Raw genomic sequence first — 82,351 nt, 5'->3', positions numbered from 1 at the left:
TCCGGCCATCTTCCAGTCAATCACTGTTGTCCCCCAGATCCCCGCCGACTCGCGTCAGCACTGCCTGCAACCAGCTAGGGAAGAGACCAACCGGTTGTCAATCTACCGACGATAACCTCCCGGGGTAGTGATCAAACTTCGAATCTCACCCTGTCCGCCAGATACCTGACAGCGCTCACCAGGCGCCAGACAATCCGAAACCCGGCAACTGCCTCGCCTCTTCCAGCGTCGCCGTCACCAAAGCGACCAGGGCCTCGTTCTGGAACGGCTTGGCCAGGAAGCCCTGGATGGGCAGGCCATCGAGCGAGATATGGCGGGGGAAGACACCGCTCATCAGCAGGATCGGCGTGTTGCTGCGGCCTTCGAAGCCGCGGATCATGTCGATCAAGTATTCGCCGCTGCCGAACGGCATCTGGAAATCGGTGATCACCAGATCGAAGGGCACGATCTTGAATTTCTCGAAGCCGGAGATTCCATTTTCGGCCCGGGCGACGCGATGCCCCATATCCTCGAGCAGGTCTTCCACCACCCGCGCGACCAGCAGATCGTCCTCGACCAGAAGTATGTTTGCCATTCTCGTGTCCGTTCTCGATATCCGGCGGCACGATAGGCGAGCGAAATACAGGCGATCAGGTGTATTTCCGGCAACCGCCGGAGGCCTGCAATGAATATCCGGTAACCTTCCGAGGACGGTCTGGTGACCGGGCCGGTTTCCACCACCCGCTTCAGTCGGCAGCGTGCACCAGGTCCTGCACGCTCACCTGGTTGCGCCCGGATTCCTTGGCGCGATAGAGCGCGGAATCGGCGCGCGCGATGAAGGCTGCCGGATCATCCTCGGCCTGCAGCAGGGTGACGCCCACGCTCACCGTTGCCCGGATGCTGCGGCCATCCAGCGCGAAGCTGGCGCCTTCCACAGTCTGGCGGATCGTCTGCGCCAGCCGCTCCGCGTTGAACAGATCGCAGTTGCGCAGCGCCACCAGGAATTCATCGCCGCCCCAGCGGCAGATGATGTCCGACGAGCGCAGGCTGACCCGGACCGCATTCGCCACGCCGACCAGCACGCGGTCGCCGGCGACATGCCCCAGGCTGTCGTTGATCGCCTTGAACCGGTCGACATCGATCATGATGACAGACAGCGGCTGGCTGAAGCGCCGCGCGTCCCGGATCGCCTGCTCCATCAGAATGTCATAGGCATGGCGGCTGGCCACACCGGTCAGGCGGTCGGTGGTCGCCATCGCCTCCAGGCGTTTCTGGAAATGCGTGATGGTCAGCCAGGTGGCGATCAGCACCAAAGCGGTGATGACGATGCAGATGAGGATATTGATGTAGAGGGCATTGCGAATCTGCGCCAGGTCGCGATCCGCTTCCTTTTCCACCAGCAGGAACCAGTGCAGTTCAGGGATGAAGCGCACATTCAGGAAGCGCTTCTGGCCGCGGTAATCATATTCGAAGGTCTTCACGTCCTTGCGCGACCATTCCGGCATCAGCGCGTTCAGCGCGCCGCGCTCGGAGACATTATTCTCCGGCACTGCCCCGCCCTCGCCCACCAGCACGATATGGCCCTGCGCGTCGGCGAAGTAGACCGTGCGGCCATAGCGGTTCTGGTATTCTGTGATCAGGGTGCGCACGGCGTTCACCGTCAGACCGATGCCAGTCGCGCCGATGAAGTTGCCCTGGTAGTCCAGAACCCGGTAATTGATGAAGATCGTCATCGTGTCCTGGTTGGCCAGGTCTGGATCGACATTGATCTCATAGGGCAGCAGCATCTCGCGCACGCGGAAATACCACTCGTCGCGCAGTTCGTTCTTGTCGACCTGCTTCAGCACGCTTTCGGCATGATAGTAATTGCGGGTCTTCTCGGAGACGAAGAAGCTGGTGAAGGCGCCATAGCGCTGCTTGATGTCGTGCAGATACTGGATCAGCCGCTGCGGGTCCGTCTCGCCCGACAGCACCCAGTCGCGCACGAAGGTATCGGTCGCCATCACCGAGGAGATCAGGATCGGCTGGATCAGATCCTTCTGGATTTCGGAATAGATGTTGTCCGAGGTCAGCGGCAGTTCGGTCTGCACCACGGCATCGCGCAGCGACTGCCGGGAGACGAAATAGCTGGCCAGCGACGTCGCCAGAAAACCGGTCACCAGCAGCGCCGTCACGACCGCCACCAAGGCCCGCCTGTTGTTCAGGACCTGCTTCATTACCCCTGCCCCACCAGAATACCCTAACTACAATACTCGCAATCCGGGTGTTCTGAATAGGCTTCCGGCCCGTCGGAATGGCCCGGGAAGCCGGGGTCAGAAGAAGCTGATGACGAAGCGCAGGCAGACGGTAATGAGGAAGAGCCCGAACAGGACTTCCAGTTTCCGCTTCGGCAGGGCATGCGCGAGCCGGGCGCCCACGGGTGCGGTCCAGATGCTGGTCGGTACGAAGAGCACAAAGCCCAGCACCGAGACGAAGCCGAGCGCCAACGGCGGCTGCATGGCCGCCACCTCGGGATACAGCGCCGCCTTGGGCCAGCCGGCGTAGATGTAGCTGATCGCGCCGGGGATGGAGATCAGCACGCCAAGGCCCGAGGAGGTTGCGATGGCCTGATGGATCGGCCGGCCATAGAAAGTCATGAACAGGCTGGAGAGCTGGCCGCCGCCGATGCCCATCAGCGCCGAGAGCACGCCGATCAGCACGCCATAGATGCGCATGATCGAGTTGGAGGGCATGTCGTCGGCGATCTTCCAGCTGTCCTTACCGAACAGCAGGCGCAGCGCCGAGGCGCCGGCAACCAGCACGAACACGCCCTTGAACACATCGGCCGGCGCATAGCGGGCCATCACGCCACCGGCGATCACGCCCAGCACCACCGGCACCGCCCAGATCTTGACGATCGACATGTCGACCAAGCCTTTGCTCCGGTGCGCATTGAAGGAGCGGATTGAGGTCGGGATGATAATGGCGAGCGAGGTGCCGACGCAGAGCGGCAGCCGCACCTCTTCGGGAACGCCCATGATGGTGAACAGCTCGTTCAGCACCGGCACGATGACGGCGCCGCCGCCCACGCCGAACACGCCGGCCAGAACGCCGGTGAAAGCGCCCGCCGCCAGCAGAGCAACGGCAAGCCAGGCGAGTTCAGTGAAGGAAATACCGAAGATCATGGGACGCTCGACTGCGAAAAACAGGATGGCGCCAGAGTCGGCGCGGGCCGGGATTGTCGGCCGAATACGACCCCTGGGGCAACGGTCGGGCCGTAACCGGGGTGTAAAACCCGGGCGGCATCATGCCTTTTTGAGGCTTGGTCCCAAAGGTCCAGTCATCCTGTTGACAGACCGGGCTGCTGCAAGTCGCCATAGGACATGCAGATCATGAACTGCTCGACATAATCGGGCCGGTCAAGCGAGACCGGCACGAGGGCCGCTTCCAGCGTGATGAAGCTGCGGTCGACGAAAGCCAGCGTGCCATGCACGCGCACCGGCAACAATCGCGTGATGGCCCATTGATGTGCTTGCTGGTGTACGATGATGTCCTGTGGCGAATACAGGTCGTCTAGCCAGCGCCCGGTGCTGTCACGGCCGGTGGCGGCCACGACTTCAGTGCCGATCAGCCGGAACCGATAGCGTTCGCGCGCCGCATCCATGTCGATAATCACCAGGCGCGGCAGATGCTCGCGTAGGATTTCGGGCGGCAGGGCCGCACGGGAGGGAATCCGATGACCGGCAGGGACGGCGTTTTGCCACAAATGGAGAAAAGCCTGCGATTGCGGCTGCTGGAAGCGCGCATCGGTATCGCAGGACAGCGCCTGTCCCAGATATGCGGGTCTGGCCCGGCCCGCGAAAGGCTCACGCTGCGCCATTCACTCCCACCTTGCCCGGAAACATCCGGCTCCGGCGCATCATGCCAGAGTCCGCGATGCACACACCAACGGAATTGCGCAGACCTGCCATGCAAGAAAGCATGGGCGTCGCAGGAGGAAGATCAGATTGTGGGGGAAGGAAGAAGACCGGTGATGATACGCCGGCGGGTCACTGCATCCCGCTTTACGGTCGGCGATCATCGTTGGTCTTGACGACCAGGACTGAAGATAAGCACATCCTCCGTTAATTCAAGGTTACTTTCCGCTTATGGGCAGAAAAGCCAAAGATTTCACAATATTGCCGCAATTGGACCCCGTCCGGGCGGGCCGCTGACCCGCCGGTGCGTTGACAAGCGCGCACCCCTGCCGTCTTATGAAGACGCAATCGATGTTTTGGCCTGCTTCGGCAGGCCGTCGTAGTCTTCACGACCCGCGACAGCTGCCAGGCTTCATCCAAAATTCAGGTTGTCCGGACCATGCCTCACCGCATGGCCGTTTCCAATGGCATGTCGACGACATGCCTTTCTTGACTAAGCCTATCAGGAGTTTCCTATGGCGAACGGTACCGTGAAGTGGTTCAACAACACCAAGGGCTACGGCTTTATCCAGCCGCAAGCCGGCGGCGCAGACGTCTTCGTGCACATCAGTGCCGTTGAACGCGCTGGCCTGTCGAGCCTGAACGAAGGCCAGAATGTCGAATACGAACTGGCCACCCAGAAGGGCAAGACCTCGGCGGTGAACCTCAAGGTTCTCTGATCGCCCGCGATCATCCGCGAATGGAAACGGCGCCCTGACGGGCGCCGTTTTTTTCATACCAACCCTGGGCGCCCTGACGGGCGCCATTTTTATTTAAGCCCGAACACTTCGCGCGGCTCGGCCACGCCGCGCAAGGCATGATGCCCCAGTGAAACCAGCCCGGCCGCCGCCCCCGCCGCACTGGCGAAGGAGGCCGAGGCCAGCAGGTTGCGGCCCAGCGTGCCGCAGAGATTTTCCAGCCGCGCTGCTTCGTTCACCGTCGGCCCGATCAAGGTGAAGTCCAGCCGCGCGCCGGTGCCGACATTGCCATACATCACCGTGCCCTGATGCAGCGCGATGTCGAAATCCAGCACCGGCAGGCCGGCCTGCTGCCGGCTGGCATTCAGCTCGGTCACACAGCCCAGCGCCTCGCGCGCCGCCTTCAGCGCCGCGAGGCAGACCTCAGCCGTGCTGCGCGTGCCATCAAGCTGGAAGCTGGCCAGCAGGCCATCCCCTAGGAATTTCAGCACTTGGCCGCCGCCGTCCTCGATGGCCGGACCCAGGCAGTCGAAATAGGCATTCAGCGTTTCGAGCAGCGGCTCGATCGCCATGCGGTCGGCCAGCGCCGTGAAACTGCGCAGATCGGCATAAAGGATCACGGCATCGACGCGCTGGGCCTGGCCGCGCCGGATTGCGCCGTTCAGCACGCGATGCGCCGCATCGCCGCCGATATAGGCCGCCGTCACGTCCCGGCTGAGCTGCGTCAGCATCGCGGCCTTCATTGCCAGGGCCAGCAGCGGCACAAGGCGGCGCAGCCGCATGATGTGATCGTCGCTGAAGCCGCCGGGCCGGGCGGTGGTGAAGGAACTGATCATGCCGATTCCGGCATAACGATCAGTCACATGGGTGGAGTGCTCGAAGGTCCAGCCGAAGCTGAAGGCCATCGCCAGCCAGTCTGTCAGCCCCTGCTCGGCGAATTCACGCAGCACCGGAAAATCGAACGCGGCTTCGGCCCCGGTCAGCGGTCGGTGCAGTTCAGTGATGCCGTTGGCCAGCATGTGGCGCAGCGGGCTGGCGGACCAGGCTTCCGGCTCATCGCCCGGTTCGCGATGCGGCATGGCGTCGTTGCCGACTAGCCCGCCCTCCTTCGTCCAGGTATAGCCGCGCGCCCGCACCAGCGGATGCAGCGTGGCCATGCCGACGAAGACGCGCTGCAGCGGAATGCCGGCCGCGGTGATGCGGGCGCAGAATTCCGTCACCAGGGTTTCCGTCGATACGTCTTCCAGTCCGGACCGGATCAGCCACATCGCCACCGGGATGTCGCTGGCGGGCATATGCTCGGCATTCGGAATCATCATGCCGGCAGCCTATACGACTGCCATCGCGATTTCCGCCCTCGCAGGATATTTTTTGTGACCCCAGTCGGATTCAGGTGCCGGATCAGTTCCCTGCTTCAGGCCGCCTTCGCCGCCTGGTTCGCCACTTCGTCGGCACGCGGGTCGATATCGGCGCGCACCGGCGCCGTGCTGGGCATGGTGACAAAATCGGTCTTCTGATCCTGGGCGGGAGCGGCGCGCTGACCCATGCGATGGAGCGCGAAGGCCGCCATGGCGCTATGGACGATGGCGGTGAAGCCGAACAGGCCAAGCGGTCCCAGCTGCTGCATCGCCACGCCGGCCACCACCGGGCCGATCACCGAGCCCGCGCCGTTGATCAGCAGCAGACCGCCGGCGATGGCGACGAAATCCACGCCGGTCGCCATGTCGTTGGTATGGGCAACGCTGATGGCATAGAGCGGGAAGGAAAACACGCCAAAGAGAAACGCCGCACCGATCATCAGGTCGGGCATGGTGAGATACGTGAAGATCACCAGACCCGCCGACGCGGCCGACAGCGCGCAGGCCATGAGGATGGTCTTGCGTCGATCCATGCGATCCGACAATCGGCCAAATGGATATTGTGCAATCGCGCCACCGACCACCGTCGCGCTCATGAACCAGGCGACCTGCGAAATGGTCAGGCCGGCCTGCGAGGCAAAGGCCGGCGCCATGCCCCAGAAGGCGCCGTTGGCCAGCCCCACCGTAAGCACGCCGGCAACACCCACTGGCGAGACGCGATAGAGGCCGCGCAAAGACAGCCGCGCGGAGGAAATCGGTGCCGGCTGCGGCGAGCGCGTCATCGCCACCGGCACGGCGGCGAGCGAAACCAGGATCGAAGCCAGACTGAACAGGTGGAAGCGCACGGGATCGTCGACCAGCAGCAGCATCTGGCCCAGCGTGATGACCGAGAAATTCACCGTCGTGTAGGTGGTGAAGATCATGCCACGGTTCTGCGGCGTGGCGCGTTCGTTCAGCCAGCTCTCGATGATGAGATAGAGTCCGGCCAGACAGAGTCCGGTCATGGCGCGCAACAACCACCAGGGCAGCGGCCCGACAAACATCGCATGCGCCAGCGGCACGACAGACGCGACCGAAACCATGGCCGTGAACAAACGGATATGGCCGACGCGACGGATCAGCTTGGGCGTCAGGACACAGCCGGCGACGAAGCCGATGTAATAAGCCGAGCCGAGAATGCCAATGGAGAGCGAGCCGAAGCTTTCCAGATTCGCCCGCACGGGCAGCAGCGTGCCCTGCAGGCCATTTCCGGTCAGTAACAAGGCCACACTGAGGAGGAGAGCGCCGACGGGGGTGAGGCTGCTGATCATTCGTGTCCGGCGGATTCACAGGGAATAACGACATTGTTACAGAATTTAAATGTATCAGAGACGCTGTCGTTGAAAGAAGTGATCAAGCCCGGCACTCCCCATTCCTGCTCGCGTGAGTAGATATAACGCATAACAAGGCAGTCGGTGCCGCCCTGCGATTGCAGGGCCTAACGCTTTGTAATCCGCACCGAAACCATTTGCTAACCATTCGACTGCTCCGGCCCGACAACTACTTACGGTATTTTTATTAATGGCTTTGTTCCGCCGACAGCTATGACAGGGCTGTTCACGCGGAGCCACCAAAACCGATGTACATGCAGAACCTGAAAAACAAAGCCGTCACCCCCGGACGCATGCTGCGGATCGGCCTGGGTCTGCTGCTGCTTGGACTCTTCGGTTACGCCCTGCTGCCGGGCGTCTTCTTCGCCCAACTGCCAGCGGGCCGCGTCAATGCCGAACTGCAGACCCTGCGCTCTCCCATCGACGGTCAGGTCAGTTTCAGCGGCGTACGCATCGGCGAGCCGGTGAAGGCCGGTCAGTCGCTCGCGGTTCTGCGCGATCCGCCCGAACGCGATGTCCGCCTGGCCGGCCTGCGCGCCCAGGGCGATGCCCTGGCCGAACGCATCAACGGCATCGAGCAGCAGATCGAAGCGCTGGATCCCTTCCTGCAGCGGCTGGGCGGCGACAGCACCATGTTCCGCAACGCCGTGGTGAGTAACCTGAATGCCCAGATTGCCGAAGCCGAGGCGCGCGTCCGCCGGGCGGAAGCCAATGCCCGCCTGCTCGATGCGCAGTTCAAGCGGATCGAGCCTCTGGCTGAAAAAGGATATGCCAGCCGTGCCGATTTCGACCGTCGCCGCGCCGAAGCCGACGTTGCCCAGGCCGAACTCGTCGCCCAGCGCCGCAACCTTGACCGCGTGCGTCAGGAGCGCAGTGCGGCCGACCAGGGCGTTTACTTGAGCGACTCCTACAATAACGCCCCCTACTCGCAGCAGCGCCGCGACGAAATCGAGCTGCAGCGCCTGTCGCTGATCAGCCGCCGCGCAGAGCTGTCTGCTGAACGCGTCCAGGTCGAACGCCAGATCGAAGCCGAGCAGCGCCGTCGCCAGCAGACCGGCGAAGCGAATATCGCCACCCCGGCCGATGGTGTCCTGTGGCGCCTGCTGGAAAGCGAAGGCGCCACCGTCGGGGTCGGCGCGCCGCTGATGCAGATAGCCGATTGTTCGCGGATCTTCTTTGAGGTGGCCCGCGATCGTCGCACCGATGAGACCCTGTCGATCGGCGATGCCGCCGTGGTCGAGTTCGAACGTAACGGCCGGATGGTCAGCCACAAGGCCCGGCTGGTCGGCCTGCGTGGCGACCAGGATGGCGATCGCCGTGAATTCGCGATCACCACCGCCGCCGGCATAGACCAGCTGCGCTGGGTCTTCGCCGTGGATTTCTCCGCCGGCGAAGGACAGCAGGATGCCTGCCCGATCGGTCGGATCGGTCGGCTGCGCTCGGTCGATACCGCCATCGACCGCCTGAGCAAGCGCTTCACCACACTGTTCAGCGCCAGCTGATCCCATGAACAATCTGCTCGCTGCCGCACCGGGCGTCATCCTGCTGGTCGGCGCCTTTCTGCTGCTGCCGGTCCTGCGGCCGACCAACATGCTGGCGCGGCGCAGCCTGATCATTATCGTGCTGCTGCTCAGCCTGCGGTACTTCTGGTGGCGCATCACCGAGACGGTGCCGCCGCTGGCCCAGCCGGCTGATTTCGCGTTCGGCCTGCTGTTCCTGATCCTGGAGCTGATGCTGGCCTTCAGCACCTATATCTGCCTGCTCACCTTCTGGCGGCATCGCGACAACAGCCCCATGGCCGAAGAGAACGAGCGCCGCAGCTACGAATCCGAGATGCCGGCCGTCGACGTCTTCATTCCCACCTACAATGAATCCTGGGAGGTGCTGGAGCGCAGCATCCTCGGCGCCCGCGCGCTGGATTATCCCAATTTCAAGGTCTGGGTGCTGGACGATACGCGCCGGGACTGGCTGCGCGACAAATGCGCGGCCATGGGCGTGCGCTATCTGCGCCGCGACAGCAATGAAGGCGCCAAGGCCGGCAACCTCAATAATGCGCTCGGCATCTCCAAGCAGGAGACCAACGCGCCATACATCATGGTGCTGGACGCCGACTTCGTGCCGAAGAAGCGCTTCCTGCGCCGTGTGGTGGGATTCTTCAACGATCCGCAGGTGGCGCTGGTGCAGACGCCGCAGTTCTTCTTCAACCCCAACATGCTGCAGCATAACTTCATGCTGTCGGAATCCTGGGTCGATGAGCAGCGCTTTTTCTTCGACACCCTGCAGCCGGCCAAGGATGCCTGGGACGTCTCCTATTGCTGCGGCACGTCATTCGTGGCGCGCCGCGCCGCCATCGAGCATATCGGCGGATATCCGATGGAAACCATCACCGAAGATATCCTGCTCAGCTTCAAGCTGATCGACGCCGGCTATGTCACGCGCTATTTGAACGAAAAGCTGTCACGTGGCCTCGCGCCCGAAACCATCGGCGAATACATCAAGCAGCGCAGCCGCTGGGGCATCGGCGCCATCCAGTCGCTGTTCGTCAAGGTCGGGCCGTTTGGCCGCAACAACCTTGACCTGCTGCATCGCTTCCTGTTCCTCGAGACGGCGAATTACTGGCTCAGCCTGCCCGCCTTCTGCCTGTTCGGCCTGATCGCGCCCCTGCTCTACTGGTATGGCGGCATTTCGATCCTGCGCGCCGAAGCCGGCGACTATGCCTATCACTTCATGCCGGCCTTCTTCTCCTCGACCGCCTTGTTCGTCTGGGTATCCGGCGGCCGCATCATGCCGATCCTCACCGACCTGACCGAATTCGTCTGCGCCTCGCGCGTGGCGCCGTCGGTCTGGACCGCACTCCTGTTCCGCAAGACGCAGACCTTCAACGTCACCAGCAAGGGCGTGATGAGCGATCGCATCCAGATCAATTGGACCGTCTTCCTGGAAGCTGGCGCGCTGTTCGTGCTGACCGCTTTTGCCATCATGGCGTACACCGGCGGTCTGGTTGACGGCCGTCAGCCCGATGGCGGCGACCCGACCCTTTACACCTTCTGGAGCTGCTGGAATCTCCTGATCATCGCTCTGGTCATGCTGCTGGCCGTGGAACGGCCGCGCATGCGCCGCGAGGAGCGCTTCGACCTCAACGAGCCCGTCAGCCTGCTGTGGAAGGGCCTGCGCCAGCCGGTCCGGCTGCTCGACATGTCGGTCTCGGGCGCCCGGCTCGAAGTGTTGCCTGGGCTATCAAAGCATCTGCGCGACGCCGATATCATTGTCGAAATAGCCGAGGTCGGCCCGGTCACCGCCCATGTCACCTCGGCCGGCGGCAACCTGGTGCATCTGCGCTTCGGTATCGGCACGCCGCGCGAAGCCATCATCACCAAGCTCTATACCGGCGACTATGAAAGCGTGACGCATCTCGTCCAGGTGCGCACCGCCTTCGGCGACGTGTTCAAGCGCGCCTTCGGCCTGCGGTAACACGGAAGGTCAGGCGTCGCCCAGAAATGCGGCCAGCATGGAAGGCTTCACGCCAGCCTGGGCCGCAATGCGTGTCGCCAGCTGGACAGCCGCTGGTCGCGGTATGCCGGGCGGGCGATCCATCCAGTAGGACACGGAGTTGAGCGCGGTCTGCTTGTCGACCGCGACGATACGTCCTTGGTCGATATCCACCTGCGCCAGCGGCGGCCGCGCCAGCGCGATGCCAAGGCCGCAGGCGGCGGCATCCAGCACAAGATTGTAGTCTTCAAAGCGCCGGTCCTGCGGACGCGGCCGGTAGTCCAGCCCCTGCTTTTCAAGCCAGGCACGCCAGCCGGTGGCGCTGGAATCGTGCAGCAACGGAAATTTCAGCAAGCGTTCCGGCTTGCCCTTGCCAATCTGTTTGGCCAGGGCCGGCGAGGCGACGGGGAAACACTGCTCCTCGAAAAGCTGCATCGAGATACGGCCCGGAATGGTGCCGCGCCCGCAGCGGATGGCGAGGTCGATGCCCTCGTCCACCAGATCGACATGCCGGTGATCGACCAGCAACTGCACGCGCAAAGCCGGCGGGCCTTCTTCCAGCGCAGCCAGGCGCGGCATCAGCCAGCGGCCGGTGACCGAGGGAATGGAATTGAGTCGCACGACCAGCGAACCGCGCGGATCGGTCCAGCGGTCGGAATAATCGGCGATCAGCGAAAAGGCCTCGCGCGTGCGCTGGTACAGGCGCTGGCCGTCGGGCGTCAGGCCGACGCCGCGCGCCTGCCGGTCGAACAGCTTCACATTCAGCCAGCGCTCCAGCTTGGCCACCTGCCGGCTGATCGCGCCATGGGTCAGGTTCAGGGTCTCGCCAGCCGCCGAGAAACTGCCGAGCCGGGCGGACGCCTCGAAGGCGCGCAGGGTATCGAGCGGTGGAAGCTGGGCTGGCAAGCTGTGATCCATACGCACAGCAGAACCCTGATCTGTTCGATTGTCAATCAGCTCCGGAAGGCGCATCTCAGGGGCAGCACCCGCCCAACCCCGGATACCGTCATGACCGCCACCTGCGACGCCGCCCCTCTTCCCACCGCGCCCCTGCGCAGCCGGATCGACCCGGTCACCGTGGCCGCCGTGACCATCACCGTGGTGGCCTGGTCTTCAGCCTTCCCGGCCATCCGCGCCGGCCTGGCCGGCTTCGGCCCGCTGGAACTCGGCGCGGCCCGCTTCGCCATCGCCGCGCTGCCGGCTGCCCTGTTCCTGGCGCTGACCCGCCCGGCCCTGCCCAAGCTGCATGAGGCTTGGCGCTTCATCTCCGGCGGCCTGCTGTTCGTGGCGCTCTACACGGCGCTGCTCAATATGGGCGAGATGACCGTCACGGCCGGCGCCGCCAGCTTCATCATCAATGTCAACCCGATCATCACGGCCGCCCTTGCCATGGCGCTGCTGGGGGAGCGTTTCAATCGCTGGGCCTGGGCCGGCACGGCGCTGTCCTTTGCCGGCATCGGGCTGATCGCGCTCGGCGACATCGACAACCTGCAGCTCGATACCGGCGCGCTGATGATTCTCGGCGCAGCCCTCTGCACGGCGGTGAACATCATCGTGCAGAAACCGCTGTTCGCCCGCCACAAGCCGCTGACCGTCTCGGCCTGGAACATGGTGATCGGCGCACTGTTCCTGGCGCCATGGCTGCCCAACGCGATCAGCGAGGCACAGGTCGCCTCGACAGGCCTTCTGCTGTCGGTGCTCTATCTCGGCATCGTGCCCAGCTTCATCGCCTATGGCAGCTGGACAATCGCGCTGTCGCGCCTGCCCGCCGCCCGCGCCGCCAACTTCATGTACTGCGTGCCGCCGACCGCGACCCTGATGGGCTGGCTGTGGCTTGGCGAAATTCCAACCACGCTGGGCCTAATCGGCGGCGCGCTGGCGCTCGGCGGCGTGGTGCTGGTGAATTTGAAAAAATAGTCGCCGCAGACAAAAAAAGACCGGGCTGTTTTTCAGCCCGGTCTTTGTCCTATGGCGGAGGATCAGCGATCCGAGTGATGCGCCTTGGCTTTCACGGCCGCTTCGCGGATCTGGGTCAGGGTCATGCGCGGGGTCAGCGCTTCCGGGTCGAGCTTGATCTCGATGATCGACGCCTTGCCCGAAGCTTTCGCGCGTTCGAAGGCCGGCGCGAAGTCTTCGGTCTTCAGCACCGTTTCGCCATGGCCGCCGAAGGCGCGCGCGTAAGCTGCGAAGTCCGGGTTTTTCAGTTCGGTGCCGCTGACGCGCGCGGGATACTCGCGCTCCTGATGCATGCGGATGGTGCCGTACATGCCGTTGTTCACCACAACGACGATGATGGCGGCGTCATACTGGAGCGCGGTGGCGAATTCCTGCCCCGTCATCAGGAAACAGCCATCGCCGGCAAAGGCCACCACAGTGCGTTCCGGATGGGCGATCTTGGCGGCCACCGCCGCTGGCACGCCGTAGCCCATCGAGCCTGACGTCGGCGCGAGCTGGTTGTTGTGGCGGCGATAGCGATGGAAACGATGCAGCCAGGTGGCGTAGTTGCCGGCGCCGTTGCACAGCACCATGTCCGGACCCTGCGTTTTGGTCAGCCACTTCACGATCTCCGACATCTGCACATCGCCGGGTGACGGCGGCACGGTCTGCCAGGCCTCGTAATCGGCGCGCAGCGTCTTGGTGCTGTCGGCCCAGGCACGGCCATCAACCGGGCCGATCTTCTGCAACGCGGCGGCAAAGCCGGCCGCCGTCGCATTGATGGCGAGGTCCGCCGTGTAAACGCGGTTCAGCTCTTCAGGGCCGGCATGCACATGCACCAGCGTCTGGTTGGGCAGCGGAATGTTGATCATGGTGTAGCCGCCGGTGGTCATCTCGCCCAGCTTTGCGCCCATCACCAGCAGCAGATCGGCCTCATTGATGCGCGCCTGCAGCTTCGGATTGATGCCGATGCCGACATCGCCCACGTAATTCGGCCAGTCGTTATCCAGATAATCCTGACGGCGGAAGGATGCCCCGACCGGAATGCCCGATGCGCTGGCCCAGGCCTGCACCTGCTCGCGCACACCTTCGTTCCAGCCCGAACCGCCGACGATCATGAAGGGCTTCTTCGCCGCCTTCAGCATGTCCTTCAGCTTGGTCATCTGCGCATCCGACGGATGCGCCTCCACCGGCTGCACCGGTTTACCATCCACGGCCTCCACGACATTCGTCAGCATGTCCTCGGGCAGCGCCAGCACCACCGGGCCACGACGCCCCGACATCGCCACGCTGAAGGCGCGGCTGATGAATTCCGGGATGCGCGCGGCGTCGTCGATCTGCGCCACCCACTTGGCCATCTGGCCGAACATGCGGCGGTAGTCGATTTCCTGGAAGGCCTCGCGCTCGATCATGTCACGGCCGACCTGGCCGATGAGCAGGATCATCGGCGTGGAATCCTGATAGGCGACATGCACGCCGGCCGAGGCATTGGTGGCGCCCGGGCCGCGCGTCACCATGCAGATGCCGGGCTTGCCTGTCGTCTTGCCATAGGCATCGGCCATCATCGCCGCGCCGCCTTCCTGACGGCAGATCACGAAACGCATGTGGTTGGTGTGGTCATGCAGACCATCCAGCACGTTGAGGAAACTCTCACCCGGCACGCCGAAGATGGTATCGACGCCCTGGATGCGAAGCTGCTCGACGAGGATATGACCGCCGCTGCGTTTCATGACTCTGTACTCTTTCGTGATGGTTAGCGCTTGATCTGGAAGAAGCTGGCCGGGGTCATCAGCTGGTTCTGCTGGCCGGTCAGATAGCCCGCCTCGCCGCTGGCCTTCAGGAAAGCCTGCCACTCGGGATCGGCCTGCATGCCGGCGCGCTTTGTCTCGCGATCGGCGGCGCTCTCATAGGCCCAGATATGGATGTAGGTGTTGATCGGACCGGTCTCGGTGACCAGGAAGGCGAACGGCTGGCCGAGATGCCTGGTCTGCGGCTTGAAGCCGAGCTTCTCATACAGTTCGAGCTGCAGCTTGATGGTGCCGGGACGGCAGGTATAGGTGCGGACGTCGAGCAGCATTGTCTGGGTTCCTCTGCGTAAGGCAGAGGACACTAGGCAGCCCTCGACGACCGCGCAAGCGGCAGGCCGCACAGGGAACTTGTATTGGGCCGGGACAACCGCCGCGTTGCGCAATGGACCATTTCAAAGGTCCATTTGACCGTCAATTTTTGCCCCCTCGCCTTGCCCCCTCCCCGGAATCCCGGCATAAGCAGACGGGCTACAAACGGGAGGAAAACAATGCAGATTGCCGCGCGGATGTCGCGTCTGGGCTCGGAAAGCGCCTTCGAGGTTCTGGCCCGTGCAAAAGCCCTGGAAGCCCAGGGCAAGAGCGTCATCAATCTCGGCATCGGCCAACCCGATTTCCCCACCCCGCCCCATGTCGTCGAGGCCGCCATCAAGGCGCTGCGCGATGGCCATCACGGCTACACGCCAGCCAACGGCATCCTGCCCTTGCGCGAAGCGGTCTGCGCCGAGATCGCGCAGCGCTACAAGGTCAGCGTCTCGCCCGACCGCATCGTCATCGTGCCCGGCGGCAAGGTGACCATGGCCACCGCCATCGAAATGTTCGGCGAGCCTGGCGCCGAGATCATGTATCCCGATCCTGGCTTCCCGATTTATGAAAGCCTTGTGAATTACACCGGCGCGAAACTCGCCGGCTATCCGCTGCTGGAAAAGGATGGCTTCGCCTTCCGCGCCGAAGACCTGCTGGCGCGCATCACGCCGAACACGCGGCTGCTGATCGTCAACTCACCGGCCAATCCCACCGGCGGCGTCGCGCCGGCGGCGGAAGTGAAGAAGCTGGTCGAGGGCCTGCAGCGCTTCCCGCATGTCACCATCATGGCCGACGAGATTTATTCGCGCCTGGTGCTCGATGGCGATGGCGCGTATGCGAGCTTCATTCCCTATCTCGATCAGTTGCAGGATCGCCTGATCATCCTGGAAGGCTGGTCGAAGACCTATGCCATGACCGGCTGGCGCCTGGGCTGGGGCCTGTGGCCCACGCGGCTGGCCGAACTGGCCACCAAACTCGCCATCAACACCCATTCCTGCGTCAACGCACCGACGCAGTTCGCCGGCATCGCCGCGCTGCAGGGACCGCAGGACATGGTGGAGGAGATGCGCCTGGCCTTCCGTCGCCGCCGTGACCTTTGCGTCGCCGGGCTGAACAGGATCCCGGGCATCAGCTGCATCAAGCCCGAGGGCGCCTTCTACGCCTTCCCCAACATCACCGAGACCGGCCTGAACAGCCGTCAGATGCAGGACGGCCTGCTGGAGCAGGCCGGCGTCGCCACCATCGCCGGCACCAGCTTCGGCAGCCATGGCGAGGGCTACATCCGGCTCTCCTTCGCTGCCTCGGATCAGGCCATCGCCCAAGCGCTGGACCGGATGGCCGCGTTCCTGAGCCAACAGAAGCCCAAACATTAGGCTCTTTTTGGCCTATATTTTGTGCAAATAGGGTATTTTTGATGCAAACACCCCTTCCTGAGTTACCCACACCCCCACCATGAGCGGGAATCCTGCGGGTTAAGCCCGGGTTAATGCTGGCACAAAGCGTGCATTATTCCCGCCGTCATTTCATTCCGGCCAAAGTGTTGTCGCACCCATGAAAAAAATCGAAGCCATCATCAAGCCGTTCAAGCTCGACGAAGTGAAGGAAGCCCTTCATGAAATCGGCCTCCAGGGCCTTACCGTGACCGAAGCCAAGGGTTTCGGCCGCCAGAAGGGTCACACCGAGCTGTATCGCGGCGCTGAATACGTCGTCGATTTCCTGCCGAAGGTGAAGATCGAGGTCGTGCTCGACGAGAGCATGGTCGAGAAGGCCGTCGAGGCCATCACCCAGGCGGCCCGCACCGGCCGTATCGGTGACGGCAAGATTTTCATTTCCACTGTTGAAGAGGTCATTCGCATCCGCACCGGTGAAAAGGGCGCGGAAGCGGTCTGACGGCGGAGCAGGAACTCTCCGCCTCTGTCACCCAATCTCATCGGGACCGCCCCTTGCGGGCTGGTCTCGTGAGTCGTTTAAACCAGGGAAGAACTAGCAGGAAAAAACAGCCATGGCTGATGCAAAATCCATTGTGAAGCAGTTTAAGGACAAGGACGTCAAGTACGTCGACTTCCGGTTCACCGATCCGCGCGGCAAGTGGCAGCATGTCGCCTTCGACATCACCATGATCGACGAAGCGACCCTGAAGGAAGGCATCATGTTCGACGGTTCGTCGATCGCCGGCTGGAAGGCGATCAACGAGTCCGACATGCTGCTGAAGCCCGACTTCGACAGCCTCACCTACGATCCCTTCTCGGCCCAGACCACGGCTGTGCTGTTCTGCGACGTGCTTGAGCCGCATGAGGGCACCCCGTACAACCGCTGCCCGCGCTCGATCGCCAAGGCGGCCGAAGCCTACATCAAGACCAGCAAGACCGGCGACGTGGCCTATTTCGGTCCGGAAGCCGAGTTCTTCGTCTTCGACGACGTGCGCTTCAAGACCTCGATGAACGAGACCTTCGTGTATCTCGACGACATCGAAGGCGACTACAACTCGGGTAAGGTCTACGAAGGCGGCAACATGGGCCACCGCGCCCCGATCAAGGGCGGCTACTTCCCGGTTGCTCCGCTGGATCAGGGCGGCGACCTGCGCTCGGAAATGCTGACCACGATCGCCGGCATGGGCGTCACCGTCGAGAAGCACCACCACGAAGTCGCGAACAGCCAGCACGAGCTGGGCATCAAGTTCGCCACCCTGCTGAAGTCCGCCGACAGCATGCAGATCTACAAGTACTGCGTGCACAACGTGGCTCATGCCTGGGGCAAGACCGCGACCTTCATGCCGAAGCCGATCAAGGGCGACAACGGCTCGGGCATGCATGTGCACCAGTCGATCTGGAAGGGCGGCAAGCCGCTGTTCGCTGGCAACAAGTATGCCGGCCTCAGCGAGATGGCGCTGTTCTACATCGGCGGCATCATCAAGCACGCCAAGGCGCTGAACGCCTTCACCAACCCGCTGACCAACAGCTACAAGCGCCTGATCCCCGGCTTCGAAGCCCCTGTGCTGCTCGCCTACTCGGCGCGCAACCGTTCGGCCTCCTGCCGCATCCCGTTCGGCGCCGGCGAGAAGGCCAAGCGCGTTGAGGTCCGCTTCCCCGATCCGGGCGCGAACCCCTACCTGGCTTACTCGGCCATGCTGATGGCCGGTCTCGATGGCATCAAGAACAAGATCCATCCCGGCCCGGCCATGGACAAGAACCTGTATGACCTCCCGGCTGAAGAGCTGAAGAAGGTTCCGCAGGTTTGCGGTTCGCTGCGTGAAGCGCTGGAAGCCCTCGACAAGGACCGCGCCTTCCTCAAGGCCGGCGGCGTCTTCTCGGACGACTTCATCGACAGCTACATCGATCTGAAGTTCGAAGAGGTCTATGCCTTCGAGCACACCCCGCATCCGATCGAGTTCTCGATGTACTACTCGGTCTAACGACCTTCCCTGGGCAAGCGGCTTTCACAGCCGGGCGTCCAACGAGCCCCGCCGGTTCCTGCCGGCGGGGCTTTTTCGTTTTTTAACGTTCCGCTTTCTCAAAGCCCCGTCTAAACTTGCCCTGTCACCGGGTGGGTGATGGGGGAAGACCGATGCGGGCAGGCCCGGGAAAAATCCTGGTCGTCCTGGCGATAGCTCTGCTGGCGGCAGGCTGCGCCAAGGATTTCGAGACGACGAACATGGCGCGCTACCATGATGCCGGCATGCGCGCCGAGCTCGGTCGCGACTACCAGACCGCCGAGATGCAATACGAACGCGCGCTGGTCTGGGCCGGCACCGAGAAGGTGCCCTCCGCCCTGCTGTCGCTCAATCTCTACAATCTCGGCCGCATGAAGGGCCATAGCTGCAAGTTCGAGGAGGCGCGCGAGCTGCTGCTGACCTCGCTGGCGCTGGAAGAGCAGACCTCGGGCCCGGCCAGCGTGCAGGTCACGCGCCGGCTGTTCGAACTGGCCCGCCTTTCCTACGACCGCCGCCAGTATGCCGAGGCGCTGCCCTATTACGCGCAGGCCATCCCGATGGTGCGCCAGCTCGGCCTGGAAGCCGACGATCCGATCAACCTGGCCGAGGCGTTGCTGGAATATGCCGCTGCCTTACGCCAGACCGGCGACCTGCGCGCTGCCGCCGGCGCGCGCGCCGATGCCGACAGCCTGCGCAGCCGCTATCCGGGCCAGGACCGCAAATACCAGATCGCGCGCTACAGCCTGGCATGCCGCGGCACGGCGACTGCCCAGCGCGGCCGGGCCTGAGCAGAGGAGCCTGAACAGACAGGCCTGATTTCTCGCGTGACCGTCATCACCGTCCGGCCAGCGCGCCGTTGCGCCGCCATGGCAGCCCTGTAGCCTGCCCCCCACATGGCCTTGCGCGCGCTCCCTCTTCTCCTTGCCCTGCTGCTCATCAGCAGCTGCGCGCCGCGCCCGGAGGTGCAGATGCCCGACAAGCCCTATCACCATCTGACAGACGGCCGCTTCCGCAATCCCGAAGGCTCGGTTCATGTCGACCCACCGGGCATCGGCACCCTCCTGCCCTTCTGGTGGCGCATGACGCTGGCCAGCTTCAATACCGAGGCCGTGCCCGAGGGCCATGTGCTGCCGACGGCCGACGTGCAGGCCGGCCTCGCGCGCCACCACAATGCCGACAGCCTGACCTGGCTCGGCCATGCCGCCTTCCTGGTGCGCATCGGCGGCGCCACGCTGCTCACCGATCCCTATCTCTCCGACCATGCCGGGCCGTTCAACCGCTTCGGCCCCAAGCGCTACGTGCCGCCGGCGCTGACACCGGAAACGCTCCCCCCCATCGACATCCTGACCGTCAGCCACAATCACTATGACCATCTCGACCTGGCAACGCTGGAGGCCATGCCCAACAAGCCGCGCATCAGCGTCGTGGTGCCGTTGGGCCTCGGCTCCTACTTTACCGATCTCGGCTATACCGATGTCACCGAACTGGACTGGTATGAAAGCATCGAGCGCAAGGGCGTCACCGTCACGGCGACCCCGGCGATCCATTTCTCACGGCGCGGCCTGACCGATGGCAACCGCACGCTCTGGGCCGGCTTTGTCTACCGTGCCGGCGACAAGCGGCTGTTCTTCTCGGGCGATACCGCCATCGGGCCGGTATTCCGCGAGATCGGCGAGAAGCTCGGGCCCTTCGATCTCGGCCTGGTCGGCATCGGCGCCTATGAGCCCGACACCATCATGCGGGGCAGCCACACCACGCCGGAACAGGCGGTGGAGATCGCCCGCAACGTAAAGGCCAGGCATGTGATCGGCATGCACTGGGGCACCGTGCGACTGAGCGACGAGCACCAGTTCGAGGCGCCCGATCGCCTGCGCAAGGCAGCGGCCGATCAGGGCTACGGCCCGCACGAGGCCATCGTGATGAAGATCGGCGAAACCCGGGCTTTCTGATTCTTGGTCGTCTGATCGCCATATCAGAAGGAACTTCACTGGATTTCAGCCATTTCTATCGGGACCACCGCATGACCGTCCCTTTAGGAGCCCCCATGTCCAGCGAAGAGCTTCACGTCCCCCGCGAACGCCTCAGCAAGGAGGCGCTGCATCTGCATTACGCCATCACCTCGCTGATGGAGGAGATGGAGGCCGTCGACTGGTATCGCCAGCGCGCCGACGACTGCGACGACGCGGCGCTGAAGGAAATCCTCCTGCACAACATGCGCGAGGAAATGGAACATGCGGCCATGGTGATCGAATGGATCCGCCGCAACAGCAGGGACTTCGACACACAGCTGCGCGAATACCTGTTCACCGACAAGGACATCGCCAAGCACGAGGAAGAAGCGACGGGCAAGGGCTGATTGTCTGTTACGCCCTCCCTTCTTCTTGTCATGCCCGGGTCAAGCCCGGCCATGACACCTTAAATCCGAAGCCCCACCTTTCCGGCTCCATCGAAATGCGCGATCATGCTAGGCAAATCTACGGAGTTGCCTCCCATGGCCCATGCCCTTTCCACCAATGCCCAGCCGCTCGCCGGCCATAACCGCCCTGATCTCGACACGCCCGAAATCCGGCAGGCCCGCATCGACCTCGCTGCCTGCTTCCGCATGGCGGCCAAACTCGGGTTGCATGAGGGCATCTGCAACCACTTCTCCGCCGTGCTGCCCGGCCATGACGACCTCTTCCTGGTCAACCCTTATGGCAAGGCCTTCAGCGAAGTCTCGGCCTCCGATCTGGTGATCTGCGATTTCCACGGCAATGTCGTGCATGGCAGCGGGGTGCCGGAAGCCACGGCTTTCTACATCCATGGCCGCATGCATATGAACGTGCCGCGTGCCCGCGTCGCCTTCCATACGCACATGCCCTATGCCACGGCGCTCTGCATGATCGAGGGGCCGCCTCTGCTCTTCGCCGGGCAATCGTCGCTGAAATTCTACGGCCGCACCAAGGTCGACGACGACTATAACGGCCTGGCGCTCGACAGCTCGGAGGGCGACCGCATTGCCAATGCCGTCGGCGAGGCCGACATCGTCTTCATGAAACATCACGGCGTGATGGTGCTGGGCAAGACCATCGCCGAGGCCTGGGACGATCTCTATTACCTGGAGCGCGCCTGTGAGGTGCAGGTGATCGCGCAGAGCACCGGCCGCAAGCTGATCCCGGTTGACCCGAAGATCGCCGCCTTGACCTACGAGCAGATGCGCGAGGGCGACCGTGAATCGGCCCGCCTGCATCTGGACAGCATCAAGCGCGAACTGGACCGCGAGCAGCCGTCCTACAAGGACTGACATACAGGAGCTGACCGGCGAACCGGTCAGCCCCTGCTCATCTCAGCTCTTGCTGAGCAGCTCCTTGAGGTTCAGCCGTTCGATAATGACCTTCTCTTCCTCGTAGTTCTGCGCGACGAACTTGCGATACTCCTCGCCGTCCAGGTACATCACCACCATGTCGAGGCGATTACAGGTTTCCGTGTGCTCAGCGCTCAAAGCGGCGTTGCGAAACACCTGCCGCAGCCTGGCGGTGATCGCCGGGTCGAGGCCCTTGGGCGCGCCAACACCGTTCGGCGCCTGCATCACCACGTTGTAGCCGCTTTCCTTCAGGGTCGGCACATCAGGAAAGCCGGCCAGGCGCTGCTCGCTCCAGGTTGCCAGCAGGCGGAAGCGGCCGTCGCGCACCAGCGGCGCCCAGCTGCTGGAATCGGCCAGCACTTCCACATGGCCGCCCAGCACGCCCTGCAGGGCATCCGCCCCGCCCTTGAAGGGCACATGGCTCATCTTGATCTTGGCGGCGTAGGAGAATTCCTCCATGCCGATATGGGTCTGCCCGGCCACGCCTGACGTGGCATAGGTCACGGTGTCGGGCTTGGCCTTCGCCGCCGCCACCACATCCTGGATGGTCTTGAAGCGCGAGTCCGCGCGGACGGCGATGCCGAAGGTCTGCCCGGCCGTGCGCGCGATGAAAGTGAAGTCGCTGCGCGGATCATGCTGGAAGCTGCCCAGCTGCGAGAAGCGCGTCACGCTGAGCGGAATCTGCCCGATGGTGTAGCCGTCGGGCTGCGCCGTGGCGATGGCCGCGGCGCCGATCATGCCAGCCGCGCCAGCGCGGTTCTCCACGGTGATCGGCTGGCCCAGCTCGGCGGCCGCCACGCGGCAGAGCGCGCGCATCGTGGCATCGGCGGTGCCGCCGGCCGGCCAGGGGCAGATGAAGCGGATCGGGCGGTTGGGATATGCCGTCTGGGCCACGGCGGGTTTGACCAAGCCGCCGGTGGCCAGCACTGCGGCGGACGCAAGCGTTCCCGTGAGGACCTGACGCCTGTCAGGTCCCTGCATGACTTTTTTCATTGTCGTTTCCTCCGGTTATGTCGCTTTTTATGAGTTGGTCTTCGCTACCCCACGATACCGATCTGCCAGGGCACGAATTCATGGTCGCCGACGCCGAGCAGCTCGCTCTTGCTCTTCTCGCCCGATGCCGTGCGCAGGATATGCTCGAAAATCTCCTGCCCCATTTCCTGCATCGACTTGGTGCCGTCGAGGATCTGGCCGCAGTTGATATCCATGTCCTCTTCGAGGCGACGGTACATCGGTGAATTGGTGGCGAGTTTCAGCGACGGCACAGGCTTGGCGCCGAAGGCCGAGCCGCGCCCTGTCGTGAAGGCTATGATATTGGCGCCGCCGGCGATCTGTCCCGTGGCCGAGCACGGGTCATAGCCGGGCGTGTCCATGATGACGAGGCCCTTGGTCTTCACCGGCTCGGCGTATTTGTAGACTTCCATCAGCGGCCCGGTGCCGCCCTTCATGGAGGAGCCGAGCGATTTCTCGAAGATGTTGGCAAGGCCGCCGGCCTGATTGCCCGGGCTGACCACACCATTGATCTGCACGTCGCGGCCCACCGCATAGACGTCCTTCCACCAGCGGATGCGCTCCACCAGCTTCTCGCCCACGGCTTGCGTCACCGCGCGACGGGTCAGCGTGTGCTCGACGCCATAGAGCTCCGGCGTTTCCGACAGGATCGCCGTGCCGCCATGCTGCACCAGGATATCCATCGCCGCGCCCAGCGCCGGATTGGCGGTGATCGACGAGAAGCCGTCCGAACCGCCGCACTGCAGGCCGACACTGATATGGCTGGCCGGCACGGTGGTGCGCGTCACGTCGTTGGCCGATGGCAGGATCTTCTTCACGGCTTCGATGCCGGCTTCGATGGTCTTGCGGGTGCCGCCGGTATCCTGCATCACGAAAGTGACGAGGTTGGCGCTGCGTTCCAGCCCCTGCTCCTCCATCATGCCCCCGAGCTGGTTGCGTTCGCAGCCCAGGCCGATCACCACCACGGCGGCAAGGTTGGCATGACGGATATAGCCGCCCAGCGTCCGGCGCAGCAGCGCCATTGCCTCTCCCGTCATCTCCATGCCGCAGCCCAGCGCATGGCTGAAGGCCACCACGCCGTCCACGTTGGGGAAATCGGCCAGCCGTTCCTCGGTGAAATGTCGCGCCACCGCATGCACCACGGTGGCCGAGCAGTTCACGGTGGAGACGATGCCGATGAAATTGCGGGTGCCGACGCGGCCATCGGGGCGCACGATGCCCTGAAAGGTGGCGCGCTCGGCCTCGGGGATCATCTGCACCGGCTTGTAGCCCTGGGCATGGGCATAGTCGCGGTCGAATTCGCGGAACTCGGTGTTATGGCCGTGCAGCATGGTGCCGGCCCGGATGTCCTCGGCGGCGAAGCCGACCACCACGTTGTATTTGCGGATGGCCTCGCCCTTCCTGATGTCCTGCGCGGCGATCTTGTAGCCGGCCAGCGTCTTGTCGCGGATCAGGAACCCGGGATGGCGGTTGTCGCCCTCCACCGGAATGCCGGGCACCACGTCGATGCGGGCGACGACGGTGTTGTCGTCGGGATGCAGGCGGATGACAGGGCCGATCAGGCGCTTGGCGTGCAGGTCGATCTGGTTCATGGGGCATAGACTCTTGAATGAAGTAATGACTCGTCTGCTGGGTGATATCGCCCAGGTGCTGGCCTGGGTGCCGGCCCGGAATGTTACCGGTAACATGGAGGGCGAGACTACCGCCAAATCGCCGCGCTGGCTATACTCGTTTTGTGAAGAAGCCGTCGCAGAAGTCCGCCCAAAAGCCGCCGCGCTCAAAAGCAGCGCCGCGTTCCGCACCTGCGAAGACGCCGACATTGGCCGATATCGCGGCCGAAGTCGGCGTCACCAAGATCACGGTCTCCCGCGCGCTCAACACCCCCGACCAGGTCTCGCCCGAGACGCTCGACAAGGTGCGCGCGGCCGTGCGCCGCATCGGCTACACCCCCAACCTGCTGGCCGGTTCGCTGTCGTCCAACCGCTCGCGCCTGATCGTTGCGCTGGTGCCCAGCATCGCTGGCGCCATGTTCACCGCGACGATGCAAAGTATTGCTGAACATCTGCAGGCGCATGGCTATCAGTTGCTGATCGGCCAGGCCGGCTATGATGATGCGCGTGAGGACGAGCTGCTGGCCGCCATTATCGGCCGCCGCCCCGACGGCATCATCCTTACCGGCATCGTCCATTCGCCCGATGTGCGCCGCAAACTGCGCGCCGCACGCATTCCGGTGGTCGAGACCTGGGACCTGACCGACAAACCGATCGACATGCTGGTCGGCTTCTCGCATCCCGCCATCGGCGCCGCCGCCGCCGAGCATCTGTATAAACGCGGCTGCCGCCGGCCCGCGCTCATCGCGCCCGACGACCGCCGCGCCCAGTTGCGCGCCCAGGCCTTCAGCGATGCCTGGCGCCGCCTCGCCGGCAAGAAGACCCCGGTGCCGATGATGCAGGCCGCCGCGCCCACGCCGATGGGCGACGGCCGCACCGCGCTGCGGCAGTTGCTGGCTGCCCATCCCGATATCGACAGCGTTTTCTGTGGCTCCGACAACCTGGCGCTCGGCGCGCTGATCGAGGCGCGCGCCCGGGGCCTCAAGGTGCCGCAGCAACTCGCCGTGATCGGCTATGGCGACCAGAGCTTCGGCAAGGATGCCGATCCGCCCCTGACCAGCATGCGAATCGAGGGCGGCGAGATCGGCCGTATCGCGGCCGAGATGCTGGTGGCGCGCGCCCAGGGCCGCGCTCCGAAGACGAAGATCGTCGATGTGGGCTTCACGCTGGTGACGCGCGACAGCGCCTGACCACCCCTTCCCGGTACGACAATACGGATATGGCGGAGTCGGTCCGGGTTACCGGGCGATAATATTGGATTCCCTCAATACTACCTAAGCACTACAACCAAAAGTAATCATTAATATAACTACCAAGTAATGATCAGCCCTCAAGTCATTCTGGATAACACCTGAAGTAAAAAAACAGTAAGTCAGCGTTTGGTAACTGATCTGCAGCGCGTTTTTCTGCGAATAATCCGCACGCACATAGTTCTTCAAACCAGAATCATCCGCAAACACACCCTCAGCTGGCGGGCCAGGCCCCGGCAGATCAGAAAAGGAAACCCTCGATGTTTCAGTTTTCAGCCGGCGCCGCATCCAGTGACCTGCGGGCCCAGTTCGTCGCCATCAACCGGGTGCAGGCGATTATTGAATTCACGCTGGATGGCCGCATCCTGCATGCCAACGAGAATTTCCTTGGCGCCATCGGCTACACGCTGGAAGAGATCCGCGGTCAGCATCACAGCATGTTCGTGACGGCGGAATACCGCGCCAGCCCCGAATACCGCGCCTTCTGGGACAAGCTCGGCCGTGGCGAATATGACGCCGGCCAGTACATGCGCATCGGCAAGGGTGGCAAGGAAATCTGGATCCAGGCCAGCTACAACCCGGTCTTCGACAAGCGGGGCAAGCCCTACAAGGTCGTGAAATTCGCGACGGATATCACCCAGCAGAAACTGCTGATGGCCGATTACGAAGGCCAACTCGCCGCCATCGACAAGGCGCAGGCGGTGATCGAGTTCAATCTCGACGGCACCATCATCCGCGCCAACCCCAACTTCCTCGCCACGCTGGGTTACAGCCTCGACGAGGTGAAGGGCAAGCATCACAGCCTGTTCGTCGAGCCAGCCTATCGCGACAGCGCCGAGTACAAGGCCTTCTGGGCCAAGCTGGGCAAGGGCGAGTTCGATGCCGCTCAGTACAAGCGCATCGGCAAGGGCGGCAAGGAAGTGTGGATCCAGGCCAGCTACAACCCGATCATGGATGCCAGCGGGCGCCCCTATAAAGTGGTCAAGTATGCCACCGACATCACGGCGCAGACTAAATCCGCGCAGATGATGCAGCATGCCGTGCAGCAGGTACAGGGCGTGGTGGATGCCACCCGCGCCAATGACCTGACCCAGCGCATCGACCTCGCCGGCAAGGATGGCGACATCCGGACGCTGTGCAGCGGCGTCAACGATCTGGTCGACGCCATGACCGGCATCATCGGCAGCATCCGTGAAGCGGCGACCACCATCGCCGCCGCCTCGGGTGAGATTTCCACCGGCAGCCAGGACCTGGCCCAACGCACCGAAAGCCAGGCCGCGGCCATCGAAGAGACCGCCGCGTCGATGCATGAGATCACCGCGACGGTGAAGCAGAATGCTGACAACGCCCAGGCCGCCAGCCAGTTGGCGACCGCCGCCCGCGATACCGCCGAAAAGGGCGGCAACGTGGTGGCCGATGCAGTGCAAGCCGTGACGCAGATCGAAGCCAGCGCGCAGAAGATCAGCGACATCATCGGCCTCATTGATGAAATCGCCTTCCAGACCAACCTGCTGGCGCTCAACGCGAGCGTTGAGGCAGCGCGCGCTGGTGAGGCCGGCAAGGGCTTCGCCGTCGTCGCCCAGGAAGTGCGCTCGCTCGCGCAGCGCTCGGCCAATGCGTCGAAGGACATCAAGGCGCTGATCTCGGCCTCGAACAGCCAGGTCAAGACCGGCGCGGCGCTGGTCAATCAGGCCGGCAGCTCGCTGACCGAGATCGTCGGCGCCATCAAGAAGGTGTCGGATATCGTCGCCGAGATCGCTGCCGCCTCGAAGGAACAGGCCACTGGCCTGGAGCAGATCAACGGCGCTGTCGGCAGCATGGACGAGATGACCCAGCGCAACGGCGCGCTGGTGGAAGAGACCTCGGCTTCGGCCCAGTCGCTCTCCACCCAGGCAGAAGAGCTGGCCCAGCTGGTGCAGCGCTATCGCACCGTCGGCGGCGCGCCTGCCCTGCGCACCGCGCCTGCCGCCGCTGCCCCCGCGCCGACGCGCCCGGTTCAGAAGCCGGCCCCAAAGCCGGCGCTGAAGGTGATCGAGAATCGCTCTGCGAAGCCTGCGCCAAAGACTGCACCCGCGCCGGTCAAGGCCGCGCCGAAGCAGGCGGCCGGCAATGATGGCGACTGGGCGGAATTCTGAAGTCTAGCGCTTCGGGGTTTCGTCCCCGGTCCGTGCCACGGCGATCTGCCAGTTCCGGCGGATCGCCAGCACGCGGATCGCAAAACACAGCAGGCCGCCAAGGATGATGCTGGCGTGGAACGGGATGCCGAGCAGGTCGCCGGCCACCACCACGCCGGCACCAGCCAGCGCCGCCACCGCATAGACCTCGGCGCGCAGCACGGTGGGAATTTCCGCCAGCATGATGTCGCGCGCCATGCCGCCGCCGATGCCGCTGAGCACGCCCAGCATGACAGACGCCAGCGGATTGAGGCCGTAGATCAGGGCCTTCTGCGCCCCCAGGACGGCAAACAGCGCCAGCCCGGCCGCATCGAACAGCTGCACCGGATGCTTCAGCTTCTCAACCAGCCTGTATTGGAAGAACACGATCAGGGCGGCGGTGGCGGCGATCACCGGATAGGCCCAGTCACGGATCGCCACCGGCGGCAAGGCGCCGATCAGCAGGTCGCGAAGAATCCCGCCGGCAGAGGCGGCCGCAAAAGCGAGGACCAGCACCCCGAACAGATCGAGCCGGCGTCGCACGCCGGCGGTGGCCCCGCTGAGCGCAAAGACGAAGGTCCCGACGAAATCGAACAGGGTGAGCAGCAGACGGTCAGTCCTTTTTGCGCTCCGGCTTTTTCTTCCAGGCCGGCCGGTCCGATCCTGCCGGAACGCCTGCGCCTTCCGCAACCGGCTTTTTGAAGTCGGGCTTGTAGGGACGGCTGCTGTTGCCATCCCAGGGCTTCTTGGCGCCAAACGGCTTCTTCTCGCCGCCGAACTCCTTTTTGCCAAAGCCCGGCTTCTTGCCGGCCCACTCTTTCTTTTCGCCGAAGCCGCCGGCCTTCTTGCCCATCCAGGACTTCTTGCCGCCATCACCATCCGATGCCGTCTCGCCGGCCACGCCGGGCGGGCCATCCAGCCGCGTGATGGTGATCTGCTTCTCGCCGGTGCCTTCGCGCGCGATCTGCTCGGCGAAGCGCTGGGCGACGGCGGCCGTGATCTCGAACTGGCTTTCGGTATGGAAGATCTTGATCGAGCCGACATCCTTGCGGGTGACATGGCCGACGCGGCAGATCAGCGGCAGCAGCCAGCGCGGCTCGGCATTCTGCTTGTGGCCAGCGGTGATGCGGAACCACACGCCGCCACCGGCGAAGTCATCGCGCGACTTGCGCGGACGCTCGCCGCCACGGTCATGGAAGGCTGACGGCGCTTCGACCGCCACATCCAGCAGCTCTTCCGGCGCCGGCTGGCGGCCCTGATGCAGGCGCAGGAAGGCCGTCGCCACCTTCTCCGCGCCATGCTTGGCGATCAGCGCGGTGGCGAATTCCTGTTCTTCCGGCGTCGCGGCAGCCTGCAGCGTCTCGTCATTCATGATGCGCTTGCGGTCGACCGCCTGGATTTCGGCGGCCGAGGGCGGCTGCGCCCATTTGGCCTCGATATTGGCTTCCTGCAACAGGCGCTGAATGCCGCGGCGGCGGTTATGCGGCACCAGCAGCGCGCAGATGCCCTTGTTGCCGGCGCGGCCGGTACGGCCCGAGCGATGCAGCAGCGCTTCCTTGTTGGTCGGCAGGTCGGCATGCACCACCAGCTCCAGGCCCGGCAGGTCGATGCCGCGCGCCGCCACGTCGGTGGCGACGCAGATGCGGGCGCGGCCGTCGCGCATCGCCTGCAGCGCATGGGTGCGCTCGTTCTGGCTCAACTCGCCCGACAGCGCCACCACGCCGAAACCGCGATTGGACAGCCGCGCGGTCAGATGCGTCACCGCCATGCGGGTGCCGCAGAAGATGATCGCGCTCTTGGCGTCATGGAACCGCAGCACGTTGATGATGGCGTTCTCGCGCTCGTTCGGCGCCACCATCAGGGCGCGGTATTCGATATCCACATGCTGTTCGCGCTCCGACGCGGTCGAGATGCGGATCGCATCCTTCTGGAAGCGCTTGGCCAGCTGGGCGATCGGCTTCGACACGGTGGCCGAGAACATCAGGGTGCGCCGCTCCGGCGCCGCCGCATCGAGGATGAATTCCAGGTCCTCGCGGAAGCCCAGGTCCAGCATCTCGTCGGCTTCGTCCAGCACCACGGCGCGCAGGCCGCTGATGTCGAGCGCGCCGCGTTCGATATGGTCGCGCAGGCGGCCCGGCGTGCCGACCACGATATGCGCGCCGGCATTCAGCGCCTGACGCTCGGTGCGCATGTCCATGCCGCCGACGCAGGACACGACTTTCGCGCCGGTCGGCGCATAGAGCCATTCCAGCTCGCGGCAGACCTGCAATGCCAGTTCGCGCGTCGGCGCGATGGCCAACGCCAGCGGCGGTATCCAGTTGCCGCGACGCTGCGGCTCGAACCCGTCCGAGCCCTGCAGCAGGGTCGGCGCGATGTTGAGGCCGAAGGCAACCGTCTTGCCCGAGCCGGTCTGGGCCGAGACCAGCAGATCGGCTTCGGCATGTTCGGGGGCGAGGACGGCGGTTTGAACGGGGGTGAGCGCGGTATAGCCGCGCTGCGTCAACGCCTGCGCCAGCGGCGGAATCACGCCTGCAAATTCAGTCATGGCAATGTCTTTCAGGAGATAGGGTCGGCACATGCGCAGCGGCCCACCCAGCAGTCTTTGGGCCGATCAGGGAATGGCGATCATCCTGCGCCGGCCCTGCGGGGCGCTTTGTAATGATTTCCTCAACAATCGTCAACTACGCCCGATTAAGACTCACGAAGCCTATCAATCATGGCAACTACCTCTTGAATGTCGGTAGCCACAAAAACACCGTGTTTCTTATGATATTCAATGAATACGCCAACGATGCAAATTTCTATTGCGATCCCAGAGTTATCCTTTTCCATCCACCATACGGGCGCCCCACTCATACCTGCGGGCTTGGGAAATTCCCCGCCTATCTTTCCTTCTTTCCAAACCATACCTCTATCGAAGGGAGTCAATATGTGCGTATCGGGCGAACACCCAACTTCGGCGTATGGTAATTTTCCCATTGGGAAACCACGCGCAACAAATGGCGATGACTCTATTTGACCTCGAACTGGATGATATCGCCCTTTAGACCCCGGAAATCCGATTGTTAGGTAATCATGCCCCTCACGAGGCTGAGGGCCGCGTTTTAGAACATTAATAGAGAAAGCTTCTTTATTGATTTCTGGGTAAGGCGGCAGTCCTTTCCCCTCAAGGCGAACGACACCTACATCAAGTTTGCCTTGATCGCCTTTTTTTAGAAGGCGTTTTCCCGATACGGCTCGCAACTTATCTCTGGATGCATAAAAGAAAATTTGACCATCACCATTCCCAATTTCCAGAACGTGAGCCGCAGAAACCAAATACACATTTTTATGATCAAATATTAAGAAGCCAGTTCCCACCGAAATATATTTCCCGGAATCGTCCGCGCGAAAAATCGGTACGACACAGCGCAGGAGAGCCTCAGATAGCTTTCCCAGTTCGCTTAAGAAAAGATGATTGATCACAGATTCGTCCTACGGCCGCAATCATTGTAATCCAGCGCTCCGCTTAATCAACACGCTCATCTCAAGCCGCTTTACGCATATTGGCCGAGATCGTCCGCAACAATATGGCCGGATCGATCGGCTTGGCGACATGACCGTTCATGCCGGCATTGCGGCAGCGCGTGATCTCGTCGGTCATGGCGCTGGCGGTCAGGGCCACCACCGGCGTGCTGCATTTGGGCTCGGGCAGCGCGCGGATGCAGACCGTCGCTTCCAGCCCGTCCATCACCGGCATGTTGAGGTCCATCAGGATCAGGTCGAAATCCTCGGACGCCAGCTTCTGCAGCGCTTCCGCGCCGCTGGCCGCATCGACCACCGTGTTGCCGGTCGGCCCCAGCAGCGCCGAGACCAGGCGACGGTTGGTGCCATTGTCGTCGACCACCAGAATCTTGCCGGTGCGCAGCAGCGTCTCCACCGTCGGCTCGGCCTCGACCACGGCCGTGGCCACGACCCGGGTGAAGAGCAGCGTGAACCAGAAAGTGCTGCCGACCTCGAACTGCGAGGAGACGCCCATACTGCCGCCCATCATCTCGACCAGGCGCTTGCAGACGGTGAGTCCCAGCCCGGTGCCGCCAAAGCGGCGGCCCACGGTGGAATCAACCTGCGTGAAGCTCTGGAACAGCAATGGCATGTCGGCTTCGCGGATGCCGACGCCGGTATCGGCGATGGCGAAACGCAGCGAGTAGCGCGCATCGTCGCTGGCCTCCACGCTGACCGACAGCGTCACATGGCCCTCGGTGGTGAATTTCACGGCATTGCCGACCAGGTTGATCAGCACCTGGCGCAGGCGTGTCGGATCAGCCAGCACGCATGCCGGCGCGCGGTCGTCATAGCGCAGCCGTAGCGCTACCCCCTTGGCATCGGCGGCGGGGCGATTGAGCGCGATCACATCGTTGACCAGCTGGCGCAGGTCGGTTTCCACGGCCTCCAGCGTGATCTTGCCGGCTTCCATCTTGGAATAATCGAGGATGTCGTTGACGATCCTGAGCAGGCTGGTGGCGGATTCCGAGATGATGCCGGCATAGCCCCGCGCCTTGGCGGTCAGATCGAGATCGGCCAACAGCTTGGAATACCCGATCACGCCGTTCATCGGCGTGCGTAGCTCGTGACTCATGATGGCGATGAATTCCGATTTGGCGCGCAACGCGTCCTCGGCTTCGGTACGGGCCGCGATCAGCATGCGTTCACGCTGTTCGCCGCGATAGATGCTGCGCGCCAGCAGGATACCGCCCAGCAGGACGGCCATGGCGGTGATCAGCACGATGCCGCCGGCGATGATCGAATTGCGCCGCCAGATGGACAGGACCTGTTCCGTGGAAAAGCTGACGCCAACCACCAGCGCGCTGCGCGGCACGCGGCGATAGCTGAACAGGCGCTTCTGCCCGTCGATGCTGCTGCGCACATGCGCGGTGCCGGCCCGGCCCTGCGACAGGATCGTGGCGAAGACGGCGGGTGCCGCCGCCGGTTGCCCGGTCAGGGTCTCGTCGAACGGCGTGCGGATCAGCAGGATGCCGTCATCATAGATGACGGCGAAGGAACCACCCTCGCCCAGCGACAGCGAGGAATACAGCCGGGCAAAATAATCAAGATCAAACCGCGCTGTGACGATACCGAGGAAACTGCCGTCATCGGCCGAGATGCGGCGCGAGGCCAGCACGGTCTGGCGCTGGGTCACCGCCGACACGAAGGGATGCGAGATGTGCATCCGGTTGCTGTGGGCATTGTTGGCATGGAACAGGAAGGATTCACGCTGCGAGATATCCGCCCCGGCGGTGGCCCCGACCGAACTCAGCACGCGCTGGCCATAGCCGTCATAGGCCGCGATCGAAGTGATGGCCGAGGCATTGCCGTAGATGGCTTCCATGTCGTCCAGCGCCTGGTCATCGGCCGGGCGCTTGCCGGTCAGCACCGACCGCGACAGCCGGACGCTGTCCAGCAGGGTGCGGTCGACGGCTTCCAGCGTGCGGGTCATATGGGCGGCTGCCAGCTCGGACAAATTCTGGGTGCGGTGTTCGTAATCCGCGATCACGGCGTCATGGCGACGCAGGATCTCCATCGTCGTGACGCCAACCAGGAAAAAAGCCAGCAATGTGGTCAGCACCAGTACCACGCCGCCGCGACCGCGCCAGAATCCCTGCCGACGCAGCAGATGGCGCGGGGAGAGTTTGGCAAGCAGAGAGCGGATCGACATCAGGCGAGCCTCCGGAGATAGAGCCAGCATCAGCCGATTCTGCTGCAAAAGCAGGTTGAAAGCCGATAAGGCGCAAGCATGCCGAACGGGGTATCCATAAAATAATGTCGGAAATTTCAGTGGGAAAACCTGGAGATTCCGGACCTACCCGCCAGCAGGGACGAATAGTCTTGCGTCGCCTGCCGGTGAGGCAGAAGCTGGTCCGGTTCTCAACAATCGACCATCCGTCCGCACACTGCGGCGGCTTACCGATAGCGGATGCCCGCTGCCGTCCGAAAGACATCACCCATGACCAGCCGCAGCACCCAGGCCGCCCTCACCTTCCGCCATCCTTTCCGGCTGACGGCGCCTGATTTCGCCTTGCCGGCGGGCACCTATCTGGTCATCACCGAGGAAGAGCAGCTTGAAGGCCTGTCCTTCAGCGCCTTTCACCGCACCGCGACGCTGCTGCACCTGCCGGCGCAGGCGGTGCCCAGCGCGATCCGCCAGGTCGTCACCGTCGATCCCGACGAGCTGGCCGCCGCCCATGACGCCGACGGCCGGCACATCTGATGCTGCTGCATATCCATCACCGCACGACCTATCTCTACCGTCAGCCGGTGAGCCTGGAGGCGCACCGGCTAATGCTGCGGCCGCGCGAAAGCGCCGCCAACCAGTTGCTGGCCTTCACGGTGGAAACCACGCCGCCCAGCCTGGTGAGCTGGAGCGAGGACGTCTACGGCAACAGCATCGCCAGCGCGATGCCGCTCTGGCCGTCCGCCATCCTCACCATCGACAGCCGCCTGCGCGTGCTGCATCAGGCCGACGAGCGCACCAGCCCGCCCCCGCCGTTCGGCGTGGACGCCAGCCTGAACGGCCTGCGCTATCCCTTCCGCTACAGCGACGGTGACTGGGCCGCGCTGGGGCAGATGGCGCGGCCGCAGTATGCCGATTCCAGCGGCGCGCTGCTGCAGTGGGCAAATGCCTATATCGCACCGCTGCCAACCGATGCGCTGTCGATGCTGCGTGACCTCAATGCGGGAATCTCCGCGCGGATTTCGTATCAGAGCCGCGATGCCGAGGGCACGCAGAGCCCATTGGAAACCCTGGCGCGCGGCTGGGGCACCTGTCGCGATCTGGCGGTGCTGCTGGCCGATGTGGTGCGCTGGCTCGGCTTCGGCGCGCGGCTGGTCTCGGGCTATCTGTACAATCCGCTGCGCGACGGGCTCGACGATGCGATGGCGGGCGAAGGCGCGACTCATTGCTGGATCGAGGTCTACCTGCCCGGCAGCGGCTGGATCGCCTTTGATCCCACGCACAAGACCCATGGCGGCCACGGCCTCGTGCCGATCGCTATCGGCGCCCGCATCGAGGACCTGACGCCGATCCAGGGCAGTTTCACTGGCTTGTCGGGCGACTATATCGGCATGCGCGTCGGCGTCACCGTCTCCAGCGCCTCGCCGGCGCTGGCCTTCGACGGCCTGCGGATGGGATAGCGGGCGGCAGCCCGCAAGGATGCGGTTAGCGGCGGCCGCTGTTGCCGGTCTGCATCTCCTGCAGCAACTTCAGTTCGTCATGGTTCGGGCAGAAATACGGCTGCGCGCCCTCGTCGCGCGCCTCGGCCGGCACGGCGAGCCAGTCACGGCAATCCTCGCGCACCTGGCACAGGCCGCAAACCCGCTGCATGTCGTGCAGCGCGCCATACAGGGCCGCCGCCTGCCTGAGCCCGAGGCGGCCGAGCAGATCGTCCAACTCGGCGCTGCCACCGCTGTCAGCCATCAGGACATCCAGTTCACTGCTGGTCATGCCGAGATCATGCGCGATGCGCGTGCGATCAACCTGATCCATAGACTGCCATTCCTGGTCTTCCGCCATATGGCGAAAGCGCTGCTTGAGCCAGCCGGCCAGAGTAGCAATCGGGTGAGTGGCTGGCGGATGAGTGACTGGCTCCGGATCGTTGTCCTGGGTCTCTGGGGTCATGGTGGCGGCCTCCTGTGCCGGTTGGGCGCAGGACCAGCCTAGGCCACCGGGTCGCCGGCACATTGTCCTGGATCAATCCGGAACGAAAATCCTGCAAGGGGCTCACGGCACAATCCTTAACAGGGCAACGATGCGCCTTACCGCATCCGTGTCCAGGTCTTGGTCTTGCCGAACAGTGGCAGCATGGCATAGGCGCGGACGCGGAGTGTCGTGTCGTTATCGATGGACATCCTGGCGCGGTAGTCGACCCCGTCTTCCGGATTGTAAATCGCGCCGCCTTCCCAGCTGTTCTCCGCCGTGCGGCGCAGATCGCGCAGGATGGTCAGACCAAGCAGCGCACGGCCGCGCAGGGCCGGATCGCGATTCTGCAGATCGGCGAGCGGGCGGCCATCGTCGCCATCGGGCCATTTGAACCAGACCAGCCGGCCGCAGAGCCGGTCGCCGCAGGGGGCGATCTCCACCCAGACGCGACCGCTGTCATCCTGCCAGATGCCGACCGGCGTCGGCCTCCCCACACCGAGGGTCGGATCGTACATCGCGTCAGGCAGCAGGGTGTTGGGGGCGCTGGCCGACTCAATCTCTCCATCCCCGGACGGCGCCGGCGTTTGCGCGGGCGATGTTCCATGGATCAGCAGACCCGACAGCACGGCCAGACTCATGGCCACGCTGAACCATCGAAGCCTGACGATCGTCGTCACCCGGCGTCCCGCTTCAGCGTTCATCAGGCGACTGTAGGCCTGCGCCCGAGCGTTCAGGGGAATATTCCGGGTAAGGGCTTGAATGGCCCGATATTCACTATATGTTCTCTAATGAATAGAAATTCTCGCTATACGGGAGAAGTCCGGTGGCGAAAACCCGGAGAACCAGAAACGAAGCAAAACGAAGCGTTGCGAAGGCCCATGAAAGCCGCGGACGGGATCAGCCCGGCTTGGCAACCCGCAGGAAGACCTCACCCACCAGCAGGTGGGTGATCGTGCCGCCGGCCTCTGTCCCGCTCCCCTCTTTCCCACCACCGTCATCCAGCGGCAGCAGCAGGCGGTCATATTGCAGGATCTTCGGCCCATCCCAGCGCGTGATGCTGACATGGAAGGCCCCGCGCTCCTCGCAGGTCAGGTCGAAATGCTGGCGCACCACCGGGCGGGTCTCGATGGTCACGCCATCGGGACCGGCCACCAGGGCGGCCGTGCGGCGATAGCCCTCGCCCATCGCCACGTATGGATAGCGGCCGTCGCCGTTGACCTCGACCACGGCCAGGTCGGCGACCCCGGGCAGCAGACGCAGGTCAGGCAGCGCGGCGAAGGCGGCCATGGCGCGGCTGCCCCTGATGTCGTCGTACCAGGCCTTCAGCGCGATCAGCGCCGGCGCGACGATCTCGTCGGCGGCCCAATGACGTTTGCCATTCGTCATGATTGTACGGAGGTCATGTTTCTACAGGCACCGGACGCGGCCGGCCATTCTCGTCGATGGCCACGTAGGTGTAGACACCCTCGGTCACCCTGATCTCGGCGGGATCGAGGCGACGCGCCACGATGGTCTCCAGCTTGATCGCCATCGACGTGCGGCCGACGCGCAGTACGCTGCCATAGATGGAAACCACGTCGCCCACCTTGATCGGCTGGTGGAAGGTCATGGCATCCACCGCCACGGTGACAACGCGGCCCTGCGCGCGACGGGCGGCGACGATGCCGCCGGCGATGTCCATCTGGCTCAGCACCCAGCCGCCGAAAATGTCGCCGTTGCCGTTCATGTCGGCTGGCATCGGCGCGCTGCGGATGACCGGTTCGCCTCTGGATTTCTGCGCCGATTCGGTCATCGCTGCTCCTGACTTTGTCACTGGATGTTGGTTGTATCCCGCCTGCGCCCTACTATACTGCGGCCCAACAACGAGTCACCCCTTAATCCAAAACCGTGAATAGAATGAACGACTTGTTCCAGCAAGGAAGCAAGGGCGGCAGCGATTACACCGCCAAGGACATCGAGGTTCTCGAGGGCCTGGAGCCCGTGCGTCGTCGCCCCGGCATGTACATCGGCGGCACCGACGAACGCGCGCTGCACCACCTGTTCGCTGAAGTGCTCGACAACTCGATGGACGAGGCCGTGGCCGGCCATGCCGATCGCATCGAAGTCTCGGTGCTGGGCGACGGCAGCCTGCAGGTCGGCGACAACGGCCGCGGCATCCCGATCGACCGCCACCCCAAGTTCAAGGACAAGTCGGCGCTCGAGGTCATCCTCACCACGCTGCATTCGGGCGGCAAGTTCTCCTCCAAGGTCTATTCCACCGCCGGCGGCCTGCATGGTGTCGGCATCTCGGTGGTGAACGCGCTGTCCGACCGCCTGGTCGTGGAAGTGGCGCGCGAGAAGGAACTGTGGCGCCAGGAATATTCGCGCGGCGCCCCGCAGGGCAAGCTGGTCAAGGTCGGCGCCGCCCCCAACCGGCGCGGCACGGTGGTGACCTTCCATCCCGACGAGCAGATCTTCGGCAAGGGCGCGCATTTCCGCCCGGCCCGCCTGTTCAAGATGGCGCGCTCCAAGGCCTATCTCTATCCGGGCGTGAAGATCCTGTGGAAGTGCGACCCCGAGCTTCTGAAGGGCGATGAGATCACGCCGCAAGAGGCCGTGCTGCATTTCCCCGGCGGGCTCCAAGACTATTTGAACGAGCAGCTCGAAGGCCAGCAGACCGTGACGCCGACGCCGTTCGCCGGTCGTGCGGCGCTGGGCGGCGAGCGCGGCCAGGTCGAATGGGCCATCCACTGGCCGCAGGATATCGACGAAGGCTGGCTGCAGTCCTACTGCAACACGGTGACGACGCCCGATGGCGGCACGCATGAGGCCGGCTTCCGCTCGGCCCTGATGCGCGGTCTGAAGGATTATGCCGAACTGACCAACAACAAGAAGGCATCGCAGATCACGGCGGACGACATCCTGCTCGCCGGCACCGCGATGCTGTCGCTGTTCATCAAGGACCCGCAATTCCAGGGCCAGACCAAGGACAAGCTGGTCACGGTGGAAGCGCAGAAGCTGGTCGAAGTGGCGATCAAGGATCACTTCGATCACTGGCTCGCCGGCGCGCCGCAGCATGCCAATGCCCTGCTCACCCGCCTGATCGAGCGCGCCGAAGAGCGCCTGCGCCGCCGCGCCGAAAAGGATGTCAGCCGCAAGTCTGCCACCCGCAAGCTGCGCCTTCCCGGCAAGCTGGCCGACTGCTCCGACGAAGCCGCCAACGGCTCGGAACTCTTCATCGTCGAGGGTGACTCGGCGGGCGGCTCCGCCAAGCAGGCGCGCGACCGTCGCACCCAGGCCGTGCTGCCGCTACGTGGCAAGATCCTGAACGTGGCCTCAGCCGGTTCGGACAAGCTGGCCGCCAACCAGGAGCTGGCCGACCTGATCCAGGCGCTTGGCTGCGGCACGCGCGGCAAATATCGCGACGAGGACCTGCGCTACGACAAGGTTATCATCATGACCGATGCCGATGTCGACGGCGCGCATATCGCATCGCTGCTGATGACGTTCTTCTTCCGCGAGATGCCCAAGCTGATCGAGCATGGCCATCTCTATCTGGCGCAGCCGCCGCTCTATCGCCTCAGCCAAGGCGGCAAGACCTTCTACGCCATGGACGATGCCGACAAGGACAAGCTGATCAAGCAGCATTTCGGCACCCGCAAGGTGGAGATCAGCCGCTTCAAGGGTCTGGGCGAGATGCCGCCCGCGCAGCTCAAGGAAACCACCATGACGCGCAAGAACCGCGTGCTGCTGCGTGTGCAGGTGCCGGTCGAGGAAGTGAAAGAGTCGGAAGACCTGGTCGAACGCCTGATGGGCCGCAAGCCGGAGCTGCGCTTCCAGTTCATCCAGGAACGCGCCGCCTTCGCCACCGACATCGACGTCTGATCAGGCGGCCAGCCACTCCTTGAAGGCGTTGGCCGTCTGGTTCGGGTGCTCCATCGGCGGCAGATGGCCGCAATTCTCGATGACGAGCTGTTTCGCATTGGGAATCAGCGCCGCCATCTCGTCATGCAGCTCCAGCGGCGTCAGCGCATCCTGGCGGCCGCAGAGCACCAGCGCCGGCACCTTGTAGCTTTTCAGATCGGCGCGCCCGTCCACCCGGTTGATGATTGCGGTCTGCTGCTTGGTGAAGCCCTCGCGGCCGATCTCCTCGGCCATGGCGATCAGTCGGCCGGTCAGCACCTCGTCCTTCTGCTTGTCTGGATGCAGCAGCAGCGGAATCAGCTGTGGCGTGATGCCCTTGAAACGGCCGATCTGGCTCAGGTGAATGAGGCCGCGGCGGCGCTCGGTCTGCTCCGGCGTATCGGCACGCGCCGAGGTGTCCATCAGGCAGATGCGCGTCACCCGCTGCGGCGCCTGCCGCATGATCTCCTGCGCGATATAGCCACCCATGGAGAGGCCGCAGAGCGCGAAGGTCTCCGGCGCCTCGGCCAGCACCAGCCGCGCCATGTCGCTGAAATTGTCCTGATGGAAATGGCTGGTCGGCAGGATGCACTGCGCGACGTCAGACAGACGCGCCACCTGCTCGCGCCAGAAATCCTCCGTCAGCAGCAGACCGGGAAGAAGCACCAAAGGCTGACGCATGGACTGAACCCTTCTACTTGATGAGGCGCGACAGCGCCTTGAATTGCGGATGCGCGGCCGAACCCAGCCACTCGAACAGGCACATTTCGGTGGTGACCAGCAGAACGCCGGCCTGCGCCATGCGCTGCTGCGCCGCCGTCACGCTGTCGGCTTGGCGCGAGGAAATCGCATCCGTCACCACGGCGACACGGCGGCCGGCGCTCGCCATGCCGATGGCGGTCTGCAGCACGCAGACATGCGCCTCGATGCCAGCGATCACGGTGAGCGGCTGACCCAGTGCCGTAATATGCGCCCGTACCGACGGCTCGGCCCAGCTGGAGAAATGCATCTTCTCCAGTACCACAGCCTCGCCGGCTTCGACTTTGATTTCGGGGACTGTCGATCCCAATCCTTTCGGATACTGCTCGGTAATGACGCAGGGCAGTTCCAGCGCGCGGGCGGCCTGCAGCAGGATGCCCGTGTTGCGCAGCACGCGCTCGCCATCCTGCATTACCGGTAGCAGGCGCTCCTGGATATCGACGACGAGCAGCAGGGTCTCAGCGGCGGAAATCAGCATCATGAACCATCCATGAAACTGCAGTGTAAGATGAACACCACGCCGCCGTAAATGCCCGCACTTGTTCCCGCAGCGTTGCTTTTGCAAAAGCCTCCAGTGCACAATCACCGCCCACAGTACGCATCGCCGCCCATCACCCCCAGTTGATTACATGAATCTCGATACACCGACCGTCAGCTTCATCACCGTGCTCGTGGTTTGCCTGGAAAGCGGAATCCTCACCGCTCTATGGATCATTCACCGCAACATCACGGGCGTGGGCTATTGGGCAGCCGGTGCCTTGGCGATCGCCGCGGGTGTCCTCGGCATCTCCCTGCGTGACTTCATGCCGCCCTTCGTCTCTTTCATCCTCGCAAACCTTTTGATCATCGGCGGCTATGTCTTCACCTGGTGGGGCATCGAGGCATTCTTCGGACGCCGCCTGCCCCATCGCGCCGGATTTGCCATCGTCGGCCTGGCCGCCATAGGCCTGATCTATTTCAACCTGATCGCACCCGATACCCGCCCGCGCATGCTGCTGCTGCTCGGGCTGTTCGCGCTGCTCGCCGCGCTACGTGCCTACAGCCTGCTGCGCGGCCTCAAGCCAAGCACGCGTTTCTCGCAGCTTCTCGGCGGCACGGTCCTGTCCTGCCAGTTCGCTTACCACCTCGCCCTCGTGGTGGTCGTCTGGTCCTCGCCGCCGATCGAGAGTCCTCTGATGCAGATGCCCTTGTCGGGCTGGATTTTCCTGATCCCGATGCTGCTCTCCATCGCCGTGGTGTTCGCTGCTGTGCTCCTGGTCAACCAGACCATCGCCGCCCGACTGCAGGATGCCGCGCGCCATGACGCCCTGACCGGCGCACTGACGCGGCGGGCGCTGGACGAGGCCGCCGAAATCGAGATCGCCCGCAGCCGGCGTCATGCCACCCCACTGACCCTGCTGCTGCTGGACATCGACCATTTCAAGCTCGTCAACGATCGCTACGGCCACCCGGCCGGCGACATGGTCCTGCGCCGGTTTGCCAAGTTGACACGGCAATGCTTGCGGCGGGAGGACCTGTTCGGTCGCGTCGGTGGCGAAGAATTCTGCGCGCTGCTGCCCGACACCTCACTAGCCGGCGCGACACAGCTGGCGGAACGTATCCGCAAGGCCGTCGCTGACCTTGTCATCGACATTGGCGCGCACCAGTTGTCGCTGCAGGTCAGCATTGGCATTGCCACCTTCGGCGAACACGGCAGCGAATGGCCGGAGGTTGTTCGCTACGCCGACGCGGCGCTCTATGCCGCGAAACATGCCGGCCGCAACCAAGTCGTGGTCGCTGGCAGTTTCTGAGCCAAGCGGAGAGCACACTAGTCCGTTGGCCCGTGCCGATGACGCGCTCTATGCGGTCAAGCGCGCCGGCTGAGCCGGCCGCCTGACCTTGCTGATCGGCCTCAGACCGGCCGGTCACCCTTCTGCACTTTCAGCGTGCGGTTATCCACGCCAGGCAGCATCCGCCCCGGATCGCGGGTGACAACCACGTCGATGACCGTCGGGCTATCCGTCTTTGTCAGCGCCTCGGTGATTGCCGGGCCCAGCTTCTCCGGATCGGCGACACGAATGCCGTGGCAACCCATCGCCTTTGCAATATTCGCATAGTCCATCTCGATCAGGTCGGAGGACTGATAGTTCCCCGCGCCGTAGACAGCATGCTGCAGCGCTTTCACATAGCCGGAGGCGGCATTGTTGAAGACGATGGTAATGAAATTCGCTCCTAGCCGCCGCGCGGTTTCAAGGTCGCCCAGCGACATGTTGAATCCGCCATCGCCGGTCATCGCCACGACACGGCGCTTCGGACCAACGCCGATCTGGGCGCCCAACCCACCCGGCACGCCATAGCCGATCGAGGCAAAGCCGCGGTCGGCAACGAAATGACGTCCGGCTGCCTTGGTCTCGAACAACAGGCCACCCCAATGCGCGGCAAAGCCGCCATCGGCCACTAACACGGCGTCAGCCGGCATCCGCTTGTTCAACTCGCCCATGATGCGCCCGATATTGATCGGCGTCTCGGAGGATTCCAGCCGGTCGGCCGCGCCCTTGCGCCATTCGGTCATCCGTACCGGTACTTCGGCGCAATAGTCCGCCCTCGCCGCCACCCGCTTGCGACCATCCCCCAGCGCGGCGGCCATGGCCTCCAGCGTCAGCTTGGCATCGCCCACCAGCGCTACATCGGTGCGCGTGGTGCGGCCGATTTCCTCTGCCCAGATCTCGACATGGATGACCGGCTTGCCGGCACCGATCAGCGAGAAACGGCGGGTGGCGATCTCGCCCAGCTTGCAGCCGACGACGATCAGGCAATCAGAGGCTTCGACCAGCTCGTTGGCAATACGGGAATAGCGGCCAAACACGCCTGCGGAAAGCGGATGGTTGCAGCCGATCGCACCTTTGCCTGACATGGTATGAGCGACCGGAATGCCTTCCTGCTCCGCCAGCGCGATCAGCGCATCATAAGCTTCGGAGACATGGATGCCGCCGCCGACCAGAAGCAGCGGCCGCTTCGCCTGCGCCATCATCTGCACTGCCCGACTGAGCTCGGCCGGATCGGGCAGCGAACGCCGCGCCTGCGCCTTCAGCGTACCGGCGTCGATCCAGAAATCGGCAGCGGAAAAATCATGCTCCGCATGGGCAATGTCTTCCGGGATGTCGATCAGGACCGGGCCCGGCCGGCCGGACGTGGCAACCGCATAAGCACGGCGCACCGCTTCGGGGATGCGCTGGACCATGTCGATGCGGATCACCTCCTTCACCACCGGGCGCAGGATATCGATCTGCCGCGCCTCCTGCGTCATGTTCTTGAAGGAATGTTCGCGATTGGTGTTGCCAGTGATCGCGATGATCGGAATGCCGGCATTGTAGGATTCCGCCAGGCCGGTAACGATATTCGTGGCCCCAGGCCCTTGCGTCGCATCCACCACACCAGGGCGGTTGGTGACACGGGCGTAAGCATCGGCCGCAAAAGCACCGCAGCGTTCATCGTTGATCAGGGCATGCTTCAGCCCCAGGGCACGGCAGGCCTCATAGAAGGGCAGCAACTGGAAACCGCCCATTCCAAATAGAAGCCCTGCATCGCTCAACTTGAGCATTTCGCCGAGGGCGCGTCCGCCTTGCATGGTGCGGGTCTCATTCGTGAACTGGGGAGAGGCTGTCATGGTCTCTGCTTTGCTGTGTGTTTGTTGCTTTGGAGTCTGGTCATTCCGCCTGGGCGCCGGACTTGCGCACGACCTCGCCCCAGTTGCGGGCTTCCTCTGCGATGAAGGCCGTGAGAGCCGCACCGGTCACGGAGCGCGGATTGGCGCCGAGGGCGGCAAGCCGCTCGCGGAATTCCGGCACCTCGTGAATGGCCGTCACCTCGCGGGTCAGCCGTTCGGTGATTGCCGCCGGGGTGCCGGTCGGCGCAAACAGCACGAACCAGCTTTCCGCCACGAAGTTTGGGAAGCCCGATTCCACCATGGTGGGCACATCAGGCAGCACTGGCGAGCGTTGCGCCGCGGTGATCGCCAGCGCCCGCAGGCCGCCGCTCTTCACCAGCTGCAGGGCGGAAGGCAGATTGTCGAACATCAGGTCGACATTGCCGCCGACCAGATCGGCCACGGCCGGACCCGAACCGCGATAAGGCACATGGGTCAACTTCAGTCCGGAGGCGGCCTTGAACATCTCGCCCGAGAGATGAATTGAGGTGCCGTTGCCAGCCGATGCGAAACTGAGGCCATCAGGCTGCGCCTTGATCTCCTTCAGCAGCTCGCTGACGGTCTTGGCCTGGACCCGCTTGGGGCTGACGACCAGCAGATTGGGCACGCCGGCGATATAGGCGATGGGCGCGAAATCCTTCACCGGATCATACGTGAGGGTCTTGTAGAGTGAGGGATTGATCGCATGGGTGCTCACCGCCCCCATCAGCAGCGTGTAACCATCCGGCGCGGCCTTGGCCACGGCACTGGCACCCAAACCGCCGCCGGCACCGGCGCGGTTCTCGACGATGACCGGTTGGGCGAGCCGGGTGGAGAGTTGCTGCGCCACCAGACGACCGAGGGCATCCGTCGTGCCGCCCGCCGCGAAAGGCACCACGACTGTCACGGGGCGCACAGGCCATGCCTGCGCCCTGACCAGCCAGGCCGGAAAGACAACTGCCAGAAAAGCGGCCGCACAAACCGCGAGCCAAAATGCCTTGATTAAGGATTTCATCGTTTCTTCCCCTTGCCGCGCCGATATCGGATGACCGACGCAAAAATACTTGTCTCGTTTAACGAAACTATGTATCTATTATTGAGACAGATACAGCCGGCCTTTGTCAAGCCGTCAATGTAGAGGCCAAGCCTTGCCCCGCATTTCCGCGAAAACTCCCGCAGTTACCGCCTCGGCCGTCGATGGCGGCATGCATCAAAGCATCGCCCGGATTGATCTGCTGATTTCAGCGCTGAGTCAGGAGCCGGAGAAAGGCCTGCGCTTGGTCGAGGTCTGCGCCGCGACAGGGCTCGGCAAGGCTACCGCGCATCGGCTGCTATCCGGGCTGGTGCAATACCGACTGGTGGATCAGGACGCGGAAAGCGGCCGCTATTTCGTTGGCTACAAGATCTTTTCCTGGGCCAGCGGCGTGTCCAACCGCAACGGCCTGGTCGAGCTTCTGCATCCCGCCATGGTCCGTCTGGTCACGCAGTTTGGCGACACGGTCTATCTGGTCGTGCGCAATGGCGATGCGGCGGTCTGTGTCGAGCGGCTGGAGGGCAGCTATCCGATCAAGAGCCTGACCCTGAAAGTGGGCGACCGGCGACCATTGGGCATCGGTGCGGGCAGCGCCGCCATCCTGGCCGCTCTGTCGAAGCCCGAGCGGACGGCAATCATCGCCCAAGACGCCGCTGCACGTCGCGCCTTCCCGCTGTCGGATGCCGGCCTAGCCGCTATTCTTGGAGAGGCCGACCGTAAGGGCTATGCCTGCATTGACGGCGCCATCGTGCCGGGCGTCTGTACCATCGGTGCCGCAATCACGCTTGATGACGGCAGCCCGGTCGCGGCAATCAGCGTCTCGGCGATCGCGGATCGCATGAGCGCGGAGCGCCAGCTTGAGATCGCACAAGCGATCCAGGCGGAAATCGAGATATTGCGGAAGACCAATGCCGCCTTTTTCAAGGCGGCGAACCGCTCACGCCTGATGAGCGGCATCGGGGCATAGCCGACGTCGCACCGTCAATTGCTCAGGAGCACCGGCAGCGTCATGTTGGCCAGCACGGTTTCGGTCACGCCGCCGAACACCATCTCGCGCAGCCGCGAATGACCGAAAGCTCCCATCACCATCAGGTCGCAACTGCGACCCTGCGCTTCGGCCAACAGGGCCAGGCCGACCTTGGTGCCGTTGCCGTTGATGATCGTTGTTTCCAGCCGCAGGCCGTGGCGCTGCATATGGCCGGCGATCTCGGCAACCGGCGTGCGCCCCTTGCGCTCGGCGCCGATGGTGACGATATGCACGACCTCGGCGCCGCGCAGCAGCGGCATCGCATCGTGCAGCGCGCGTGCCGCCTCACGCTTGCCGTTCCAGGCAACCAGCACCCGGCGGCCGACATCGGTCACCGTGCCGGCATGCGGCACGGCGAGGATGGGACGCCCGGCCTGCAGCGCCAGTTCATGCGGCAGCACGTCTGTGCCATAGGGAATCGCGGCAGGATCGGATGGATTGGGATCGGGCTGGCCGACCAGGGCAATGTCGCTGGCGCGGCTGGACAACCGCAGCGCCTCCACCGGGGCCATGTCGCTGCTGAGCCAGCGATGCTCGATGCCCGCATCGGCGCAGGTAGCGAGGAATTCATCCTTGGCGCTGCCCGAGGATTTCTGCGCCTCGTCCATCTGCTTCTGGATCAGTTCGGTCGGGATATACTCGCCCATGTAATAGGGCACATTGGGCGGCGGCACCGTATAAAGGCCGCTGACCCGCGCGCCGAAGCGCCGTGCCATGGCAATGGCGAGCTGCGTCCGCGCCATGTTGCGTGGATCGAGTGTCAGATGCACCAGGATATCGCGGTAACTCATCGCCCGGCCTCCTCGTTATGGCCGTGCCGCATTCCCCCTGCGACTTCGGCCGTTATTATCGGAAGTGCTGATGATTACGCCAAAAAGTCAGGACTCTGCGTCCCTGCCCATGACTGTAGGCAGGACCGGCGCAAGAGACAAGCGGGTCTAAGCGGAGCGAATCAGGCGTTTACGCGGCGGGCGGTTTAGGCCGCAGCCTGGGCTTTCCACGGCGGCAGGCGGTTTTCCTCGACCGCATGACAGGCCACGGCGCCGCCCTCGACGGTCAGCGCCTTGGGGATTTCGCGGCGGCAGCGGTCGTTCGCCAGCGGACAGCGGGGATGGAAGCTGCAGCCCGGTGGCGGATTGAGCGGGCTCGGCACCTCACCCGCCACCGGCGTGCGCTGGCGGCCAGTCATGTCGAGATCGGGGATCGCATCGAGCAGCATGCGGGTATAGGGATGCAGCGGACGCGAGAACAGCGTCTTGGTATCGGCCCATTCAACCAGCCGGCCGAGATACATCACACCCACCTTGTCGGAGACATGATACACGACGGCGAGGTTATGGCTGATGAACAGGTAGGTCAGGCCGAGGTTGCGCTGCAGGTCCTTCATGAGGTTGAGGATCTGCGCCTGCACCGACACGTCGAGCGCCGAGGTCGGCTCGTCGCAGACCAGGAATTCCGGCTCGCCGGCGAGCGCGCGGGCGATCGAGATGCGTTGGCGCTGACCGCCGGAGAATTCATGCGGATACTTGCGCGCGTCCAAGGGCGACAGGCCGACCTGACTCAGCAATTCGCCCACGCGCTTGTCGATGGCGGCTGTGCCGCTCAGCAGTTTGCGGAAGCGCAGCGGCTCGGCCACGATCTTGCCCACGCGCCAGCGCGGATTGAGCGAGGCGTAAGGATCCTGGAAGATCATCTGCATGCGGCCCTGGATGTCAGGGTGACGCGCGCGTTCGGCAGCCGAACCGATCTCGACGCCTTCGAAATTGACAGAGCCGTCGCTCGGCTCGTACAGGCCGACGATCAGGCGGGCGACCGTGGACTTGCCGCAGCCGGACTCGCCCACCAGGCTGAAGGTTTCGCCTTTGTTGATGGAGAAGCTGACGCCGTCAACGGCGCGCACAATGCTCTTGCCCTTGCGCTCAAGCACGCGGTTCAGCCAGGGCGCCGACACGTCGAAGACGCGCTTCAGGGCAGTGACGGTCAGCATCGGAACAGTGACCTTAGACATGGGCCGTCTCCTCCACCAGCCAGCAGGCCGCATGGCTCCTGCCCGCCGGCATCGGTTCGGGCCGGTCGCGGAAGCAGCGGTCGAAGGCCTTGGGGCAGCGCGGATTGAAGGCGCAGCCCTTCGGAATGGCATTCAAGCGCGGCATCGACCCGTCGATCTGGGTGAGACGCTCGACCTTGCCGGCCATCGACGGGATCGCACCCATCAGACCGACGGTATAGGGATGATGAGGGCGCTGGATCACATCCTGCACCGGGCCAATCTCGGCGATGCGGCCGGCATACATGACGGCGACGCGGTCGGCGGTCTCGGCGATGACGCCCATGTCATGGGTCACCAGCATCACCGCCGTGCCATGTTCGCGGCACAGGCGCTTGAGCAGCTGGATGATCTGCGCCTGAATCGAGACGTCCAGCGCCGTGGTCGGTTCGTCGGCAATGATCAGCTTGGGCTCGGCCGCGAGAGCCAGCGCAATCACCACGCGCTGGCGCATGCCGCCGGAGAACTGGTGCGGATAGCTGTCGATGCGCTCGGAGGCGGACGGAATGCCGACATCCTCGAGCAGCTTGATCGCCCGCGCCCGCGCCTGGTCTTGGTTCATCGGCAGATGGGTCAGGATGGTTTCCACCAGCTGGTCGCCGATCCTGTACAGCGGGTTCAGGCTGGTCAGCGGATCCTGGAAGATCGCGCCGATCTGGCGGCCGCGGATCTTGCGCATCTCGTGATACGGCAGGTTGTCGATGCGGCGGCCATCGAGGCGGATTTCGCCGCCGGCGATGCGGCCCGGCGGTTCCAGCAGGCCGATGATGGCCGCGCCGGTCATGGACTTGCCGGCGCCGGACTCGCCCACCACGCCCAGCACTTCACCGGCCGAGATGCTCAGCGACACATCGTCGACGGCCACAAGGGTGCCGCGCCGGGTCGGGAACTCGACGCGCAGGTTTTCGACTTCAAGCAGCTTCGGGCTGGTCATGGCAATTACCGGAGCTTCGGATTGAGGGCATCGCGCAGCCAGTCACCCAGCAGGTTGACCGACAGCACGAGAATGGCCAACGCCGCGCCGGGGAAGATGGCGATCCACCATTCACCCGAGAACAGGAACTTCTGGCCGATATTGATCAGCGTGCCCAGCGAGGGCTGGGTCGGCGGCAGGCCGACACCCAGGAAGCTGAGCGTGGCTTCCGTGATGATGGCGAGCGCCAGGTTGATGGTAGCGATCACCAACACCGGGCCCAGCACATTGGGCAGCACATGCCGCAGCGCGATCAGCGGTCCCGGCAGGCCGATGACGCGGGCCGCCTGCACATATTCCTTGTTCTTCTCCACCAGCACCGAGCCGCGCACCGTGCGGGCATACTGCACCCAGAAGCTGAGGCCGATGGCGATCACCAGCACCACCAGCGCCGAGTTGTCGCGCCGGTCGCTGCCCAGCAGACCGCGGCTGACGCCATCGACCAGCATGGCAATCAGGATGGCAGGGAAAGACAACTGAACGTCGGCGATGCGCATGATCAGCGCATCCACCGGGCCGCCGAGATAGCCGGCGATCAGGCCGAGGGCGATGCCCAGCACCATGGCGAAGATGACGGCGAGAAAGCCGACCAGAAGCGAGGTGCGCGAGCCGTACATGATGGCCGACAATACGTCGCGGCCCTGGTCATCGGTGCCGATCAGATATTTGGTCGTCCCGCTGGCATCCCAGGCCGGCGGCAGGAAGGCGTCCGACAGCTCCAGCGATGCCAGGTCGAAGGGGTTGTGCGGCGCGATCAGCGGTGCACCGATGGCGGCGATGAAATAGATCACGGTGACGGCGGCCGAGGCCATGATCAGCTTGGAGCGGGTGAAACTCCAGAACAGGTCGCTGTCAGTGATCTGGCGCCAGGTGGCGGCGATGCTGGCCATTTACTTGCCCCCTGCCCGGCCGCTCTGGGCGCGAAGCCGCGGGTCGACCACGAAATACAGGCTGTCGACGATCAGATTGATCAACACGAACAGGAAGCCGATCAGCACCAGGTAGGTGGCCATGACCGGGATGTCGACGGCGATCACCGACTGCAGGAACAGCAGGCCCATACCAGGCCAGGAGAACACTGTCTCGGTGATGATGGCGAAGGCGATGATGGCGCCGAGCTGAAGCCCGGTGATGGTGATGACCGGCACCAGCGTGTTCTTCAGCGCATGGCCGAAATGCACGGCGCGATTGGCAAGGCCGCGCGCACGGGCGAACTTGATGTAGTCGGTGCGCAGTACTTCCAACATTTCAGACCGCACCAGGCGCATGATCAGGGTCATCTGGAACAGGCCCAGCGTGATCGAGGGCAGGATGATGGCGCGCCAGCCGCTCGCGGTCAGGAAGCCGGTATTCCAGAAGCCCAGCTTCACCACCTCGCCGCGCCCGAAGCTGGGCAGCCAGCCCAGCAGAACGGCAAAGATCCAGATCAGCAGAATGCCGATCAGGAAGGTTGGCAGCGAAATACCGATCAGCGAGACCGTCATCATGGTGCGGCTCAGCCAATGCGACGGATACAACCCGGAGAACACGCCCATTGGAATGCCGGCGGCCAGCGCGAAGATGGCGGCGATCAGGCTGAGTTCCAGGGTGGCGGGCAGACGGTCGATGATCATGCGGCCCACCGGCTCGGTGGTGCGGTAGCTCAGGCCGAAATTGCCCTGCATGGCGTTGCCGACATAGCGCGCGAAGCGCACCGGCGTCGGATCGTCGAGACCGAGCGTCTTGCGCAGTTCGATGCGCTGCTCGGCCGGCAGGTCCTGGCCTGCCATGAGGGCAACCGGATCGCCGACGAAATTGAACATGGTGAATGCGATAAAGGCGACCGCCAGCATAACGAGGGCGGACTGCACGATACGGCGGATGATGAACGCAATCATGGGGCTGGTCGGGAATAAAAGATGTGGCGCGGCCCAGACAATCCGGGCCGCGCCACTTGTGTCAGATTACTTGACCTTGACGAAACGCAGCGGGAAGTAGTTGTCCGCCTGCTGATGGATATCGACCGAATCCTTGGCCGCCCAGACAACATACTGCTGGTGCAGCGGGATCACGCCGTAATCGGCAAGATACAGCTTGGTCGCTTCCTTGATCATCGCATCGCGCTTCGGCTTGTCGGTCTCCTGCTCGATCTTGTCGGCCAGCGCATCGAACGCCTTGTTCGAATAGCCGCCGGCGTTGAACAGGCCCTTGCCGCTCGCCTTGGACGGGGTCTGCAGCAGCGACTCAAAGACGTTGTGCACGTCGTAGGTGGCGCCCGGCGACCAGCCCAGCATGTACATGCCGATCTGCGGCGACTTCTCGATGTCCGAGGAGGTACGCAGGATCTGGGCGAAGTACTTGCCGCGGGTCTGGGCGACGAGGTTCACCTTGATGCCGATCTTGGCCAACATGGCAACGGCGGCGCGGCAGATCGCCTCGTCGTTGACATAGCGGTCATTCGGGCAGTCGAGGCGGACTTCGAAGCCGTTCGGGTAGCCGGCTTCCGCCAGCAGCTTCTTCGACAGTTCCGGATCGAACTTCGGACGGACGTCCATGTCCTTGTCGTAGCCGTTCAGGCCGGTGCCGATCATCAGCGCGCTGGGACGCGACTGACCGCGCATGACAGTACGCTTGATCGCCTCGGCGTCGATGGCGCGGTAGAACGCTTCACGGACCTTCACGTCCTTGAAGGGGTTCTTGCCCTTGATGTTGGACTCCGGCAGTTCGTCGAGCTGCTGGTTGAAGCCGAAGAAGACAATGCGGGTTTCCGGGCTTTCCAGCACACGGCGACCGGCGGTCTTCTTGATGCGCTCCACGTCCTGCGGCGGGACGGTGTAGATCATGTCCACTTCGCCCGACAGCAAGGCGGCCACGCGGGTCGCTTCGTTGGCGATGCGCTGGAACACGATTTCCGTCACGTTATGCTCGGGCTTGTCCCACCAGGTGGCGTTGGGCTCGAGGATGGTGCGCACATCGGGCTCGCGCACCTTCAGCTTGAAGGGGCCGGTGCCGTTGGCGTTGCGGGTGGCGAAGTTCTCTTCGTTCTTCGTCATGTCCGCCGATTCAGTGGCGTTGTTCTTCTCCGCCCAGATCTTCGACATGATGCCGATCTGCACCAGCTTGTCGTTCAGCAGCGGATCGGGGTACTTGGTCTCGATCTCGAAGGTCATGTCGTCGACCTTGCGGGCTTCCTTCACCGAGGTGAAGTTGCCCGACACGTTCGAGCCCTTGCCCATCGCGCGCTTGTAGGAGAAGACCACGTCGTCGGCCGTGAACGGCTCGCCGCCCTGGAACTTCACACCCGGGCGCAGAGTCCAGCGCCACAGAGTCGGACTCGGCTGCTCGACCTTGGTGGCGAGCGCGGGTTCCAGCTTCAGGTCGCGGTTACGACGGAACAGCGGCTCGTAGATGTTGGCGTTGAAGCTGAGCAGGAACGTTTCGTTACGGGCGTATGGATCCATCGAATTGACGTCGCCGTCATTCGCCCACTTGAACGTCTTGGCCGAGCTCGGCTGAGCGCCGAGCAGAGCGACCGTAGCAACCGCCGCGATCAACGCGGCCTTGGTAAACTTGCGCTGCATAGTCCCCTTGTCCTTCTCCCAACGAAGAATTTGAAGCCCTGTTTTTTTTGGGCTGATGTCCCACTGGCCCCCCTGTTAAGGGCCTAGCGTTGCCCGGATCATAGGGCTGCGGACGTATATACGTCTACACCTGACTGTAAAAACATCATGCTGAAAAAACCGTCCTGTTGCATGACCTTAAGGCAGCCGGGACGGACCAATACGGACCATAAGTCTGTGGGGTTAGGAAAGCCTGCGTGCGAATGAAACCACATCGCGCCCCGGCACGATGCGACGCGCGGGCATGATGATGGCGCAGCCCTCGGCCGGCGTGCGCAGCACATCTTCGCCATCCGTGGCGATAACAGTGTTTCCCGGCAATTCCTCGAAGCCGACGAGCGGTATGGTAAATCTGAACTGATCGGTCTTCGCCACCATGACGTCAAGAATTTCATAACGTCGGGGCGCGCCCGCCTCGGCCTTATATTGCGCCGCAAGATCGGGGGAAATCTGGCCGAAAAAGTCGAGGAAGCGCATGGTGACCGCAATCGCCACGTCGCCGGCGGTGCGCTCGAAATGCTGGCCGCACTCCACAACCAATGCAACCTGGGGCGAGCGGGGATCGCTGAAGGCGCCATACTGGATCAGCGGCTTGCCGGGATGCTTCACCCCTGGCAGCACCACATGATGCAGCGGCGAATGCAGGTGCCGGGTCAGCGGCTGCAGCTTTTCATGGCCCTCCATCACCAGCATCGGCGGCACGGCATAGGAGGTCGAGTGGATATCGAGCAGCGCATCGGCTTCGGCATAGATGTGCCGCAGCGCGCGGGCACGCTGCACATCCACCGTCGCATCCGGGCCGTCCAGCGTGCCCGCGTCCCAGACACGGTTGAAATCGCGTTCGACATAGCGCGATTCAAATGGCGTGGCGGGATCGAAGCGGTGATAGGCGTCGACATTGGCAAAGGCGATCGTCAGTTTGCCGCGCAGCGGCCGGATGCCGGTTTCCAGCAGATGCGTCGCGGCGATCATGCCGCAGAATTCGTTGCCGTGGGTCAGCGCATTGACGATGACATGCGGACCAGGCCGGCCGGACTCGAAGGTGTGCACATAGTCGACGCCACGATTGCCGCTGCGGTAGGCGCTCAGATCCTTGGGCGTAAGCTCGATCGGCGGCAGCGCCGCATGCTGGTCCGTCATAATCCTCAACCTTTGAACAGGAATGCACTACCGAGGCCGTAAAGGCCGAAAGCAAGGATCAGCAGGCCCGACAGGCCATTGATCCAGCGCAGGCCGCCATTATTAAGGCGGTGGCGGAACGCGCCCGCCAGCCCCGCCAGCGACAGCCACCAGAAGGACGAGCCGGCGAAGACGCCGAGCACCAGCCAGGCCGCCATCTCGTTGGAGAGGCCGAAGCTGCCGATGCCGAAGAAGGCGAAGATGCCGAGGAAGGCAACGATGGTGATCGGGTTCGTCGCGGTCAGCACGAAGGTGGAGACGAAGCCGGCGATCAGGCCATCGCGCGTGACCGATACGGTTTCATGCGGCGGCGGCGGATGGAGCGCGGCGCGCAGCATGCGCCAGGCCATGAACAGCAGGAACAGGCCGCCGATGATGCGGAAGGAAAGCTGATGCGCTTCCAGCCAGCCCGAGATCAGGCTGAGGCCGAAGGCGGCGATGCAGCCATACAGCGCATCGGCCATCGCAGCACCCAGGCCGGCCGACAATCCGGCTAGCCGGCCGTCCAGTAGGGTCTTCTGCACGCAGAGCACACCGACCGGGCCCACGGGCGCGGCGATGATAAATCCCGCCAGAGCGCCTTTACCCAGCATCAGCAGGATGTCCCACACTCTCTTAGCGCTCCCGAAACTCTACGGCTTGCGGCTGTAGCATGGGCATGGGGTGCCGTAAACCGGCCCGCCGGCGAAACTGGCTCCATACGTTTTGCAAAAACTGGCGCTTCTTCTAGGACCGCCGTCGGGGTAATCGCATGGCTACAAGGAGTTACCCCTCATGACCGCAACAGCCGCCCCCGCCCCCGTGAAGCCCCCCAGCGCCCGCACCCGCATCAAACGCCTGCCCAAGCGCGGCCATTACGACGCCGCCACTCTGCATGCCGTGCTGGATGCCGGCTATGTCTGCCACATTGCCTTTGCCGACAAGGGCAAGCCGGTGGTGATCCCGACCGCCTACTGGCGCGAGGGTGAACATCTCTACATCCACGGCTCGAGCAAGAGCCGCATGGCGATGGCGCTGGCCGAGGGCATTCCGGCCTGCGTCGCCATCACGCTGCTGGACGGCCTGGTCTTCGCCCGCACCTCCTTCAACCATTCGATGAACTACCGCTCGGTGGTCGCCTTCGGCAGCTTCAAGAAGGTGCCCGACGATCACAAGCTGGCGGCCCTGGAGGCTTTCACCGAGCGCGTGGCGCCGGGCCGCTGGGCCGATATCCGCGGCCCCAACAAGCAGGAATTCAAGGCGACCATGGTGCTGCGCATGCCGCTGGATGAAGCCGGCGTGAAAATCCGCAGCGGCCCGAACAAGGATGACCCCGAGGACATGGAGATCCCGGCCTGGACCGGCGTGCTGCCGTTCAGGCAGGGCTTCGACGCACCGGTGCCCGATCCGCTGATGAAGGCCGGCATCACCCTGCCCGGCTATCTCAAAGCGCTGACCAAGCGCTGAACCGCTGCATCCAGTTCGGCTTCGTCATGGGCGGCGAAGCCGAGCAGCAGGCCGCTGACCTTGCGCGTCATCGCCTGTCGCGACAGCGGCGACACGCGCAGACCCGCCGCCTGTGCGGCGGCAGCCGCCGCGCGGTCGTCACGACCGTCACGGAATTCCGCCACCACATGCAGACCGGCATCGGAGGCGCGGATGGTGAAAAGATCGCCGCCATGGCGGTCGATGGCGGCCAGCAGCGCCTGCCGCCGCCTGCGGTACAGCACGCGCATGCGCCGCACATGCTGGGCCAGATGGCCATCCGCGATGAAGGCCGCCAGCGTCGCCTGCGGCCAGGGCGCGGCGAAGCCATCGGCCGAGACCTTGGCGCGCAGGAAGCCGTCGACCAGCGCCGGCGGCAGCACCACATAGCCAAGTCGCAGACCCGGAAACAGCACCTTGCTGAAGGTGCCGACATAGAGAACGCGCTCGCCGCCATCCAGGCCCTGCAGCGCCTGCAGCGGCGGACCGCCATAGCGATACTCGCAATCGTAATCGTCCTCGACGATCCACAATCCGCGCGCCCGCGCCTCGGCCAGCAGCGCCAGGCGGCGGCTCAGCGGCAGCGTCATGCCGAGCGGAAACTGGTGCGAGGGCGTCAGCATCACCAGCTTGGGCGACGGCTCAAGCCGCGACAGCCAGGCCGGGTCGAAGCCCTGCTCGTCGACCGGCACCGGCAGCAGCGTCGCGCCGACGCCGGCCAGCGCCTCGCGCATGCCGATATAGCCGGGGTCTTCCACGGCCACGGCGTCGCCCGGATCGAGCAGCACCCGCCCGGTCAGGTCGAGCGCCTGCTGCGCGCCCGAGACGATCACGATGGTCTCAGGCGTGCATTTCACGCCGCGGGTGTCGGCCAGATAGCGGGCCAGCACCTGGCGCAGCGCCGGCAGGCCCTGCGGGTCGCCCAGCCCCAGCATCGCCTGCTTCTCCCGCCGCAGGGTCTGCACCGACAGCTTGCGCCAGAGGTCGAAGGGAAACTCGCCCAGCGCCGGCTGCCCGGGCAGCAGCAGGGTCGGCTGATCGGGAGGACGACGGTCGGGCAGCCGGGGGAAGCGGTCGGCCCGCCGCGACAGCCGGGCCGGGCCGGCGTCGATGCCGGTGCCGATCCCCTCGGGCGGCAGGTCGGCGGCCACATACAGTCCGGCGCCCCGACGGCTCTCCAGATAGCCCTCGGCGGTCAGCCGCTCCATGGCGGCAAGGACGGTGTTGCGGCCCAGCGACAGGTCGGTGGCCAGCGCCCGGCTGGACGGCAGCCGCTCACCCGGAGCCAGTTCGCCCGACAGCACAGCGGTGCGGATGGCGGTGAAAAGCTGCTCCTGCAGGCTGTCGCCGCCGGCGATGCGCGAGGGCCTGAACCAGCCGATAAAGCGGCCTGCGGCACGGCGCGCCATCAGAATTCACTCATAAGATTATATAAATCTATTAAGCTTATGTTTTTATTATATAAATAGCAAATCATAATGCTGATTATCCGGTCTCAGGGGTGGTAGACCGGCACGCCGAACAGCTTTTCATGTCCATATAAGAAAGCAGTATAAATAACTGCTGTAATTACAATATTCAGGATTCCGATATCCGAGGCCTTTAGCCGCATCTTGCCGCTCAAAACAGCGCCCAGCGGCAAGATCGAGGTTTTGTCCTTAAACCGTTGCCATCGATCGGAAAACTCCAATTCCCGCTTGCGATCGATCGACAGCATGCCGTTGAGCGCCGTCACCAGGATCGCCCCGGCCATCAGCCAGGTGGCGACATCGCCATTGGCCACCATGTGGCCGACGGCCCAGAGGCTGAAGCCCCAGAGCATGGGATGGCGAGTGACCTTGGTGAAGCCGATCACCGGAAACTCCCCCTTCAGGATCATATCGGGTCCGGCGAGCGTGGGGCTCTTGGAGCGCAGGCTGCCGACCAGGAACAGGAAGGCCAGCGGCATGGTCAGGATCGGCACCAGCGCCAGGGTCGAAGTGGTCTCCCAGAATTCCACATACGGCGCCTGGCCATAGGTCCAGATCAGGGCAGCCAGCGACAGCGCGCTGAGCAGCGAGAACACCCCGCGATACGCCGGCAGGCCCAGACGTCGGACCAGACCCGGGCGCAGTGGCCCGGCCACGATCACATGCAGAAGCACCCAAACCAGGGCGGCCAGACTTAGAGCCGTCATTCCTCCTCGCTTTCCCGGCGCATGGTGCCGGACAGCCGGGTGATGGCGGCGACCGCCTGCTCCCGGTCGGCCGCGCCCAACCGGCCTTCGATATGGCGGCGGTTGGGTCCCGCCTCGGCCACGCCGGCCTGTTCGGCCAACCGCAGATAGGCCCAGGCAAGCGGCGGGTCGGACGGCCGCCCCTCGCCACGGAAGGTCATATCGCCCAGGACGAACAGCGCCTCCGGGTTGCCCTGCTTCGCCGAGCGTTCGAGCCAGCGCAGCGCGCCGGTCGGGTCAGGCTTGCCATCGCCCTCGCCCGTGAACATCAGGCGTGCGACCTGGAACTGCGCATCGGCATTGCCACGCTCGGCACCGGCACGATACCAGCGCAGTGCCGCCTTCATGTCGGCCTTCACGCCTTCGCCGGCTTCGAGATAGCTCGCGTATTTGAAGGCGCCGGCGCCATGCTTGCTCTCGGCCGCGCGCTTGAACCAGCGGATCGCCGCCGGCACATCCTTCGGCGTGCCCTGCCAGCCCTGCTCGTACCAGAGGCCGAGGCGGAACTGCGACGGGCCATAGCCCTGCTCGGCCTGCCTGGTCAGGATCTGCCGCGCCCGCGCCGGATCGGCGGGGCGGCCGCGACCGCTGGCCAGATAGGTCGCAAAGTTGTTCGCCGCCGCGCCATGGCCCTGCGCCACCGCTTTTTCCCACCAGTCCATCGCAGCGGCCTGATCGGGCGGCGCGGTGTCACCGTTGAACAGGATCAGCGCCAGCATGTTCTGCGCATCGGCCTGGCCGTTTTCGGCAGCGAAACGCAGCAGCGGCTCGGCGGCAGCAATATCCTTGGGGCCGCCCTCGCCACGGAACAGCTTACTGCCCCCAAGCCCGGCACCCAGCACATGGCCCATGCCGGCGGCCTTGAGCGCCATGCGGCGCGCCGCGACCTGATCGGCCTTGCCCAGCGCGCCGGTGTCATAGATCACCGCCAGATTGTACCAGCCATTGGCATCGCCGAGTTCGCCAGCCTGGTTGAACAGCGTTTCGGCGCGCTTGGGATTACGCGGCACCGCCGTGCCGCTCAAATGATAGCGCCCGAGCTCGTTGGTGCCTTCGGCGGAGCCGGCCTGCGCGGCGGCCTGCGCCAGCGCCAGACCCTGCGCCGGCGTCAGCGCACCGCCGTTGTTTTCGAGCACCAGCGCGGCGAGATAGGCTTGCGCATAGCTGCTGCCGGCATCGGCGGCCTGCTGCAGCAGCATGCGGCCGCGCGGCTCGTCGGCGGGCACAACCTTGCCTTCAAGCAGGAAACGCCCGAGCCGGTAGCGCGCATTGATCGCGCCATCGGCCACGGCCTTTTCCATCATGGCGATGCCTTCGGCGGCCTGCGCCGGCCGGTTGGCGAAAATCGCCTCGGCAAGATTGGCCCAGGCCGCGGCCTCGCCGCGCTCGCCAGCGGCGCGCAGCACGCGTTCGGCTTCGGGCAGGTCGACCGGCCCGCCCTGCCCCGTCAGCAGCATGTACCCCAGACTGTTCAGCGCACGCGCATGCCCCTGATCGGCGGCGCGTTTGAACCATTGGCGCGCGGCGGCATCGTCACGCGGCGTGCCGATGCTGAACTGATAGGCCAGGCCGGCATCGAATTGCGCCTGCGCCTCGCCCGCCTCGGCGCGCTTCAGCAGCTCGGGCAGCGTGGCGGTCGGCCCCGACGGCCGGGTGACGGGCGCGGAATACTGATCGCTCGGCCGGGCTGACGCGATGCCAGCAGGCGCCAGCGACAGGGCAAACAGCGGAAGAGCCAGCAGACGGGCCCGCCGGAAGGAACTGGAATGGGTCATTCAATGTCCGCGGATATCGAAAAGGGCGCGCCCGGTGGGGGTCAGTTTGCAGACCAGCCAGTCGGGCTTGATGGGATTCTCAAACCAGGGTTCGGCCCAGCCGGCACTGATGCAGGACTGGATGGTATGGACGCTGATCTGCTGGCCATGCTCGTCGAACAGCGGCAGCTTGCCACCGGCCTGACGCAGCCCCCTCCGCAGATAGCGCAGTTGCGCATCCGTCGGTTTGGTCTGGCCATTGCGGACGAACCGCGTCCCCTCCGCCATCGCCTGTCCTCCTGCCGGCACCAGCATAAATAAGCCCCGCCCGAGCGGCAATCGTACAATGATATCACGGTCTTCAAAGTCGTGACCGCCATCAAGGCCGGCCTACTTCTCAAGCCTCCAATATTTGCGAACAGCTTGCAAATGGCTTAAGCAGGGGCGTGACCGACACCGCCCTTTCTCCCGCTTCCCCGACCGCACCCGCAGCCCGTCTGCGGAGCAGCCATGGCCGTGGCTGGATGATCTTTGCCGGCCTGGTGGCCATTGTGATTGCGGCGCCGGTGCTGGCCATCCTGCTCAACCTCGCCCAGCCGGCAACCGAGACCTGGCGTCATCTGGTCTCCACCGTGCTGCCCGAGATGCTGCACAACACCCTGCTGCTGATGATCGGCACCGGACTGGGCTGCATCGTGATCGGCACCGGCTGCGCCTGGCTGGTGACGATGACCGAATTCCCCGGCCGGCGTTGGCTGGCCTGGGCGTTGTTCCTGCCCCTGGCCATGCCGTCTTATGTCAGCGCCTTCGTCTATAGCGACCTGCTGCAGTTCGCAGGCCCGGTGCAGACCGGCCTGCGCAACCTGTTCGGTTGGCATCGCGGCGATTACTGGTTCCCAGATTTCCTGTCGCTGCAGGGCGCGATCGGACTCTTCATCTTCGCCTTCTATCCGTATGTCTTCATGCTGGCGCGCGCCGCCTTCATCGACCAGTCGGTCTGCGTACTGGAAGTCGGCCGCACGCTCGGTTTGGGGCCGTGGCAGCGTTTCTTCCGCATCGCCCTGCCACTGGCACGGCCGATGATCGCCGGCGGCGCGGCGCTGGTCATGATGGAGACGCTGGCGGAGTTCGGCGCGGTGAGCTGGCTTGGCGTACCCACCTTCACCACCGCCATCTACCGCACCTGGTTCGGCATGGGCGATGTCATCGCCGCCGCGCAATTGGCCGGCGTGCTGCTGATCTTCGTGCTGGTCGTGGTGATGATCGAACGTGCCGGCCGCAACGCCAAGCGCTTCCACCACACATCCGCGCGCACACGCCCGCTGCCGCTGCGCCGTTTGCCGCCGCTGCAGGCCGGCCTCGCCATTCTCGCCTGCCTGACGCCCATCATGATCGGCTTCCTGCTCCCGAGCAGTTGGCTGCTGCATCTGGCGCTGGCCGAGGGCGACCAGTTCGGCATCGGCCGCCTCGCGGGCTTCACCCTCAACAGCTTCATGCTGGCCGGCCTCGCCGCCGTCGTGCTGATCGTGGTGGCGCTCAGCCTGGCCTATGCGCAGCGTCTGGCGCCGCGCCGCGCCATGTCATGGCTGATCCAGCTCGCCACCATGGGCTATGCCGTACCCGGATCGGTGATCGCCATCGGCATCCTGCTGCCGCTCGCCACCGCCGACCATTACATCAATGCCTGGTCCCAGGCCGTGTTCGGCCATGCACCCGGCCTGCTGCTGACCGGCACGCTGGTCGCGCTGCTCTATGCCTATCTGGTGCGCTTCCTGGCCGTCGCCTTCAACACCGTGGATGGCGGCTTGCACCGCATCCGGCCGAGCCTCGATCAGGCCGCTCGGGTGCTGGGCCAGTCGCCGCTCGGCGTCGTGCGCCGCATCCATGCTCCCCTGCTGCGCGGCAGCCTGATGACGGCGGCGATGCTGATTTTCGTGGATGTCCTGAAAGAACTGCCGGCCACCCTGATCGTGCGGCCCTTCGATTTCGACACTTTGGCGGTCCGGGTCTACCAGTTGGCCAGCGATGAACGGCTTGGCGAGGCGTCGACCGGGGCCCTGATCATTGTGGCGGTGAGCCTCATTCCCGTAATCTGGCTGCATGCAGCCGTGGCGCGTTCCCGGCCCGGTGAGTGAAGAAGCAGGATTCCAGGATGACCAATTCAGTCAGTGATGCGCTCATGCAGCAGGTTGGCGGCACCGACCCGATCAAGGCCGCCGTTTCGCTTGCCAATCAGGGCAACCTGGATGCCGCGCAGCATATCCTGGAAACGCAGTTGCGCCTGACGCCCAACCATCCTGAAGCCTGGTTTCGTCTGGGCGAGATCCAGACCGCGCGCGGCAACTTCAAGCCGGCCGCGCAGGCTTTCAAGCGAGTCATCGGCCTCGCCCCGCAGATCGAGGACGGCTATGTGCATCTGGGCAATGCCTATCTGCGCAACGGCCGCCTCAGCCAGGCCCTGCAGACCTATCGCGATGGTCTGGCGAAAGTGCCGAACAGCGCGCTGCTGGAATTCAACCTCGGCATCGCCCTGAAGCAGGGTGGCGACATCGACACGGCCATCGTTCATTACAACAAGGCCATCGCCCTGCAGCCGCAATATGCCCAGGCCTATTTCAGCCTCGGCAATGCCCATCGCGAAGCCGGCCGCAACACCGAAGCCGAAGAGGCCTACAAGAAGGCCACCACACTGCAGCCCGAGAATCCCGACTTCCGCGCCAACCTCGGTGCGCATTATGCGGCGCAGAAGAACTATGCGGCCTCGGCCGAGGAATGCCTGCTGGCGCTGAAGGTCGCGCCAAACCACATTCATGCCCTGCGCAACCTGTCGCTGTCGCTCTACCATCTGGGCGCCTATGCCGAAGGCGCCGATGTCACCGTGCGCGCGCTGGCCGTCGCACCGCAAGACACCATGCTGCATTACCATATGGGCGAGATGCTCTACGGCATGGTGCGCGAAGGCAAGACCGACAAGGCGCATGCCATGGCCGATGCCTGGAAAAAGCAGTTCCCCGAGCATTCGGTGGCGCAGCATATGGCCTCGGCGGTTCTGGGCGGCAACATCCCGACCCGCGCCGGCGACGACTATGTGCGCGAGACTTTCGACCGCTTCTCGGCCGATTTCGAAAGCACGCTGGACAAGCTGGGCTACCGCGTGCCCGAACTGCTCTGCGGCGTCGTGACCGAAGCGCTGGGCGACCGAAAGAATCTCGCCGTGCTCGATGCCGGCTGCGGCACCGGGCTTTGCGCACCGTTCCTGCGGCCGGTCTCCTCCGCGCTGGTCGGCGTCGACCTCAGCGGCGGCATGCTGGCCAAGGCGCGCGACCGCAAGCTCTACGACGCCCTGCATGAAACCGAACTGGGCGCTTTCCTCGACAGCACCAAGGACCGCTACGACGTGACGGTCGCCGCCGACGTCTTCTGCTATTTCGGTGCGCTGGACGACAGTTTCCGCGGCATCGCCGCGCGCAGCACGCCGCAGTCGCTGCTCGCCTTCACCGTTGAAGAAGCCAAGGGCGGCGAGATGCCGGCCAGCGGCTATCGCCTCGGCGCCACCGGCCGCTACCAGCATGACGCCGCCTATGTGCGCCGCGCCCTGGAACAGGCCGGCTACAAGATCCTGCGCTTCGAGGAAACCCATGGCCGTGAAGAGATGGGCCAGCCGGTGCCCTGTCTCATGGTGCTGGCGCAGCATGCCTGATACCGGCGCAGCCGGTCAGGCAAGGCGGGCGCCGTGAAGCGGCGCCTGGCCTTCATCGGCATCATCGGCAGTGCCGTGCTGCTCGGTGGCGCCATCGTCACCGTGATCCAGCCCGACTGGCGCACGTCGCAGGAACCGCTGGTCAGCCGGCCGACGCCGATCCACTACCGCTACATCCCCAACTTCATCCCGACCTCGCCGTTCAAGCGCGAGATGAACGGCCGCTACGGTCCGGAATTCCGCGAGCTGCGCGATGCGATCATCGCGCAGAGCCATGACGGTCGCGAACCGCTCTGCTCGACGCAGATCCTGAGCGAGACACGCGACCTGATCAATTACACCAATGCCAATGCCGCGGTGCGTGCGCGACTGGATGACCTGCGCGCCAGCCTGGAGGCGGATGTGCAGGACCACGCCTTCCAGCAGTCGGCCGAGGACGGCTCCTGGGGCGGCTGCTTCAAGGCCTGGTATCTGCGCATGCATGCCAGCGTCGATCCGCTGAAGGAACTCGTCGCCGCCGGCAAGACGCCGCAATTTCCGCTCGGCTTCATGAGTCCGGTGAACACGCCGGAGAAACTGCGCACCAAGCTGGAAGGCCTGCTCGTCTCCGATGTGCCGACCAACGGCGTCGACAACCGCAAGGAGCTCAACCTCACCATCACCGGTCTGGCGCAGCTTCTGTTCATTCCCGAACTGGCCGCCCTGCTGCCGAAAGATATGCCGGCCGCTGCATTGGCCGCCACGCTGCAGGACTTCCTCGACAACAAGGCGCAGAATCCGGAAACCGGCTTCTGGGGCGCCTGGTACATGATCGATGGCGAGCTGCGCAAGACCAACGACCTCAGCATCACCTTCCACGCGATCAGCTATCGCCCCAACGACCCGCCGCATATGAAGGAACTGGCCGACACGCTGTTCGCCATCCGCACCACGCGCTACCCTTACGGCTGGCGCGACCAGGGCACGCAGAACAATCACCATGCCTATGATGTGGCGCGTCTGCTGCGCCGGGCCTGGCCGCATATGACAGCCGAGCAGAAGGCGCGCTCGGCCGCCGAGCTGACCATCATGGTGGCGCGCTCGCTGAACGTCTCGATCCATGCCGACGGCACGTTCGACGAGACGCCCTATGACAGTGCCTCGGAGGCCTATTACTTCGGCGTGTCATTCCTGGACGAGGTGGGATTCTTCCGCTCCAGCCGCCGCTTCTGGACGCCGATGGAAGTCAGCAACCCCGACTCGCTGCGCAGCGTTCTGCTGACCAACCTGCGCAAGCTGGACCAGCGCAACGCCATGGTCGGCGCCGCCCTGCGCAAGCTGGAAGCGCGCGACTGACCTTCCCGCCCTCTTAGCGTCTATTGGCCGCCATGCTGCGGCCCATGTCACTGGCCTTGACCTCGAGCGCATCGAGGCGGTTGTTGATCTCGACGATGTCGGCGGCGACGATCTCAGTATCCGTCGCCAGCGAGGCGATGGCATTCACTGTCGCCACCGAGACGCGGTCGAGCGTTTCCTGCACCCGCGCATTTTCCACCGCCTGGCCGCGCATCACCTGCATGCTGCCGAAATAACCGCCGATCATGCCGCCGCCAAAAGAGAAGGCCAGCATTGCCGCCAGCATGATCAAGGTCCGGTTGCCCGCTTGGGTCATGGTCTGCATCCTGTTCGAGAGATGCCATCATTCTAGCGCAGTTGCGGCGATGAAAAAGGGCGGCCACGAAAAAGGGCGGGGTTTCCCCCGCCCTTCGTGTTTCGTGACTGCCGTCAGGCTTATTTCCAGCCTGCCCTTACTTCCACCCAGCCCGGTCCATCAGCTTGAGCGCGGCCTCGTTGTTGCGACCGAACACCGCCGCATTGATCTGGTCTTCCTTGAACTCGGCCCAGGAGGCGATCACCGGATGCAGACCGACATTGGCGATCACCGGGAATTCGTAATTGCCCTTGGCGAAGTAACCCTGCGCCTGCGCCGAGGCCAGGTATTCCAGGAACTTGATGGCGTTCGCCTTGTTCGGGGCATACTTGGCCACGCCGGCGCCGCTGATGTTGATATGGGTGCCGCGGTCGCCCTGGTTGGGGAAGATCACGGCCAGGTTGGCCACCACGGCCTTGTCCTCGGCCTTGGACGAATTCAGCAGGCGCGCGAAGTAATAGGTGTTGGAAAGCGCCACATCGCCCTCGCCCGCCGCCACCGCCTTGATCTGGTCGGTGTCGCCGCCCTTTGGCGCGCGGGCGAAGTTCTGCACCACATGCTTGGCCCAGGCTTCAGTGCCAGTCTCGCCCAGCGTGGCGATCATCGAACCGACCAGCGACTGGTTGTAGACATTGGTGGAGGAGCGGATCAGCAGGCGACCCTTCCACTTCGGATCGGCCAGATCCTCATAACGGGTCAATTCACCCGACTTCACCTTGTCCTTGTTCACCACGAAAATGCGGGCGCGCTTGGAAAAGCCGAACCAGTGGCCGTCGGGCTCGCGCAGATGGGCCGGGATGGCCTTTTCGAGCGCAGCGTTCTTGATCGGCTGCAGCAGGCCGTTTTCCTGGGCGCGCCAGAGGCGGCCAGCATCCACGGTGATCAGCACGTCGGCCGGACTCTTGTCGCCTTCGGCCTTCATGCGCTGCAGCAGCTGGTCCTCGCCGGCTTCCAGGCGGTTGATCTTGATGCCGGTGGCCTTGGTGAAGTTCTCGTACAGCGCCTCGTCGGTGTCGTAATGGCGCGAGGAATAGAGGTTCAGCACCTTGTCCTGGGCCTGGGCCGAAACCGGGAGGAGGCCGGTGGCGACAACGGCGGCCAGCGCACCCAGCAGGGCAGCGCGGCGAGACAGCGTGATATGGCGGAGAATGGCGAGCATGACGGCTCCTGACGGCGGCTTTTTGTGAATATGAGAATGACTAGCACCCGCAACCTATCACCCCGGTCAAAAGCCTGCAAGACCGCATAAAATTCACATAAACTTTATCCCCACCCGTTGCCAGGAAAGCCCACCGGCCTACCCCTCTTCACGGGCAGGTGACCGAGAAAATCGTTCGACAGGCCTGCAACTTGCTGTATTCAGCGCTCTCGCCGTCCCGGACCTCCAACCCATGCCCGTTGTCGACCTGCCGTATCTTTCCAACAGACTGACCGAGGCCTACCAGCTCGAACTGGTGCTCCTCAGCCTGGCCATCATCTTCTTCGCCAGCATCACGGCGCTCAGCCTGGCCGACCGCATGCGCGCGACCCATGGGCTGAGCCGCTATGGCTGGCTGGCCAGCGCCGCCATCGCGCTCGGCGGCGGCATCTGGGCCATGCATTTCATTGCCATGCTGGCGCTCGATCTCGGCATGCCGATGCGTTACCGCAGCGGCCTCACCCTGCTCTCGATGCTGGTGGCTGTCGTCGTGGTCGGCATCGGCATGGCGCTGGTCGCCTTCCGCAATGCCCGCCTGCCCAACCTGCTGATGGCCGGCGTCATCACCGGCCTTGGCGTCAGCGCCATGCATTACACCGGCATGGCTGCCATGGAGATGGGCGCACAGCTGCAGTGGCATACACCGCTGGTCGTGCTCTCCGTCCTGATCGGCATCGCCGCCGCCACCGCCGCGCTGTGGCTGTCGAACCAGTCGAAGTCGCTGACCTTCAAGCTGGTCGCCGCCACCCTGATGACCATCGCCGTCGCCGGCATGCATTACACCGGCATGGCGGCCGCCAGCTTCATGCCCACCCATGGCGCCCTGGTGCAGCCCGAAGGCATGTCGCCCGAGCTGCTGGCCGTGACGATCGCCGCGGCCTCCTTCGTCATCCTCTTCCTCGCTCTGATGGTCGCGATGTTCGACGAGAACATGGCCAACCGCGCCCAGGCCGAGGCGATCCGCCTGCGCGTGCTGAACGAGCGGCTGGAAAGCATGGTGGCCGAGCGCACCGCCGAACTGCAGGAAGCGCGCGACCGCGCCGTGCGCGCCAGCAACGCCAAGACCGACTTCCTCGCCAGCATGAGCCACGAGCTGCGCACCCCGCTGAACGCCGTGATCGGCTACAGCGAAATCCTGATGGAGGAAGCCCGTGAGCAGGACGCCATCAACGACACCGAGGTCGGCGATCTGGAAAAGATCAATACCGCCGGCAAGCATATCCTGGCGTTGATCAACGACATCCTCGACCTGTCGAAGATCGAGGCCGGCAAGATGGAACTCGCTGTCGAGCGCGCCCAGCTCAAGGACCTGATCGACGACTCCATGGCGGTCTGCCGCCGCCTGCTGGATGCCAACAACAACAGCTTTACCCTGAATAACCGCAGCGAAATCACCCAGCTCGACACCGACGTCACCAAACTTCGGCAGGCCATGATCAATCTGCTGGCCAACGCGGCCAAATTCACCCGCGGCGGCGACGTGTCGCTCGACACCCGCTCCTTCCGCCGCAATGAGGCCGACTGGATCGAGATCGCGGTGCGCGATACCGGCATCGGCATCGCGCCGGAATTCCAGGCCGATATCTTCGAGGATTTCCATCGCGGCGACAGCAACACCGCGCGCCATCATGGCGGCACCGGACTGGGCCTGGCGCTCAGCCGCCGGCTGATCCGCCTGCTCGGCGGCGATATCACGCTGACTTCGGCGGCCGGCCAGGGGTCGACCTTCATCATCGCGCTGCCGGCGCGGATCCAGGGCGCCGAGTGATGGCCAAAGTCCTGATCGTCGAGGACAACGCTCTCAACCGCGACATGCTGGGTCGCCGCCTGGCCAAGCGCGGCTTCGATCTCTGCTATGCCGAGACCGGCGAGATCGCGCTGGAAGTGGCCCCGCGCGAGAAGCCCGATCTGGTGCTGATGGATATCGGCCTAGGTGAAGGCATCGACGGGCTGGAGACCACGCGGCGGCTGAAGGCCCTGCCCGAAACCGCGGCGACGCCGGTGATCGCGCTCACCGCCCATGCACTGGCGACGGATCGGGAGCGCAGCATCGAGGCCGGTTGCATCGACTATGACACCAAGCCGGTCGACCTGGTGCGACTGCTCGTCAAGATCGAGGCGGCGCTGAAGCCCCAGCAGGCTTAATCGGCAGCCTTAGTCGGCAGCAATGGCATCCGTGCCGTTGCGCGTGGCCGTGAGAATGTCGCGCAGCGTGGCGAGCGACACCGGCTTCTGCAGCACGCCGGCGATGTTCAGCCCCTTGGTGCGGCCGATCTCGACAGCGGCGCGGGCGAAATTCGGATTATGACCGGTGATGATGAAGATGGCGGCGCGGCTGCGCTGCGTGGCCAGCCAGGCGATCAGTTCGATGCCGTCTTCATGCGGCATCACGATGTCGAGGCAAATGATCGCCGGCATCACATCTGGATAGGCGGCCTTGAAGGCTTCGCCGCTCTGCACGACGGTAACGGCAAATCCGGCTTTCTCGGCAACGCGCTGCACGAACTCGCCGAAGTCGCGATGGTCATCGACGACCAGAATACGATCTGCGTGCGGCTTGCCGGAAGAATTACCTGAGGGAGAAATGAACTCGGCCATGACCACCTGTTTAAATGGTATTGGTCCGTCTGCAACCTTATTTCACGTAAATGTGTCCGCCCCTACAAGGCAGACCATCGGTTGCATCCTGACGTCGCGAAAACAGGTGCGGATGCAGCCGGAACGGCTAGTCCTACGTGATTAGCCGCCGGCAAAACCGGTCGATCGCCCGCAGGCTCGAGTCGGGCTGGTCGCGTTGCGGCGAGTGCCCGCAGGCTGGCAGCAGCAGGGTCTCCGCGCCCTGGCCGATCTTGACCCTCGCCTTGATGCTGTCGACTTGCGCGGCCGTGCCGTATTCGTCGTCCACGCCCTGGATCACCTGCACCGGCACGGTGATGCGATCGACATAGCCTTCGATGTTCCAGCGCATGAAATCCGGATCGAGCCAGGCATCGCACCAGCCGCGGAACGCGCAATCGACATTGTCGCCATGATACTTGGCCAGACGCTGGCGCAGGTCGCCTTCGGCATAGGCCTTGCCGGCCGCGCGGATCGAGGTGACCGACAGTTCTTCGCAGAAGACATGCGGCGCCATCGCGGTCACCCCCAGCAGGCCCTCGCGATGTGACGATCCGGCATAGATGAGAGAGATCGACGCGCCGTCGGAATGACCGACCAGGATATGGCGCTGGATGCCGAGCGCCGACAGCAGCGCGGGCAGCACCGTCTCGCCTTCATGATGCATGTAGGTCAGCGGCCGCGGCAGGTCGCAGGGCGACGAACCGCCATAGCCGATGCGGCTGTAGACCAGCGCCGGCAGGCCGGTGGCCGTGGCCACTTGATCGGGAAAGTCCTTCCACAGGGCGACGCAGCCCAGGCCTTCATGCAGGAAGACCAGCACCGGCAGCGCCGCATCATGCAGGGCAGAGCCACGATGGCCGATCCAGCGATACTCGAGGCGGCCGGCCGCAATCTGGATCGACTGCATGCCGCTCACGATCAGGCCCGCAGCTTGAAGCGCTGGATCTTGCCGGTGGCGGTCTTGGGCAACTCGGACACGAATTCGATCCAGCGCGGATATTTGTAGGGCGCGAGACGATCCTTCACGAACATCTGCAGCTCGCCGACCAGCGCCTCTTCCGCGATGAATTCCGCCTTCAGCACCACATAGGCCTTAGGCTTGATCAGCTCGTCGGTATCGGCATGGGCGACGACTGCTGCCTCCAGCACCTTGGCATGCGCCAGCAGCGCGGACTCGACTTCAAACGGCGAGACCCAGATGCCGCTGACCTTCAGCATGTCGTCGGAACGGCCGCCATAGGTGTAGTAGCCATCCTTGTCGCAGATGTACTTGTCGCCGGTGCGCGTCCACGGACCATGGAATGTGTTCAGGCTCTTGGTGCGGTTGTTCCAGTAGGCAACGGCACAGGACGGCCCGCTGACCAGCAACTCGCCGATCTCTCCCGGCGCCACATCCTTGCCGTCGTCACCCACCACGCGCAGGTCATAGCCGGGCACGGCCTTGCCCGTGGTGCCGTAGCGCACTTCGCCCGGGCGGTTGGACAGGAAGATGTGCAGCATCTCGGTCGAGCCGATGCCGTCGAGAATCTCGACGCCGAACAGCGCTTCCCAGCGCTTGCCGATATCTTCGGGCAGCGCCTCGCCCGCCGAGACGCAGCGCCGCAGCTTCGCCGAGACGCTGTCTTTCTTGATCGCCGGGTCGGCGAGGATGCCCGCATACAGCGTCGGCACGCCGTAGAAAATGGTGGCGTTATGGTCCTTCAGCCGCTTCATCACGGCCGCCGGCGTCGGGCGTTCGGCCATCAACACGCCAGTGGCGCCGACATGCAGCGGGAAGGTCATGGCATTGCCCATGCCGTAGGCAAAGAACAGCTTCGCCGCCGAGAAGACGACATCGTCCTCGCGGATGCCCAGCACCTCCTGCGCATAGAGCACAGCCGTGTGCACCAGGTCGCCATGCAGATGGATCGTACCCTTGGGCGAACCGGTCGAGCCCGACGAATAGAGCCAGAAGCCGATATCGTCCGGCGTGGTGGCAGCCGGCTCGAGCTGGTCGGACTGCTCGTCCATCAGTTTGCTGAGCGGCGACATCGAGGGCGGCACCTGGCCCGAGATCAGCACCTTCTCCAGATAGGGCTGGTCCGAGACGATCGGACGGAAGCGCTCCATCAGCGCATCGGACACGCAGAGCACCACGGCGCGGCTGTCGCGCAGCATGAAGTCATAGTCCGGCGTGGTCAGCAGCGTGTTCACCGGCACCGGCACGGCACCGATCTTCATCGCGCCGAAGAACATGGCCGGGAAATCGATGCCATCCAGCAGCGCGATCAGCACGCGCTGCTCGGGCTTCACGCCCTGACTTTTAAGCAGATTGCCGGCGCGGTTCACCCGCGCGGCAAGATCCGCATAGGTGTAGCTGCCCTTGTCGTCGATGAAGGCGGTCTTCGCCCCGCGGCCTTCGGCGATATGACGGTCGACGAAATGCGTCGCCGCGTTATACCGGCGCGGCAACTCCAGAAAGCGCGGCATGGTTTCCTCCCGGGAAATCTCTTTAGTCTTCGCCGCCCGCTATGTCTGCGGACTGTTATGCAGCCTTGGCCAGTGGGGCCACCTGCTCCGCCCATTCCACCGCCCAGGCGATGCCGTCCTCTTCCGGCAGCGAGCCGCCCGAGGCATTGTGCTGCATGCGCTCGCCCACCACGGAGGCATTGAGGCTGCGCACCGCATCCTCGAACTGCTTGCCGCCGTGATTGAAAGTGTCCTGGTAGGTCGTGTCGCCCAGGCCGATGATGCCGACATACTTGCCAGTCAGGTCGGGCCGCACCGCCAGCAGATCGGAGAGGAAATCGCGGGCATTGTCGGGCACGTCGCCCTGGCCATAAGTCGAGGTGACGATCAGGAAGGCGCCCGGACGCTCGAACACGGCGGCCTTCAGGTTGTCCATCAGCAGGATGTCGACGCCGTGGCCCTTGCCCTCCAGCGCCTTCTTCACGTCGCCGGCGACCAGCTCGGCGGTGCCGGTCATCGTGCCGACCAGAATGGAAACCTGCATGGACTGACCTTTCCTCAGACTGCTATCGAGGCCGAACTATAACGCATCATATGCTGGCGCTCCAGTGTAATTTGCACTATAGTGCATCACATGAGCGAGACCCGGGACAAAACCGCCCCCGAAGATACCGCCTTCCTGCAGGTGGTGGGCGAGCGTGTTCGCAATGCCCGCGCCCGCCGTGGCATGAGCCGCAAGATCCTGGCCAAGGATTCCGGCGTTTCCGAACGCTACCTCGCCCAGCTTGAAGGCGGCGCCGGCAACATCTCCATTCTTCTGCTGCGCCAGATCGCGCGCGCCATGGACCTGCCGATCACCGATTTCCTCGGCGACCGCGCGCAGATCGGCGTCGACCAGGCGCTGCTGCTGCGACAGATCGAGGATCTCTCGCCCGAACAGTTGCAGGAACTGCAAAGCTTCGTGCGCGACCGTTTCGGCGTGGCGCCCGGTGTGAAGCGCCATATCGCGCTCACCGGCCTGCGCGGCGCCGGCAAGACCACGCTGGGCAAGCTGCTGGCCGCCCATTTCGGTCTCCAGTTCGTCGAGATGGCCAAGGAAATCGAGGCTGAAGCCGGGCTGTCGCTGAACGAGATATTCGATCTCTATGGCCAGTCGGCTTATCGCCGCTTCGAGCGCCGCGCACTCGAACGCGTCACCGCCGATCCCGGCCCCAAGGTGATCGCCACCGGCGGCAGCCTGCCGTCCGAGCCCGGCACCTACGCCCATCTGTTGACGCATTGCTTCACCATCTGGCTGAAGGCCGCGCCCGAGGAACATATGGGCCGCGTCGTCGCCCAGGGCGACATGCGCCCGATCACCGGCCAGTCGGAAGCGATGGCCGATCTCAAACGCATCCTCACTCAGCGCGAAGCCCTCTATGCCCGCGCCGACATGGCCTTCGATACCGCCGGCAAATCGGTGGAGGCCGCTGCGGCCGAGCTGGGCGCCGCTTTGAAGGCTCATCCGGCCTGGCTGGCCCGGGAGGCTGCTGAATAGCAGCGATAGCTGCAAGATAATTCTTGCTTCGACTCGATAATGCATTATAATGCACCTTGCAGTCAGGGAGGATTATCAATGGCCGAACAACTCAACGGCACGCACCAGCCGGTCGATTTCCGCACCGAGCCGAGCCAGTACAAGCACTGGAAGCTGACCTTCGACGGCCCCGTCGCCACCCTGGCGATGGATGTCCGCGAGGATGGCGGCCTCCGCCCCGGCTATGAACTGAAGCTCAATTCCTACGATCTCGGCGTCGATATCGAGCTGCATGATGCCGTGCAGCGCCTGCGCTTCGAGCATCCCGAAATCAAGTCGGTAATCCTCACCTCGGGCAAGGAGCGCATCTTCTGCGCCGGCGCCAACATCCGCATGCTCAACCAGTCGGCGCATGGCTGGAAGGTCAACTTCTGCAAATTCACCAACGAGACCCGCAACGGCATCGAAGACGCCACCGCTGAGTCGAAGCAGACCTACATCGCCGCCGTGAACGGCCCCTGCGCCGGCGGCGGCTACGAACTGGCGCTGGCCGCCGACTACATCCTGATGGCCGATGACGGCAACACCTCGGTGTCGCTGCCCGAGGTGCCGCTGCTGGCCGTGCTGCCGGGCACCGGCGGCCTCACCCGCCTGGTCGACAAGCGCATGGTGCGCCGCGACCGCGCCGATTTCTTCTGCACCATCGAGGAAGGCATCAAGGGCAAGCGCGCCGTCGACTGGCGTCTGGTCGACGAAGTCGTGCCGCGCACCAAGCTGGCCGAAGCAATGCGCGAACGCGCCGTCAGCCTGGGTGAGAAGTCCGACCGCCCCGCCAATGCCAAGGGCATCGCGCTGTCCAAGCTGGAGCGCAAGATCGAGGGCGACACCATCCGCTACAGCCATGTCGAGGCCAAGATCGACCGCGCCAAGGGCATCGCCGAGATCACCGTGCATGGCCCCAAGGATGCCGCCCCCGCCTCCGTCGATGCGATCCAGGCCCAGGGCGTCAACTTCTGGCCGCTGGCTTTTGCGCGCGAGATGGACGACCTGATCCTGCATCTGCGCACCAACGAAGAGACCACCGGCATGTGGGTGTTCCGCAGCCGGGGCGATGCCGATCTGGTCGCCGCTTATGATGAAGCACTTGAGCGCTATAAAACCAATTGGCTGGTGCGCGAGATCCGCCTGTTCCTCAAGCGCGTGTTCAAGCGTATCGACGTCTCCTCGCGCTCGACCTTCGCGCTCATCGAACCCGGCTCCTGCTTCACCGGCACGCTGCTCGAACTCGTCGTGGCGTCTGACCGCGCTTACATGCTTGACGGCCAGATGGAAGGCGACAACCGCCCGCCTGCCACGCTCCGCCTGACCGAGCTCAACTTCGGCGCCTATCCGATGGGCAACGGCCTGAGCCGTATCGCCAGCCGCAACCTCGATGACCTCTCGCGCGTCGACAGCATCAAAAAGCTGATCAGCCAGGATCTGGATGCCGAAGCCTCCGATGAGGCCGGCCTCGTCACCTTCACGCCCGATGACATCGACTGGGAAGACGAAGTGCGCATCGCCATCGAGGAGCGTGCCGCCTTCTCGCCCGATGCCCTCACCGGCATGGAAGCCTCGCTCCGTTTCGGCGGTCCGGAAACGATGGAGACCAAGATCTTCGGTCGCCTCACCGCCTGGCAGAACTGGATTTTCCAGCGTCCAAACGCCGTCGGCGAACAGGGCGCGCTGAAGCAGTACGGCACCGGCCAGCGCGCCGCCTACGACCGCAAACGCGTCTAAGGGAGATCGATCATGGCTATCGACTACACGTCCCGCATTCCGAACAACGTCAATCTCTCCGACAACCGCCGCCTGCAGCGCGCGCTGGAAGACTGGCAGCCGAAGTTCCTCGACTGGTGGTCCGATATGGGCCCCGCCGGCTTCCAGGCCCGCGAAGCCTACCTGCGCACCGCCACCAGCGTGGATGCGCAGGGCTGGGCGCAGTTCGGCTATGTGAAGATGCCGGACTACCGCTGGGGCATTTTCCTGGCCGAGCCGGAAGCCGGCCGCAAGATCAACTTCGGCGACCACAAGGGCGATGACGCCTGGCAGGAAGTGCCCGGCGAGTATCGCGGCGTACTGCGCCGCCTGATCGTCACCCAGGGCGACACCGAGCCGGCCTCGGTCGAGCAGCAGCGCCTGCTCGGCCAGACCTGCCCATCCCTTTACGACATGCGCAACCTCTTCCAGGTCAATGTGGAGGAAGGCCGTCATCTCTGGGCCATGGTCTACCTGCTCGATGCCTATTTCGGCCGCGACGGCCGCGAAGAGGCCGAAGCCCTGCTGCAGCGCCGCTCGGGCGATGACGACAAGCCGCGCATCCTTGGCGCCTTCAACGAGGCGACGCCGGACTGGCTCAGCTTCTTCATGTTCACCTTCTTCACCGACCGCGACGGCAAGTTCCAGCTCGCCTCGCTGGCCGAGAGCGGTTTCGATCCGCTGTCGCGCACCTGCCGCTTCATGCTGACCGAGGAAGCCCACCACATGTTTGTGGGCGAGACCGGCATCAGCCGCGTGATCCAGCGCACCTGCGAAGTCATGCGTGACTTCAAGACCGACGACGTGCGCAAGCATGGCGTGATCGATCTGCCGACCCTGCAGAAGTACCTGAACTTCCACTTCTCGGTGTCGGTCGATCTGTTTGGCTCGGAAATCTCCACCAATGCCGCCAACTACTACACCATGGGCATCAAGGGGCGTTTCGACGAGACCCGCATCGACGACGACCACAAGCTGACCGACGCGGCCTACAAGGTTCTCGAGCCTCACGGCGACGGTTTCCGCGAGAAGGAAGAAGCGGCGCTGATCGCGCTGAACGAACGCCTGCGCGACGACTACGTGGCTGACTGTGCCCGCGGCGTGATGCGCTGGAACCAGGTGATCAAGCGTCACGGCATCGACTTCGAGCTGAAGATCCCGCACCGCGCCTTCCACCGCCAGATCGGCCAGTTCGCCGAACTGCGCGTCGACCCGCAGGGCAAGATCATCAGCCAGGCCGACTGGGACTCCAAGCATCATGCCTGGCTGCCCACCGAGGACGACCGCCTCTATGTCATCAGCCTGATGAAGCCGGTGACCGAGATCGGCAAATACGCCAACTGGATCGCCCCGCCGGCGCGCGGCATCAACAACCAGCCGGTCGATTTCGAATACGTCCGGTCGTAAAACGGTTCCCTCCCAGACAAACAGGGCGTCCGAATCCCCTTCGGACGCCCTTTTTTTTGCCCGGCAGCCTCCGTATCATCCCCGCCCATGAGCGATTCAAAGAGCTACAGCCCTGACCACCCCTTCTCCGTGCCGCGCATCGTGCAGTGGGGCGAATGCGATCCGGCCGGCATGGTCTACACCACGCAGTTCCTGGATTACGTGATGGAGACGCTGGAAGCCTTCTGGCGCGAGGTCGTCGACGTCTGGTTCCTGCGCCTGCACAAGGAATTCGGCCTCGGCGCCCCCACGGTCAGCACCAGGCTGGATTTCCAGCGCGCGCTGAAAGGCGGCGATGCCTTCACGGTCGAGCTGCGCATCGAGAAGATCAGCCGCTCCACCATCACCTTCGACATCAAGGGGCGCAACGCGGCCGGCGAGGTCTGCTTCACGGCCACCCATGTCTCCTGCATCGTCGATGAGAAGATTCTGAAATCCGTGGAAATCCCGGACATGGTCCGCACGCCCATGGAAGCCTATCGCCGCGCCACCACGGCGCCGGGAGCCTGACATGACCGAGACCCATGGCTACACCAAATTCTTCCCCGTCTCCTGGGAAGAACTGCATCGCCACTGCAAGGCGCTGGCCTGGCGCCTGCTCGATGCGGCGCAGGCCAATGGCGGCAAGTACAAGGGCATCGTCGCCATCACCCGCGGCGGCCTGGTGCCAGCGGCCATCGTGGCGCGCGAACTGAACGTGCGCGTGATCGAGACCATCTCCTGCTCGACCTATAACGAGCTGGAGCGCGGCTCCAAGGTCAACATCCTGAAGGACGCCACGGCGGCCCTGCCCGATCAGGGCGAAGGCTGGCTGATCGTCGACGACCTGGTCGATACCGGCGTCACCGCGAAAGCCGTGCGCCAGCTGCTGCCGAAAGCGCATTTCGCCACCATCTACGCGAAACCTTCCGGCCGGCCGATGGTCGACAGCTACATCACCGAAGTGAGCCAGGACACCTGGATCCTGTTCCCCTGGGACACCGAAGCGGTGATGTCCAAGCCGATCGTGGAACTGCGCAGCGGGCTCTGAGCCTTACAGAAAATCCTTGCGCATGTTGCCCAGCGACCACTGCACGGTGTCGCGCAACACCGCGCCCAGTGCCTCGTCAAACGCCTCGATCACCTGAGGCAGGGCCGTGCCCTTGGCCTTGGCGCGGCGCGAGAAGTTCATCGAGGCGACGATCTGCTGCCGCGTCTGGCTGACCAGCTTGGCGTTCAGCGCCACCAGCACTTCCGGCACGTTGCCGCCGTCTTTCAGCTCGGCCTGGAATTCACGCAGCTCGCTCTTCAGGTTGAAGTCCGAGCGCAGGCCCACCGACTGGCGCCCGACCGAGACGATCTTGCCGGTATTCTCGAAACTCTCGACCAGCAGGGTCTGCACCATGCGCGGCACCCGCTCGGCCCAGCGCACCTCGGCGTAATACTTCACCTCATAGGGCGTGGTGTAGATGGCGATGCGATGTGTATCCAGCCCGCCCGCCGCATAGGGTTCCTCCACCACCAGCTGGTAGTCCACCTTGGGCAGGTCCCCGCTGAAAGTGGTCTTGGGCGACAGCGTGTAGAGATTGGAGGGCGGCGTCTGCGGCAGCAGGCCGCCGCAGGCAGATAAAGGCAGTGCCGCGCCGGCCAGCAGCAGGCTGCGCCGAGTCATCATCGACATGGTCGTGGTCATGGCGCTCATCGACGGGCTCCTCCCCCTTCGGTCCGGTATTCGGCATCGCGATTGCCGAACAGCACGGCGCTCGGATCGTCCTCCAGCCGCTGCGCCACGCGCGACAGGCTGGTCACCAGGCTGCGCGCCTCGGCGATGAAGCGGCGGAACTCGCCGAAGCCATCAGTGGTGATGGCATTGATCGGCGCACGGTTCTCTTCGGCAATGGCGCGGAGCTGCGCCAGGGTGGCACGCGCATCCTTCAGCGTCGCGGCCACATCACCATCCAGCATCTTGTTGCTCTGCTTGAAGGTATGCTCGGCCTCGGTCAGCAGGTTGTCCAGCTTGCCGGCGATCTCGCCGGCAGCGGCGGCCATCTTGGCGATATCGGTGCCGGTGCGCTCGAAACTGTCGATGGCGCGGCCGATGCTGTCCTGCTTGGCGGCGAGCTGGCCGGTGACCGCCTTCATGTCGGCGATCATGCCGCTCAGGTTCTTCAGGTTCTCGTCGCTCAGCACCTGGGCCGCACGGTTGAACAGCTCTGGCGCGGCTTCGACCAGCGCCTCGATGGCCGAGGATTTCGAGCGGATGATCGGATAGTCCTTTGGATCGCTGCCGCTCACCACCGGCAGGATCTCGGCGCCCCGGCTGCCCGGCGAGATCTGCACATAGGATACGCCGGTGATGCCCTGCAGTTGCAGCGTGGCTTCCGAATCGCGGCGCACCGGCGTATCGGCGCCGATCTCCACGATCACCAGCACACGGCTGGTATCGTCGCGGTCGATCACGATCTGGGTGACATTGCCGACCTTGATGCCGTTGAAGCGCACATCGCCGCCGACGCCCAGACCCGCCACCGAGCCGGTGAAGTAGATGTTGTAGCGGGCGATGTCGCGGTCGGTGCGGCTTTTGGCCAGCCACAGCGTGAAAGCCACGATGGCCACCAGGAAGACCAGCATGAAGCTGCCGATCAGCAGATGATTGGCACGCGTTTCCATTATGTCACCTCTTCTCCAGCAGCGCCGTGGCGGCGGCTGCGCGGGCACGCGGCCCATGGAAATACTCCACCACCCAGGGATGCCTGTCTTTCAGCATGACATCCATCGGCCCGGTCAGCAGCACCTTCTTCTCGGCCAGCACGGCGATGCGGTCGCAGATGGCATGCAGCGAGTCCAGGTCATGCGTCACCATGAACACGGTCAGGCCCAGCGCCTTCTGCAGGTCGCGCACCAGCTGGTCGAAGGCCGCCGCGCCGATGGGATCGAGGCCGGCGGTCGGCTCATCGAAGAATACCACTTCGGGGTCCAGGGCGAGCGCACGGGCAAGGCCCGCGCGCTTGCGCATGCCGCCCGACAGCTCGGCGGGGAACTTGCCGGCGGCATCGGCTGGCAGGCCCACCATATGGACTTTGGCCGCCGCGATCTCGTCCAGCAGGTCCTGCGACAGGTCGTAGAACTCCTTGAGCGGCACCTGGATATTCTGGGCGACGGTGAGCGAGGAGAACAGCGCGCCATCCTGGAACAGCACGCCGAAGCGCTGGCGCACGGCGCGCAAGTCCTGGGGACTGCCCTCGATCATGTCGGTGCCCAGCAGCCGGATGCTGCCGCCCTTGGTGCGGTTCAGTCCGATGATGCTGCGCAGCAGAACCGACTTGCCGGTGCCAGAGCCGCCGACCACGCCCAGCACCTCGCCGCGATAGACATCGAGGTCGAGGCTGTCATGCACCGGCGGACCCTCGAAGCGGTTGACCAGCCCGCGCACCGAAATGACGACATCGGGCTGGCCGACACTGCGGGCAGGCTGTTCCGTTTCCATCACAGCCCCATCACGCTGAAGATGATGGAGAACAGCGCGTCGAACACGATCACCAGGAAGATCGACTGCACCACCGAGCGCGTGGTCAGGCGGCCGACGCTTTCCGCATCGCGCTTGACCCGCATGCCTTCGTAGCAGCCAACCAGCGCGATCAGCACGGCAAAGACCGGTGCCTTGACGATGCCCAGCGTGAAATGCCGCAGCGCGTTGCCGTCATGCAGGCGGCGGAAGAACATGAAAGGGTCGATGTCCAGGTTGTTCCAGGCCATCAGCGCACCGCCCAGCAGGCCCATGATGTCGGCGAAGAAACCCAGCACCGGCAGGGTCAGCACCAGCGCGAAGACGCGTGGCAGCACCAGCACCTCGACCGGGTCCAGCCCCAGCACGCGCATGGCGGCGATTTCCTCGTTCACCTTCATGGTGCCGATCTGGGCGGTGAAGGCGCTGCCCGAACGGCCGGCGATCAGGATCGCGGTCAGCAGGATGCCAAGCTCGCGCAGCACCGAGATGCTGATCAGGTCGACCACGAAAATCTGCGCGCCAAAGCGCTGCAGCTGGCTGGCGCCTTGATAGGCCATCACCATGCCGATCAGGAAGGACAGCAGCCCGACGATCGGAATGGCGCGCAGGCCGGTCTGCTCCATATGGTGCACGACCGAGGTGAACCGCAGGCGCTGCGGCTTGCCGATCAGCCGCAGGAAGGTTTCGGTCACCTCGCCGATGAAGGCGATGAAGCGCAGGGCCTCGCGGCCGAAGAAAACGGTCAGCCAGCCGAAATAGGTGATCAGCGCGATCACGCCGCTGCCGGGGCCGGGCCGCATCGGCACCGAGGCATCGGCACCCTTCACATAATCGACCAGCGCTTGGTGCTCGGGCCGCAACCCGCCCCAGTCGAGCTTCACGCCCTGCTTCGACAGCGCCGCATCCAGCCGGCGCAGCAGGATGGCGCCGGCGGTGTCCAGCCGCTCGATGCGATTGGTGTCCAGCACGGCCTGGCGCAGCCCGCTCGCTTTCACGGCCTCCACGCCCTCCAGCAGGGCCGCGGCACTGGCCAGCGTCCAGCTGCCGCTGGCGCTCAAGCGCAGCCGGCTGCCGTCGCGTTCCGCCTGCAAGATGCCGTTCGCCATGAGGTCCCTGGGAGTGGCCGGAAGGAGGCTGGGAAAAGAAGAAGACTTGCCCAACAGTTAGCAGAAATGACAGTCTCGGAAAACCAACGTCCGATGACAGATCGGGTTCTCGGCCAGAAAGAAATCCGGGAGAGAATCCGGGGGGAAACCATGCCGCGCTTTGCTGCCAATCTGAGCTTCCTGTTCCAGGAGGAGCCCTTCCTGGACCGCTTCGCCGCGGCCGCCGAGCAGGGCTTCCAGGCCGTGGAATTCATGTTCCCTTATGACCACAGCGCCGCCGCCGTGGCCGCCGCCGTACGGGATTCCGGCCTGCAGGTCGCGCTGTTCAACGCACCGCCCGGCGACTGGGCGGCCGGCGACCGTGGGCTGGCTTCCCTGCCCGATCGTCGCCAGGACTTCCGCGCCACCATCGGCCGCGCCTTTGAATATGCGCAGGCGCTGCGCTGCAAGCAGGTGCATGTGGTCGCCGGGCTGCAGCCGGCCAAGGCCGACCGCCGCGCCATGGAGGCCTGCTACATGGACAACCTGGCCTGGGCCGCCCAGCAAGCCGCGCAGGTCGGCATCACCCTGATGATCGAACCGATCAACCAGCGCGACATCCCCGGCTTTTTCCTGAGCGACTTCGACTTCGCCGAGCGGGTGATCAAGGAGATCAACACCACGAACCTGCGCCTGCAGTTCGATGTTTATCATGCCCAGATCATTCATGGTGATCTGGCCAAGCGCATCGAGCGCCAGATGCCGGTGATCGGCCATGTGCAGATCGCCAATCCGCCGGACCGGCGCGAACCGGGCAACGGCGAAATCAACTACGACTATATTTTCCAGCGGCTGGATGCGCTGGGTTATGATGGCTGGATTGGCTGCGAATACCGCCCGGCCGGGGCGACGGCGGACTCTCTGGGCTGGATCCGCACCTACGGCGTCACCCCGCCCCCGAAGAAACGCAGCGTCACTCCATAAATTTCGGCAGCCATAGCACGATGGCGGGGAATGCGATCAGCAGGCCCACGCGCAGGATGTCGGCTAGCACGAAGGGCAGGATGCCGCGTATCACGGTCTCCAGCTTCACGTTGCCCACACCCTGGATGACGAACAGGTTCATGCCCACCGGCGGCACGATCATGCCGATCTCGACAATCGTCACCATGTAGATGCCGAACCAGATCGGGTCGATCCCCAATGCCTGCACGGCCGGATAGACGAAGGGCAAGGTCAGCAGCATCATCGCTAGGTCATCCATCAGCGCGCCGAGGATGACATAGAAGACCGTGAGCAGGACCAGGAACATCGTCGGGCTGAGGCCCAGCGCCTGGATATGCTGCACCACCAGCTGCGGCGCGTTGGTCACTTCGAGGAAGAAGTTGAATAGCCCCGCGCCGATCAGGATCAGGAAGATCATGGCGCTGGTGGCCGCCGTCTCCAGCAGTGAATCCTTGAAGCGGCCCGGCGTCAGCGTGCGGCTGGCCAGCGCGAAGATCAGCGCGCCGACCGCGCCGACCGAGGCCGCCTCGTTGGGCGAGAAGATGCCGATGAACATGCCGCCGATCACCACGGTGAACAGCAGGAAGACCGGCCAGACCGTTTTCATGGTGCGGCGGCGGTTGGGCCAGTCCATCTTCTCGCCGGCCGGACCGCTGGCCGGATTGAGGCGCGTCACCACGGTGATCGCCAGCATGTAGAGGCCCGTCCCCAGAACACTCGGGAGCAGCGCCGCGATATACAGCTTGCCCAGCGACTGCTCGGTCAGCAGCGCATAGATGAGAAGAATGATCGAGGGCGGAATCAGAATGCCCAGCGTACCGCCGGCCGCCACCGTGGCGGTGGCGAGGCTGTCGGCATAACCATGACGGCGCATCTCGGGCAGCGCGACGCGGCACATGGTGGCGGCCGTCGCCACGGCCGAGCCGCAGATCGAGCCAAAGGCCGCACAGGCACCCATGGTGGCCAGCGCCAGGCCGCCACGATAATGGCCGAGGAAGGCATAGGCCGCGTCATAGAGTTGGCGCGACAGGCCCGCGTACGTTGCGAACACGCCCATCATCACGAACAGCGGCACGGTGGAAAGACTATACGGGATGACGGCCTCGAACGGCGCCGACCCCATCATATAGGCCAGCCCATCCCAGCCCTGCAGCCACAGGAAGCCCACGGCACCCACCACGCCCATGGCCACAGCGACCGGCACCTGCACCACCATCAGCAGCAGCACGGCGACAAAGCCGGCGATCCCCATCATCGTCGCGCTCACAGGATCTCTCCCTTGTGCTCGACCGACGGCAGGCGATCACGTCCAGTGATGACGACGCCCAGATGGCGCGCCAGAATCACGGCAACAACCAGCACCGTGAAGAACGAACCCGCCAGCAGCGGATACCAGAACCAGATCATCGGCAGCGCG

77 protein-coding genes (1 of these 77 cut by a window edge) are annotated in these 82,351 nt (G+C 64.3%); 30 read left to right on the top strand and 47 right to left on the bottom strand.

Annotation, left to right across the window (positions count from 1 at the left end; all coding sequences use genetic code 11):
• Window positions 1-175: 175 nt before the first annotated feature.
• From AC1RRT_RS17570 to AC1RRT_RS17555, 4 genes are all read right to left on the bottom strand, one after another.
• Window positions 176-574 (bottom strand): response regulator, encoded by a 399-nt coding sequence (locus tag AC1RRT_RS17570; RefSeq protein WP_493015107.1) that lies wholly within the window; start codon window positions 572-574, stop codon window positions 176-178.
• Window positions 575-725: 151 nt separating this feature from the next.
• Entirely contained in the window at window positions 726-2,195 is a 1,470-nt protein-coding gene (locus AC1RRT_RS17565; protein WP_493015106.1) for a sensor domain-containing diguanylate cyclase, read from the bottom strand.
• A 96-nt stretch (window positions 2,196-2,291) separates the two neighbouring features.
• Window positions 2,292-3,143, bottom strand: coding sequence for a sulfite exporter TauE/SafE family protein (locus tag AC1RRT_RS17560; RefSeq protein WP_493015105.1), 852 nt, complete (start codon window positions 3,141-3,143; stop codon window positions 2,292-2,294).
• A gap of 155 nt (window positions 3,144-3,298) precedes the next feature.
• The gene (locus AC1RRT_RS17555) at window positions 3,299-3,838 is read right to left on the bottom strand and encodes a PAS domain-containing protein (RefSeq protein WP_493015104.1); all 540 of its coding nucleotides are present in this window, start codon (window positions 3,836-3,838) and stop codon (window positions 3,299-3,301) included.
• A 552-nt stretch (window positions 3,839-4,390) separates the two neighbouring features.
• On the opposite strand from AC1RRT_RS17555, the gene AC1RRT_RS17550 reads away from it, so the two are divergent.
• On the top strand, window positions 4,391-4,594 hold the full coding sequence (locus AC1RRT_RS17550) for a cold-shock protein (protein WP_492981170.1): 204 nt from the start codon (window positions 4,391-4,393) through the stop codon (window positions 4,592-4,594).
• An 89-nt stretch (window positions 4,595-4,683) separates the two neighbouring features.
• Here the strand turns inward: AC1RRT_RS17550 and AC1RRT_RS17545 are convergent, their stop codons facing one another.
• The gene (locus tag AC1RRT_RS17545; protein WP_493015103.1) at window positions 4,684-5,931 is read right to left on the bottom strand and encodes an adenylate/guanylate cyclase domain-containing protein; all 1,248 of its coding nucleotides are present in this window, start codon (window positions 5,929-5,931) and stop codon (window positions 4,684-4,686) included.
• Between the two features lie 95 nt (window positions 5,932-6,026).
• Window positions 6,027-7,280: an MFS transporter gene (locus AC1RRT_RS17540; protein WP_493015102.1), complete on the bottom strand. Its 1,254-nt coding sequence runs from the start codon at window positions 7,278-7,280 to the stop codon at window positions 6,027-6,029.
• 308 nt (window positions 7,281-7,588) lie between these two features.
• Between AC1RRT_RS17540 and AC1RRT_RS17535 the strand changes: the two genes are divergently transcribed.
• Both AC1RRT_RS17535 and AC1RRT_RS17530 read left to right on the top strand, forming a co-directional pair.
• On the top strand, window positions 7,589-8,842 hold the full coding sequence (locus AC1RRT_RS17535; RefSeq protein ID WP_493015101.1) for an HlyD family secretion protein: 1,254 nt from the start codon (window positions 7,589-7,591) through the stop codon (window positions 8,840-8,842).
• 4 nt (window positions 8,843-8,846) lie between these two features.
• Window positions 8,847-10,811, top strand: a complete 1,965-nt coding sequence (locus AC1RRT_RS17530; protein ID WP_493015100.1) for a glycosyltransferase family 2 protein — start codon at window positions 8,847-8,849, stop codon at window positions 10,809-10,811.
• Window positions 10,812-10,820: 9 nt separating this feature from the next.
• On the opposite strand, the gene AC1RRT_RS17525 is transcribed toward AC1RRT_RS17530, so the two are convergent.
• Complete coding sequence (locus AC1RRT_RS17525) at window positions 10,821-11,747, bottom strand: LysR substrate-binding domain-containing protein (protein WP_493015191.1); 927 nt, start codon at window positions 11,745-11,747, stop codon at window positions 10,821-10,823.
• 90 nt (window positions 11,748-11,837) lie between these two features.
• On the opposite strand from AC1RRT_RS17525, the gene AC1RRT_RS17520 reads away from it, so the two are divergent.
• Entirely contained in the window at window positions 11,838-12,746 is a 909-nt protein-coding gene (locus AC1RRT_RS17520) for a DMT family transporter (protein ID WP_493015099.1), read from the top strand.
• Between the two features lie 62 nt (window positions 12,747-12,808).
• Here AC1RRT_RS17520 and AC1RRT_RS17515 read toward each other — a convergent pair whose 3' ends face one another.
• Window positions 12,809-14,494, bottom strand: coding sequence for a thiamine pyrophosphate-binding protein (locus AC1RRT_RS17515; protein ID WP_493015098.1), 1,686 nt, complete (start codon window positions 14,492-14,494; stop codon window positions 12,809-12,811).
• 23 nt (window positions 14,495-14,517) lie between these two features.
• Window positions 14,518-14,841: an NIPSNAP family protein gene (locus tag AC1RRT_RS17510; protein ID WP_493015097.1), complete on the bottom strand. Its 324-nt coding sequence runs from the start codon at window positions 14,839-14,841 to the stop codon at window positions 14,518-14,520.
• Between the two features lie 219 nt (window positions 14,842-15,060).
• Between AC1RRT_RS17510 and AC1RRT_RS17505 the strand changes: the two genes are divergently transcribed.
• The 7 genes from AC1RRT_RS17505 to AC1RRT_RS17475 all read left to right on the top strand — a co-directional run bounded on the left by AC1RRT_RS17505 (window position 15,061) and on the right by AC1RRT_RS17475 (window position 21,588).
• Window positions 15,061-16,248 carry a pyridoxal phosphate-dependent aminotransferase gene (locus AC1RRT_RS17505; RefSeq protein ID WP_493015096.1) on the top strand — a complete coding sequence of 396 codons (1,188 nt, stop codon included), beginning with the start codon at window positions 15,061-15,063 and terminating at the stop codon, window positions 16,246-16,248.
• A gap of 178 nt (window positions 16,249-16,426) precedes the next feature.
• A complete protein-coding gene (locus AC1RRT_RS17500; protein ID WP_492970590.1) occupies window positions 16,427-16,765 on the top strand; it encodes a P-II family nitrogen regulator in 339 nt (112 codons plus the stop codon).
• Between the two features lie 112 nt (window positions 16,766-16,877).
• On the top strand, window positions 16,878-18,287 hold the full coding sequence (glnA, locus tag AC1RRT_RS17495) for a type I glutamate--ammonia ligase (protein WP_493015095.1): 1,410 nt from the start codon (window positions 16,878-16,880) through the stop codon (window positions 18,285-18,287).
• A gap of 152 nt (window positions 18,288-18,439) precedes the next feature.
• On the top strand, window positions 18,440-19,093 hold the full coding sequence (locus AC1RRT_RS17490; protein WP_493015094.1) for a tetratricopeptide repeat protein: 654 nt from the start codon (window positions 18,440-18,442) through the stop codon (window positions 19,091-19,093).
• Between the two features lie 180 nt (window positions 19,094-19,273).
• A complete protein-coding gene (locus tag AC1RRT_RS17485; protein ID WP_493015093.1) occupies window positions 19,274-20,254 on the top strand; it encodes an MBL fold metallo-hydrolase in 981 nt (326 codons plus the stop codon).
• A gap of 95 nt (window positions 20,255-20,349) precedes the next feature.
• Entirely contained in the window at window positions 20,350-20,661 is a 312-nt protein-coding gene (locus AC1RRT_RS17480) for a ferritin family protein (RefSeq protein ID WP_493015092.1), read from the top strand.
• Window positions 20,662-20,796: 135 nt separating this feature from the next.
• Complete coding sequence (locus tag AC1RRT_RS17475) at window positions 20,797-21,588, top strand: aldolase (protein ID WP_493015090.1); 792 nt, start codon at window positions 20,797-20,799, stop codon at window positions 21,586-21,588.
• Window positions 21,589-21,630: 42 nt separating this feature from the next.
• On the opposite strand, the gene AC1RRT_RS17470 is transcribed toward AC1RRT_RS17475, so the two are convergent.
• Together AC1RRT_RS17470 and AC1RRT_RS17465 are read right to left on the bottom strand one after the other, a co-directional pair.
• Window positions 21,631-22,641, bottom strand: a complete 1,011-nt coding sequence (locus AC1RRT_RS17470) for a Bug family tripartite tricarboxylate transporter substrate binding protein (protein ID WP_493015089.1) — start codon at window positions 22,639-22,641, stop codon at window positions 21,631-21,633.
• Between the two features lie 44 nt (window positions 22,642-22,685).
• Entirely contained in the window at window positions 22,686-24,251 is a 1,566-nt protein-coding gene (locus AC1RRT_RS17465) for a UxaA family hydrolase (protein ID WP_493015088.1), read from the bottom strand.
• Window positions 24,252-24,478: 227 nt separating this feature from the next.
• Here AC1RRT_RS17465 and AC1RRT_RS17460 point away from each other — a divergent pair, with 227 nt between their 5' ends.
• The gene (locus AC1RRT_RS17460; protein WP_493015087.1) at window positions 24,479-25,459 is read left to right on the top strand and encodes a LacI family DNA-binding transcriptional regulator; all 981 of its coding nucleotides are present in this window, start codon (window positions 24,479-24,481) and stop codon (window positions 25,457-25,459) included.
• Window positions 25,460-25,779: 320 nt separating this feature from the next.
• Entirely contained in the window at window positions 25,780-27,654 is a 1,875-nt protein-coding gene (locus AC1RRT_RS17455; RefSeq protein WP_493015086.1) for a methyl-accepting chemotaxis protein, read from the top strand.
• Between the two features lie 3 nt (window positions 27,655-27,657).
• On the opposite strand, the gene AC1RRT_RS17450 is transcribed toward AC1RRT_RS17455, so the two are convergent.
• From AC1RRT_RS17450 to AC1RRT_RS17435, 4 genes are all read right to left on the bottom strand, one after another.
• Window positions 27,658-28,269 (bottom strand): trimeric intracellular cation channel family protein, encoded by a 612-nt coding sequence (locus AC1RRT_RS17450; protein ID WP_493015190.1) that lies wholly within the window; start codon window positions 28,267-28,269, stop codon window positions 27,658-27,660.
• 16 nt (window positions 28,270-28,285) lie between these two features.
• Complete coding sequence (locus tag AC1RRT_RS17445) at window positions 28,286-30,217, bottom strand: DEAD/DEAH box helicase (RefSeq protein ID WP_493015085.1); 1,932 nt, start codon at window positions 30,215-30,217, stop codon at window positions 28,286-28,288.
• 146 nt (window positions 30,218-30,363) lie between these two features.
• Window positions 30,364-31,137, bottom strand: coding sequence for a hypothetical protein (locus AC1RRT_RS17440; RefSeq protein ID WP_493015084.1), 774 nt, complete (start codon window positions 31,135-31,137; stop codon window positions 30,364-30,366).
• Window positions 31,138-31,198: 61 nt separating this feature from the next.
• Window positions 31,199-33,367, bottom strand: coding sequence for a hybrid sensor histidine kinase/response regulator (locus AC1RRT_RS17435; protein ID WP_493015083.1), 2,169 nt, complete (start codon window positions 33,365-33,367; stop codon window positions 31,199-31,201).
• Window positions 33,368-33,655: 288 nt separating this feature from the next.
• Here AC1RRT_RS17435 and AC1RRT_RS17430 point away from each other — a divergent pair, with 288 nt between their 5' ends.
• Window positions 33,656-33,919, top strand: a complete 264-nt coding sequence (locus AC1RRT_RS17430) for a hypothetical protein (RefSeq protein ID WP_493015082.1) — start codon at window positions 33,656-33,658, stop codon at window positions 33,917-33,919.
• The gene (locus AC1RRT_RS17425; protein ID WP_493015081.1) at window positions 33,919-34,842 is read left to right on the top strand and encodes a transglutaminase family protein; all 924 of its coding nucleotides are present in this window, start codon (window positions 33,919-33,921) and stop codon (window positions 34,840-34,842) included. Before AC1RRT_RS17430 ends, AC1RRT_RS17425 begins: the two co-directional genes overlap by 1 nt.
• A gap of 25 nt (window positions 34,843-34,867) precedes the next feature.
• Here AC1RRT_RS17425 and AC1RRT_RS17420 read toward each other — a convergent pair whose 3' ends face one another.
• The 4 genes from AC1RRT_RS17420 to AC1RRT_RS17405 all read right to left on the bottom strand — a co-directional run bounded on the left by AC1RRT_RS17420 (window position 34,868) and on the right by AC1RRT_RS17405 (window position 37,139).
• Window positions 34,868-35,326 (bottom strand): DUF6455 family protein, encoded by a 459-nt coding sequence (locus AC1RRT_RS17420; protein ID WP_493015080.1) that lies wholly within the window; start codon window positions 35,324-35,326, stop codon window positions 34,868-34,870.
• A gap of 137 nt (window positions 35,327-35,463) precedes the next feature.
• Complete coding sequence (locus tag AC1RRT_RS17415) at window positions 35,464-36,024, bottom strand: DUF2147 domain-containing protein (protein WP_493015079.1); 561 nt, start codon at window positions 36,022-36,024, stop codon at window positions 35,464-35,466.
• A 220-nt stretch (window positions 36,025-36,244) separates the two neighbouring features.
• Entirely contained in the window at window positions 36,245-36,733 is a 489-nt protein-coding gene (locus AC1RRT_RS17410) for a hypothetical protein (protein ID WP_493015078.1), read from the bottom strand.
• 13 nt (window positions 36,734-36,746) lie between these two features.
• Window positions 36,747-37,139 carry an acyl-CoA thioesterase gene (locus AC1RRT_RS17405; RefSeq protein ID WP_493015077.1) on the bottom strand — a complete coding sequence of 131 codons (393 nt, stop codon included), beginning with the start codon at window positions 37,137-37,139 and terminating at the stop codon, window positions 36,747-36,749.
• Window positions 37,140-37,243: 104 nt separating this feature from the next.
• Here AC1RRT_RS17405 and parE point away from each other — a divergent pair, with 104 nt between their 5' ends.
• Complete coding sequence (gene parE / locus AC1RRT_RS17400; protein ID WP_493015076.1) at window positions 37,244-39,211, top strand: DNA topoisomerase IV subunit B; 1,968 nt, start codon at window positions 37,244-37,246, stop codon at window positions 39,209-39,211.
• On the opposite strand, the gene AC1RRT_RS17395 is transcribed toward parE, so the two are convergent.
• Together AC1RRT_RS17395 and AC1RRT_RS17390 are read right to left on the bottom strand one after the other, a co-directional pair.
• Window positions 39,212-39,910, bottom strand: coding sequence for an alpha/beta fold hydrolase (locus tag AC1RRT_RS17395; RefSeq protein ID WP_493015075.1), 699 nt, complete (start codon window positions 39,908-39,910; stop codon window positions 39,212-39,214). It lies immediately after the preceding gene.
• A gap of 13 nt (window positions 39,911-39,923) precedes the next feature.
• Window positions 39,924-40,469, bottom strand: coding sequence for a hydrolase (locus tag AC1RRT_RS17390; protein ID WP_493015074.1), 546 nt, complete (start codon window positions 40,467-40,469; stop codon window positions 39,924-39,926).
• 148 nt (window positions 40,470-40,617) lie between these two features.
• Between AC1RRT_RS17390 and AC1RRT_RS17385 the strand changes: the two genes are divergently transcribed.
• Window positions 40,618-41,778 (top strand): GGDEF domain-containing protein, encoded by a 1,161-nt coding sequence (locus tag AC1RRT_RS17385; RefSeq protein WP_493015073.1) that lies wholly within the window; start codon window positions 40,618-40,620, stop codon window positions 41,776-41,778.
• A gap of 101 nt (window positions 41,779-41,879) precedes the next feature.
• On the opposite strand, the gene AC1RRT_RS17380 is transcribed toward AC1RRT_RS17385, so the two are convergent.
• Together AC1RRT_RS17380 and AC1RRT_RS17375 are read right to left on the bottom strand one after the other, a co-directional pair.
• A complete protein-coding gene (locus AC1RRT_RS17380; RefSeq protein WP_493015072.1) occupies window positions 41,880-43,634 on the bottom strand; it encodes a thiamine pyrophosphate-binding protein in 1,755 nt (584 codons plus the stop codon).
• A gap of 40 nt (window positions 43,635-43,674) precedes the next feature.
• Window positions 43,675-44,568 (bottom strand): Bug family tripartite tricarboxylate transporter substrate binding protein, encoded by an 894-nt coding sequence (locus AC1RRT_RS17375; protein ID WP_493015071.1) that lies wholly within the window; start codon window positions 44,566-44,568, stop codon window positions 43,675-43,677.
• 289 nt (window positions 44,569-44,857) lie between these two features.
• On the opposite strand from AC1RRT_RS17375, the gene AC1RRT_RS17370 reads away from it, so the two are divergent.
• Window positions 44,858-45,652, top strand: a complete 795-nt coding sequence (locus AC1RRT_RS17370; protein ID WP_493015070.1) for an IclR family transcriptional regulator — start codon at window positions 44,858-44,860, stop codon at window positions 45,650-45,652.
• A gap of 14 nt (window positions 45,653-45,666) precedes the next feature.
• Here the strand turns inward: AC1RRT_RS17370 and AC1RRT_RS17365 are convergent, their stop codons facing one another.
• The 8 genes from AC1RRT_RS17365 to AC1RRT_RS17330 form a co-directional block, all read right to left on the bottom strand.
• Window positions 45,667-46,503: a universal stress protein gene (locus tag AC1RRT_RS17365; RefSeq protein WP_493015069.1), complete on the bottom strand. Its 837-nt coding sequence runs from the start codon at window positions 46,501-46,503 to the stop codon at window positions 45,667-45,669.
• Window positions 46,504-46,688: 185 nt separating this feature from the next.
• Entirely contained in the window at window positions 46,689-47,720 is a 1,032-nt protein-coding gene (locus AC1RRT_RS17360) for an ABC transporter ATP-binding protein (RefSeq protein WP_493015068.1), read from the bottom strand.
• On the bottom strand, window positions 47,713-48,693 hold the full coding sequence (locus AC1RRT_RS17355) for an ABC transporter ATP-binding protein (protein ID WP_493015067.1): 981 nt from the start codon (window positions 48,691-48,693) through the stop codon (window positions 47,713-47,715). Before AC1RRT_RS17355 ends, AC1RRT_RS17360 begins: the two co-directional genes overlap by 8 nt.
• 5 nt (window positions 48,694-48,698) lie before the next feature.
• Window positions 48,699-49,622 (bottom strand): ABC transporter permease, encoded by a 924-nt coding sequence (locus tag AC1RRT_RS17350; protein WP_493015066.1) that lies wholly within the window; start codon window positions 49,620-49,622, stop codon window positions 48,699-48,701.
• The gene (locus AC1RRT_RS17345) at window positions 49,623-50,609 is read right to left on the bottom strand and encodes an ABC transporter permease (RefSeq protein WP_493015065.1); all 987 of its coding nucleotides are present in this window, start codon (window positions 50,607-50,609) and stop codon (window positions 49,623-49,625) included.
• 66 nt (window positions 50,610-50,675) lie between these two features.
• Window positions 50,676-52,292, bottom strand: a complete 1,617-nt coding sequence (locus AC1RRT_RS17340; protein ID WP_493015064.1) for an ABC transporter substrate-binding protein — start codon at window positions 52,290-52,292, stop codon at window positions 50,676-50,678.
• A 222-nt stretch (window positions 52,293-52,514) separates the two neighbouring features.
• Window positions 52,515-53,471: a M14 family metallopeptidase gene (locus AC1RRT_RS17335; protein WP_493015063.1), complete on the bottom strand. Its 957-nt coding sequence runs from the start codon at window positions 53,469-53,471 to the stop codon at window positions 52,515-52,517.
• Window positions 53,472-53,476: 5 nt separating this feature from the next.
• Complete coding sequence (locus AC1RRT_RS17330) at window positions 53,477-54,121, bottom strand: LysE family translocator (protein WP_493015062.1); 645 nt, start codon at window positions 54,119-54,121, stop codon at window positions 53,477-53,479.
• A gap of 163 nt (window positions 54,122-54,284) precedes the next feature.
• Here AC1RRT_RS17330 and AC1RRT_RS17325 point away from each other — a divergent pair, with 163 nt between their 5' ends.
• Window positions 54,285-54,956, top strand: a complete 672-nt coding sequence (locus tag AC1RRT_RS17325) for a pyridoxamine 5'-phosphate oxidase family protein (RefSeq protein WP_493015061.1) — start codon at window positions 54,285-54,287, stop codon at window positions 54,954-54,956.
• On the opposite strand, the gene pdxR is transcribed toward AC1RRT_RS17325, so the two are convergent.
• The 4 genes from pdxR to AC1RRT_RS17305 form a co-directional block, all read right to left on the bottom strand.
• Window positions 54,929-56,383 (bottom strand): MocR-like pyridoxine biosynthesis transcription factor PdxR, encoded by a 1,455-nt coding sequence (gene pdxR, locus AC1RRT_RS17320; RefSeq protein ID WP_493015060.1) that lies wholly within the window; start codon window positions 56,381-56,383, stop codon window positions 54,929-54,931. The two genes, AC1RRT_RS17325 and pdxR, sit on opposite strands and share 28 nt — an antisense overlap.
• A gap of 86 nt (window positions 56,384-56,469) precedes the next feature.
• Window positions 56,470-57,150, bottom strand: coding sequence for an NnrU family protein (locus AC1RRT_RS17315; RefSeq protein WP_493015059.1), 681 nt, complete (start codon window positions 57,148-57,150; stop codon window positions 56,470-56,472).
• Window positions 57,147-58,964, bottom strand: a complete 1,818-nt coding sequence (locus AC1RRT_RS17310) for an SEL1-like repeat protein (protein WP_493015058.1) — start codon at window positions 58,962-58,964, stop codon at window positions 57,147-57,149. The genes AC1RRT_RS17315 and AC1RRT_RS17310 overlap by 4 nt, the downstream gene beginning before the upstream one ends.
• Entirely contained in the window at window positions 58,965-59,231 is a 267-nt protein-coding gene (locus AC1RRT_RS17305) for a hypothetical protein (RefSeq protein ID WP_493015057.1), read from the bottom strand.
• Between the two features lie 158 nt (window positions 59,232-59,389).
• Here AC1RRT_RS17305 and AC1RRT_RS17300 point away from each other — a divergent pair, with 158 nt between their 5' ends.
• The 3 genes from AC1RRT_RS17300 to AC1RRT_RS17290 are packed head-to-tail and all read left to right on the top strand — an operon-like array spanning window position 59,390 to window position 63,978.
• Window positions 59,390-61,078 carry an ABC transporter permease gene (locus AC1RRT_RS17300; protein WP_493015056.1) on the top strand — a complete coding sequence of 563 codons (1,689 nt, stop codon included), beginning with the start codon at window positions 59,390-59,392 and terminating at the stop codon, window positions 61,076-61,078.
• 17 nt (window positions 61,079-61,095) lie between these two features.
• A complete protein-coding gene (locus tag AC1RRT_RS17295; protein ID WP_493015055.1) occupies window positions 61,096-62,643 on the top strand; it encodes a tetratricopeptide repeat protein in 1,548 nt (515 codons plus the stop codon).
• A 33-nt stretch (window positions 62,644-62,676) separates the two neighbouring features.
• A complete protein-coding gene (locus AC1RRT_RS17290) occupies window positions 62,677-63,978 on the top strand; it encodes a hypothetical protein (protein ID WP_493015054.1) in 1,302 nt (433 codons plus the stop codon).
• A 13-nt stretch (window positions 63,979-63,991) separates the two neighbouring features.
• Here AC1RRT_RS17290 and AC1RRT_RS17285 read toward each other — a convergent pair whose 3' ends face one another.
• Window positions 63,992-64,294 carry a hypothetical protein gene (locus tag AC1RRT_RS17285; protein ID WP_493015053.1) on the bottom strand — a complete coding sequence of 101 codons (303 nt, stop codon included), beginning with the start codon at window positions 64,292-64,294 and terminating at the stop codon, window positions 63,992-63,994.
• A 136-nt stretch (window positions 64,295-64,430) separates the two neighbouring features.
• The gene (locus AC1RRT_RS17280) at window positions 64,431-65,492 is read right to left on the bottom strand and encodes a Fe(3+) ABC transporter substrate-binding protein (RefSeq protein ID WP_493015052.1); all 1,062 of its coding nucleotides are present in this window, start codon (window positions 65,490-65,492) and stop codon (window positions 64,431-64,433) included.
• 232 nt (window positions 65,493-65,724) lie between these two features.
• Between AC1RRT_RS17280 and AC1RRT_RS17275 the strand changes: the two genes are divergently transcribed.
• Both AC1RRT_RS17275 and AC1RRT_RS17270 read left to right on the top strand, forming a co-directional pair.
• Window positions 65,725-67,299, top strand: coding sequence for an MHYT domain-containing protein (locus tag AC1RRT_RS17275; RefSeq protein WP_493015051.1), 1,575 nt, complete (start codon window positions 65,725-65,727; stop codon window positions 67,297-67,299).
• Entirely contained in the window at window positions 67,299-67,676 is a 378-nt protein-coding gene (locus AC1RRT_RS17270; RefSeq protein WP_493015050.1) for a response regulator, read from the top strand. Before AC1RRT_RS17275 ends, AC1RRT_RS17270 begins: the two co-directional genes overlap by 1 nt.
• Window positions 67,677-67,685: 9 nt before the next feature.
• Here AC1RRT_RS17270 and AC1RRT_RS17265 read toward each other — a convergent pair whose 3' ends face one another.
• The 4 genes from AC1RRT_RS17265 to AC1RRT_RS17250 all read right to left on the bottom strand — a co-directional run bounded on the left by AC1RRT_RS17265 (window position 67,686) and on the right by AC1RRT_RS17250 (window position 71,142).
• The gene (locus tag AC1RRT_RS17265; protein WP_493015049.1) at window positions 67,686-68,129 is read right to left on the bottom strand and encodes a response regulator; all 444 of its coding nucleotides are present in this window, start codon (window positions 68,127-68,129) and stop codon (window positions 67,686-67,688) included.
• A 133-nt stretch (window positions 68,130-68,262) separates the two neighbouring features.
• Window positions 68,263-69,057 carry an alpha/beta fold hydrolase gene (locus tag AC1RRT_RS17260; protein WP_493015189.1) on the bottom strand — a complete coding sequence of 265 codons (795 nt, stop codon included), beginning with the start codon at window positions 69,055-69,057 and terminating at the stop codon, window positions 68,263-68,265.
• A gap of 11 nt (window positions 69,058-69,068) precedes the next feature.
• On the bottom strand, window positions 69,069-70,619 hold the full coding sequence (locus tag AC1RRT_RS17255) for a benzoate-CoA ligase family protein (RefSeq protein ID WP_493015048.1): 1,551 nt from the start codon (window positions 70,617-70,619) through the stop codon (window positions 69,069-69,071).
• A 55-nt stretch (window positions 70,620-70,674) separates the two neighbouring features.
• A complete protein-coding gene (locus tag AC1RRT_RS17250; RefSeq protein WP_493015047.1) occupies window positions 70,675-71,142 on the bottom strand; it encodes a flavodoxin domain-containing protein in 468 nt (155 codons plus the stop codon).
• Between the two features lie 90 nt (window positions 71,143-71,232).
• Here AC1RRT_RS17250 and AC1RRT_RS17245 point away from each other — a divergent pair, with 90 nt between their 5' ends.
• The 5 genes from AC1RRT_RS17245 (at window position 71,233) to gpt (ending at window position 76,387) form a co-directional block, all read left to right on the top strand.
• Window positions 71,233-72,135 carry a helix-turn-helix transcriptional regulator gene (locus AC1RRT_RS17245; protein WP_493015046.1) on the top strand — a complete coding sequence of 301 codons (903 nt, stop codon included), beginning with the start codon at window positions 71,233-71,235 and terminating at the stop codon, window positions 72,133-72,135.
• 78 nt (window positions 72,136-72,213) lie between these two features.
• Entirely contained in the window at window positions 72,214-73,893 is a 1,680-nt protein-coding gene (gene boxC, locus AC1RRT_RS17240) for a 2,3-epoxybenzoyl-CoA dihydrolase (RefSeq protein ID WP_493015045.1), read from the top strand.
• A 12-nt stretch (window positions 73,894-73,905) separates the two neighbouring features.
• The gene (boxB, locus tag AC1RRT_RS17235; protein ID WP_493015044.1) at window positions 73,906-75,318 is read left to right on the top strand and encodes a benzoyl-CoA 2,3-epoxidase subunit BoxB; all 1,413 of its coding nucleotides are present in this window, start codon (window positions 73,906-73,908) and stop codon (window positions 75,316-75,318) included.
• A gap of 87 nt (window positions 75,319-75,405) precedes the next feature.
• Window positions 75,406-75,867, top strand: coding sequence for an acyl-CoA thioesterase (locus AC1RRT_RS17230; protein ID WP_493015043.1), 462 nt, complete (start codon window positions 75,406-75,408; stop codon window positions 75,865-75,867).
• Between the two features lies 1 nt (window position 75,868).
• Window positions 75,869-76,387, top strand: coding sequence for a xanthine phosphoribosyltransferase (gpt, locus tag AC1RRT_RS17225; protein WP_492970536.1), 519 nt, complete (start codon window positions 75,869-75,871; stop codon window positions 76,385-76,387).
• Window positions 76,388-76,390: 3 nt separating this feature from the next.
• Here the strand turns inward: gpt and AC1RRT_RS17220 are convergent, their stop codons facing one another.
• The 4 genes from AC1RRT_RS17220 to AC1RRT_RS17205 are packed head-to-tail and all read right to left on the bottom strand — an operon-like array spanning window position 76,391 to window position 79,950.
• Entirely contained in the window at window positions 76,391-77,038 is a 648-nt protein-coding gene (locus tag AC1RRT_RS17220; RefSeq protein WP_493015042.1) for an ABC-type transport auxiliary lipoprotein family protein, read from the bottom strand.
• Window positions 77,035-78,006: an MlaD family protein gene (locus tag AC1RRT_RS17215; protein WP_493015041.1), complete on the bottom strand. Its 972-nt coding sequence runs from the start codon at window positions 78,004-78,006 to the stop codon at window positions 77,035-77,037. The genes AC1RRT_RS17220 and AC1RRT_RS17215 overlap by 4 nt, the downstream gene beginning before the upstream one ends.
• A gap of 4 nt (window positions 78,007-78,010) precedes the next feature.
• The gene (locus AC1RRT_RS17210) at window positions 78,011-78,823 is read right to left on the bottom strand and encodes an ABC transporter ATP-binding protein (protein WP_493015040.1); all 813 of its coding nucleotides are present in this window, start codon (window positions 78,821-78,823) and stop codon (window positions 78,011-78,013) included.
• Entirely contained in the window at window positions 78,823-79,950 is a 1,128-nt protein-coding gene (locus tag AC1RRT_RS17205) for an ABC transporter permease (protein ID WP_493015039.1), read from the bottom strand. Before AC1RRT_RS17205 ends, AC1RRT_RS17210 begins: the two co-directional genes overlap by 1 nt.
• Window positions 79,951-80,100: 150 nt before the next feature.
• Here AC1RRT_RS17205 and otnI point away from each other — a divergent pair, with 150 nt between their 5' ends.
• A complete protein-coding gene (gene otnI / locus AC1RRT_RS17200) occupies window positions 80,101-80,913 on the top strand; it encodes a 2-oxo-tetronate isomerase (protein WP_493015038.1) in 813 nt (270 codons plus the stop codon).
• On the opposite strand, the gene AC1RRT_RS17195 is transcribed toward otnI, so the two are convergent.
• Both AC1RRT_RS17195 and AC1RRT_RS17190 read right to left on the bottom strand, forming a co-directional pair.
• Window positions 80,903-82,201 carry a TRAP transporter large permease gene (locus tag AC1RRT_RS17195; protein ID WP_493015037.1) on the bottom strand — a complete coding sequence of 433 codons (1,299 nt, stop codon included), beginning with the start codon at window positions 82,199-82,201 and terminating at the stop codon, window positions 80,903-80,905. The genes otnI and AC1RRT_RS17195 overlap by 11 nt on opposite strands.
• Window positions 82,198-82,351, bottom strand: the 3' end of a protein-coding gene (locus AC1RRT_RS17190) for a TRAP transporter small permease (protein WP_493015036.1). 377 nt of this gene lie beyond the right edge of the window; the window shows 154 of its 531 coding nt (coding positions 378-531); the start codon falls outside the window, past its right edge; its stop codon occupies window positions 82,198-82,200. Before AC1RRT_RS17190 ends, AC1RRT_RS17195 begins: the two co-directional genes overlap by 4 nt.

Source organism: Ferrovibrio sp. GW821-FHT12B10 (assembly GCF_058807515.1).
The sequence above is the reverse complement of the archived record's forward strand: the minus strand, read 5'-3'. Positions and strand labels throughout refer to the sequence as shown.

Bases quoted from the DNA above. Each gene is read 5' to 3' on its own strand.
- AC1RRT_RS17570 (WP_493015107.1), bottom strand. From the start codon at position 574: ATGGCAAACATACTTCTGGTCGAGGACGATCTGCTGGTCGCGCGGGTG.
- AC1RRT_RS17565 (WP_493015106.1), bottom strand. From the start codon at position 2,195: ATGAAGCAGGTCCTGAACAACAGGCGGGCCTTGGTGGCGGTCGTGACG.
- AC1RRT_RS17560 (WP_493015105.1), bottom strand. From the start codon at position 3,143: ATGATCTTCGGTATTTCCTTCACTGAACTCGCCTGGCTTGCCGTTGCT.
- AC1RRT_RS17555 (WP_493015104.1), bottom strand. From the start codon at position 3,838: ATGGCGCAGCGTGAGCCTTTCGCGGGCCGGGCCAGACCCGCATATCTG.
- AC1RRT_RS17550 (WP_492981170.1), top strand. From the start codon at position 4,391: ATGGCGAACGGTACCGTGAAGTGGTTCAACAACACCAAGGGCTACGGC.
- AC1RRT_RS17545 (WP_493015103.1), bottom strand. From the start codon at position 5,931: ATGATGATTCCGAATGCCGAGCATATGCCCGCCAGCGACATCCCGGTG.
- AC1RRT_RS17540 (WP_493015102.1), bottom strand. From the start codon at position 7,280: ATGATCAGCAGCCTCACCCCCGTCGGCGCTCTCCTCCTCAGTGTGGCC.
- AC1RRT_RS17535 (WP_493015101.1), top strand. From the start codon at position 7,589: ATGTACATGCAGAACCTGAAAAACAAAGCCGTCACCCCCGGACGCATG.
- AC1RRT_RS17530 (WP_493015100.1), top strand. From the start codon at position 8,847: ATGAACAATCTGCTCGCTGCCGCACCGGGCGTCATCCTGCTGGTCGGC.
- AC1RRT_RS17525 (WP_493015191.1), bottom strand. From the start codon at position 11,747: ATGGATCACAGCTTGCCAGCCCAGCTTCCACCGCTCGATACCCTGCGC.
- AC1RRT_RS17520 (WP_493015099.1), top strand. From the start codon at position 11,838: ATGACCGCCACCTGCGACGCCGCCCCTCTTCCCACCGCGCCCCTGCGC.
- AC1RRT_RS17515 (WP_493015098.1), bottom strand. From the start codon at position 14,494: ATGAAACGCAGCGGCGGTCATATCCTCGTCGAGCAGCTTCGCATCCAG.
- AC1RRT_RS17510 (WP_493015097.1), bottom strand. From the start codon at position 14,841: ATGCTGCTCGACGTCCGCACCTATACCTGCCGTCCCGGCACCATCAAG.
- AC1RRT_RS17505 (WP_493015096.1), top strand. From the start codon at position 15,061: ATGCAGATTGCCGCGCGGATGTCGCGTCTGGGCTCGGAAAGCGCCTTC.
- AC1RRT_RS17500 (WP_492970590.1), top strand. From the start codon at position 16,427: ATGAAAAAAATCGAAGCCATCATCAAGCCGTTCAAGCTCGACGAAGTG.
- glnA (WP_493015095.1), top strand. From the start codon at position 16,878: ATGGCTGATGCAAAATCCATTGTGAAGCAGTTTAAGGACAAGGACGTC.
- AC1RRT_RS17490 (WP_493015094.1), top strand. From the start codon at position 18,440: ATGCGGGCAGGCCCGGGAAAAATCCTGGTCGTCCTGGCGATAGCTCTG.
- AC1RRT_RS17485 (WP_493015093.1), top strand. From the start codon at position 19,274: ATGCCCGACAAGCCCTATCACCATCTGACAGACGGCCGCTTCCGCAAT.
- AC1RRT_RS17480 (WP_493015092.1), top strand. From the start codon at position 20,350: ATGTCCAGCGAAGAGCTTCACGTCCCCCGCGAACGCCTCAGCAAGGAG.
- AC1RRT_RS17475 (WP_493015090.1), top strand. From the start codon at position 20,797: ATGGCCCATGCCCTTTCCACCAATGCCCAGCCGCTCGCCGGCCATAAC.
- AC1RRT_RS17470 (WP_493015089.1), bottom strand. From the start codon at position 22,641: ATGAAAAAAGTCATGCAGGGACCTGACAGGCGTCAGGTCCTCACGGGA.
- AC1RRT_RS17465 (WP_493015088.1), bottom strand. From the start codon at position 24,251: ATGAACCAGATCGACCTGCACGCCAAGCGCCTGATCGGCCCTGTCATC.
- AC1RRT_RS17455 (WP_493015086.1), top strand. From the start codon at position 25,780: ATGTTTCAGTTTTCAGCCGGCGCCGCATCCAGTGACCTGCGGGCCCAG.
- AC1RRT_RS17445 (WP_493015085.1), bottom strand. From the start codon at position 30,217: ATGACTGAATTTGCAGGCGTGATTCCGCCGCTGGCGCAGGCGTTGACG.
- AC1RRT_RS17435 (WP_493015083.1), bottom strand. From the start codon at position 33,367: ATGTCGATCCGCTCTCTGCTTGCCAAACTCTCCCCGCGCCATCTGCTG.
- AC1RRT_RS17430 (WP_493015082.1), top strand. From the start codon at position 33,656: ATGACCAGCCGCAGCACCCAGGCCGCCCTCACCTTCCGCCATCCTTTC.
- AC1RRT_RS17425 (WP_493015081.1), top strand. From the start codon at position 33,919: ATGCTGCTGCATATCCATCACCGCACGACCTATCTCTACCGTCAGCCG.
- AC1RRT_RS17420 (WP_493015080.1), bottom strand. From the start codon at position 35,326: ATGACCCCAGAGACCCAGGACAACGATCCGGAGCCAGTCACTCATCCG.
- AC1RRT_RS17410 (WP_493015078.1), bottom strand. From the start codon at position 36,733: ATGACGAATGGCAAACGTCATTGGGCCGCCGACGAGATCGTCGCGCCG.
- AC1RRT_RS17405 (WP_493015077.1), bottom strand. From the start codon at position 37,139: ATGACCGAATCGGCGCAGAAATCCAGAGGCGAACCGGTCATCCGCAGC.
- parE (WP_493015076.1), top strand. From the start codon at position 37,244: ATGAACGACTTGTTCCAGCAAGGAAGCAAGGGCGGCAGCGATTACACC.
- AC1RRT_RS17395 (WP_493015075.1), bottom strand. From the start codon at position 39,910: ATGCGTCAGCCTTTGGTGCTTCTTCCCGGTCTGCTGCTGACGGAGGAT.
- AC1RRT_RS17390 (WP_493015074.1), bottom strand. From the start codon at position 40,469: ATGATGCTGATTTCCGCCGCTGAGACCCTGCTGCTCGTCGTCGATATC.
- AC1RRT_RS17385 (WP_493015073.1), top strand. From the start codon at position 40,618: ATGAATCTCGATACACCGACCGTCAGCTTCATCACCGTGCTCGTGGTT.
- AC1RRT_RS17380 (WP_493015072.1), bottom strand. From the start codon at position 43,634: ATGACAGCCTCTCCCCAGTTCACGAATGAGACCCGCACCATGCAAGGC.
- AC1RRT_RS17370 (WP_493015070.1), top strand. From the start codon at position 44,858: ATGCATCAAAGCATCGCCCGGATTGATCTGCTGATTTCAGCGCTGAGT.
- AC1RRT_RS17365 (WP_493015069.1), bottom strand. From the start codon at position 46,503: ATGAGTTACCGCGATATCCTGGTGCATCTGACACTCGATCCACGCAAC.
- AC1RRT_RS17360 (WP_493015068.1), bottom strand. From the start codon at position 47,720: ATGTCTAAGGTCACTGTTCCGATGCTGACCGTCACTGCCCTGAAGCGC.
- AC1RRT_RS17355 (WP_493015067.1), bottom strand. From the start codon at position 48,693: ATGACCAGCCCGAAGCTGCTTGAAGTCGAAAACCTGCGCGTCGAGTTC.
- AC1RRT_RS17350 (WP_493015066.1), bottom strand. From the start codon at position 49,622: ATGGCCAGCATCGCCGCCACCTGGCGCCAGATCACTGACAGCGACCTG.
- AC1RRT_RS17345 (WP_493015065.1), bottom strand. From the start codon at position 50,609: ATGATTGCGTTCATCATCCGCCGTATCGTGCAGTCCGCCCTCGTTATG.
- AC1RRT_RS17340 (WP_493015064.1), bottom strand. From the start codon at position 52,292: ATGCAGCGCAAGTTTACCAAGGCCGCGTTGATCGCGGCGGTTGCTACG.
- AC1RRT_RS17335 (WP_493015063.1), bottom strand. From the start codon at position 53,471: ATGACGGACCAGCATGCGGCGCTGCCGCCGATCGAGCTTACGCCCAAG.
- AC1RRT_RS17325 (WP_493015061.1), top strand. From the start codon at position 54,285: ATGACCGCAACAGCCGCCCCCGCCCCCGTGAAGCCCCCCAGCGCCCGC.
- pdxR (WP_493015060.1), bottom strand. From the start codon at position 56,383: ATGGCGCGCCGTGCCGCAGGCCGCTTTATCGGCTGGTTCAGGCCCTCG.
- AC1RRT_RS17315 (WP_493015059.1), bottom strand. From the start codon at position 57,150: ATGACGGCTCTAAGTCTGGCCGCCCTGGTTTGGGTGCTTCTGCATGTG.
- AC1RRT_RS17310 (WP_493015058.1), bottom strand. From the start codon at position 58,964: ATGACCCATTCCAGTTCCTTCCGGCGGGCCCGTCTGCTGGCTCTTCCG.
- AC1RRT_RS17305 (WP_493015057.1), bottom strand. From the start codon at position 59,231: ATGGCGGAGGGGACGCGGTTCGTCCGCAATGGCCAGACCAAACCGACG.
- AC1RRT_RS17295 (WP_493015055.1), top strand. From the start codon at position 61,096: ATGACCAATTCAGTCAGTGATGCGCTCATGCAGCAGGTTGGCGGCACC.
- AC1RRT_RS17285 (WP_493015053.1), bottom strand. From the start codon at position 64,294: ATGACCCAAGCGGGCAACCGGACCTTGATCATGCTGGCGGCAATGCTG.
- AC1RRT_RS17280 (WP_493015052.1), bottom strand. From the start codon at position 65,492: ATGCTCGCCATTCTCCGCCATATCACGCTGTCTCGCCGCGCTGCCCTG.
- AC1RRT_RS17275 (WP_493015051.1), top strand. From the start codon at position 65,725: ATGCCCGTTGTCGACCTGCCGTATCTTTCCAACAGACTGACCGAGGCC.
- AC1RRT_RS17270 (WP_493015050.1), top strand. From the start codon at position 67,299: ATGGCCAAAGTCCTGATCGTCGAGGACAACGCTCTCAACCGCGACATG.
- AC1RRT_RS17265 (WP_493015049.1), bottom strand. From the start codon at position 68,129: ATGGCCGAGTTCATTTCTCCCTCAGGTAATTCTTCCGGCAAGCCGCAC.
- AC1RRT_RS17260 (WP_493015189.1), bottom strand. From the start codon at position 69,057: ATGCAGTCGATCCAGATTGCGGCCGGCCGCCTCGAGTATCGCTGGATC.
- AC1RRT_RS17255 (WP_493015048.1), bottom strand. From the start codon at position 70,619: ATGCCGCGCTTTCTGGAGTTGCCGCGCCGGTATAACGCGGCGACGCAT.
- AC1RRT_RS17250 (WP_493015047.1), bottom strand. From the start codon at position 71,142: ATGCAGGTTTCCATTCTGGTCGGCACGATGACCGGCACCGCCGAGCTG.
- AC1RRT_RS17245 (WP_493015046.1), top strand. From the start codon at position 71,233: ATGAGCGAGACCCGGGACAAAACCGCCCCCGAAGATACCGCCTTCCTG.
- boxC (WP_493015045.1), top strand. From the start codon at position 72,214: ATGGCCGAACAACTCAACGGCACGCACCAGCCGGTCGATTTCCGCACC.
- boxB (WP_493015044.1), top strand. From the start codon at position 73,906: ATGGCTATCGACTACACGTCCCGCATTCCGAACAACGTCAATCTCTCC.
- AC1RRT_RS17230 (WP_493015043.1), top strand. From the start codon at position 75,406: ATGAGCGATTCAAAGAGCTACAGCCCTGACCACCCCTTCTCCGTGCCG.
- gpt (WP_492970536.1), top strand. From the start codon at position 75,869: ATGACCGAGACCCATGGCTACACCAAATTCTTCCCCGTCTCCTGGGAA.
- AC1RRT_RS17220 (WP_493015042.1), bottom strand. From the start codon at position 77,038: ATGAGCGCCATGACCACGACCATGTCGATGATGACTCGGCGCAGCCTG.
- AC1RRT_RS17215 (WP_493015041.1), bottom strand. From the start codon at position 78,006: ATGGAAACGCGTGCCAATCATCTGCTGATCGGCAGCTTCATGCTGGTC.
- AC1RRT_RS17210 (WP_493015040.1), bottom strand. From the start codon at position 78,823: ATGGAAACGGAACAGCCTGCCCGCAGTGTCGGCCAGCCCGATGTCGTC.
- AC1RRT_RS17205 (WP_493015039.1), bottom strand. From the start codon at position 79,950: ATGGCGAACGGCATCTTGCAGGCGGAACGCGACGGCAGCCGGCTGCGC.
- otnI (WP_493015038.1), top strand. From the start codon at position 80,101: ATGCCGCGCTTTGCTGCCAATCTGAGCTTCCTGTTCCAGGAGGAGCCC.